The following is a 113862-nucleotide window of genomic DNA, read 5'->3' as shown; positions in this document are numbered from 1 at the left end:
GGCGCCACTTGCCTTCGGCCTGCAGGCGCTGGGCCAGGGCCTTTTCCTCGGCTTTCAGGTGCGCGGCGCGCTCGGGGTTCATGTCGACCGGCAGGTTCACGGTCATTTTCACGTGGAATAGCATGCAGCCCTCCTCAGGTGTGATGCAGCACGGGGGTGGTTTTGTCGCGACGGAAGAACGCCAGGCGCTCTTCGTCCAGGCTCAGGCCAAGGCCCGGTGCCCGTGAGACATGCAGGTGGAAATCCCGGTACACCGGCGCCTCGGCGAGGATGTCCTCGGTCAGCAGCAGCGGGCCGAACAGCTCGGTGTCCCAGCTCAGTTTGTTCAGGGTCAGAAAGGCGTGGGCCGAGGCCAGGGTGCCGATGCCGCCTTCGAGCATGGTGCCGCCATACAGGCCGATGCCCGCCGCCTCGGCAATCGCCGCGGTACGCAGGACAGCGCGCGGCCCGCCGTTCTTGGCGATCTTCAGGGCGAACACCGAGGCCGCGCCTTCGCGGGCCAGGTTGAAGGCGTCTTCCACGCATTCGATGGATTCGTCGGCCATGATCGGCGCCGGGCTGCTGGCATTCAGGCGCACCATGCCGGCACGGTTGTTGCGCGAGATGGGTTGCTCGATCAGGTCGATGCCGTTGCCGCCGAGAATGCGGCAGGCGCGCAGGGCCACGGCTTCGTCCCAGGCCTGGTTGACGTCGACCCGCACGCTGGCGCGGTCGCCCAGGGCCTTCTTGATGGCGATCACATGGGCCAGGTCGCGGTCCACTTCGCCGGCGCCGATTTTCAGCTTGAAGATGCGGTGGCGGCGCAGGTCGAGCATCTTCTCGGCTTCGGCGATGTCCTTGGCGGTGTCGCCGCTGGCCAGGGTCCAGGCCACGGGCAGCACATCGCGCACCCGGCCGCCCAACAGTTCGCTGACCGGCAGGCCAAGGCGCTTGCCCTGGGCGTCGAGCAAGGCGCTTTCGATGCCGGACTTGGCGAAGGTATTGCCGCGAATGCTCTGCTCCAGGCGCAGCATGGCGGCGTTGATGTTGCTGGCGTCCTGGCCGATCAGCAGCGGGCTGAAGAAGCGGTCGATGTTGGTCTTGATGCTGTCCGGGCTTTCGTTGCCATAGGCCAGGCCGCCGATGGTGGTGGATTCGCCCAGGCCTTCGATGCCGTCGGCGCAGCGCAGGCGGATCAGCACCAGGGTCTGGTTCTGCATGGTGTGCATGGCCAGCTTGTGGGGGCGAATGGTCGGCAGATCGACGATGATCGTTTCGATCGATTCAATGGCAGAAGCGTGCATGTCCATACCCGTGAGGTTCTTGAAGTTCTGCGCTCGATTCTGTCCCGGCTTTTTCCGGGGTTCCAATATAGAATTGGTCTGGTTTGATACCTTTAAGGTATGCACATCTCTACAGGGGAGCTGTCATGGAGCTGCGTCATCTGCGCTACTTCCAGGTACTGGGGGAAACCCTCAACTTCACCCGCGCCGCCGAACGCCTGCACATCGCCCAGCCGCCCTTGAGCCGGCAGATCCAGCAACTGGAAGACGAGTTGGGGGTGCTGTTGCTGGAACGTGGTCGGCCGCTGCGCCTGACCGCCGCCGGGCGGTTTTTCTTTGAGCATTCCAACCGGGTGCTGGAGCAGTTGGGCAAGGTCTGCGACAACACCCGGCGCATTGGCCTGGGGCACAAGACCTGGCTGGGCATCGGCTTTGCCCCTTCGACCCTGTACGGCGTGCTGCCGCAACTGATCCGCCGCCTGCGCAGCAACGAAACCCTGGAGCTGGAACTGGGCCTGTCGGAAATGACCACCCTGCAACAGGTGGAAGCCTTGAAGGCCGGGCGCATCGATATCGGCTTTGGGCGCATTCACATCGACGACCCGGCCATCGTGCAACGGGTGCTGACCGAGGACCGGCTGGTGGTCGCCCTACCCGCCGGCCACCGCCTGCTGGGGCAGGCGCTGACCCTTGAGCAACTGGCCAACGAGCCTTTCGTGCTCTACCCGGCCAACCCGCGCCCAAGCTACGCCGACCACGTGATCGCGCTGTTCAATGCCCGGGGCCTGAACCTGAAGATCGCCCAATGGACCAATGAACTGCAGACCGCCATCGGCCTGGTGGGCGCCGGGATCGGCGTCACCCTGGTGCCGGCCTCGGTGCAGGTGCTACACCGCGACGACATCGGCTTTTGCCCCTTGCTGGAGACTGCGGCCACCTCGCCGATCATCCTCAGCCGCCGGGTCGGCGAACCCTCGCCAGGGCTCACCCACTGCCTGCACCTGATTGCCCAACTGAGGGCCGAGATAGGTCGCGACGACCCCGTCATCAGCTGAAAGCCAAACTGTCGAGGCGTTAGGCCGTACAATACGCCGCTCAATACAGCGCGTAGTCTTTGGGGCACTGCATGGAAGTATCGAGAGCTGGCCTGATCATCCGGCGCATTCTGGCTTATCTGCTGGACGCCGCGCTGGTGACCGCGCTGTGGTTTTTCCTCTGCGCGCTGATCGACAACCTCCAGTATTCGGAGTGGGCGCTGTTGATCACCTGGTGCCTGTATTTTCCCCTCAGCGAATACCTGTTGCGGGGTTACACCGTCGGCAAGGCCCTGTGCGGCCTGCAAGTGATCAATGGTATCGGCCAGCCGCCTTCGCTATTGCAGGTGCTGATCCGCTCGGCGACCCGACCGCTGGAGGCGGCCATCAGCCCGGTCACCCTGCTGATCTGCTGTGAATCGAGCCGCTTCCAGCGCATTGGCGACAGGCTGGCGCGCACCTATGTCATTGCGCGCAAGGACCTGGCGCGGTTGCGTGATTTGACCGCCACGGTGTCTTGAACATCTGCCACCCCCATTCAATCTCGCGCCCTAGCCCGGCGCTCATTGCGGGAGTCTTCATGGCCATCGATCAATACCCCCATGAACAGGCCCTGGGCACGTTCCTCGAACAGCGCCCCGAGCTGCGTGAACAGCTGGACCACCTCAACCCGCTGGAAGCCCGGGCCCGAGGCGAAACCCCGGCGCAGTACCGCGCCGAGCGCCTGCATGAAGCTTTCGAGGCCGAAGCCGAGCGCCTGGGGCTGTTCGCCTGGGAACTGAGCCTGCAACTGACCACCGCCAGTCCGGAGGAATTCCGCGCCCAGCGCCTTGAGGTGCACAAGGAGGTGGCGGAGATGGCCGGCATGCCCTGGGCTGAATATTGCGCCCTGCATCAGCTTGATCCGCAGCCTTGACCCGCACGCGTCCCCCGCAGTCCCTGTTCAGGAGAACCGACGATGTTGCCTTCGACTTCCACACCAGCGGCCAGCGCCACCCTGCAGCACACGCAGAAATGGCGCGGGCGGGTCGGCCTCGGGCTAGTGGCCTGCCTCTCCGTGCTGGCCGGGATGACTGACGCCATCGGCTTCATGGCCACTGGCGATTTCGTTTCCTTCATGAGCGGCAACACCACGCGCATGGCGGTGGCCATCAGTGATGGCGAACCGGGCCTGGTGCTGCGCCTGTTGCTGCTGGTGGCGACCTTTGTCGTCGGCAACGCCCTGGGCGTGGTGGTCAGCCGCCTGGCCGGACACCGCGCCCTGCCCTTGCTGCTGAGCATTGGCGCATTGCTCTGCGCCTCCGCCGCCTGGCCCTTCGAACAGCAATTGCCGGCCCTGCTGGCAGCCATCATCGCCATGGGCATGCTCAATGCGGCGGTGGAGGAAGTGAACGGCCTGCCCATCGGCCTGACCTACGTCACCGGTGCCCTGTCGCGCTTTGGCCGCGGGCTGGGGCGCTGGCTGCTCGGCGAACGGCGCAACGGCTGGCGGGTACAGCTGGTGCCGTGGAGCGGGATGTTCGCCGGAGCGGTGCTGGGGGCCTTGCTGGAACAGCACCTTGGGCTCAAGGCGCTGTATGTCAGCGGGTTGCTTGCCGCCCTGCTGGGCATCGCGTCATTGAAGATTCCGCGCCGCTGGCAACTGGGCTACAAGACCCGCTGACCTGCGCCGCCGTCAGTCGAACAGACCGCCGCTGTCGGTATCGATGACGATCGACGACAGGCTGATGTGCCGTGGTCGGGTCAGGGCGAAGACCACCGCTTCCACCACGTCGCGGTTGGTGCCCTGCTGGCCTTTGTGCCGTGCCGGAACCTGCTGCCAGGCCGGGTCCAGCGGCGAGATGTCTTCCAGATACGGCGGATGCACGCACAGCGAACGCACCGGCGTGCCCTTGAGCACCTGGCGCAGGCCGTCGGCCAGGGCCAGTTGCCCGTGCTTGGCCGCGTAGAACGGCAGCGACACGCTGTGCAGCGGTGCATTGGGCAGACCGCTGATGGAACCGATGGTGACGATGTCCGGGCGCTTGGAGGCCTTGAGCGCCGGCATCAGGCCCTGGGTCAGGAGGAAGGTGCCGGTCAGGGCCGCATCGATCACACCCGTGACCTCGGCGGCGCTGTGGGGCTGCTCGCTGGCCTCCAGCCACATGGCGCCGTTGTTGATCAGAATGTCCACCCGCGGCTGACGCACGTGAATCTCCGCCAGGGCCGCCTTGACGCTGTCGCTGCTGGCCAGGTCCACCACCACGCAATCGGCGGCCTGGCCGGTGCGCGTCTGGATGGCCGCGCTCACTTGCGCCAGGGCCTCGGCGTTGCGCCCACAGAGAATCAACTTGCAGCCCAGGTCCGCCAGACTGATGGCCAGCGCCGCGCCCAGACCACGACCGGCACCGGTGACCACCACCACCGCCGAATTCAAATCCATCATCCCTTGCTCCTTGTCCCAGGTTGATTGAAGGCGCGAGTCTAGCCCCCGCCCCGGGGTTTGGGGCCGGGCAAAGCTTTACCCGATATGTACCGGGCTTGCCGAGCCAGAGCCTTCGGGGCGAAAGGGATTTAGCCGATCCACAGAGAAAGCTTTATCATGGCCGCAGTTTTATCCATCGAGTCCGTCATGAAGTTCGCCATCGCCCTGTTCTCCGCCGCCCACGCGCCTTCCTCGCGCCGCGCCCTGCTGTTCGCCCAGGCGGCGCTGGCGGGCGGGCACGAGATTGTCCGGCTGTTTTTCTATCAGGACGGCGTGTACAACGCTGCCAACAGCGTGGTCACGCCCCAGGACGAACAGGACCTGCCCCGGGAATGGCGGGAGTTCGTCCAGCAGCACCAGCTCGATGGCGTGGTGTGCATCGCCGCGGCCCTGCGCCGGGGTGTGCTGAATGCCGACGAAGCCCAGCGCTATCAGCGCACGGCGGTGAACGTCGAGGCGCCCTGGGAACTGTCGGGGCTCGGCCAGTTGCATGACGCGGTGCAGGCCGCCGATCGCCTGATCTGTTTTGGAGGGGCGTGAGATGGCCAAATCCCTGTTGTTGATCAGCCGTCAGGCGCCGTGGTCCGGCCCTGGTGCCCGGGAGGCCCTGGACATCGTCCTGGCCGGCGGCGCCTTCGACCTGCCCATCGGCCTGCTGTTTCTCGACGATGGCGTGCTGCAACTGGCGCCCGGGCAACAGGCGTCGCTGCTGCGCCAGAAAGACCTGAGCGCCAACCTGCAGGCGCTGTCGCTGTTCGGCGTTGACGAGCTGTTCGCCTGCAACGCCAGCCTCAAGGCTCGCGGCCTCGACCCGGCGGCCCTGGGCCTTGACGCGGTACAAGTGCTGGACGCCCCGGAACTGGCCGGGATCATCGACCGTTTTGCCCAGGTGATTACCCTCTGATGTCGACCTTGCATGTGTTGTCCCACTCGCCCTTCACCGACACCCGCCTGAGCAGTTGCCTGCGCGTGCTGGGCAGCGCCGATGGCCTGCTGCTGTGCGGCGACGCCGCCTACGCCCTGCAGCCGAACACAGCTGTCTACGCCGAACTGGGCGCCCGCAGCGGCCTGAATCTGTACGTGCTGGAAGAAGACCTGAACGCTCGCGGCCTGACCCTGCCGGCCTGGGCCCGGGCAGTGGATTACCCGGGTTTCGTCGAGTTGTCGATTGAGCATGACAAGGTCAACACCTGGCTATGAGTACCCTGACCGTGGGCGCCCGCGCCATCGAGCTGGACAAGGACGGTTACCTGGTCAACCTCGACGACTGGTCGGCCGATGTGGCCCAGGCCCTGGCCGCCAATGAAGCGCTTGAGCTCAGTGCGGAGCACTGGGAAATCCTCGAACTGCTGCAGGGCTTCTACAAGGAGTTCCAGCTGTCTCCGGCCACCCGCCCGCTGATCAAGTACACCGCCCTCAAGCTGGGCCCGGACAAGGGCAACAGCCTGCACCTGAACCGACTGTTCAAGGGTACTCCCGCCAAACTCGCCGCCAAGCTGGCGGGCCTGCCGAAGCCGACCAATTGCCTATGAACGATTTCACCCCCCTGTTGACCGAAACCCCGGCCGAGCATCCCTTCGCCCCGTTCGTGCGCATCCTTGGCAAGGGCAAGCGCGGCGCGCGCAACCTGACCCGTGAGGAAGCCCGGGAAGCCATGGGCATGCTGCTCGACGACAAGGTCGAGGACACCCAGCTCGGCGCCTTCCTGATGCTGCTGCGGCACAAGGAAGAAAGCCCGGAAGAACTGGCGGGCTTCACCGAGGCCTTGCGCGAACGCCTGAACGCCCCGCCTATCGCGCTGGACCTCGACTGGCCGACCTACGCCGGCAAGAAGCGCCACCTGCCCTGGTACCTGTTGGCAGCCAAGTGCCTGGCGCAGAACGGCGTGCGTATCCTGCTCCACGGCGGCGGCGCCCATACCGCCGGGCGCCTGTACACCGAACAATTGCTGGAGCCCCTGAGCATTCCCCTGTGCCGGGACTGGCCATCGGTCGGCAAGGCATTGGACCAGGGCAACCTGGCCTTCATGCCCCTGGGCGACTGGGCGCCGCAATTGCAGCGCATGATCGATCTGCGCAACATCCTCGGCCTGCGCTCGCCAATCCACTCCCTGGCGCGCCTGCTCAACCCCCTGGGCGCCCGTTGTGGCCTGCAGAGCATCTTCCACCCCGGCTACCAGGCGGTGCACCGCGATGCCAGCGGCCTGCTGGGGGACAACGTGATCGTGATCAAGGGCGACGGCGGCGAGATCGAGATCAACCCGGACACCACCAGCCATCTGTACGGCAGCACCGGCGGCGTCAGCTGGGACGAGGAATGGCCGGCGCTGTCGGCCCAGCGCCATGTGAAACCGGCGAGCCTCGACCCCGAGCACCTCAAGGCGCTATGGCGTGGCGAGGTGCAGGACAGCTACCCGCAACTGGCCCTGCTGGCGACCATGGCCCTGGCCCTGCGCGGCTTGGGCACGCCGCGGGAGCAGGCCTTCGCGCTAGCCCAGCAGTACTGGGATGCCCGGGACAGATCGATTTAATCGATCAAAACCGCCCAAGCTTTGCGCTTTTTGTTCGAACCCCGCGGCATAGACTGCACTCCAACGCAAAATAGCTAAGGAGCACTCCATGGGACTGCTGATCGATGGGCGCTGGCATGACCAGTGGTATGAAAGCGGCAAGGACGGCGCCTTCCAACGGGAACAGGCGCAACGCCGACACTGGGTCACCGCCGATGGTCGCCCAGGCCCCAGTGGCGAAGGCGGTTTTGCCGCCGAGGCCGGGCGCTACCACCTCTATGTGTCCCTGGCCTGCCCGTGGGCCCACCGAACCCTGATCCTGCGCAAGCTCAAGGGCCTGGAACCGCTGATCGACGTCTCGGTGGTCAGCTGGCTGATGCGCGAGAACGGCTGGACCTTCGACAGCGCCTACGGCTCCAGCGGCGACGCGCTGGATCACTTCGACTTCATGCACCAGCGCTATACCGCCGACACGGCCGACTACACCGGCCGCGTAACGGTGCCGGTGCTGTGGGACAAGCAGCAACAGCGCATCGTCAGCAACGAATCGGCGGAAATCATCCGCATGTTCAACAGCGCCTTCGACGGCCTGACCGGCAACGACCTGGATTTTTATCCGCAGGCATTGCGCGCGCGCATCGATGAGCTCAATGCTCGCATCTACCCCGCGCTGAACAATGGCGTGTACCGCGCCGGATTTGCCACTTCACAACAAGCCTATGAAACGGCGTTCGATGATGTGTTTGCCGAGCTGGACGTACTGGAGGCGTTGCTGGACAAGCAGCGCTACCTGGCCGGCGAGTACCTGACCGAAGCCGATGTTCGGCTGTTTACCACACTGATCCGTTTCGATGCGGTGTACCACGGCCACTTCAAGTGCAACCTGCGGCGGATTGCCGATTACCCGAACCTGTCGAACTGGCTGCGTGAGCTGTATCAATGGCCGGGGATTGCCGAGACGGTGGATTTTGCCCATATCAAGGGGCACTACTACGCCAGCCACAGCACCATCAATCCGACCGGGATCGTGCCCAAAGGGCCGTTGCAGGATTTCAGCCGCGGCCATGATCGGCAGCGGTTGAGTGGGCAAGGGGTTTGGTGCAGGGATTGAGGAGGCTTTCGCTGGCGAGCCAGCTCCTACGCAGATCGTGTAGGAGCCGGCTTGCCTGCGAAGCTTTTCAGACCTCGGACTGGGCGCCTTCGAACCAAGCCAGCTTCTCGCGCAGCTGGACCACTTCGCCAACGATCACCAGGGTCGGCGCGTGCACTTCGTGCTCGGCCACCAGCGTCGGCAGGTTGGCCAGGGTACCGGTAAACACTCGCTGGTTGCTGGTGGTGCCCTGCTGCACCAGCGCCGCCGGCGTGTCGGCGCCACGACCGTGCTTGATCAGTTGCTCGCAGATGGTCGGCAAGCCCACCAGGCCCATGTAGAACACCAGGGTCTGGGCCGGTGCCACCAGGTCGCTCCAGGGCAGGTTGCTGGTGCCGTCCTTGAGGTGACCGGTGACGAAGCGCACCGACTGCGCGTAATCGCGGTGAGTCAGGGGAATGCCGGCATAGGCCGAGCAACCACTGGCCGCAGTAATGCCCGGCACCACCTGGAATGGAATGCCATGGGCCGCCAGCTCTTCGATCTCTTCGCCGCCCCGGCCAAAGATGAACGGGTCGCCTCCCTTGAGCCGCACCACGCGCTTGCCTTGCTGGGCCAGGGTCACCAGTTGCTGGTTGATCTGCTCCTGGGGCACGGCGTGATCGGCGCGACGTTTGCCGACGTAAATGCGTTCGGCGTCGCGGCGGCACAGTTCGAGAATCGCCGGCGCCACCAGACGGTCGTAGAGCACCACGTCGGCCTGTTGCATCAGGCGCAGGGCGCGGAAGGTAAGCAGGTCCGGATCACCCGGGCCTGCCCCCACCAGATACACCTCGCCCGGCGCGTGGGGCGCCTTGCCGGCAATCTTGGCCTGCAACAGACGCTCGGCCTCCGCGCCCTGCCCCGCCAGCTGGCGATCGGCGATGGGCCCCTGAAACACGTCTTCCCAGAACGCCCGGCGCTGCTGCACATCCGGAAACAGGCCTTTGACCTGGGCCCGAAAACGCGCCGCCAACCCGGCCAATTGGCCATAGGTGGAAGGAATCCAGGTTTCCAGCTTGGCCCGGATCAAGCGCGCCAGCACCGGCGCATCGCCGCCACTGGACACCGCGATGACCAGCGGCGAACGGTCGACGATGGCGGGGAAGATCACGCTGCACAGGGCCGGCGCATCCACCACGTTGACCGGGACGCAACGCCGATGGGCATCGGCGGAAACCTGGGCATTCAGGGATTCATCGTCGGTGGCGGCGATGATCAGGGTGCAGCCGTCGAGGTCTGCCTCGACATACCCGCGCAACAGGGACTCACCGCCGCTGGCGACGATCAGTTCCTGCAATTGCGCTTCTATTTCAGGTGCGACCACTCGCAGCTGCGCACCGGCGTCGGCCAGCAGACGGGATTTGCGCAAGGCAATCTCCCCTCCGCCGACCACCAACACACGACTGCCGCGAAGGTTGTGAAACAGCGGCAGATATTCCATTTAGCCGATGACCTCAAGACCACCCATGTACGGCTTCAGCACCTCCGGCACGCGGATCGAACCGTCGGCTTGCTGGTAGTTCTCCAGCACCGCCACCAGGGTACGGCCCACGGCCAGGCCGGAGCCGTTGAGGGTGTGCACCAGCTCAGGCTTGCCGGTTTCCGGGTTACGGAAACGCGCCTGCATGCGCCGGGCCTGGAAGTCGCCGCAGTTGGAGCACGAGGAGATCTCGCGGTATTTGTCCTGGCTCGGCACCCAGACTTCCAGGTCGTAGGTCTTGATCGCGCCAAAGCCCATGTCACCGGTGCACAGGGCCAGTACGCGGTACGGCAGTTGCAGCAGTTGCAGGACCTTTTCGGCGTTGGCGGTCAGGCTTTCCAGGGCTTCCATGGAAGTCGACGGCTCGACCACCTGGACCATCTCGACCTTGTCGAACTGGTGCTGGCGGATCATGCCGCGGGTGTCGCGGCCCGAAGCACCGGCTTCACTGCGGAAGCACGGGGTGTGAGCGACGAACTTCAGCGGCAGCTGCTTCGGATCGAGGATCTCGCCAGCCACGATGTTGGTCAGCGACACTTCAGCGGTCGGAATCAGGTACAGATCGGCCTCGCCTTCGCGAGTGATCTTGAACAGGTCTTCCTCGAACTTCGGCAACTGGCCGGTGCCCATCAGCGCCGGAGCCTGCACCAGGTATGGGGTGTAGGCTTCTTCGTAACCGTGCTCGCTGGTGTGCAGGTTGATCATGAACTGCGCCAGGGCGCGGTGCAGGCGAGCGATCGGGCCGCGCAGCAGGGCAAAGCGCGCGCCGGAGAGCTTGGCGGCGGTTTCAAAGTCCAGCCAGCCGTGGGTTTCGCCCAGGGCCACATGATCCTTGATCGGGAAGTCGAAGGTGGTCGGAGTGCCCCAGCGGCGCACTTCAACGTTGCCGTCTTCGTCTTCACCCACCGGCACCGACTCGTGAGGCAGGTTGGGAATGCCGAACAGGATCGAGTCCAGTTCGCTCTGGATGCTTTCCAGCTCGGCCTTGCCGGAGCTCAGCTCGTTCCCCATGCGCTCAACGTCGGCCATCAGCGGGGCGATGTCTTCGCCGCGTTGCTTGGCCTGGCCGATGGACTTGGAGCGCGCGTTACGTTCAGCCTGCAGTTGCTCGGTGCGGGTCTGCACGGTCTTGCGCTGTTCTTCCAGCGCTTCGATGCGTGCCACATCCAGGGCAAAGCCGCGGGATGCCAGACGATCCGCTACGTCCTGGAGGTTGCTACGTAACAGTTTGGAATCGAGCATGTCGTTCTCTCGTTTATCAAAGTTTGGTCAAGGACAGGCCGGCCCAGGTAGCAAGCAGCCCGCCGAATACGCTCAGTGCCGCATAGCCCAGGGCCAGCGCCACTTGTCCGCTTTCCAGCAGACGCACGGTATCCAGTGAAAAGGATGAAAAAGTCGTCAGGCCACCGAGGAAGCCCACTATCAATCCGGCACGCACTTCGATCGGCACTTCCGGACGGACCAGGAACAGTCCGTACAACACGCCGATCAGCAGGCAGCCCACGATATTAACGGCCAGCGTCGCGGTATAGAAGTGCCGCGGCCAATTGGCGTTGATCCAGTTGCCTGTGGTGAAACGCAACAGGGTGCCGGCCACGCCACCGGCGGAGACTGCGAGAATCAGGGGGATCAAGGTTTTCTCCGCTGCAAGGGGCTGGCCCGGTCCAGGGCGGCCAGGTGCTTGAGCTTCTCGCCGATCTTCAGCTCCAGGCCACGGGGTACCGGCTGGTAGAGCGGCAAGGGCTCCAGCTCTTCGGGAAAATAGTCTTCACCGGCGGCGTAGGCATCCGGCTCGTCATGGGCGTAGCGGTATTCATCGCCGTAACCCAACTGCTTCATCAGCTTGGTCGGGGCGTTGCGCAGGTGGATCGGCACTTCCAGCGAACCGTGCTCGGCAGCGGCGCGCATGGCGGCCTTGAAGCCCATGTACACGGCGTTGCTTTTTGGCGCACAGGCCAGGTAGGTGATGGCCTGGGCCACCGCCAGCTCGCCTTCGGGGCTACCCAGGCGCTCCTGCACATCCCAGGCCGCCAGGCACAGGCTCAGCGCTCGCGGGTCGGCGTTGCCGATGTCCTCGCTGGCCATGCGCACCACGCGCCGGGCCAGGTACAGCGGGTCGCAGCCGCCGTCGAGCATGCGCGCAAACCAGTACAGGGCGCCGTCGGGGTTGGAGCCGCGCACCGATTTGTGCAACGCGGAAATCTGGTCGTAGAAGGCTTCGCCGCCCTTGTCGAAACGCCGCCGGGTATCCCCCAGCAGGCTTTGCAGCAGCTCAACGCCGATCTCGCCGCCGTCTTCGGCCAGGTCCGAGGCGTTTTCCAGCAGGTTGAGCATGCGCCGGCCATCGCCATCGGCCGCCGACAGCAGCATCTGGAAGCCTTCGTCGCTGAGGCGCAATTGGCGCTTGCCCAACCCCCGCTCCTCAGTCAGGGCGCGCTGTACCAGGGTGCCCAGGGCCGTTTCATCCAGGCTCTTGAGCACATACACCCGCGCTCGGGAGAGCAAGGCGTTGTTGAGTTCGAAGGACGGGTTTTCCGTGGTGGCACCGATAAAGATCAGGGTGCCGTCTTCCACATAGGGCAGGAAGGCATCCTGCTGCGACTTGTTGAAGCGATGCACTTCGTCGACGAACAGAATGGTCCGCCGGCCGTATTGCCCGGCCTGCTGCTTGGCGATTTCCACCGCCTGACGGATCTCCTTGACCCCGGCCAGCACCGCCGAGACGGTTTCGAAGTGAGCATCCGAGACTTCCGCCAGCAGCCGCGCCAGGGTGGTCTTGCCGACCCCGGGCGGGCCCCAGAAGATCATCGAATGCAGGGCGCCCTGCTCCAGGGCCTCGCGCAGCGGCTTGCCCCGGGCCAGCAGGTGCTGCTGACCGACGTACTCGTCCAGGTTGGTGGCACGCAAGCGTGCGGCCAGTGGCTGGGCGATCGGAGCACTACGAAACAGGTCCATGGACTACCTTCGAAACCTTGCGGCTGCGGCTGCTTACTCTTGGATCACATCGGCACCCTTGGGGATGTCGAACTTGAACTTGGAGGCCGGGATCGCTTCGTTGGCCTTGACCCCGGTAAACAGGATATTGGTGCGCTGGCCGACGCTGTCGATCAACTGCATGTCGTTGATCATGCCGTTGCGGAACGACAGGCGCAGGCTGTCGAACAGGGTGTCGCGGGTTTTCGGCTTGAGGGTGAAGTCCATCACGCCACCGGCCTCCTTGGAGGTGATGTCGAAGCTTTCGCTGATCTTCGACACGTCACCGGACAGCAGCAGGGCTGGGGTCTGGGTCAGGCGCTGGTCGAGCTTCTTGATGGTCACCTGCTCCAGGTCCGGGTCCCACAGCGAGACTTTCTGACCATCGGAAACCATCAGTTGCTCTTGCGGCGCATCGGTGTGCCAGTAGAACAGGCCAGGACGCTGCAGCGACATCTCGCCGGCGGTTTCCTGCAATTGGGTGCCGCTGCCGTCCAGGGTCAGCTGTGAGAAACGCGCGGTCAGGGTCTGGGACTTTTCCAGCAACTGGGTCAGGCGCGCCACGTCTTTGGGGTCGGCGTGGGCCGACAAGGTGGTCACAGCCAGTACCGGCAGCAGCAACATGCGAATCAGGCGCATGGAATTCCTCATAAATTGGATGGGTACACGAGCGGCGTGGCATCACGCCGCTGAAAACGAAACGGGATCAGTCGCGCATCGGGCCAGGCGCCAGCACTTCGCGGGAGCCGTTGGTGTTCATCGCCGTCACCACCCCGGCCATTTCCATGGCCTCGATCATCCGGGCGGCGCGGTTGTAACCAATCTTCAGCTTGCGCTGTACCGCCGAGATCGAGGCCCGGCGGCTTTCCAGGACGAACTGCACGGCTTCGTCGTACAGCGCATCGGCTTCCGGATCATCGCCGTCGCCACCGCCGCTGCTGCCTTCGAAACCACTGCCCGCCTCTTCGACACCGTTGAGGATATCGTCGTTGTATTCCGGCGCGCCGCGCAGCTTCCAGGCCTCCACGACGCGGTGCACTTCATCGTCGGAGACGAAGGCGCCGTGGACGCGAATCGGCAGGCTGGTGCCCGGCGGCATGTAGAGCATGTCACCGTGGCCCAGCAGCTGTTCGGCGCCGCCCTGGTCGATGATGGTCCGCGAGTCGATCTTGCTCGATACCTGGAACGCCATGCGGGTCGGAATGTTGGCCTTGATCAGGCCGGTGATCACGTCCACCGACGGCCGCTGGGTCGCGAGGATCAGGTGGATACCGGCGGCCCGGGCCTTCTGGGCGATACGGGCGATCAGCTCTTCGACCTTCTTGCCGACGATCATCATCATGTCGGCGAATTCGTCCACCACCACGACGATGGTCGGCAACTTGGTCAGCAGCGGCGCTTCGTCGTGAATGCTTTCGCGGTTGTACAGCGGATCGGCCAGCGGCGTGCCGGCGTCGATGGCTTCCTTGACCTTGGCGTTGAAGCCCGAAAGGTTGCGCACGCCCATCTTGGCCATGAGTTTGTAGCGCCGCTCCATCTCTGCCACGCTCCAGCGCAGGGCGTTGGCCGCGTCCTTCATGTCGGTGACCACCGGGCACAGCAGGTGCGGAATGCCTTCGTAGATCGACAGTTCGAGCATTTTCGGGTCGATCATGATCAGCTTGGCGTCTTCCGGGCCGGACTTGAACAGGATCGACAGGATCATGGCGTTGACCCCCACCGACTTACCGGAACCGGTAGTACCGGCCACTAGCAAGTGAGGCATTTTCGCCAGGTCGGTGATGATCGGCTTGCCACCGATATCGTGGCCCAGGGCCAGGGTGACCGGGGATTTGAAGTTGTCGTATTCCGGGGTCGAGAGCACTTCGGAGAAGCGCACGATCTGCCGGTCTTCGTTGGGGATCTCGATGCCGACGGTGGTCTTGCCGGGAATCACTTCCACCACCCGCACACTGGTCACCGCCAGGGAACGGGCCAGGTCCTTGGCCAGGTTGGCGATACGGCTGACTTTCACCCCCGCCGCCGGCTGGATTTCGTAACGGGTGATCACCGGACCTGGATGGATCGAGTCCACCGCGACCTCGACGCCGAATTCCTTGAGCTTGATTTCCAGCAGGTGACCGACGGCGGCCAGGGACTCGGGTGAATAATTGAGCTGCTTCTTTTCCGCCGGATCAAGAATCGAGATCGGCGGCAAGGTGCCTTCCACCGCGCTGTCGACGAACAGCGGCGCCTGCTTCTCTTTCTGCACGCGCTTGCTGGGCTCGGGCGGCTTGACCGCCACCGGCGTGATCACGGGCGGCACCTGCTTCTCGCGCTCGGACATGTGCTTGCTCAACGCCTGCTCGCGCTCGATCAGGCGCTCCTTGACCTTGGCCTGCTCGCGCTTGTCGGCGATGTTGGGGGTCACGACTTCATCGACCCGAGCATCCACCTCGCGCAGTTGCGCCACCAGTTGCTTGCGCTCCACGCGGGCATCCCACCAGCGATTGGCCGCGCCCTGGAACAGCTCGAACAGGTCAAGCGTGATCTTGCCAGTGACATCCATCACCTTGAACCAGGACAGGTCGGTAAATACCGTCAGGCCGAACAGGAACAGGGCAATGAACATCAGGGTACTGCCCTGCACGTTCAGGGCATTCTTGGCCAGGTCGCCCAGGCTTTCACCCAGGGCGCCACCGGCACCGGCAGGCAGGCCGGTGGGTGCATGGAAATGGATATGGGCCAGCGCGGCGCCGGACAGCACCAGGAACACCAGGCCGATCAGCCGCCAGGAAAACAGCCAGCCGCTCCACTGCCAGGGTTCATGGCGCTGGCGGAAGATCTGGTAAGTCTTGATCGCCAACAGCAGCGGGAAGATATAAGCGAAGTAACCCAACACCATGAACAGGATATCGGCGCTGTAAGAACCGGCGGGACCACCGAAGTTCTGCACATCTTCGATCTTGCTGTTATGACTCCAACCCGGATCATCTTTACCGTAGGTCAGAAGTGCCATCATCAAGAACAGACACAGGGCTCCAATGGCGATCAACGCACCTTCCTTGAGCCGGTAGTGCAATTGCTGACGCCAAAGCGGAACAACAGGTTTAGGTGCTGCGGTGGATTTCTTCAAAACGCGTCTTTTCCTGCGCCATAAGCGCGTCCAACGGGTGATTGACTACAAGATACTGCTCAATCCGAGCAGGTAAATAAAATTGACCGGCGTAACTGGGGCTACTTTTAACACTCTGCCCCTTGCTTCTGAAACGGTGCGTTTCTGAATAAGCCTGGTACATCGTCGTATTGTACGGGTTTGTTCACACCATGCCACGTCAGAACAGTCTGTTAAGCATAGCCACTTGCGTAAAACGCACTGTTCAATTGGAGCATGCATTCTCTTTTGTGACAAAGGCTTATGAGGTGTTTTTATGAACCCAGCACAGCATTCCCGCCTGATCATTCTGGGCTCCGGCCCTGCCGGTTACAGCGCCGCCGTTTATGCCGCGCGTGCCAACCTCAAACCGACAGTGATCACCGGCTTGCAAGCCGGCGGCCAACTGACCACCACCACTGAAGTCGACAACTGGCCCGGTGACGTCGAAGGCCTGACCGGTCCGGTGCTGATGGAGCGCATGCAGAAACACGCCGAGCGCTTCGACACCCAGATTGTCTATGACCACATCCACACCGCTCAGTTGCAGCAACGGCCGTTTATCCTCATCGGCGACAGCGGCACCTACAGTTGCGACGCGCTGATCATCGCCACTGGCGCGTCGGCGCAGTACCTGGGCCTGCCATCGGAAGAAACGTTTGCCGGCAAAGGGGTTTCCGCCTGCGCCACCTGCGACGGCTTTTTCTATCGCAATCAGGTGGTGGCGGTGGTGGGTGGTGGCAATACCGCCGTGGAAGAGGCCCTGTACCTGTCCAACATCGCCAAGGAAGTGCACCTGGTGCACCGCCGCGACAAGCTTCGCGCGGAGAAAATCCTTCAGGACAAGCTGTTCGACAAGGCCGCCAACGGCAATATTCGCCTGCACTGGAACCAGCACCTGCAAGAAGTGCTGGGGGATGCCAGCGGCGTGACCGGCGCCCGCCTCAAGGACAGCCATAGCGGAGAAACCAGGGACCTGGCGTTGGCCGGGGTGTTTATCGCCATCGGCCACAAGCCCAATACCGATCTGTTCCAGGGGCAACTAGAGATGCGTGACGGCTATTTGCTGATCAAGGGAGGCAGCGAAGGCAACGCCACCGCCACCGGCATCCCGGGAGTATTCGCCGCCGGCGATGTGGCCGACCACGTCTACCGCCAAGCCATTACATCCGCCGGTGCCGGCTGCATGGCAGCCCTGGATGCAGAAAAATTCCTCGACGACCACTAAGCCCTCGCCCTACGCTTGTGGCGGGCCATCATCGGCCCGCCACCGCCCTCCCCTGCCGTAAGTCTGGATGCCATGCTGACCTGGTTACAACGCAACAAGCTTGATTTCCCCCCATTGGAAAAAGCCATGCGCGAGCCCAACGGGCTGCTGGCTGCGGGCGGTGACCTGTCCGCCGATCGCCTGATTCAGGCCTATCGTCACGGCTGCTTTCCCTGGTTTTCTGAAGGCCAGCCCATTCTCTGGTGGTCTCCGGACCCGCGCACCGTGCTCTTCCCCGATGAGCTGCACGTGTCACGCAGCTTGGGCAAGCTGCTGCGCAAACAGCGTTATGAAGTGACCTTCGACCAGGATTTCGCTGCGGTGATCAGCGCCTGCGCAGCCCCCCGCGCCTACGCCGACGGCACCTGGATCAGCGAAGCCATGCAGCAGGCGTATCAGCAACTGCACCAGCGCGGCCACGCTCACTCGGTGGAAGTCTGGGATCAGGGCGAACTGGTGGGAGGCCTTTATGGCCTGGCCATGGGACAGTTGTTCTTTGGCGAGTCGATGTTCAGCCGCGCCGATAACGCTTCGAAATTCGGCTTCGCCACCCTGGTACGCCATCTGAAGGCATGGGGTTTTGTGCTGATCGACTGCCAGATGCCTACCGAACATCTGCAAAGCCTGGGGGCGAGATCCATTACTCGAACGGAGTTCGCCGATTACCTCAAGCAACACCTGGATCAGCCGAGCCGCGCCATATGGGTTTGCTAGGCGGGTTTGACAGCAGTGGCTTACACTTAATTTCAAAGCTTATTCCGAGGGTTGACTCATGACCGAGTTGGCGCGCCTGAAGTTTTATGCGACTCAACCCCACTCTTGCAGCTACCTGCCCGACGAACAGGCCACTACCTTGTTCCTCGATCCCAGCCAGCCCATGGACGTGCATGTTTATGCGGATCTGTCGGAAATGGGTTTTCGCCGCAGTGGAGATCACCTGTACCGACCCCATTGCCAAAATTGCAACGCTTGTGTGCCGGCGCGCATCCCCGTGGCGCAGTTCCTGCCCAACCGCCAACAAAAACGCATCCTCAAACGCAACAGCGACCTGAAGGTACAAGCAGCCAAACCAGCGTTCAGTGAAGAATATTTCGAGCTGTATCAACGTTATATCGAGCAACGCCACGCCGATGGCGACATGTTCCCCCCCAGCCGCGACCAGTTCTCGACCTTTCTGGTACGCGACCTGCCATTCTCGCGCTTCTATGAATTTCGCCTGGACGGTCGCCTGCTGGCCGTAGCAGTCACCGATCTGCTACCCAATGGCCTTTCCGCGGTCTACACCTTCTATGAACCTGACGAAGAACGCCGCAGCCTGGGGCGCTATGCGATTCTCTGGCAAATCGGCGAAACCCTGCGCCAGGGCCTGGATGCGGTCTACCTCGGCTACTGGATCAAAAACTGCAAAAAGATGAGCTACAAGACCCAATATCGCCCCATAGAGCTACTGGTTAACCAGAGATGGGTGATCCTCAACTAGAAGGTCTTGGCTTAAACCCCTCTTTTCGGGCACAATGCACGCCGCTTTTGCCTGGCGCAGTTGCACCGGGCCATTCATTGGATACCGAGGGCTTTACTGCATGTCGAAAGAAGACAGCTTCGAAATGGAAGGCACTGTCGTCGACACCCTGCCCAACACCATGTTTCGCGTGGAGTTGGAAAATGGGCACGTCGTAACCGCGCATATTTCCGGCAAGATGCGCAAGAACTACATTCGTATTCTTACCGGTGACAAAGTGCGCGTCGAGCTGACGCCCTATGACTTGAGCAAAGGGCGCATCACTTACCGCGCTCGCTAAGCAAGTCAATACAAGACGCCCGGTTATGCCGGGCGTTTTTGTTCGTCTGCAAAAAACTGTTCAAACCCCAGATAGCACAAAGGCACCCTCCGGTGCCTTTGGCGGTACTGCTGCGTTATGCGGCCATCAAGCCATTTCCGCCGTGGTTTCGAAATCGAAGGTCAACTCGCCATCCTTGATGTCGATGTGCACCACACCGCCATGGTCGGACAATTCGCCAAACAGGATCTCCTCGGCCAGGGGACGCTTGATCTTGTCCTGGATCAAACGCGCCATCGGACGCGCACCCATCGTCACGTCGTAACCACCGGCTGCCAGCCAGCTGCGAGCGGCATCGGTCACTTCCAGCTGCACGCGCTTGTCTTCCAGCTGTGCTTGAAGCTCGGTAAGGAACTTGTCCACCACGCTCTTGATCACTTCATGGCTCAGGCGACCGAACTGGATAATGGTGTCCAGACGGTTACGGAACTCCGGCGTAAAGCTCTTCTTGATCACTTCCATGGCATCGGAAGAATGATCTTGATGAGTGAAACCTATGGAGGCTCGCGCCGCGGTTTCAGCACCGGCGTTGGTGGTCATGATGAGGATGACATTGCGGAAATCCGCCTTGCGCCCGTTGTTGTCGGTCAGGGTGCCGTGATCCATCACCTGCAACAGCAGGTTGAAGACTTCCGGATGAGCCTTCTCGATCTCATCAAGCAACAACACGCAATGTGGCTGCTTGGTGATCGCTTCGGTCAGCAATCCGCCCTGATCGAAACCGACATAGCCGGGAGGCGCACCAATCAGACGCGAGACAGTATGCCGCTCCATGTACTCGGACATGTCGAAGCGCACCAGCTCGATGCCCATGGCCTTGGCCAACTGCCGGGCCGCCTCGGTCTTGCCGACACCGGTAGGACCGGCGAACAGGAAGGAACCGACGGGTTTGTCCGGGGATTTCAGGCCGGCACGGGACAGCTTGATCGCCGTGGACAGCGAATCGATCGCCGCATCCTGACCGAATACCGTCAACTTGAGATCGCGCTCAAGGTTGCGCAGCAGCTCCTTGTCAGAGCTGGTGACATGTTTTGGCGGAATACGGGCAATTTTCGCCACGATGTCTTCAACCTGAGCCACTTCAATGCGCTTCACGCGCTTGTCGACTGGTTGCAGACGCTGATAGGCACCCGCCTCGTCAATCACATCGATGGCCTTGTCAGGCATATGCCGGTCATTGATGTAGCGCGAGGCCAGCTCCGCAGCCGCACGCAGCGCCTCATCACTGTATTCGATACTGTGATGCTGTTCGAAACGCCCCTTGAGACCGCGCAGGATACCGATGGTGTCTTCAACCGAAGGCTCGGACACATCGACTTTCTGGAAGCGCCGCGCCAGCGCGCGATCCTTCTCGAAAATGCCACGGAACTCCTGGAACGTAGTCGAACCGATGCAGCGGATGTCGCCCGACGACAGCAACGGCTTGAGCAGGTTCGAGGCATCCATCACGCCACCGGACGCCGCACCGGCACCGATGATGGTATGGATCTCATCGATGAACAGGATCGCCTGAGGACGCTTTTTCAACTCGCCCAGCAACGCCTTGAAGCGTTTCTCGAAGTCGCCACGGTATTTGGTACCCGCCAGCAATGCCCCGAGATCCAGGGAGTAGACCACGCTGTTGGTCAGCAGGTCCGGCACTTGATTGTCGACGATACGTTTGGCCAGGCCTTCGGCAATCGCCGTCTTGCCCACACCCGCCTCACCCACCAGCAACGGGTTGTTCTTGCGCCGACGCGCCAGGATCTGGGCTACACGCTCCACTTCCTGCTCACGCCCTACCAGCGGATCAATGCGCCCCTGACGGGCCAGCTCATTGAGATTGCTGGCATAGGCATCCAGGGGATTGCTCGAAGAAGACGACTCACCACCCTCTTCATCCTGCATATCCTGTTCACCTTCAGAATGATCGCCATGCCCTGGCACCTTGGAGATGCCGTGGGCGATGTAATTGACCACATCGATACGAGCGACGCTCTGCTGCTTGAGCAGGAACACCGCCTGACTCTCTTGCTCACTGAAGATAGCTACCAACACATTGGCGCCAGTGACTTCACGCTTGCCCGAGCTCTGGACGTGAAAGACAGCACGCTGCAGCACACGCTGGAAACCCAGGGTAGGCTGAGTCTCGCGATCCTCGTCATGTACCGGGATCAGCGGCGTGGTGGAGTCGATGAACTCCTGCAGGTCGTGCTTGAGTTTGTCGAGGTTTGCTCCGCAGGCACGCAAAACGGTGGCGGCGGCCTCATTATCCAAAAGAGCCAACAGAAGGTGCTCGACGGTCATGAACTCATGACGCTTCGAACGGGCCTCCTTGAAGGCGAGATTGAGGGTGACTTCGAGCTCGCGGTTTAACATAGCTTCACCTCATACCCAAGTGGTCGGCGTTAACCGTCCTTCTCGATTTCACAGAGTAGCGGATGCTGGCTTTCCCGGGCGTACTGGTTGACCTGCATGGCCTTTGTCTCGGCGATGTCGCGGGTAAACAATCCACACACTGCCCGCCCTTCTGTATGGACGGCCAGCATGACCTTGGTCGCCAGCTCGCGATTCAGGTTAAAAAACATCTCGAGCACTTCGACGACGAAATCCATCGGGGTGTAGTCATCGTTGAACAAAACCACCTTGTACATCGGCGGCGCCTGTAACGCAGGCTTAGCTTCCTGTACAGCCAAGCCAGCGGAATCGTCGTCGTGCAAGTCCGGGCGATCCTGATTGAATGTTAGTCGAATCTGGCTGATTGCATGCATGGAAAGAAAGGTTCGTCAGTTGTGCAAATACAGTGGTTGGGGCGCTCTGGATGGAATTCAACTCCGACCGCCGGGTCACCTTGACTATCGGCAAAACGGTGTTACAACCAATAGGGCCCACATTGGGTAATAAACGTCCGCGGCGTCAACCTTTTTACCAAGCTTGGCGGCGGATGAACTGGATGATACTCCAGTGATGGAGTCTGTTGCAGAGGGATATGAGTATGGCTAGCGGTAAGGTCAAGTGGTTCAACAATGCCAAGGGTTATGGCTTTATTAATGAGGAGGGCAAGACGGATGATCTGTTTGCCCATTACTCGGCCATCGAGATGGATGGCTACAAGACCTTGAAAGCCGGACAGGCTGTGAGCTTCGAGATCATCCAGGGCCCCAAGGGCCTGCATGCGGTCAAAATCAACGCCTTGAAGGTGCCCGGTGAAATCATCCCCGCAGAGGCACAACCTGAAAGCGCCTTGAGCTGATATACCCAACATCCAGTCATAAAAAAACCGGCCGACTCAAGGGATTGAGTCGGCCGGTTTGCTTTGTGCGCGATTGCGCTTACATGTGCGAGATCAACGCATCGCCGAATGCCGAGGAAGACAGCAGGGTCGCACCTTCCATCAGACGCTCGAAGTCATAGGTCACGGTCTTGGCCGAAATCGCGCCGTTGGTGCCCTTGATAATGAGATCAGCAGCCTCGGTCCAGCCCATGTGACGCAACATCATCTCCGCAGAGAGAATCAGCGAGCCCGGGTTGACCTGATCCTTGCCGGCATACTTGGGCGCAGTACCGTGGGTTGCCTCGAACATGGCCACGGTATCGGACAGGTTGGCACCTGGAGCGATACCGATACCGCCCACTTCCGCCGCCAGGGCGTCGGACAGATAGTCACCGTTGAGGTTAAGAGTGGCGATCACATCGTATTCCGCCGGACGCAGCAGGATCTGCTGGAGCATGGCATCGGCGATGGCATCCTTGACGATGACGTTCTTGCCGGTTTTCGGGTTCTTGAACTGCATCCAAGGCCCGCCGTCCAGCAGGGTGGCGCCAAATTCTTCGGCCGCCACTTCATAGGCCCATTCCTTGAAGGCACCTTCGGTGAACTTCATGATGTTGCCTTTGTGCACGATGGTCAGCGAGTCGCGGTCGTTATCCACTACATATTGCAGCGCCTTGCGCGCCAGACGCTTGGTGCCCTGCAGGGAAACCGGCTTGACACCGATACCGCAGTTTTCGTCGAAACGGATCTTGGTGACGCCCATTTCTTCTTTAAGAAACTTGATGACCTTGGTGGCTTCTGCCGAACCGGCCTTCCACTCAATACCGGCGTAAATGTCTTCGGAGTTTTCACGGAAGATGGTCATGTCCACATCTCCCGGCTTTTTCACCGGGCTGGGCACGCCTTCGAACCAGCGCACCGGACGCAGGCACACATACAGGTCCAGCTGTTGACGCAAGGCCACGTTCAGGGAACGGATACCGCCACCGACCGGAGTGGTCAGCGGGCCTTTGATGGAAACCACGTAATCCTTCACAGCATCCAGGGTTTCCTGAGGAAGCCAGGTGTCCTGGTCGTACACTTGAGTCGCTTTTTCCCCGGCATAAACTTCCATCCAGGAAATCTTGCGTTCGCCGCCGTAAGCCTTCTTAACCGCAGCATCGACAACCTTGATCATGACCGGGCTGATATCAACACCAATACCGTCGCCTTCGATGAAAGGAATAATCGGGTTGTTAGGAACATTGAGAGAATGGTCTGCGTTGACGGTGATTTTGTCGCCGACTGCTGGAACCTGAATCTTCTTGTATCCCATGCTGAACTCCGTTGTGTGGATTGAACATCTGGCTGCGTTCGAGCGTAACCCAGTTGAATCTGGACGGGAACCTCATGTTCCACCCATATGCCGTGAAAGCTTTACAGTTCGCGGCCTACAAGCCTGAATGCAAAGGGAAAAGTGCCAAATTCGAGCACAGCCGACGACTCTACGCCTGCACCCCGCCTGCGACCTTTAGACCAATGGACGAGCACCGGTACCTATGAAGCACCGGCGCTTTGCTAGCTACCTATGTATAATGCCGCCGCTGACCACAGAGTCACGACGGCCGAACGCTCTGCTACCGAAGAAAACAAGCCGAGACTGGCCGCCCAAAGCCGGGTTGTTACCGCAGCCCACCCGCTTGACGCTCGACTGATGCACCCAACATCACCGCGAAGAAACCTCGACATTCGGCTCATGGATGACCTTTGAACGAAAGCGCTTACCCGGCGCACCTCGAGTTTCTGCGCACGCTTTAGCAAAGAAGAGAGTTAATCCGAATATGCCCACCCGCTCGAAGATCATCTATACCTTCACCGACGAAGCCCCGGCCCTCGCCACCTATTCCCTGCTGCCTATCGTAGAAGCCTTCACCGCTTCGGCTGATATCGCCGTGGAAACCCGCGACATCTCCCTGGCCGGCCGCATCCTCGCCAGCTTCCCTGAGCAGTTGGGTGCCAAAGCGGTACCGGACCACCTCGCCGAACTGGGCGAGCTGGCCGTCACCCCAGAAGCCAACATCATCAAACTGCCGAACATCAGCGCCTCGGTCCCGCAACTGCAAGCCGCGATCAAGGAACTGCAGGCCCAGGGCTACGCCCTGCCGGACTACCCGGAAACCGTGACCAGCGATGCCGACAAAGACGCCAAGGCGCGTTACGACAAGGTCAAGGGCAGCGCCGTGAACCCGGTTCTGCGTGAAGGCAACTCCGACCGTCGCGCCCCGCTGTCGGTGAAGAACTACGCACGCAAGCACCCACACAAGATGGGCGCCTGGGCCAAGGACTCCAAGTCCCACGTTGCCCACATGAGCAACGGCGACTTCTACGGCAGCGAAAAAGCCGCCCTGATCGAAGCCGCTGACAGCGTCAAGATCGAGCTGATCGCTCAAGACGGCACTGCTACCGTCCTGAAAGAAAAGACCAGCGTGCAAGCCGGCGAGATCCTCGACTGCGCCGTGATGAGCAAAAAGGCCCTGCGCGCCTTCATCGCCGCTGAAATCGAAGACGCCAAGAAACAAGGCGTGCTGCTGTCGGTGCACCTCAAGGCCACCATGATGAAGGTTTCCGACCCGATCATGTTCGGTCAGATCGTTGCCGAGTTCTATCAGGACGCCCTGAGCAAGCACGCTACCGTGCTGCAGGAAATCGGCTTCAACCTGAACAACGGTATCGGCGACCTGTACGCCCGCATCAAAGCCCTGCCGGCCGAGCAGCAAGCCGCGATCGAAGCCGATATCCAGGCGGTCTACGCAGCCCGCCCGGCCCTGGCCATGGTCAACTCCGACAAAGGCATCACCAACCTGCACGTGCCGAGCGACGTGATCGTCGACGCCTCGATGCCTGCGATGATCCGTGACTCCGGCAAGATGTGGGGCACCGATGGCCAGCTGCACGACACCAAGGCCGTGATTCCGGACCGCTGCTACGCCACCATCTACCAGGCCGTGATCGAAGACTGCAAAGCCAATGGCGCGTTCGATCCGACCACCATGGGCAGCGTGCCGAACGTCGGCCTGATGGCGAAAAAGGCCGAAGAGTACGGCTCCCACGACAAGACCTTCGAAATCAAGGCTGACGGCGTGGTTCGCGTCACCGACAGCAAAGGCAGCCTGCTGCTGGAGCAGAAAGTCGAAGCCGGCGACATCTTCCGCATGTGCCAGACCAAAGACGCGCCGATCCAGGACTGGGTCAAGCTTGCCGTCAACCGTGCTCGCGCTAGCAGCACCCCGGCGATTTTCTGGCTGGATCCGATGCGCGCCCACGACGGCGTGATGATCGAGAAAGTTCAGGCCTACCTGAAGGATCACGACACCAGCGATCTGGACATCCGCATCATGTCCCCGGTCGAAGCCATGAAGTTCACCCTGGCCCGCACCCGCGACGGCAAGGACACCATCTCGGTGACCGGCAACGTGCTGCGCGACTACCTGACCGACCTGTTCCCGATCATGGAACTGGGCACCAGCGCCAAGATGCTATCGATCGTGCCGCTGATGAACGGTGGCGGCCTGTTCGAAACCGGTGCCGGCGGTTCGGCTCCGAAGCATGTGCAACAGCTGCTGGAAGAGAACTTCCTGCGCTGGGACTCCCTGGGTGAGTTCCTGGCCCTGGCCGCCTCCCTGGAGCACCTGGGCAACACCTACAACAACCCGAAAGCCCTGGTACTGGCCAAGACCCTGGACCAGGCTACCGGCCAGTTCCTCGACAACAACAAGTCGCCATCGCGCAAAGTCGGCAACATCGACAACCGCGGCAGCCACTTCTACCTGGCGCTGTACTGGGCACAAGCCTTGGCCGCCCAGACCGAGGACGCCGCCCTGCAAGCGCAGTTCAGCCCTCTGGCCAAGACCCTGACCGAGAACGAAGCGACCATCGTCGCCGAGCTCAACGCCGTACAGGGCAAGCCCGTGGACATCGGCGGCTACTACAGCGCCAACCCTGAGCTGGTGAGCAAGGCCATGCGCCCGAGCGCTACCCTCAACGCGGCCATTGCTGCGCTGGTGTAAGCACGAGCGAATACACAAACCCCGGCCCCGCGCCGGGGTTTGTGCTTCTGGAGTCTGTAGGAGCCGGCTTGCCGGCGAATGCCCCCTCCACGCCGAACATGCGGCGCTCGCTTCGCCGGCAAGCCGGCTCCTACAATGCCCGCCTTTTTATAAAGGAGCGTTCTTATGGAATGGCAACCTCATATCACCGTCGCCACCATCGTCGAAGACCAGGGCCGCTTTCTGTTCGTCGAGGAGTACTCGGGTGAACAGGCCGTGCTCAACCAGCCCGCCGGGCACCTGGATGCCAATGAAAGCCTGCTCCAGGCGGCCATTCGCGAAACCCTGGAGGAAACCGGCTGGGACGTGGAATTGACCGGCGTGGTCGGCATCTACCTGTACACCGCCCCGAGCAATGGCGTGACCTACCAGCGCGTGTGCTTTGCCGCCAAACCGCTGCGCCATCATCCGGACTATCAGCTGGATGACGGCATCATCGGCCCACGCTGGCTGACCCGCGAGCAACTGCTGGAACAGCGTGCCCACTGGCGCAGCGAGTTGATCCTGCAATGCCTGGACGATTACCTGGACGGCCAACTGCACAGCCTGGCACTGATCCGACCAATGCTTTAACCGCAGTTTTAGCCTTGCAGGCCTCAGCCTGTTAGAATCGCGTCCTTTTTCAAGACACCCGTTGAATTCCTATGCGTGATCCAGCCCCTTCTGACACCCAAAAGAAGCGCGTCATTGTCGGCATGTCCGGCGGCGTGGATTCTTCCGTTTCCGCCCTCCTGCTGATGGAGCAGGGATACCAGGTGGAAGGCCTGTTCATGAAGAACTGGGAGGAAGACGACGGCACCGAATACTGCACCGCCATGGATGACCTGGCCGACGCCCAGGCCGTGTGCGACAAGCTTGGCATCAAGCTGCACACTGCCAACTTCGCCGCCGAGTACTGGGACAACGTGTTCGAGCACTTCCTGGCCGAATACAAGGCCGGCCGCACGCCGAACCCGGACATCCTGTGCAACCGCGAAATCAAGTTCAAGGCGTTCCTCGACTACGCCCTGATGCTCGGAGCCGACCTGATCGCCACCGGCCACTATGTGCGCCGCCGCGATATCGACGGCCGCACCGAACTGCTCAAGGGCCTGGACCCGAACAAGGACCAGAGCTACTTCCTGCACGCCGTTGGCGGTGAACAGATCGCCAAGACCCTGTTCCCGGTAGGCGAGCTGGAAAAGCCCGAAGTACGCGCCATCGCCGAGAAACACGACCTGGCCACCGCCAAGAAGAAAGACTCCACCGGCATCTGCTTCATCGGTGAGCGGCGCTTCAGCGACTTCCTCAAGCAGTACCTGCCCGCCCAGCCCGGCGAGATCAAGACCACCGAAGGCGAAGTCATCGGCCGTCACCACGGCCTGATGTACCACACCATCGGCCAGCGCCAGGGTCTGGGCATCGGCGGCCTGAAAGACGCCGGTGAAGAGCCGTGGTACGTGCTGATCAAGGACCTGGAGCACAACGAACTGATCGTTGGCCAGGGCAACGACCACCCATGGCTGTTCTCCCGCGCCCTGCTGGCTTCCGACATCTATTGGGTCAACCCTATCGACCTGAGCCAACCACGGCGCCTGACCGCCAAGGTGCGCTACCGCCAGAGCGACCAGCCCTGCACCCTGGAGCAGACCGCCAACGGCTACCGCGCCACCTTCGATGACCCGCAACGCGCCGTGACTCCCGGCCAGTCCGTGGTGTTCTACGACGGTGAAATCTGCCTCGGTGGCGGCGTCATCGAAGTGGCCGAGCCCTGGAGCAGCAAGGACGTCCGTCCATGAGCCCGATTCAGGAACAACTGACGGCACTGGGCGGAGTATTCCTCGCCGCGGTGCTGGTGGACCGCATCGCCAAGACCGGTCAGGTCAGCGAAGCGGCCCTGAGCTGCATGCTCGGGAGCCTGCTGATCCGCGATCCGAAGGACACCCTGGAAGTCTACGGCGGTGACGACATCAACCTGCGCGAAGGCTATCGCGCCCTGATCGGCGCCCTGGAACGCGACCCCAGCACCCTGCAACGCGAGCCCCTGCGCTACGCCTTGTCGATGCTCGGCCTGGAGCGTCAACTGGCCAAGCGCGATGACCTGCTGGAAACCATCGGCAAACGCCTGCCGCAAATCCAGTCCCAGGTGGAACACTTCGGCCCGGCCCACGAAAACGTCATCGCCGCGTGCGGCGGGCTGTACCAGGACACCCTGAGCACCCTGCGCCAGCGCATCCAGGTGCATGGCGACATGCGCAACCTGCAGCAACCGAGCAACGCCTCGAAGATCCGCGCCCTGCTACTGGCCGGCATTCGTTCGGCGCGCCTGTGGCGTCAGCTGGGCGGCCATCGCTGGCAACTGGTGATCAGCCGGCGCAAATTGCTTAAAGAACTTTATCCGTTGATGCGCAGCAGCTGAGCTGCGCCTGACTTTCAAGAGCTGCGCGTAAGACGCCGGTCAGTTGGCAACGGACCGGCGGATATTTTCATGTATGATACGCGCCCCATTTCGTTGCCCGACTGTCCGAGAACACCCCATGCAGCTCTCTTCGCTCACTGCGGTTTCCCCTGTTGACGGCCGCTACGCCGGCAAAACCCAGGCCCTGCGCCCCATTTTCAGCGAATACGGCCTGATCCGTGCTCGCGTCCTCGTTGAAGTGCGTTGGCTCCAGCGCCTGGCCGCCCATAGCGCCATCAGCGAAGTGCCGGCGTTCTCCGCCGAGGCCAACGCCGTCCTCAATGCCCTGGCGGAGAACTTCTCCCTGGAGCACGCCGAGCGCGTCAAAGAGATCGAGCGCACCACCAACCACGACGTCAAGGCCATCGAATACCTGCTCAAGGAACAAGCCGCCAAGCTGCCTGAGCTGGCCAACGTCAGTGAGTTCATCCACTTCGCCTGCACCAGCGAGGACATCAATAACCTGTCCCACGCCCTGATGCTGCGCGAAGGTCGTAATGAAGTGATGCTGCCGCTGATGCGCCAGACCGCCAACGCCATCCGCGAACTGGCAATCCGCTTCGCCGAAGTGCCGATGCTATCGCGCACCCACGGCCAGCCGGCTTCGCCGACCACCCTGGGCAAGGAATTGGCCAACGTCGTGTACCGCCTGGAGCGCCAGATCGCCCAGGTCGCCGCCGTGCCACTGCTGGGCAAGATCAACGGCGCCGTGGGCAACTACAACGCTCACCTGTCGGCCTATCCGGACATCGACTGGGAAGCCAACGCCCGCGCCTTCATCGAAGACGAGCTGGGCCTGGCCTTCAACCCCTACACCACGCAGATCGAGCCGCACGACTACATCGCCGAGCTGTTCGACGCCATCGCCCGCTTCAACACCATCCTGATCGACTTCGATCGCGATATCTGGGGCTACATCTCCCTGGGCTATTTCAAGCAGCGCACCATCGCCGGGGAAATCGGTTCCTCGACCATGCCGCACAAGGTCAACCCGATCGACTTCGAAAACTCCGAAGGCAACCTGGGTATAGCCAACGCCCTGTTCCAGCACCTGGCAAGCAAACTGCCGATTTCCCGCTGGCAGCGCGACCTGACCGACTCCACCGTCCTGCGCAACCTCGGCGTGGGCTTCGCTCACAGCGTGATCGCCTACGAAGCCAGCCTCAAGGGCATCAGCAAGCTGGAGCTCAATGCCCAGAAGATTGCTGAAGACCTGGACGCTTGCTGGGAAGTGCTGGCCGAGCCGATCCAGACCGTGATGCGTCGCTACAACATCGAAAATCCTTACGAAAAGCTCAAGGAACTGACCCGCGGCAAGGGCATCAGCCCTGAAGCGCTGCAGACTTTCATCGACGGGCTAGACATGCCTGCCGCGGCCAAGGCGGAGCTGAAGAAGCTCACCCCAGCCAGCTACATCGGCAATGCCGTGGCCCAGGCCAAGCGCATCTGACCGACTGCTAGACCCTTTGACGCCCGGCCGCGCCGGGCGTTTTTATTCCTGCTAGAAAAGTACATTTTTTCAATAGGTTACACATGAATCCTGACATTCCTCTTCAACTTCTGGGCGGCATCACTGCACGGGAATTTCTGCGTAACTACTGGCAGAAGAAGCCCCTGCTGATCCGTCAGGCCCTGCCTGACTTCGAAAGCCCGATCGAACCCGATGAACTGGCCGGCCTGGCCCTGGAAGAAGAAGTCGAATCGCGCCTGGTGATCGAGAACGGCGAACGCCCATGGGAACTGCGTCGCGGCCCGTTCGCCGAAGACGAGTTCAGCAAGCTGCCGGAGCGCGACTGGACCCTGCTGGTCCAGGCCGTCGATCAATTCGTCCCGGAAGTCGCCGAGCTGCTGGAGCACTTCCGCTTCCTGCCGAGCTGGCGCATCGACGACGTGATGATCAGCTTCGCCGCACCGGGCGGCAATGTCGGCCCACACTTCGACAACTACGACGTGTTCCTGCTGCAAGGCCACGGCAAGCGCAACTGGAAGATCGGCCAGATGTGCGACTCCGAAAGCCCGTTGCTGCAGCACGCGGACCTGCGCATCCTCGCCGAATTCGAAGAGACCGAAAGCTGGGTCCTGGAGCCGGGCGACATGCTCTACCTGCCACCGCGCCTGGCCCACTACGGCGTTGCGCTGAATGACTGCATGACCTATTCGGTGGGCTTCCGCGCCCCGAGCGCCGCCGAGGTCCTGACTCACTTCACCGACTTCCTCGGCCAGTTCCTGCCGGACGAAGAGCGCTACACCGACGCCGACGTCCAGCCGGCCAGCGACCCGCACCAGATCCAGCAGGATGCCCTCGACCGTCTCAAGAGCCTGCTGGCCGAGCACATGAGCGACGAGCGCCTGCTGCTGACCTGGTTCGGCCAGTTCATGACCGAACCACGCTATCCGGAACTGGTGGTCGGCCCGGAACTGGAAGAAGACGACCTGCTGGGCAGCCTGGAACAGGGCGCGATCCTGATCCGCAACCCGAGCGCGCGCCTGGCCTGGTCGGAAGTGGATGAAGACCTGCTGCTGTTCGCCAGCGGCCAAAGCCGCTTGCTTCCCGGTAAACTGCGCGAGCTGCTGAAAATGATTTGCGCCGCCGACGCCCTGCATATCGACAACCTCGGCCCTTGGCTGGCGGATGAAGATGGGCGCGGCCTGCTGTGTGAACTGGTCAAGCAAGGGAGCCTGGGGTTTGCCGATGAATAAGATTCACGTACGTGTCGCAGACTGGCAAAAGGATAACGCCGAGATCCGGCGCATTCGTGAAGCGGTGTTCATTGCCGAGCAATCGGTTCCGCCCGAGCTGGAGTGGGATGCCGACGACGACAGCGCCGTGCACTTCCTGGCCTTCGAGGGCGATTTTCCGATTGGCACCGCGCGCCTGCTGCCCGACGGCCATGTGGGCCGGGTTTCGGTACTCAAGGACTGGCGCGGCCTGAAGGTCGGCGATGCGCTGATGCATGCGGTGATCGACGAAGCCGAGAAACGCGGCCTCAAGCAGCAGATGCTCAGCGCCCAGGTCCAGGCCACGCCGTTCTACGAGCGCCTGGGCTTCTCGATTGTCAGCGAGGAGTTTCTCGAAGCAGGGATTCCTCACGTCGACATGGTTCGCGGCGCCTGACCGACATGCCCTGACGGCAATAGCCAGAGCGAACGCCCCGCCATCCCCTTGCACCTAAAAGGCGCAAGAGCAGGATGCCGGGGCGTTTTGCCGTCTAGGATTCAACTTGCCCCACCCAAAGCCGACAAAGTGTCAAACTCAAGGCTTTACGCCAGCTACTCCGGAGATAACGGATATGTCCCTACGCACCTTGCTCACGACGCTGCTGCTGACCTTCAGCTGCTCGGTCATGGCCGCCACCGAGATCGTGCCTCTGAACAACCGCACCAGCGCCGACCTGCTGCCAGTGGCACAGAACTTTCTTGGCAAGGACGGCAAGGTCAGCGCCTATGGCAACCAGCTGATCGTCAACGCCGAGCCGGGCAAGATCGCCGAACTGCGGGCCTTCATTGCCCAACTGGATACGGCGGCCAAGCGCCTGCTGATCACCGTCGACACCAATGAAAACAACTTCCAGGACAACCAGGGGTATTCGGTCAACGGTGCGCCGCAAACCCGGATCATCAACCGCAGCACCGAGAGCCGCGACGGTGGCATCCAGCAGATCCAGGCCAGCGAAGGCGTGCCGGCCCTGATTCAGGTCGGCCAGAGTGTGCCCCTGACCACCACCCAGACCGATCCCTACGGTCGCCCGCAAAACCAGACCCAGTACCGCAACGTCACCCAGGGCTTCTATGTCACGGCCAGCGTGACCGGCGAAACCGTACACCTGAGCATCAGCACCAATCGTGACCGCATGAGCCAGGAACGTCCCGATGTAGTGAACGTGCAAAGTACCGACACAACCGTCAGCGGTCGCCTTGGCGAGTGGATCACCCTGGCGGGTGTCAATCGCCAGACCCAGGCCGACAAGCAGGCTCTGGGCCGCAGCTATTCGACCCAAGGCCGGGATGACATGACCTTGCGGGTCAAGGTCGACGCATTGGACTAAAGCACCAAAAACTGACTGATTAGTCGTATTAGACCAAAGATGTAGTGGCGCAAAAAAAGCACTACAAAACATTTGACGGGTCAAAAAACCGCGGGCATGATGGCCTCGCTCCCGCTAATCAGGGGCCCTGGCAAGGGCCTTCGGATCGCTGCTCTAACCTACCCACCTGAGCCGATTCGTGTCTGTACTGCCCACAAGGTGTGTTTGACGAGATTGCGACTGGAACGAAGTTGTCCCGAGGGACGGAAGCGTAATTAGGTCGATCGGCAACACACTGTTGGAACGCACCCAGGCCCACGACGCCCGAATGCGCACCGCAGACCGCCTTCACCTGCTCACTTTTCCCCTCGAGCCATCGTTCACCCGTCGCCATCCCCGCCATACCCCCTCGACCGCCTAAGCTTCCTGGTCAGCGAGCAGCCTTCCACGCAACGTTATGACGCGTGGTCGGCGGAGCCGGAATTTTCCAACCAAGAACGACTTTTTACACAAGACGCGACGAGGTTTATCTCCATGGCACTGACACGCGAACAGCAAATTGCAGCCCTTGAAAAAGACTGGGCTGAAAACCCGCGCTGGAAAGGCGTGACTCGCACCTACTCCGCTGCCGACGTGGTCCGTCTGCGTGGTTCGGTTCAACCCGAGCACACCCTGGCACGCATGGGCGCCGAGAAGCTCTGGAACCTGGTCACCCAAGGTGCCAAGCCGTCCTTCCGTCCTGATAAAGATTTCGTCAACTGCATGGGCGCCCTGACCGGCGGCCAGGCTGTTCAACAGGTCAAAGCCGGTATCCAGGCCATCTACCTGTCGGGCTGGCAAGTGGCTGCGGACAACAACTCCGCAGAATCCATGTACCCCGACCAGTCGCTGTACCCGGTGGATTCGGTTCCAACCGTGGTCAAGCGCATCAACAACTCGTTCCGTCGTGCCGACCAGATCCAATGGAAAGCCGGCAAGAACCCGGGCGACGAAGGCTACATCGACTACTTCGCGCCAATCGTGGCCGACGCTGAAGCCGGTTTCGGCGGCGTGCTGAACGCCTACGAGCTGATGAAAAGCATGATCGAAGCAGGCGCCGCCGGCGTTCACTTCGAAGACCAGCTGGCTTCCGTGAAGAAGTGCGGCCACATGGGCGGCAAGGTACTGGTTCCGACCCAGGAAGCCGTGCAGAAACTGACCGCTGCCCGCCTGGCGGCCGACGTTGCCGGCGTACCGACCATCATCCTGGCCCGTACCGACGCCAACGCCGCCGACTTGCTAACTTCCGACTGCGACCCATACGACCAGCCGTTCGTGACTGGCACTCGTACCCAGGAAGGCTTCTACAAGGTGAAGGCTGGCCTGGACCAGGCGATTGCCCGCGGCCTGGCTTACGCGCCTTACGCTGACCTGATCTGGTGCGAAACCGCCAAGCCGGACCTGGACGAAGCCCGTCGTTTCGCCGAGGCGATCAAGAAGGAATACCCGGACCAGATCCTGTCGTACAACTGCTCGCCTTCCTTCAACTGGAAGAAGAACCTGGACGACGCGACCATCGCCAAGTTCCAGCGCGAACTGTCCGCCATGGGTTACAAGCACCAGTTCATCACCCTGGCTGGTATCCACAACATGTGGCACAGCATGTTCAACCTGGCGCATGACTATGCCCGCAACGACATGACCGCCTACGTGAAACTGCAAGAGCAGGAGTTCGCTGACGCCGCCAAGGGCTACACCTTCGTGGCTCACCAGCAGGAAGTGGGCACCGGCTACTTCGACGACATGACCACCGTGATCCAGGGCGGCTCATCCTCGGTAACCGCCCTGACCGGCTCCACCGAAGAAGAGCAGTTCCATTGATTCCAGGCCTCGCGCCTTGATCGAGCGGCCAATGCAGATCCGGTAAAAACAACTGCATTGCTGTAAAGCTGACGCCCCGACTGGTTCGGGGCGTTTTTTTGCCCGCTGGCGAAGCACAGGTCGCGCCCGCCTCCCTTCGCCGCAAAAACTCACCAACCGCCCCACTCCCGCCGAAAAGCTGGCAAAACATTGATCCAGGGCGGTGTTACACAGGGCAAATCGGGTTAAAAGGTGCGCCCCTGCTACTTGCAGTAACAGGGATATAACAAGCAACTTTCCCACGCCCCGAACGAAAGTAGATTAAAGCCGCCCACAAATAATATTGATTATCATTTAGCCACTGTAACTTTCGTTGCAACGGTGACAAAACATAATTAACAAAACCTCCCCTAATGCCCGCAGGCTGCGGCTTACGGGGCTACTGGGGTGAGCTATGTCCTTATTACGATAAACAATTTCGCTTTAGAAATTTTACTTGCCCGGTGTTTAGCCATAAAATCAGCGCGATTGATTGCGCTGCGACATATCGTCACTGCTTTATTTCTTTATCAAGCTCAGAGACTCTTGCTCTCTGTTAAGGATTACCAGCATGCCCGAAGCGACAGGACTCATGGCCCACAACTGGGGCTTTGCCATTTTCCTTCTGGGTGTTGTCGGCCTTTGCGCCTTCATGCTCGGCGTCTCCAGCCTCCTCGGGTCAAAAGCCTGGGGCCGCAGCAAAAATGAACCGTTCGAGTCCGGCATGCTACCTACCGGTGGCGCCCGCTTGCGGCTCTCAGCCAAATTCTATCTGGTCGCGATGCTCTTCGTGATCTTCGATATCGAAGCCCTCTTTCTCTTTGCCTGGTCTGTGTCCGTCCGCGAAAGCGGCTGGACCGGATTCGTCGAAGCTCTTGTTTTCATAGCAATTCTGTTGGCAGGTCTTGTCTACCTTTGGCGAGTGGGGGCTCTTGACTGGGCTCCGGAAGGTCGTCGTAAGCGGCAGGCGAAGCTAAAACAATGAGGCTTTGGCGATGCAATACAATCTCACCAGGATCGACCCCGATGCTCCTAACGATCAGTACCCGATCGGCGAACGTGAAACCGTTTCCGATCCGTTAGAGGATCAGGTCCACAAAAACATCTTCATGGGCAAGCTGGAAGACGTGCTGAGCGGCGCGGTCAACTGGGGGCGCAAGAACTCCCTGTGGCCGTACAACTTCGGTCTGTCCTGCTGCTACGTGGAAATGACCACCGCCTTCACGGCGCCCCATGACATCGCGCGCTTTGGCGCCGAGGTTATCCGGGCATCGCCGCGTCAGGCGGACTTCATGGTTATCGCCGGTACCTGCTTCATCAAGATGGCGCCGATCATCCAGCGTCTCTACGAGCAAATGCTCGAGCCCAAATGGGTCATCTCCATGGGTTCGTGCGCCAACTCCGGCGGCATGTACGACATCTACTCCGTGGTTCAGGGGGTGGACAAGTTCCTGCCCGTGGACGTCTACGTACCTGGCTGCCCGCCCCGCCCCGAAGCGTTCCTGCAAGGCCTGATGCTCTTGCAAGAATCCATTGGCCAGGAGCGTCGCCCACTGTCCTGGGTCGTCGGTGATCAAGGCGTGTATCGCGCCGAGATGCCGTCGCAAAAGGAGCAGCGCCGCGAACAGCGTATTCAGGTCACCAACCTGCGCAGCCCTGACGAAGTCTGATCCAGATCTGTTCTGACAAAGAAACGACACTGGCTTCACTCTTTACGTTGACCGAAAGCGATAAAAAACCATGACTACAGGCAGTGCTCTGTACATCCCGCCTTATAAGGCTGACGACCAGGATGTGGTCGTCGAACTCAATAACCGTTTTGGCCCTGAGGCGTTCACCGCCCAGGCCACCCGCACCGGCATGCCGGTGCTGTGGGTTACCCGCTCCAAACTCATCGAAGTCCTGACCTTTCTGCGCAACCTGCCCAAGCCGTACGTCATGCTCTATGACCTGCACGGCGTGGACGAGCGCCTGCGCACCAAGCGCCAGGGCCTGCCGGGTGCCGACTTCAGCGTGTTCTACCACTTGCTGTCGATCGAGCGTAACAGCGACGTGATGATCAAGGTTGCCCTGTCCGAAGGTGACCTCAGCTTGCCATCCGTCACTGGCATCTGGCCCAACGCCAACTGGTACGAGCGTGAAGTCTGGGACATGTTCGGCATCGACTTTGCCGGCCACCCGCACCTGTCGCGGATCATGATGCCGCCGACCTGGGAAGGTCACCCGCTGCGCAAGGACTTCCCGGCCCGCGCCACCGAGTTCGACCCGTTCAGCCTCAACCTGGCCAAGCAGCAGCTGGAAGAGGAAGCCGCACGCTTCCGTCCAGAAGACTGGGGCATGAAACGCTCCGGCGCCAACGAGGACTACATGTTCCTCAATCTGGGGCCGAACCACCCTTCGGCTCACGGTGCCTTCCGTATCATCCTGCAGCTGGACGGCGAAGAGATCGTCGACTGCGTACCAGACATCGGCTACCACCACCGTGGTGCCGAGAAGATGGCCGAGCGTCAGTCCTGGCACAGCTTCATCCCCTACACCGACCGTATCGACTATCTGGGCGGGGTGATGAATAACCTGCCATACGTGCTGTCGGTCGAGAAGCTGGCCGGCATCAAGGTGCCGGAGAAGGTCGACGTCATCCGCATCATGATGGCCGAGTTCTTCCGCATCACCAGCCACCTGCTGTTCCTGGGTACCTACATCCAGGACGTCGGCGCCATGACCCCGGTGTTCTTCACCTTCACCGACCGTCAACGTGCCTACACCGTGATCGAAGCCATCACCGGCTTCCGCCTGCACCCGGCCTGGTACCGCATCGGCGGCGTCGCCCACGATCTGCCCCGCGGCTGGGAAAAGCTGGTCAAGGACTTCGTCGAATGGCTGCCCAAGCGCCTCGACGAATACACCAAGGCCGCCCTGCAGAACAGCATCCTCAAGGGCCGGACCATCGGTGTCGCCGCCTACAACACCAAGGAAGCCCTGGAATGGGGCGTCACCGGTGCCGGCCTGCGTTCCACCGGTTGCGATTTCGACCTGCGTAAAGCGCGCCCCTACTCCGGCTACGAGAACTTCGAGTTCGAAGTCCCGCTGGGTGCCAACGGTGACGCCTACGACCGCTGCATGGTTCGCGTGGAAGAAATGCGCCAGAGCATCAAGATCATCGATCAGTGCCTGCGCAACATGCCGGAAGGCCCGTACAAGGCGGACCATCCGCTGACCACGCCGCCGCCGAAAGAACGCACCCTGCAGCACATCGAAACCTTGATCACCCACTTCCTGCAAGTTTCGTGGGGCCCGGTCATGCCGGCCAACGAATCCTTCCAGATGATCGAAGCGACCAAGGGCATCAACAGTTATTACCTGACGAGCGATGGCGGCACCATGAGCTACCGCACCCGGATCCGTACCCCAAGCTTCGCCCACCTGCAGCAGATCCCTTCGGTGATCCGCGGCAGCATGGTCGCGGACTTGATCGCGTACCTGGGTAGTATCGACTTCGTTATGGCCGACGTGGACCGCTAAGCATGAACAGCACGCTTATCCAGACAGACCGTTTCGCCCTGAGCGAAACCGAGCGCTCGGCCATCGAGCACGAGATGCATCACTACGAAGACCCGCGCGCGGCGTCCATCGAAGCCCTGAAAATCGTTCAGAAGGAACGTGGCTGGGTGCCAGACGGCGCGGTCTATGCCATCGGCGAGATCCTTGGCATTCCTGCCAGCGACGTTGAAGGCGTAGCGACGTTCTACAGCCAGATCTTCCGTCAGCCTGTGGGCCGCCACATCATTCGCGTCTGCGACAGCATGGTCTGCTACATCGGCGGCCATGAGTCCGTGGTCAGCCAGATCCAGAGCGAGCTGGGCATCGGCCTCGGCCAGACCACCGCCGACGGCCGTTTCACCCTGCTGCCAGTGTGCTGCCTGGGCAACTGCGACAAGGCCCCGGCGCTGATGATCGACGACGATACTTTCGGCGATGTGCAGCCTGCTGGCGTGGCCAAACTGTTGGAGGGCTACGTATGACCCTGACCTCTTTCGGCCCTGCGAATCGCATTGCGCGCTCCGCAGAAACCCACCCCCTGACCTGGCGTCTGCGTGACGACGGCGAGCCGGTATGGTTCGACGAGTACCAGGCCAAGAACGGCTACGCGGCAGCCCGCAAGGCCTTCGCCGACCTGTCCCAGGACGACATCGTCCAGACCGTCAAGGACGCCGGCCTCAAGGGTCGCGGCGGTGCGGGCTTCCCCACCGGCGTGAAGTGGGGCCTGATGCCCAAAGACGAATCCATGAACATCCGCTACCTGCTGTGCAACGCGGACGAAATGGAACCCAACACCTGGAAAGACCGCATGCTGATGGAGCAACTGCCCCATCTGCTGATCGAAGGCATGCTGATCAGTGCCCGTGCACTGAAGACCTACCGCGGCTACATCTTCCTGCGTGGTGAATACACCACCGCCGCCAAGCACCTGCGTCGTGCCGTGGAAGAAGCCAAGGCCGCAGGCCTGCTGGGCAAGAACATCCTGGGCAGCGGTTTCGATTTCGAACTGTTCGTGCACACCGGCGCCGGGCGCTACATCTGCGGTGAAGAAACCGCCCTGATCAACTCCCTGGAAGGCCGTCGCGCCAACCCACGCTCCAAGCCGCCCTTCCCCGCCGCCGTCGGCGTGTGGGGCAAGCCGACTTGCGTGAACAACGTCGAGACCCTGTGCAACGTGCCGGCGATCATCGGCGACGGCGTGGAGTGGTACAAATCCCTGGCCCGCGAAGGCAGTGAAGACCATGGCACCAAGCTGATGGGCTTCTCCGGCAAGGTGAAGAACCCTGGCCTGTGGGAGCTGCCTTTCGGCGTGACCGCGCGCGAGTTGTTCGAGGACTACGCCGGCGGTATGCGCGACGGCTTCAAGCTCAAGTGCTGGCAGCCAGGCGGCGCCGGTACCGGCTTCCTGCTGCCAGAACACCTGGATGCGCAAATGTATGCCGGCGGCATCGCCAAAGTGGGCACCCGTATGGGTACCGGCCTGGCCATGGCGGTGGACGACAGCATCAATATGGTGTCGCTGCTGCGCAACATGGAGCAATTCTTCGCCCGTGAATCCTGCGGCTTCTGCACCCCTTGCCGCGATGGCCTGCCTTGGAGCGTCAAGCTGCTGATGGCCCTGGAAAAAGGCCAGGGCCAGCAGGGTGACATCGAGACCCTGCTGGGTCTGGTGGGTTTCCTCGGCCCGGGCAAGACCTTCTGTGCTCACGCACCGGGTGCCGTGGAGCCTTTGGGCAGCGCCATCAAGTATTTCCGTCCAGAGTTCGAAGCCGGCATCGCGCCCACCAGCGCCGCCGTCCCGCCTCTGGCCCGACCGATCGTAGTCGGCGCGTAACGCTTAGATGAGGGCGCAGGGTCCGTGCCCTGCGCTCGACGTGCGATGACGCCGTGAACGGCTGTGTTGATTCGCACGCATAACAAGATTCCATTAGCCACGCCCGCTGACACCGGGCCAACGAAGAACTTTGAACCATGGCCACTATCCACGTAGACGGCAAAGCGCTCGAAGTCGATGGGGCGGACAACCTGTTACAGGCTTGTCTGTCACTAGGCCTCGACATCCCTTATTTCTGCTGGCACCCCGCTCTCGGTAGCGTCGGTGCCTGTCGCCAGTGCGCGGTCAAGCAGTACACCGACGAGAACGACACCCGTGGTCGTATCGTCATGTCCTGCATGACCCCGGCCACCGACAACACCTGGATCTCCATCGACGATGAAGAATCCAAGGCCTTTCGCGCCAGCGTTGTCGAATGGCTGATGACCAACCACCCGCACGACTGCCCGGTGTGCGAGGAAGGCGGTCACTGCCACCTGCAAGACATGACGGTGATGACCGGCCACAACGAGCGCCGTTATCGCTTCACCAAGCGCACCCACCAGAACCAGGACCTCGGCCCGTTCATTTCCCACGAAATGAACCGCTGCATCGCCTGCTACCGCTGCGTACGCTTCTACAAGGACTACGCCGGCGGCACCGACCTGGGTGTCTACGGCGCCCACGACAACGTGTACTTCGGGCGCGTTGAAGACGGCACCCTGGAAAGCGAGTTCTCCGGCAACCTCACCGAGGTCTGCCCGACCGGCGTGTTCACCGACAAGACCCACTCCGAGCGCTACAACCGCAAGTGGGACATGCAGTTCTCGCCGAGCATCTGCCATGGCTGCTCCAGCGGTTGCAACATTTCCCCGGGCGAGCGCTACGGCGAACTGCGACGCATCGAGAACCGCTACAACGGTTCGGTGAACCAGTACTTCCTCTGCGACCGTGGCCGCTTCGGTTATGGCTACGTCAACCGCAAGGATCGTCCACGCCAGCCACGCCTGGCCGACGGCACCCAGCTGACCCTGGACCAGGCCCTGGACCAGGCTGCCGAGCTGCTGCGCGGTCGCAACATCGTCGGTATCGGCTCGCCTCGTGCCAGCCTGGAAAGCAACTACGCCCTGCGTGAGCTGGTCGGTGCCGAGCACTTCTACAGCGGTATCGAAGCCTCTGAGCTGGAGCGTATCCGCCTGGTCCTGCAGGTGCTGAACGACAGCCCGCTGCCCGTTCCGAACCTGCGCGAGATCGAAGACCACGACGCGATCTTCGTCCTTGGCGAAGACCTGACCCAGACCGCCGCTCGCATGGCCCTGGCCCTGCGCCAGTCGGTCAAGGGCAAGGCCGAGGAAATGGCCGACGCCATGCGCGTCCAGCCTTGGCTCGACGCCGCGGTTAAGAACATCGGCCAGCACGCGCTGAACCCGCTGTTCATCGCCAGCCTCGCTGAAACCAAGCTCGACGACGTTGCCGAGGAGTGTGTACACGCCGCTCCCGACGACCTGGCGCGCATCGGTTTCGCCGTGGCCCACGCCATCGACGCCAGCGCCCCTGCCGTGGAAGGCCTGGACAGCGAAGCCCTGGAACTGGCCAAGCGCATCGCTGACGCGCTGCTGGCGGCCAAGCGCCCACTGATCATTTCCGGTACTTCCCTGGGTTCCAAGGCGCTGATCGAAGCCGCGGCGAACATCGCCAAGGCCCTGAAGCTGCGCGATAAAGCTGGTTCCATCAGCCTGATCGTGCCAGAGGCCAACAGCCTCGGCCTGGCCATGCTCGGCGGCGAATCCGTGGACGCCGCCCTGCAAGCGGTGGTCGACGGTAAAGCCGACGCCATCGTGGTCCTGGAAAACGACCTGTACACCCGCACCGACGCGGCCAAGGTGGATGCGGCCCTGAGCGCGGCCAAGGTGGTGATCGTTGCCGATCATCAACAGACCGCGACCGTCGAGCGTGCGCACCTGGTGCTGTCGGCGGCCAGCTTCGCCGAAGGCGACGGCACCCTGATCAGCCAGGAAGGTCGCGCCCAGCGCTTCTTCCAGGTCTTCGATCCGACTTACCTGGACGCCAGCATCATGGTCCACGAAGGCTGGCGCTGGCTGCATGCCCTGCGTAGCACCCTGCTGAACAAGCCGGTGGACTGGACCCAGCTGGACCACGTGACCGCAGCCTGCGCCGCTAGCACTCCGCAACTGGCCAGCATCGTCGATGCCGCCCCTTCCGCAGCATTCCGTATCAAAGGCCTGAAACTGGCTCGTGAACCGCTGCGCTACAGCGGCCGTACCGCCATGCGCGCCAACCAGAGCGTGCACGAACCGCGTACCCCGCAAGACCCGGATACCGCCTTCGCCTACTCCATGGAAGGCTACTCGGGCTCTGCCGAACCGCGCTCGCAAGTGCCGTTTGCCTGGTCGCCGGGCTGGAACTCGCCGCAAGCCTGGAACAAGTTCCAGGACGAAGTCGGTGGCCATCTGCGTGCTGGCGATCCGGGTAAACGCCTGATCGAAAGCCAGGGCGATCGCCTGAACTGGTTCGCCAGCGTTCCGCGAGCCTTCTCTCCGGCCCAGGGCACCTGGCAAGCGGTGCCGTTCTATCACCTGTTCGGCAGCGAAGAGAACTCTTCGAAAGCCGCTCCGGTGCAGGAACGCATTCCGGCTGCCTACGTGGCCCTGGCCAAGTCCGAAGCCGATCGCCTGGGCGTCAACGACGGTGCCTTGCTCGCAGTGAGCCTGGCTGGCCAGACCCTGCGCCTGCCACTGCGTATCAACGAAGAACTGGGTGCCGGCCTGGTGGGCCTGCCTGCCGGTCTGGCGGGCATTCCTCCGGCATTCTTTGGCAAATCCGTTGACGGTCTGCAGGAGGCGGCGCAATGAGTTGGTTTACCCCTGAAGTGATCGACGTGATCCTGACGGTCGTCAAGGCCATCGTGATCCTGCTGGCGGTGGTCATCGCCGGCGCGCTGTTGAGCTTCGTCGAACGTCGCTTGCTGGGCTGGTGGCAGGACCGCTACGGTCCGAACCGCGTTGGCCCGTTCGGCATGTTCCAGATCGCCGCCGACATGCTGAAGATGTTCTTCAAGGAAGACTGGACCCCGCCGTTTGCCGACAAGGTGATCTTCACCCTGGCACCGGTGGTCGCCATGTCCGCCCTGCTGATCGCCTTCGCCATCATCCCGATCACCCCGACCTGGGGCGTTGCGGACCTGAACATCGGCCTGCTGTTCTTCTTCGCCATGGCCGGTCTTTCGGTCTACGCGGTGCTGTTCGCCGGCTGGTCGAGTAACAACAAGTTCGCCCTGCTGGGCAGCTTGCGGGCTTCGGCACAGACCGTGTCCTACGAAGTGTTCATGGGCCTGGCGCTGATGGGCATCGTGGCTCAGGTCGGTTCGTTCAACATGCGCGACATCGTCGAGTACCAGGCGCAGAACCTGTGGTTCATCATTCCGCAGTTCTTCGGTTTCTGTACCTTCTTCATCGCTGGCGTGGCCGTGACTCACCGTCACCCCTTCGACCAGCCGGAAGCGGAACAGGAACTGGCCGACGGTTACCACATTGAATACGCCGGCATGAAATGGGGCATGTTCTTCGTTGGCGAGTACATCGGCATCATCCTGATCTCGGCACTGCTGGTCACCCTGTTCTTCGGTGGCTGGCACGGTCCGTTCGGCATCCTGCCGCAACTGTCCTTCGTCTGGTTCGCCCTGAAGACCGCGTTCTTCATCATGCTGTTCATCCTGCTGCGCGCCTCTATCCCGCGCCCGCGCTATGACCAGGTGATGGATTTCAGCTGGAAATTCTGCCTGCCGCTGACCCTGATCAATCTGCTGGTGACCGCAGCGCTTGTGTTGTTGAACACGCCTGCGGGCGCGGTTCAGTGAGGATTTGACCCATGTTCAAATATATTGGCGACATCGTTAAGGGTACCGGTACCCAGTTGCGCAGCCTGGTGATGGTGTTCGGTCACGGCTTTCGCAAACGCGACACCCTGCAATACCCCGAAGAGCCGGTGTACCTGCCGCCACGCTACCGTGGCCGTATCGTCCTGACTCGCGACCCCGATGGCGAAGAGCGTTGCGTTGCCTGCAACCTGTGCGCCGTGGCCTGCCCTGTGGGTTGCATCTCGCTGCAGAAAGCTGAAACGGAAGACGGTCGCTGGTACCCGGAGTTCTTCCGCGTCAACTTCTCGCGCTGCATTTTCTGCGGTCTCTGCGAGGAAGCCTGTCCGACCACCGCGATCCAGCTGACACCGGATTTCGAGATGGCCGAGTTCAAACGTCAGGACCTGGTTTACGAGAAAGAGGATCTCTTGATCTCCGGTCCCGGAAAGAACCCTGACTACAACTTCTATCGTGTTGCAGGTATGGCCATTGCCGGTAAGCCGAAAGGCACCGCGCAGAACGAAGCCGAACCGATCAACGTGAAGAGCTTGCTGCCTTAAGGAAGAACGATGGAATTCGCTTTCTATTTCGCATCAGGTGTTGCCGTTGTTTCCACGCTGCGCGTGGTCACCAACACCAACCCTGTGCACGCCCTGCTCTACCTGATCATTTCGCTGATCGCCGTGGCCATGACCTTCTTCAGCCTTGGCGCGCCGTTCGCCGGCGCCCTGGAAGTGATCGCCTACGCTGGCGCCATCATGGTGCTGTTCGTGTTCGTGGTCATGATGCTGAACCTCGGCCCGGCCGCGGCTCAGCAAGAGCGCATCTGGCTCAAGCCAGGCATCTGGATCGGCCCGGTGATTCTCGCCGCGCTGCTGCTGGCCGAACTGCTGTACGTACTGTTCAGCCACCAGAGCGGTGCCGGTATCGGTCAAACCACCGTCAGCGCCAAGGCCGTGGGCATCAGCCTGTTCGGTCCATACCTGCTGGTGGTCGAACTCGCCTCGATGCTGCTGCTCGCCGCAGCCGTCACGGCGTTCCACTTGGGCCGCAACGAGGCGAAGGAGTAATACGATGCCTACTATCCCTCTCGGTACTATCCCGATGGAACATGGCCTGGCGGTTGCCGGCATCCTGTTCTGCCTCGGTCTGGTCGGCCTGATGGTCCGCCGTAACATTCTCTTCGTGTTGATGAGCCTGGAAGTGATGATGAACGCCTCGGCACTGGCGTTCATCGTTGCGGGCGCCCGCTGGGCGCAGCCGGATGGACAAGTGATGTTCATTCTGGTGATCAGCCTGGCAGCCGCCGAGGCCAGTATTGGCCTGGCGATCCTGCTGCAGCTGTACCGCCGCTTCCACACTCTCGATATCGACGCTGCCAGCGAGATGCGCGGATGAACCTTCTCTTTCTGACTTTCGTATTTCCCCTGATCGGTTTCCTGCTGCTGTCGTTCTCCCGGGGACGCCTCTCGGAAAACCTCTCGGCCCTGATCGGCGTCGGCTCCATTGGCCTGTCGGCCATAGTGGCCGCCTACGTGATCTGGCAATTCAACGTCGCGCCACCAGCGGGTGGTCACTACACCCAGGTGCTGTGGCAGTGGATGTCGGTGGACGGTTTCGCGCCGAACTTCGCCCTGTACCTGGATGGTCTGTCCGTGACCATGCTGGGCGTGGTGGTGGGTGTGGGCTTCCTGATCCACCTGTTCGCGTCCTGGTACATGCGTGGTGAGGCCGGCTACTCGCGCTTCTTCGCCTACACCAACCTGTTTATCGCCAGCATGCTGTTCCTGGTGCTGGGCGATAACCTGCTGTTCCTGTACTTCGGCTGGGAAGGCGTGGGCCTGTGCAGCTACCTGTTGATCGGTTTCTACTACAGCAACCGCAACAATGGTAACGCCGCACTCAAGGCCTTTATCGTCACCCGGATCGGCGACGTGTTCATGGCCATCGGCCTGTTCATCCTGTTCCAACAAGTGGGCACGCTGAACGTCCAGGAACTGCTGGTGCTGGCACCGCAGAAATTCCAGGCCGGCGACTTCTGGATCACCCTGGCGACCCTGATGCTGCTGGGCGGCGCCGTGGGTAAATCCGCGCAACTGCCGCTGCAGACCTGGCTGGCGGACGCGATGGCCGGCCCGACCCCGGTTTCGGCACTGATCCACGCCGCGACCATGGTCACCGCTGGTGTCTACCTGATCGCTCGTACCCATGGCCTGTTCACCCTGGCGCCGGAGATCCTGCACCTGGTGGGCCTGGTGGGCGGTGTGACCCTGGTACTGGCCGGCTTCGCCGCGCTGGTGCAGACCGACATCAAGCGCATCCTCGCCTACTCCACCATGAGCCAGATCGGCTACATGTTCATGGCCCTCGGCGTTGGCGCCTGGGACGGCGCGATCTTCCACCTGATGACCCACGCCTTCTTCAAGGCCCTGCTGTTCCTTGCTTCCGGTGCGGTGATCGTTGCCTGCCACCACGAGCAGAACATCTTCAAGATGGGCGGCCTGTGGAAGAAACTGCCGCTGGCCTACGCCAGCTTCATCGTCGGCGGCGCGGCCCTGGCGGCCCTGCCTCTGGTGACCGCAGGCTTCTACTCCAAGGACGAGATCCTCTGGGAAGCCTTCGCCAGCGGCAACCACGGCCTGCTGTACGCCGGCCTGGTGGGTGCGTTCATGACCTCGCTGTACACCTTCCGCCTGATCTTCATCACCTTCCACGGTGAGGCCAAGACCGAAGCCCACGCCGGCCACGGGATTTCCCACTGGCTGCCGCTGGTGGTGCTGATCGTGCTGTCCACCGGGATCGGCGCGATGATCACTCCGCCCCTGCATGGTGTGCTGCCGCTGAGCGCCGGTCATGCGGGTGGCGAAGCCAAGCACAGCCTGGAAATCGCCTCGGGCGCCATCGCCCTGGCCGGTATCCTGCTGGCCGCCCTGTTGTTCCTTGGCAAGCGTCGTGTTGTGACCGCCATCGCCAACAGCGGCATCGGGCGTCTGCTCTCGGCCTGGTGGTTCGCCGCCTGGGGCTTCGACTGGATCTACGACAAACTGTTCGTCAAGCCATACCTGGCCATCAGCCATGTACTGCGCAAGGACCCGCTCGATCAGACCATCGGTTTGATCCCGCGTATGGCCAAAGGGGGTCACAACTCCCTGAGCCGTACCGAGACCGGTCAACTGCGTTGGTACGCCGCCTCGATGGCAGCCGGTGCCGTGCTGGTCATCGGCGCCATTGTGCTGGTAGCGGTCTGATATGAACCTTGCGAACTTGCGAAAGGAATTGAGCCCGTCATGATTCTGCCTTGGCTAATCCTGATCCCCTTCATCGGCGGCCTGCTGTGCTGGCTGGGTGAGCGCTTCGGCGCCACCCTCCCCCGCTGGATTGCGCTGTTGACCATGACCCTGGAACTCGCCCTCGGCCTCTGGCTGTGGGCCCACGGTAACTATTCATATGCTCCGGCGCCTGGCGTCGATCCGACTTGGGCCATCGAGTTCAAGCACCAGTGGATCGAGCGCTTTGGCATCAACGTGCACCTGGCCCTCGACGGCCTGTCGCTGTTGATGGTTCTGCTGACCGGTCTGCTGGGTATCCTCTCGGTACTCTGCTCCTGGAAAGAGATCCAGCGCCACGTGGGCTTCTTCCACCTGAACCTGATGTGGATCCTGGGCGGCGTGGTCGGCGTGTTCCTCGCGCTGGACCTGTTCATGTTCTTCTTCTTCTGGGAAATGATGCTGGTGCCGATGTACTTCCTCATCGCGCTCTGGGGTCACAGCTCGGCAGACGGCAAGAAAACCCGGATCTACGCAGCGACCAAGTTCTTCATCTTCACTCAGGCTTCCGGCCTGATCATGCTGGTGGCGATCCTGGGTCTGGTGCTGGTCAACTTCAACAACACCGGGGTCATCACCTTCGATTACGCCCAGTTGCTGAAGACCAAGATGTCCACCGCCACCGAGTACATCCTGATGCTCGGCTTCTTCATCGCCTTCGCGGTGAAGCTGCCGGTGGTGCCGTTCCACTCCTGGCTGCCTGACGCTCACGCCCAGGCACCGACCGCCGGTTCCGTGGACCTGGCGGGCATCCTGTTGAAGACCGCGGCCTACGGCCTGCTGCGTTTCGCCCTGCCACTGTTCCCCAACGCCTCGGCAGAGTTCGCACCCATCGCCATGACCCTGGGTCTGGTCGGGATCTTCTACGGTGCCTTCCTGGCCTTCGCCCAGACCGACATCAAGCGTCTGATCGCCTTCTCCAGCGTTTCCCACATGGGCTTCGTGCTGATCGGCATCTACTCCGGCAGCCAGCAGGCCCTGCAGGGCGCGGTGATCCAGATGCTGGCCCACGGTGTTTCGGCAGCCGCGCTGTTTATCCTCAGCGGACAGTTGTACGAACGCACCCATACCCGCGACATGCGCGAAATGGGCGGCCTGTGGTCACGCATCGCCTACTTGCCGGCCATCAGCCTGTTCTTCGCGGCCGCTTCCCTGGGCCTGCCGGGTACCGGCAACTTCGTCGGCGAGTTCCTGATCCTGATCGGTACCTTCGTCAGCGCTCCATGGATCACCGCCATCGCGACTTCCGGCCTGGTGTTCGGTTCGGTCTACTCGCTGATCATGATCCACCGTGCCTACTTCGGCCCGTCCAAGTCGGACGCGGTGCTGCACGGCATGGATGCTCGCGAACTGATCATGGTGCTGGGACTGGCGGTGCTGCTGATCTACATCGGCGTCTACCCGCAACCGTTCCTCGATACCTCTGCCGCCACCATGCATGGCGTGCAGCAATGGCTCAGCACCGCCTTCACTCAACTCGCTTCGGCCCGGTAAGAGCGCTATGGACTTTACGATTCAACACTTTATAGCCCTGGCGCCGCTGCTGATCACCAGCGCCACCCTTGTGGTGGTGATGTTGGCGATCGCCTGGCGGCGCAACCACGCACAGACCTTCCTGCTGTCGGTGGCCGGTCTGAACCTGGCATTGCTGTCGATCTTCCCGGTGCTGAAAGTGGCACCCCTGGCGGTCACCCCGCTGTTGCAGATCGACCAGTTCGCCTGCCTGTACATGGCCCTGATCCTGGTGGCCACCCTGGCCTGCGTCACCCTGGCCCACGCCTACCTGGGCGACGGCAGCAGCGGTTACCCGGGCAACCGTGAAGAACTGTACCTGCTGATCCTGCTGGCCGCCGCCGGTGGCCTGGTGCTGGTCAGCGCACAGAACCTGGCTGGCCTGTTCATCGGCCTGGAGCTGCTCTCGGTACCGGTCTACGGTCTGGTGGCCTATGCCTTCTTCAACAAGCGCTCCCTGGAAGCCGGCATCAAGTACATGGTGCTGTCGGCCGCCGGTTCGGGCTTCCTGTTGTTCGGCATGGCCCTGCTCTACGCCGAAGCCGGCAGCCTGAGCTTCAGCGGCATCGGCCAGGCCCTGGCCGCTACCGGGCTGCCAAGCCCACTGGCGCAACTGGGCCTGGGCATGATGCTGATCGGCCTGGCCTTCAAGCTGTCGCTGGTACCGTTCCACCTGTGGACCCCGGACGTCTACGAAGGCGCCCCGGCTCCGGTGGCGGCCTTCCTGGCTACCGCCAGCAAGGTGGCGGTGTTCGCGGTGCTGGTGCGCCTGTTCCAGCTCTCGCCAGTGGCCAGCAGCGGTGTGTTGAGCAACGTGCTGACCGTGATCGCCATTGCCTCGATCCTGGTGGGCAACCTGTTGGCGCTGACCCAGAGCAACCTCAAGCGTTTGCTGGGTTACTCGTCCATCGCTCACTTCGGTTACCTGCTGATCGCCCTGGTGGCAAGCAAGGGCCTGGCCATGGAAGCCATTGGCGTGTACCTGGTCACCTACGTGATCACCAGCCTCGGCGCCTTCGGTGTGATCACCCTGATGTCCTCGCCGTACAAAGGCCGTGACGCTGACGCCCTGTACGAGTACCGCGGCCTGTTCTGGCGTCGTCCGTACCTGACCGCCGTGCTCACCGTGATGATGTTGTCCCTGGCCGGTATTCCGCTGACCGCGGGCTTCATCGGCAAGTTCTACATCATCGCTACCGGTGTCGAAGCGCACCAATGGTGGCTGGTCGGTTCCCTGGTCATGGGCAGCGCCATCGGCGTCTTCTACTACCTGCGTGTGATGGTCACCCTGTACCTGATCGAGCCGAACCTGCGCCGCGTCGATGCCCAGCTGCACTGGGAACAGAAAGCCGGTGGCGTCATGCTGCTGGCCATCGCGGTCCTGGCGTTCTTCCTCGGCGTGTACCCACAGCCGCTGCTGACCCTGGTCCAGCACTCGGGCCTGGCCGGTTGATCGCTTAAGTTTCAACGCAACAAACAAAACGGCACCTTCGGGTGCCGTTTTGCGTTTCTGGCCCCCGCCCTCCCCTCTTCCCGGCGAAACTCGGAATCGCCCTTCCTGTCACGTCGACCCGGTCCGACATTCAGCCCGACGCCACGGGCATAAACTGTTGCCAGATCAACCGCGGCGCTCAGCGGGCCTTGACCAAAGCTGTAGCGTCATCCAGTCTATACGCAGGAAGCGTATAAAATGAATGCTCTGTTTATTGAACTGCCGGCATTTGCACGATACCGAAGGGACTTCCTTGACGACGAGTTGTTCTGCGAACTGCAGATCGAGTTGCTGCGCCACCCGCACGCGGGTGTTCTGATTCAGGGCACTGGCGGCTTGCGCAAGATGCGTTTCGTCGATGAGCGACGCAACAAGGGCAAGCGTGGCGGGTTGAGGGTGATTTATTACTGGTGGTCCGGAGGGGCGCAGTTCTGGCTCTTCACCCTGTTCGGCAAGGAGCAGATGGACGACCTGCTACCGCAGCAGCGACAACAGCTCAAACAACTGCTGGAACGTGAAATCGAGGCCAGAAGACATGACCAAGCGTGACATCTTTTCCGAACTGGTAGAGGGCATCGATGCCCTCACCCAGGAGCGCCAGGGCAAGATCACTCTGCGCAGCCATAAAGTGAAACTCGACAAGTTGCCCCCCATCACCGCCGCCGAGGTGATGAACATCCGCCAGCAACTCAACCTCTCGCGTTCGGTATTCGCCATGTACCTGCGCACCAACACCCGCACCCTGGAAAACTGGGAACAAGGCCGCGCCACACCCAACGCCCAGGCCACGACCTTGATGCGCCTGGTGGAACGCTACCCCGACACGGTGGAGCGCCTCGCTTCGCTGGCTGCGGATTTCGGTGAACGTGACCGAGCGTTTCGCTAATACGTGACCGGTGCTTCCACCCCGGTTGCGCGGGTTCTGGATTGTAATCGCATCGGTCACGATGCGGCTTGTTCCTCGGCTTTTTTTCGGCGCAGCGACTCGCCTTTCATCGTCAGCCGGTAGGCGTTGTGCACCAGGCGGTCGAGGATGGCATCGGCCAGGGTCGGGTCGTTGATCCAGCCGTGCCAGTGCTCGATGGGCAGTTGGCTCGTCAGGATGGTGGAGCGGCTGCCAGCGCGGTCGTCGATCACCTCCAGCAGGTCATGCCGGGCTCCTTCCTCCAGCGGGGCTAGCGCCCAGTCGTCCAGCACCAGGACGTCGACCTTTGCCAGCTGTTGCAGGGTACGGCCGAAGCTGCCGTCGCCATGAGCGATGCGCAGTTGTTCCAGCAGGCGCGGGGTGCGCAGGTACAGGGTGCTATAGCCCTGGCGGCAGGCCTGGTTGCCCAGGGCGCAGGCCAGCCAGGTTTTGCCGGCACCGGTCGGGCCGGTCAGCAGCAGGTTGTGCTGCTGGCGGATCCAGTCGCCACTGGCCAGGGTGGCGATCAGACGCTCGTCCAGGGCGCGTCCGGTGCGGCGGTCGAGATCTTCCAGGCAGGCGTTGGCGTACTTGAGCTTGGCCTTCTTGCGCAGCCGTACCAGGCGCTGGTTGTCACGCCAGGCCAGTTCGCGGTCGAGCAGTAGGCCGAGGCGTTCATCGAAGCTCAGGCTGTGGCTGGCCGGCAGCGTCCATTGCTCTTCCAGGGCGCGGGCCATGCCGTCCAGGCGTAGCTGGTGCAGTTGATTCAGGGTGTGTTGCGGCATCATCGAACAGCTCCTGTTGCGGGGGTTGGTAGTAGTCGGCGCCACGGACGTTCTCGTGGTCGCCGGGTAAGGTCGTTTCGGCGGCACGCTGGGGCAGCGGCTGTTGATCCAGGCCTTGCTGGAGCAGGTTGCGCACGCTGCGCCCGGTGAAGGCGCGCAGGTGTACGGCACGTTCGGCAGCGGCTTCCAGGCGTGCATTGCCATAGCGCCGGGCCAGCGAGAGCAGGCCGAGGCAGGCGCGGTAGCCCATCTCCGGGTGCGGCTTGTGGGTCAGTTGGTGATCGATCAGTTGGCGCGTGTAGGGGCCGATCCGCGCGCCCCAGTCGAGCAGGCGTTGTGGCGTCCATTCGCGATGCGCCTGGTGCGCCGCGGGCATGTGCTCGCGCTGGGTACTGTAAGCGCCGCGTCGCCCCAGCAGCAGGTGGCTGGCCACCCGCCGGTTGCCATGCAGCACTTCCAGGGTGTGTGCCGTCAGTCGCACGTCCACGTTCTGCCGGGCCAGGGCGGAGGGCACGCTGTAGAAGCTGCCATTGACCTCGATGTGGTAGTCGATGCTGACCTTGCAGCGCTTGAAGGTGGCGACCTCGTAGGGATGCACCGGCAGCGCTCGCAAGGCCGGGCGATCCAGGCGCTCGAACCAGTCGCGCCGGCAGCCATCGAGCCGCTTGAACGGGCGCCGATTCAGATCCTCCAGCAGCTCGGCGATGGCCTGGTTAAGCGCATGCAGGCTGAAGAACTGCCGATGGCGCAGCCGCGCCATGATCCAGCGCTCGACCACCTGCACCGCCACCTCGGCCTTGGCCTTGTCCTGAGGCTTGCGTGGCCGTGCCGGCAGGATCACCGTCTGGTAATGACGCGCGCACTCCAGCGTGGCCCGGTTCAGGCCCGGCTCGTAGCGATCCGGCTGGGCGACCAGGGCGCGCGGATTGTCCGGCACAACCATTTCCGGCACGCCGCCAAAGTAGGTCAGAGCCTGGCCCAGCGAGGTCAGCCAGTCCACCTGGGTTTCGCCTGGCGTCGCGCAGGCATAGGTGTAATTCGAGGCGCCCAGGGCGGCGACGAAGATGTGCGCCCGGCGCACTTCGCCGGTGGCCGGGTCGACCACCGGCAGCGTCGGCCCGGCATAGTCGATGAATAGCTTCTCGCCCGCACGGTGCAGCTGACGCATCGAACGTTTGAGCGTCTGGGCGTAGCGCCGGTAGTGCTCGACGAACTGGGTGTAGCGGTAGGTCGGCTGGCCCGCATGCGCGGCGAGATATTCCTCCCACAGCAGCTGCAAGGTCACGCCCTTGCGTCGCAACTCGCGGTGGATGCTCAGCACATCGGGCAGCACTCGCTCACCGCGCGGCTTGTTCGTCGACGTCGGTGCAAACAAGGCGGCCGCCAGCGCGGCCTCGTCCATGGCCACCAGCGCCGGCCAGTCCAGCCCGGCCACCCGCGCCGCCGCGATGTACTTGCTAACCACGCCCTTGGACAGCTGCAAGGCACGGGCAATCTTCTCGTGGGACAAGCCGGCCTCAAACTTGAGGCGCAGACATTCTTTGATGTTTCGCATGGCTACTCGCGGCGCCGCCATCTTCCTCTCCCGAAATCGGTCGAGGATGGCGGCGCATCAGGTCATGCGCAACGAAGGGGAAGGCTTTCGCTAAGTCGTGACCGGCGATTTCGGTAAGCCGTGACCACCTGTTTCGGAACAGGCGGAGAATCGGTCACGTTGCTACCGAAATGAGCGGTCACGATCAACCGAAACGGCCGGTCACGGTGCTCCGAAATCCGCAGCTGGCCTGATCCGGCACTGTTCGAAGGGCAACAAAAAACCCGCACCAGGCGGGTTTCTTGTTACTGCGAACGTAGACTTAGTCAGCAAGGCGCCAGGTCGTACCGCCCTTGCCGTCTTCCAGGATCACGCCCATGGCGGTGATCTGGTCACGAATGCGGTCGGACTCGGCCCAGTCCTTGTTGGCGCGGGCTGCCAGACGGGCCTGGATCAGCGCCTCGACTTCTGCCGCATCAACCCGACCTTCGGCACCGGCCTGCAGGAAGTCATCGGCTTCCAGTTGCAGCACACCCAGCACGCTGGCCAGTTCTTTCAGACGTGCTGCCAGACCCGCCGCCGCGTCGATATCGCTCTCACGCAGGCGGTTGATCTCACGCACCATCTCGAACAGCACAGCGCAGGCTTCCGGAGTACCAAAGTCGTCGTTCATCACCTGGGTGAAACGTTCGACAAAGGCTTCGCCACCGGCCGGCGCCACTTTCGGCAGCCCCTTGAGCGCATGGTAGAAGCGCTCCAGCGCACCCTTGGCGTCCTTGAGGTTGTCTTCCGAGTAGTTGATGGCGCTGCGGTAGTGGCTGGCCACCAGCAGGTAACGCACCACTTCCGGATGGTATTTGTCGAGCACGTCGCGAATGGTGAAGAAGTTGTTCAAGGACTTGGACATCTTCTCGCCATTGATACGGATCATGCCGCAGTGCATCCAGGCGTTGGCGTAGGGCTTGCCGGTCGCCGCCTCGCTCTGGGCGATCTCGTTCTCGTGGTGCGGGAACTCCAGGTCGCTGCCACCGCCATGAATGTCGAAGGTCTCGCCCAGGCAGCAGGTGGACATCACCGAGCACTCGATGTGCCAGCCCGGACGACCGTCGCCCCAAGGCGATGGCCAGCTTGGCTCACCCGGCTTGGTGCCTTTCCACAAGACGAAGTCCAGTGGATCCTGCTTCGACTCGTCCACTTCGATCCGCGCGCCGATGCGCAGGTCTTCGATCTTCTTGCGCGACAGCTTGCCGTAGCCCATGAACTTGCCGACGCGATAGTACACGTCGCCATTGCCCGGGGCGTAGGCGTAGCCCTTGTCGATCAGGGTCTGGATCATCTTCAACATGCCCGGAATATGATCCGTGGCACGCGGTTCCATGTCCGGCTTGAGGATGTTGAGGCGTGCTTCATCCTCGTGCATCGCCGTGATCATGCGTTCGGTCAGGACATTGAACGGCTCGCCGTTCTCCTTGGCCCGATTGATGATCTTGTCTTCGATGTCGGTGATGTTGCGCACATACGTCAGGTCATACCCGCTGAAACGCAGCCAGCGAGTAATCAGGTCGAAGGCCACCATGCTGCGGCCGTGCCCGAGGTGGCAGTAGTCGTACACGGTCATGCCGCACACGTACATGCGCACCTTGTTGCCATCCAGCGGCTTGAAGACTTCTTTGCTCTTGGTGAGCGTGTTGTAGATCGTTAGCACGTTAGTTCCTTGACTGAATCACTGACCCCAGGAGTCGCGCAGGGTCACGGTACGGTTGAATACCGGAGCACCGGGTTTCGAGTCCTTGATATCCGCGCAGAAGTAGCCTTCGCGCTCGAACTGGAAACGGTCTTCCGGCTGTGCGTTGCCCAACGAGGGTTCGGCACGACAACCAGTGAGCACTTGCAGGGAGTCAGGGTTGATGTTGTCCAGGAAACTCGCGCTGTCTTCGGCCTTCTCCGGATTCGGAGAGCGGAACAGACGATCGTACAGACGCACCTCGCACTCGACGCTGGCGGCGGCCGGCACCCAGTGGATCACGCCCTTGACCTTGCGGCCTTCAGGGTTCTTGCCCAGGGTGTCGGGGTCGTAGGAGCAACGCAGCTCGACGATATTGCCCTCGGCGTCCTTGATCGCTTCGTCGGCACGGATCACGTAGCTGCCGCGCAGACGCACTTCACCGTTGGGCTCCAGGCGCTTGTAGCCCTTGGGCGGCTCTTCCATGAAGTCGTCACGGTCGATGTAGATTTCACGGGCGAACGGCAGCTGGCGCACGCCCAGTTCTTCTTTCTGCGGATGGCGCGGCAGTTCGAGGTTCTCGACCTGACCTTCCGGATAGTTGGTGATCACCACCTTCAACGGACGCAACACGCACATGGCACGCGGGGCGTTCTGGTCCAGATCCTGGCGGATGCTGAATTCCAGCATGCCGTAGTCGACCACGCCGTCGGAGCGGTTGGTGCCAACCATCTCGCAGAAATTGCGGATCGACGCCGGCGTGTAGCCACGACGACGGAAGCCCGACAGGGTCGACATGCGCGGATCGTCCCAGCCATTGACGTGCTGCTCGTCCACCAGTTGCTTGAGCTTGCGCTTGCTGGTGATGGTGTAGTTCAGGTTCAGGCGGCTGAATTCGTACTGACGCGGGTGCGCCGGTACCGGCAGGTGCTCGAGGAACCACTCATACAGCGGACGATGGCTTTCGAACTCCAGGGTGCAGATCGAATGGGTGATGCCTTCAATGGCATCCGACTGACCGTGGGTGAAGTCATAGTTGGGGTAGATGCACCACTTGTCACCGGTCTGGTGGTGATGGGCGTGGCGGATGCGATACATGATCGGATCGCGCAGGTTCATGTTCGGCGAGGCCATGTCGATCTTGGCCCGCAGCACCCGTGCGCCGTCCGGGAACTCGCCAGCACGCATGCGGGCGAACCAGTCCAGGTTCTCTTCCACCGAACGCTCGCGGAACGGGCTGTTCTTGCCCGGCTCGGTGAGGCTGCCACGGTATTCCCTGGCCTGTTCAGGGGTCAGGTCGCAGACATAGGCTTTGCCGGCCTTGATCAGCTCCACGGCCCAGTCGTGCAACTGGTCGAAATACTGCGAGGCATAACGCACTTCGCCGGACCACTCAAAACCCAGCCACTTGACGTCGCTTTCAATGGCGTCGATGTATTCCTGGTCTTCCTTGGCCGGGTTGGTGTCGTCGAAACGCAGGTGCGTGACGCCACCAAACTCCTGGGCCAGGCCGAAGTTCACGCAGATCGACTTGGCGTGACCGATGTGCAGGTATCCGTTGGGCTCCGGAGGGAAGCGGGTCACGATCTGTGTGTGCTTACCCGAGTCCAGGTCCGCCTGGATGATCGGGCGCAGGAAGTTGACCGGCACGGCCGGTCCAGTCTTGGAATTCGAGGTAGGGTCGACAGTGGGCTTGCTCATAGGATCCTTGAACGTACAAGTGCGCGGCCGGACGCGGCCTGATAAATCAAAACGGCTATCATAGCCGATGCTGTCAAGCGCCTGACAGAGCGCAGCTTTAAAACTGCGGCGATTAATGCCCCGGCCGTGAAAAAACAGCCTCGAATTTCGCGGTTGTCACGCTAAACTGCGCTCCTTGGCTGCAGGACGGCCAAACCGGTGCGGAGCGCATGCATGCTCCGCCACTCTGGATTTTCTTGAAAACGCTTTTCCTTATAAAGAGTACCGACCATGACCCAAGTCAAACTGACCACCAACCACGGCGAGATCGTGCTGGAACTGAACGCCGAGAAAGCCCCGTTGACCGTGGCCAACTTCGTCGAATACGTGAAAGCCGGTCACTATGAAAACACCGTATTTCACCGCGTCATCGGTAACTTCATGATCCAGGGCGGCGGCTTCGAACCCGGCATGAAAGAAAAGAAAGACAAGCGTCCAAGCATCCAGAACGAAGCGGACAACGGCCTTTCCAACGACAAGTACACCGTCGCCATGGCCCGCACCATGGAGCCGCATTCGGCTTCCGCGCAGTTCTTCATCAACGTTGCCGACAACAGCTTCCTCAACCACAGCGGCAAGACCGTTCAAGGCTGGGGCTATGCAGTATTCGGTAAGGTGATCGCCGGCACCGAAGTGGTCGACAAGATCAAAGGCGTGGCCACCACCATGAAAGCCGGCCACCAGGACGTACCCGCAGAAGACGTGATCATCGAGAAAGCCGAGATCATTGAGTGATACTGCTGATTTCAGATTTGCATCTGGAAGAGGAACGCCCGGACATTACCCGGGCGTTTCTGGATTTACTCGGTGGACGCGCCCGCGCGGCCGAGGCGCTGTACATCCTCGGGGACTTCTTCGAGGTATGGATCGGCGACGATGCCATGACCCCCTACCAGCTTTCCATTTGCCAGGCACTGCGCGAGCTCAGCGATAGCGGCACGCGGGTTTTCCTGATGCATGGCAATCGCGACTTCATGCTTGGCCAGGCCTTCTGCAAGGCCGCCGGCGCCACCCTGCTCAAGGACCCCAGCGTCGTCGACTTCTACGGCGAGCCGGTGCTGCTGATGCACGGCGACAGCCTGTGCACCCGTGACGAGTCCTACATGCGCATGCGCCGCTACCTGCGCAACCCGCTGAGCTTGTGGATTCTGCGCCACCTGCCCCTGGGCACCCGGCGCAAGCTGGCGCGCAAACTGCGCAACGAAAGCCGGGCCCAGACCCGCATGAAAGCCAACGACATTGTCGACGTGACCCCGGACGAAGTGCCGCGGGTCATGCGCGAACATGGCGTGGGCACCCTGGTTCACGGCCATACCCACCGTCCGGCGATTCACAAGTTGCAGATTGGCGAGCAGGCCGCCAAGCGCATTGTGCTGGGGGATTGGGACCGACAGGGATGGGCATTGCAGGTGGACGAGCAAGGCTTCCAACTGGCTGCGTTCGATTTCGTAGCCACGCAGGCGGGATTGCCCGATTCGCCTTGAGCGGCATCTCTTTCGCTGGCAAGCCAGCTCCTACAACAAATGTCCCACCGTAGGAGCCGGCTGGCCGGCGAAGCGGCCAGCAAGCCTGACATCGCCCTTGCGGACGCCTTCGCTGGCAAGCCAGCTCCTACAACAAATGTCCCACCGTAGGAGCCGGCTTGCCGGCGAAGAGGCCAGCAAGCCTGGCATCGCCCTTGCCGACGCCTTCGCTGGCAAGCCAGCTCCTACGACAATGGGCATCAATGCCCCGCCGAGGCCGGGCCGGCCTTCGCGGCAAAGGGTGGCTTGGCCAGCCAGACCAGCAGAATCAGGCCCATGAAGCCCCAGCCCAGCAAGGTGAAATAGTCCACCGTCGAAAGCATGTACGCCTGGCTGGTCAGCACTTGATCCAGTTGCGCGTAAGCCTTGCTGCTCGCACCACCAAGATTATTCAGCGCATCCCGGGTCACCGGATCGAAGATGCTCATGCTCTCGCTCATGTAGGCATGGTGCTGATCCGCCCGACGAATCCAGATCCAGGTGGTCAGCGACGCCGCGAAGCTGCCCCCCAGGGTCCGCAGGAAGGTCGCCAGGCCAGCGCCGTCGGCGATCTGGTGCGGCGGTAGATCGGACATCAGGATGCTCAGGGTCGGCATGAAGAACAGCGCCACGCCAATGCCCATGAACAACTGCACCAGGGCGATGTGCTGGAAGTCCACCTCATTGGTGAAGCCGGCACGCATGAAGCAGCTCAGGCCAATGGCCAGGAACGCCAGCCCGGCCAGCAGCCGCAAGTCGAACTTGTGGGCGTACTTGCCGACAAAGGGCGACATCAACACTGGCAGAATACCGATCGGCGCCACCGCCAGACCGGCCCAGGTGGCGGTGTAGCCCATCTGGGTCTGCAACCATTGCGGCAGGATCAGGTTGATCCCGAAGAACCCGGCATAACCGCCCACCAGCACAATGGTGCCGATGCGGAAGTTGCGATGGGCGAACAGCCGCAGGTTGACCACCGGATGACGATCGGTCATTTCCCAGATCACGAACACTGCCAGGGCAATCACCGAGATCAGCGTGCCGACGATGATGAAGTTGGACTCGAACCAGTCCAGGTCGTTGCCCTTGTCGAGGACGATCTGCAACGCCCCCACCCCGACGATCAGGCTCAGCAAACCGATGTAGTCCATCGGCTGGCGACTGGTGACCACCGGCCGCGCCTTCAATTGCTGCTGCACCACCCAGGCGGCGAACAGACCAATCGGCACGTTGATGAAGAAGATCCACGGCCAGCTGTAGCTGTCGGTGATCCAGCCACCGAGTATCGGCCCGGCAATCGGCGCCACCACCGTGACCATCGCCAGCAGTGCCAGGGCCATGCCCCTCTTCGCCGGCGGGTAGACGGCAATCAGCAAGGTCTGGGTCATCGGGTACAGCGGGCCCGCCACCACCCCTTGCAGCACGCGAAAGCCGACGAGCTCGGGCATCGAGGTGGAAATGCCGCACAGGAACGAAGCCAGCACGAACAGCAGCGTGGCCCAGATAAACAGCTTCACCTCGCCGAAACGCCGGCTCAACCAGCCGGTCAGCGGCAAGGCGATGGCGTTGCTCACGGCGAACGAGGTAATCACCCAGGTGCCCTGCTCCGAACTCACCCCGAGGTTGCCGGAGATGGTTGGCAACGCCACGTTGGCGATGGTGGTGTCGAGCACCTGCATGAAGGTCGCCAGGGACAGGCCGATGGTGCTCAGCAGCAGGCTGGGCGGCTTGAAAGATGCGTTATTGCTCATCGCGAATCCTTTGGAACAGGGCAGGCACCCCGGCCGTCAGGCCGGCCGGGGTCGACGGATTGGCGAATCAGCGCTGGGCGGTCTTGCCGATGGCAGCGCTGTTGTCGTGGATCAGGCGGGCAATCAACGTATCGGCTTCACCCAACTGACGGTCGTAGACATTGGTACTGAAAGACGCCTTTTGCGGTGGCTGCTGGGCCAATACCGGGCCGCTCTGGTCCCGCAGGTTGACGTTCACCAGAGTCGACAGGCCAACCCGCAGCGGATGCTTGGCCAGCTCTTCGGCGTTCACGTGGATCCGCACCGGCACCCGCTGCACGATCTTGATCCAGTTGCCGGTGGCATTCTGTGCCGGCAGCAAGGCGAAGGCGCTGCCTGTGCCGGCACCGAGGCTATCGATGGTGCCGCTGTACTTCACATCGCTGCCGTAGATGTCCGCCTCGATCTCCACCGCCTGACCGATGCGCATGTCCCGCAGCTGGGTTTCCTTGAAGTTGGCGTCGATCCACAGCTGGTCGAGGGGAATCACCGCCATCAGCGCCGTGCCCGGCTGGACCCGCTGCCCCAACTGCACGGTGCGCTTGGCCACATAGCCGGTGACCGGCGCAATCAGGGTGCTGCGGGCATTGTTCAGGTAGGCCTGGCGCAGTTGCGCCGCCGCGGCCTGCACATCCGGATGATTGGACACCACGGTGTCATCCACCAGCGCGTTGGTGGTGTTGAGTTGCTGCTGGGCATTGGCCAGGGCGTTTTGCGCCGAGGTCAGGTCATCGCGAGCGTGGGACAGTTCTTCCTGGGAAATCGCTCCGCTGGCCGCCAGGTTCTTGCGCCGACTGAAGTTCTCCTGAGCCTTCTGCACCTCGGCTTTCTGCGCCGCCACCTGGGCCCGCATGCCATCGACATTGCTGTACAAGCCGCGTACCTGGCGCACGGTGCGCGCCAGATTGGCCTCGGCACTCTGCAGGCCGACCTGGGCATCGTTGGGGTCGAAGTTGATCAACACCTGGCCTTCATGCACCAGATCGCCGTCGTCGGCACCAATGCTGACCACGGTACCGGTGACCAGCGGGGTGATCTCCACCACGTTGCCGTTCACGTAGGCATCGTCGGTGCTTTCATTCCAGCGCCCATAGAGCTCATGCCAGGCGAACGCGCCCAGGCCGCCCAGGATGACCAGGGCCGTAAGCCCCAGCAGCATGACTTTGCGCTTGCGCGATTGAGCGGTGTCCGGGGTGTTTTCGGTTGTTTGACTGTCGGCAGTGGCCATGACGAATACCTCGAATTATTTAGTCTGCGGGGCTGGGATCGGGTTGGCCGAAGCCAGGTTCTGGGCGCCGAAGCCGCCCCCCAACGCCTGCATCAGTTGGATCGACAGATCAATCTGCTGGGCATTCAGCGTGGCCAGCTGACGCTGGGCCTGGAGCAACTGCTGCTCGATGCTCAGCACATCCAGGTAGTTGCCGATACCGGAACCGAAGCGCTGAACCACGGTGTTGTAGGAGTCCCGGGCAATGTCCGTGGCATGTTGCTGGGCGGCGATCTGCCGCCCGATATCGCGCAGCTGCGAGATGCTGTCGCTGACGTCCCCCAGAGCGGTCACCAGGGTCTTGTTGTACTGCGCCACCGCCAGGTCGTAGTCGGCGTCCCGGGCATCCAGGTCCGCGCGCAGGCGCCCGCCATCGAAAATCGGCAGCGATACGGTCGGCGCAATGCTGAAGAAGCGGCTGGCGGAGCCGAACATGGCATCCCCCAGCAACGACTCGGCACCGGCGCTGGCCCTCAGGTTGAGGTTGGGATAGAAGCGGGTCTTGCTGGCATCGATGTTCTTGCTCGCCGCTTCCACCCGCCAGCGCGCCGCTACCAGATCGGGCCGGCGTCCCAACAGTTCGGCGGGCAGGGTCGAAGGCAGGGCCACGGCACTGGCCTGCAGGACCTTAGGCCGGGCGATGTCGTCGGCCCGCCCGGGGCCTTTGCCCAACAGCACCGCCAGGGTGATCCTGGCGCTCTGCAGCTGCTTCTCGGCGTCGATCAGGCTGGCCTGGGCACTGGCTTCCAGGCTTTCGGTCTGCTGGTACTGGTACTGGCTGTCGATCCCGGAATCCAGGCGACGCCGACTCAGATCGAGCATCTGCCGGGTTCGCTTGAGGTCTTCGTCGGCCAGGTCATGGACGATATAGGCCCGCCCCAGGTCGCTGTAGGCCCTGGCCACATCGGCGGCCAGGGTCAGGCTGGCGGCCTGGCGGTCGATCTCGGCGGCGCGGGCCTGGCCCAGCGCGGCTTCCCAGGCTGCACGCTGGCCGCCCCAGAGATCGAAGTTGTAATTGAAGGCGGCGCTGATGTTGCGCACCGTGGAATAGGCACCGCCCTGCCCCAACGGGTCCTGGTCACGGGCCAGACGCGAACGGCTGACGCCGGCGCTGGCATCCAGGGTCGGCATCCGCTCGGCATCGGCGGCATAGGCCGCGGCGCTGGCCTGATGGGCCCGGGCGCTGGCGATCTGCATGTCCGGGCTGTCCCGCAGAGCTTCCAGGATCAGGCCATTGAGCTGGCTGTCGCCCAGGCTTTTCCACCAGTCGCTTTGCGGCCAGGCCGCCGGCGACAGCTTCACGCCATTGAGCGACTGACCGGTTGCCAGGCTCTGCGCCTCAAGGTTGGCGCCGGAAGTCGCCAGGCCACTGTAATTGGCACAACCGGCCAGGCTCATGGCCAACAGCACCAGGCTGACACGTGTACGCAAGGTTTTACTGCTCATTTTTCACCTAAGCGCAGGACAGTGATCGGGTCACCGGCTGCCAGCAAGATTTTCTTGAGGATCTGTTCCAGGGTGCGCAACTCATCGGGGGTGATGGCGCCGGCCAACTGGTTCATTGCATTGGCGCCGATGTAGGGCAGCCGATCGGCGAGCTTCTGCCCCTCCTCGGTCAGCACCAGGCGCACTTGGCGCCGGTCGCCTTCCGAGCGTTTGCGGGCAAGGAAATCCTTCTGTTGCAGACGATCGAGCATGCGGGTCATCGAACCGCTGTCCAGGGACAGGTGACGACACAACTCGGCCGGGGTATCGACCCCGAACTGGGCCATGATGATCAGCACCTTGAACTGCGCCGCCGTGATGCCGTGGGGTTCCATGTGCGTGTCGATGATCCGGTCCTTGAGCAAGGCGGCACGCCCCAGCAAGAGGCCGAGATGGCAATTGTGAAAGTCGTCGGGTTCGAAATGCTTCATCTGACCACCAATTAGCTGCCTAGGCAGAGAGTGTGTGTCGAGATATTACTGCCTAGGCAGAGAATGTCAACGCAGTAGTTAGCTTGCTCTTTATTTACTTGATAAACGGCGCGGCACGCCGCCTTGAGAGCGGCGCAGGTCCGGAGCGAGGAAGGACGCGAGGTGAACAGGAGGCGTTGCGCCTCCCGGCGGCAGGAGTTAGAAGTCGCGCTTGTAGAAGATGTCCAGGGAGCTGGCAAAACCGCTGGCCGCTTCCAGGTAGACCTTCTTGCTCAGCTTGTAGCGCAGGGCAATGGTGCTGGCCGGCTCGAACACCCCGACGCCATAGCGCAGGCTGAGCTTCTCGGAAATATTGCCGCTGGCCACCACGCTGGTGCTGTTGCCGCTGCCTTGGGTATCGAGCTGGAAGTCCTGGATCCCCAGGTTCTTGGCAATGCCGCCGGTGAGTTCGGAGCTGCCCATCAGCCCGAGCCCCAAGGCGGCCTGGGCCAGCATGTTGTTGTCCTCGCCGGTGGAGCTCAGCGGCCGCCCCAGCACCAGATAGGACAACGCCTGCTCCTGGCTCATGGCCGGTTCGGAGAAGATCTGCGTTACAGGCTGCTCGGCACTGCCGCTCAGGCGGATGCCGGCGATCACGTTGTCGGTCTGGCGCACCGCTTCGATATCCAGGTACGGCTGGTCGATGGGACCGGCGAACAGCAACCGCGCGCGACGTACCGTCAGGCGCTGGCCGTAGGCTCGGTAGCGGCCGTCGTTGAGCCACAGCTCGCCACGGGTGTCCATGTTGTCGCCGATATGCACGTGGCCCTGCAGGTTGGCGGTCAGGCCGAAGCCGGCAAAACCGAGTTTGTCCCGCCCCACCTCAACATCGATGTTCATCGCCATGGCCATGGGCTTTTGCCCCTCATCGGTCTGCTGACCGACGATCACCGTGTCCTCGGATACCTTGACCGTGGACGGCGGCAGTTCACGCACGGTGATCTGGCCCCTGGGAATCAACACCTTGCCATCGATCGCCAGCTTGTCGTCGCGCAGCGAGATCTTCAGATCCGGCTCCACTTCCAGCGCCGCATAGGGCTCGATCGTCACCGGCAACTGCGTGCCCTTGAGACTCAGGTCCACCACCAGCGCCCGACCCCAGGCCAGGTTGCCAGTGAGGCTGCCCTGCCCGGACTTGCCGCTTTTCCAGCCGCCGTCCAGGCGCACGCTCTCGCCCATGATCTGTGCGGTCAATTGCAGGTCTTCAAGGCTGGTGGGCAGCTCCGAGCCGGACACCTGCCCGTCACTGAGCTGCAGGTTGCCATTGACCTGAGGCGCCAACAGCCCGCCCGACAGGCGACCACTGCCATTCAGGTTGCCGCCAAGCTTCTCCACCATGGGCACGAAGGGCCGCGCCACCGACAGGTCCAGGCCACTGAGACGAAACTCCCCGGACAAAGGCTTGTTTTTCGCCAGCGGATTGATCTGCGCCTGCACCATCAACTGCCCCAACTTGCCGCCATCGAACTGCAACTGGGTATCGATGCGCCGCGGATTGAGGCGGGTATCGAGCTTCAGCGCCTGATAGGGGAAGTCCAGCCACTGATCCTGATCCTTGACCCGCAAGGTGCCACCGCTGGCGTCCAGGACCACCTGCCCCTTGGGGCCGCTGGCCGGCAGATCCAGCTGCACCTCGGCATTGAGCAGGCCTTTCCAGGCAAAATCCTTGGGCAGCCATTGGGCCAGACTGTCGATGGGGAAGCGCTTGAGGTGATAACGCAGCTTCGGATCGGGCATCAAGCGCTGGTCTTCGCCGCACAAGCTGGCATCGCCACTGACCCAGCAGTGAGCGCCGAAGTTGAGGGTGCCGCTGGCCAGCCGCTCCAGTTTGGCCGGACTCTGCAACTTCCAGTCCTGGCCGCCGGTCTGCACATCGCCATTGGCCAGGCGCCCGCGCCAGTTGCCCTGATCCAGGGTGCCGTCCAGGCCCAGGGCCAGTTTCAGCAATGGGCCTTGCAGGCCCAGTTGCAGTGCCTGTTTCTTGATATCGCCCTGGCCGGCCAGGGTCAGGGTGCCCAGCTGAGTGTCTCCCGCCTGAATTCCGCTGCCCTTGAGCTCCACCTGAGCTTTTTGTGCACCATCGAGCGTGGCATTCAGCTTGAGGTTTTGCAGGTGGTTCTCGGCAAAAGCCAATTGTTGCCCCGCAAGATCCACCTTGCCCTGTGGCGCCTTGAGTGTCCCGGCCAGATCCACCCGACCAGTGAGCTGCCCGCGCAACTGCGGCCAGAGCTGGCCCAGGCGCGGCAGCTTGATGTCCAGTTGCCCGGCGAGCTTGTGCTGCAGGCTGCCCGTTCCCTTGATGCTGTTGTCGCCGAGGCGGATGTCCAGCGCACTCAGCTGCCACTGTTCCCCCGCGCCGTCGGCCTTGGCCTGCAACAGCGCCGGTTGCCCGCGCAGGCGGCCCTTGAGGTCCAGATCGGCAGTGAGCTTGAGCTGTTCATTCTTCAGTTCACCCTGACTGCGCAACAGGCCGGCCAGGGTCCCGGGCAACTCCGCCAGCCAATACGCCGGATTGATCGCCGACAGGTCCAGGGCCGTGTCCCAGGCGATGCCATCGGCAAATTGCAGGTTCAGGTGACCTTCGGCCTTGCCTTGCCCCGCCACCAGTTTGAACTGCGGCAGGTAGATTTTCGTCAGGTCGCCACTGAACGGACTGCTCAGGCTGAAGGCGCCGGCCGGACCGTCCAGGTCGCCCTTGAAGTTGCCCAGGTAATGACCGTCGCGATAAGCCACCTCGGCGTCGAAGCTGCGGACCCGCACGGCCGGCTCATCGATCAGCGGATACAGGCGGTGCCAAGGGAAATCCAGCCAGGCGAGCTTGGCCTCGGCGGCAAAACCTTCGCTCCAGTCCAGTTGCCCGCTGAGCTTGAGGTGCTGCTGGTCGCTGGCATTCAGGTCCAGAGCGGCAATCTGTGCGCCCTTGGCGTCGACCTTGCCCTGCAGCACCAGGGCCACCGGCCCCTGCTCTGCAGGCAGATTGGCCTTGCCCGCCAGCTGGTAGCCGCTTTTCAGGTCACCCTTGCCGCTCAGTTCCAACTGATCCAGCTGCAGGGTGTCCGGCAGATCGGCGCTGGCCTTGAAACCATCGGCGGTGATCCGCACCTCTGCCGGCAGATTCTCCGCCAATGGCTGCAATTGGCCGCTCAATTGCCCTTGCAGGTAGCCGCTGCTGTCGGCATGCAGCTTCAGGGTCTTGAGCAGGTCGCCTTCCACCTTCAGCGCCAGGGACCAGGGGCCGCCACCGGGAGCCGGCAAAGCGAGGGTGCCCTGGGCGGTCAGCGGCCAATCGCCAGCGGGTTGCAACAGTCCGGAAAGGTTCAGGCTCAAGTCATCGCGCTGCAGCTGCAGCGAGTCGATCTGCAGGCCTTGCGCGGTCCAGTGCGCCGCCAGTTGCAAGCCCTTGAGCTGTTCGCTGCCGTTGAACAGCAGGCTGCCGATCTGCACCTGGCCCAGTTCGATGGCCAGTGGCAGTTTCAGCTCCGGCAGGCTGATGGGAGCTGAATCTGTTTCATCCTCGGCACCGGGCGGCAATTGCAGGCTGACCTGCTCGGCCTGCAATTGCTCGATGCACAGGGTGCGGCGCAGCAGGCAGGCGGGAGACCAGGCGAACTTCACCTGGCTGAGCTCGACTCGATTGTCGTCCTGTTGCCAGAGCAGGTGATCGGCACTCCATTGGCCGCCGAGGCGGCCATCGAAATGCACCAGGGTCAGCCCCGGCACCCGCGTCAAGGCCCAGCGACTCCCGGCCTGGGTCCCCAGCACAGCGGCCACGGCCAGGAGGATCAGGATCACCAGCGCAAGGACCGCCAGCAGCGTTATCTTCAAACCACGCTTCAAAGCTCTGGCCCCATGGAAAAGTGCAAACGAATACCACCGTCATCATTCAGCGCATGGGCCAGGTCGACCCGGATCGGCCCGACCGGCGAAACCCAGCGCAGGCCCATGCCTACCCCGGTCTTGAGGTTCGGCAGTTCCAGTTTATTGAAGGAGTTGCCCTGGTCGACGAAGGTCGCGATCCGCCACTTCTCGGCAATGGAGTATTGGTACTCGACACTGCCAGCCACCATGTAGCGGCCACCGATGCGATCGCCTTCGGCGTTTTTCGGCGACAGGGTCTGGTAGTCGTAACCGCGCACGCTCTGGTCGCCACCGGCAAAGAAGCGCAGAGACGGCGGAATCGACTTGTAGCCGTTGGTGGCGCTGCCCCCGAACTGCACCCGGCCGAGAAACCGGTGATTGTCCCAGGCCGTGGTCAGGCCCTTGAGCAGCACCGTGCCGTACAACAGATTGGTATCGGAACCCACGCCCTCCTTGGCCAGCTTGGTGTCGAACTGGATGCGATAACCGTTGTGCGGATCGATGCGGTTGTCACTGCGCAGGTAGGAATAAGTCAGACCGGGCATCAGCAGGTTACTCAGACCCGAGTCGTCCCCGAGGCGATATTCCTCACGCTGATACTTCAGCGACACCACCCGCTGCCAGCCGCTGGGCAACTTGCTGTGCCATTCGGGGCCCACCGTGAGCAGCTTGCTCAGGGTGTCGGTGCCGGCGAGTTCTTCGTTCTGGTAGCCACCGGCGAAGCGCAGCTTGTCGGTCAGCGGCGGATCCAGGGGAATGTCGTACCACAGGCCGACGTTCTGCCGGGGCGCCGAGACTTCCGCCTCCCAGCCGTAACTGTGGCCCTGGGGATTGACCCAGTGCCGGGTCCAGTTGGCCTTGACCCGGGGACCGACGTCGGTGGAGTACCCCAAACCCAGCCCCAGGGTCCGCGGCTTGCGAGTCTCCAGTTGAACCGCCACCGGAATCACTTGGTGTTCGGCGGCCGTGGGTGCGGCATCCACCCGCACGCCTTCGAAATAGCCGCTGGACTGCAGCGCTTGGTTGAGTTCGGCGATCAGCTCCGAGTCATAGGGGGCACCGCTCTTGAAGGGCACCATGCGCCGTAGCAGGTCTTCGTCGAACAGCGAATCCCCGGTGAAGCTGACCTTGCCCAGGGTGTAGCGCGGGCCGCTGTCATACACCAGTTCGATGTCGGCGATGCCGGCCTGTGGGTCCACCGAGAGTTGCTGGCGCGTAAAGCGTCCGCTAAAAAAACCGTAGCGCGAGGCCTGGTTCTGGATCAGGCGCTTGGCGTCTTCATAACGGCCATGATTGAGCACCGCGCCCGGCTTGAGCTGCTCGCTGTCGGGGGTGCGAAAAGACTTGAGGGACGCCGCCGGACCTTCGACGCGGATCGTGACATTGCGCAGGTGCACCGGCTCGCCGGGATCGATACGCAGCAGCAGGCGGGGTTTGTCGCCACCGCGCACTTCGCTCTGGATATGGGGCTGGTAGTAGCCCAGAGCCTGGGCGGCTTTCTTCGCCTGCTCCTCGGCCCCCCGACTGAACCGCAGCAGGGCTTGCTCATCACGATCACCGACATCACCAATGTATCCCTCCACATTGGCCTTCAGCTCGTCATTGGCGGGCTTTACCCTGACATCCATTTCGCTCTGCGCCAGCGCCGCACAGCTTGTGAACAACAGCAAAAAGCCGCTGGTAAATCTTCCTGAAAACTTCATAGGCGCGGATGCTATCACGAGCTTGGGAGGGCGATAGAGCGCTCTAACGCACGGAAAGTTCTATATCAGCCTGTTGCTCTTTGTAAGAGCTGGGGGTTGGGATGGAAGAATACATGCTCGCGAACCGGTCCCACGGCCACCTCTCCGACTTCGGCATACCCCTGACGCTTGTAGAACTCCAGATAACGGGGATTGCCGGTGTCCAACACAACTCCTTGGGAATGCTCGTCCACCGCGCACCAGTTGTGCACCGCCGCGAGCAACTGCTCGCCAAAATGCTGCCCCTGGAACTGCGGATGCACCCCCAGCAACGGCAATACGTGGACCGCGTCACTGGGCAGACAGGCCTGTACCGCCTGGTGGTACTCCAGGTAACGCCGGGTGCAGCGAAAGCCGGTGCCGAGCAGCATGCGCAGGCGCCAGGCCCAGCTTTCGGTGATCCCCAGGCGCCGTTGCGGCGGGGCAATCAAGGCAATGCCGATCAACCGGTCGTTGACCAGCAGGCCAATGGCCGGCAGCTCCTGAAGAAAATGCTGCTTGACCAACTCGCGCACCGTAGCCCGTACCCGTTGTTCGTAACCGCCGCGCTCGGACTCGAAAATGAACGCGAAAGTCGGTTCATGCCGGTAGGCCTGGTACAACAGCGACCTAGCTTCACGGGAATAACCGCTGTCGAGCATATGGATATCGGCAATGGTGTTGGAGGTATCAGGCATGACGGTCACTCTCCCTGGCCCCGGCTCAGGTGGCCGCGCTCTTGTTATTACGAGCCCTGCGCGGCGCTGATCGTTCCCCGCGCTCAAGGACATTAGCAGTGCATCCACGGCGCTGCCACGCTGGTCGACCCGGGCGTTGTCAGCTAGCATCGCTGTTTTGCCAGGACCGCCGACCATGAAGATCGTCTCGTTCAATATCAACGGGCTGCGCGCCCGCCCTCATCAGCTGGCGGCGCTGATCGACAAACACCAGCCGGACGTGATCGGCCTGCAGGAAACCAAGGTCGCCGACGAGCAGTTCCCCCTCGCCGACGTCCAGGCCCTGGGCTACCACGTGCACTACCACGGCCAGAAAGGCCATTACGGCGTCGCCCTGCTCTCGCGCCAGGCGCCGCTGGCCCTGCACAAAGGTTTCGAAGGCGATGACGAAGACGCCCAGCGACGCTTTATCTGGGGCACCTTCGCCGACGCCCATGGCACGCCGGTGACCATCATGAATGGCTACTTTCCCCAGGGCGAAAGCCGTGACCATCCGACCAAGTTCCCGGCCAAGCAGCGCTTCTACAGCGATCTGCAGCACCTGCTGGAAAGTCGCTTCAGCAATGACCAGCCCCTGGTGGTCATGGGCGACGTGAATATTTCCCCGGAAGACTGCGATATCGGCATCGGCGCCGACAACGCCAAGCGCTGGCTCAAGACCGGCAAATGCAGCTTCCTGCCGGAAGAACGCGAGTGGATGGCCCGCCTGAAGAACTGGGGCCTGGTGGACAGCTTCCGTCACCTCAACCCCGAGGTGAACGACCGCTTCAGCTGGTTCGACTACCGCAGCCGCGGCTTCGAGGACGAGCCCAAGCGTGGCCTGCGCATCGACTTGATCATGGCCTCCCAGGGCCTGTTGCCGCGTGTCAAGGATGCCGGTGTCGACTATGAACTGCGCGGCATGGAAAAGCCGTCGGATCATGCGCCGATCTGGCTCGAACTGAGCTGATCGACAGGCACAAAAAAGCCCATCGTCAGATGGGCTTTTCTTGCTACCGCTTACATTTGGACCACTTCAACCCGATCAGTGGTGCCGGCTGCTGCGATGGCGTCGATGGCGCTCTCGAGCGTGGGCTCCGAGTCATACAAATGGCTGACCAGGATCACTTCCTTGCCGGCCTTGAGCTTGAAATAAGGTTTGCCGCCCGATGAAATTTTCTTGACGTAACGCTCGGGAGAAGCGCAGTGTGCGCGGAACAGGCCGAGAGCCGCCTCGGCACTGTCCCGGCATGGGAATCGTTCGCTTTGAAGCATGGTCTGCGCCTCCTTTGTCTTCAGCAAGAATCTGCATGCACCACTGCCATACTGCTTCAGCTCGAACCAGGCACTCATTTGTAACTCCTTTGCTTACCACGAAATGGCAGCTCAACACTGCCGAGGCATCCGCGGGGACGACGCGTTGGCAGTCGCCCCAATCCCCGCCAGACAAAGTTGCCCACTCTACGCATCGCCCAGAGGCTGGTCTTTAGGACAAGTCTCAAAAAATCTAGAGAAAACAGCTAGTTACGATGTAGGACTTTCGCCATTTGTTGCCGAAAAGTGCCATCGGTCACATGCCTGTCACCTCCCTGACTTAATCTCGCCAGCACTTCCCCTCTTCCTATATAGAAGGCCAGTGCCGCCATGCCCCGCGCTTCCACCGCCAGTGAACGAGATATCTGGTGCCGGACCATCAGCCTGTTTCTGATCGGCTTCGTCTGCTACGCCCTGCCCTGGTCGGTGTTCGCCGCCCTGCCCATGGCGACCGACAATACCGCCGTGCTGCGCATCCAGGGCTCCAACACCATTGGCGCCAGGCTCGGTCCGGCGCTGGTCAAGGGCTTGCTGGAGCAACAGGGCCTGCGCGATATCCGCATCGAGGCCAGCGGCAAGGACAATGAGCAACAGGTTCTGGGACAGCCCCCCCAGGGCCGGACTGTCAAAGTGGAGATTGCCGCCCACGGCTCGAGCACCGGCTTCAGTGCGCTGCAGAACGCCCAAGCCGATGTGGCCGCGGCCTCCCGCCCCATCAAGGACAGCGAACTGGTGGACCTGGAAAGCCTGGGCGACCTGAAGAGCCCCGGCGCCGAACAGGTCATCGCCATTGATGGCCTAGCCATCATCCTGCATCCGCACAACCCGCTGAACCAACTGAGCACCGAGCAACTGGCCCGCCTGTTCAGCGGCGAGATCAAGACCTGGGAAGAGCTGGGGAGCACCGGCGGCGCAGTCCATCTGTATGCCCGGGATAATCAGTCCGGCACCTACGACACCTTCAGAGAGCTGGTCCTCAGTCGTCGTGGCAAGACGTTGAACCCGACGGCCAAGCGTTTCGAGTCCAGCGAACAACTGTCCGACGCCGTCAGTCACGACCCGCAAGGCATCGGTTTCATCGGCCTGCCCTACGTGCGCCAGGCCAAGGCGGTGGCGATTGTCGACGGCGAATCCCAGCCCATGCTGCCCCTCAACAGCCTGATCGCCACCGAGGACTACCCACTAACGCGGCGCCTGTATCTGTACCTGCCCCCCAACAAGCAGAATCCCTGGGCCGCAGCCTTGGTGAATTTTGCCCAGAGCGCCAAGGGCCAGGCCATCGTCGCCGCCAACGGCTTTGTCGCCCAGACCGTGCAAGCCATGCGGGTAACGCCCAGCCTGCAGATGCCCGAGGCCTACCAGCAACTAAGCCGGGACGCGCAACGCCTGAGCGTGAACTTTCGCTTCGAGGAAGGTAGCGCCAATCTGGACAACAAGGCGCGCCAGGACCTGAATCGGGTCCTGGACTACTTGCGCCAGCACGGCAAGCTGGAGCGCCAAGTGACCCTGGCCGGCTTCGGCGATGCCAAGAGCGACCCGGCACGCGCCGCCCTGCTGTCCAAGCTGCGAGCCATGGCAGTCCGCCGGGAACTGGTGAAAAGCGGCGTGGTATTGCGCGAGATCCGCGGTTTTGGCGCCGAGCTGCCGGTGGCGACCAATCAGGCCGACGAGGGCCGGATCAAGAACCGGCGGGTGGAAGTCTGGGTGTACTGAATACACCGCCGCCGACCGGCCGGGTGCTTGCCCGGACGGCCGGCGGCGATTTCATCAATGCCCGCTGCGCAGCAGCTCCCTGGGCACGTACTTGCCGATTTCGTACTTGCCGATGGCCGCGCGGTGCACTTCATCCGGGCCGTCCGCCAGGCGCAAGGTGCGCTGCATGGCGTACATGTAGGCCAGGGGGAAATCATTGGACACGCCCGCCCCGCCGTGAATCTGGATCGCCCGATCGATCACCCGCAGGGCCACGTTCGGTGCTACCACCTTGATCTGGGCAATCTCGCTCTTGGCTACCTTGTTACCGACGGTGTCCATCATGTACGCGGCTTTCAGGGTCAACAGCCGAGCCATGTCGATTTCCATTCGCGAGTCGGCGATCTTGTCGATGTTGCCCCCCAGGCGCGCCAGAGGCTTGCCGAACGCGGTGCGATTCACCGCGCGCTTGCACATCAGCTCCAGCGCACGCTCGGCCATGCCGATCGAACGCATGCAGTGATGGATGCGCCCTGGACCAAGACGGCCCTGGGCAATCTCGAAACCGCGGCCCTCGCCCAGCAGCACGTTCTCATAGGGCACCCGAACGTTGTCGAACAGCACCTCGGCGTGGCCGTGAGGCGCATCGTCGTAGCCGAACACCGGCAGCGGACGGACGATCTTCACCCCGGGGGTATCCACCGGCACCAGGATCATCGAGTGCTGCTGGTGACGTGGCGCATCGGGGTTGCTCAGGCCCATGAAGATCAGGATCTTGCAACGCGGATCACAGGCGCCGGAGGTCCACCACTTCTTGCCATTGATCAGCCACTGGTCGCCGTCGCGCACCGCGCGGGCGGCCATGTTGGTGGCGTCGGACGAGGCTACGTCCGGCTCGGTCATGGCGAATGCCGAGCGGATCTCGCCGCGCAGCAGCGGCTCCAGCCAGCGCCGCTTCTGCTCCTCATTGGCATAGCGCACCAGCACTTCCATGTTGCCGGTATCCGGCGCCGAGCAGTTGAACGGCTCGGGGCCCAGCAGCGAACGGCCCATGATCTCCGCCAGTGGTGCGTATTCGAGGTTGGTCAGGCCGGCACCCAGTTCCGACTCAGGCAGAAACAAATTCCACAGACCTTCAGCCTTGGCCTTGAGTTTGAGCTCTTCCATGATGGCGGTCGGCTGCCAGCGATCGCCTTCGGCAACCTGACGCTCGAAAACCGCTTCAGCCGGATAAACATAGGCATCCATGAACGCCGTGACGCGCTCACGCAGCTCCTGAACCTTGGGGGAATAGGCGAATTCCATGGGCAGTTCTACCTTTTTGAAGAACGGGTGTTGGGGGACTGAAATCGATGCTAGATCAGCTACGAAAATTTACCTAGCCTATTCTCGGCGTGTATTAACATTCATCACCGATATATGATCGACTGATCCGCAAGGCTTCCGAGCCTCCCTCACAGGCCCTAACAATAAGAGTGCAGCGCCATGAATCTGAGCAAGGTCGACCTCAACCTCTTCATCGTTTTCGACGCGATCTACACCGAAGCCAACCTGACCCGCGCCGGGCAGATCGTCGGCATCACCCAGCCGGCAGTGTCCAACGCCCTGGCGCGTCTGCGCGAGACCTTCAACGATCCGCTGTTCGTCAGGACCGCCCAGGGCATGGTGCCCACTCCCATGGCACAGAACATCATCGGTCCGGTGCGCAATGCCTTGTCGCTACTGCGGGTTTCAGTCCAGGAAAGTCGGATTTTCAACCCACTGCAAGCGGTCAAGACCTACCGCATCAGCATGACCGACCTGACCGAGGCAGTGATCCTGCCGCCGCTGTTCCAGCGCCTGCGCCGCCTGGCACCGGCGGTGATCATCGAGAGCTTCCTGTCCAAGCGCCGGGAAACCACCAAGGAACTGGCGGCCGGGCGCCTGGACTTTGCCGTGGATGCCCCCCTCAACACCGACCCGCAAGTGCGCCATGTCAAGCTCATGGAAGACCGTTACGTGTGCGCCATGCGCAAGGGCCACCCCCTGGCGGGCAAGGAAAAATTCACCCTGGACGATTACCTGTCGCTGACCCACATCCATATCTCCAGCCGTCGCAGCGGCCTGGGCCATGTCGACCTGGCCCTGGGCAAGATGGGCATCCAGCGCAAGATCGCCCTGCGCTCCCAGCACTACCTGATGGCCTCCCAAGTGCTGCAACAGACCGACATGGTCATGACCGTGCCGGAGCGCTTTGCCCGGCGCCACGACCTGCAGGCCTTCAATCTGCCGGTCAATGACGTACCGCCCGTGGAAACCCACTTGTATTGGCACGAAAGCACCGACCAGGACCCGGCCAACCGCTGGATGCGCGAGCAGATAATCGAGTTGTGCCAACAGGTGAGCGCCTACGAAAAGAAGCTCGACCAGCAGACCGCCTGACCCCTCGCCGGCAAGCCCTCACAGCAGGAGTCGGCTTGCCGGCGCACGGGATAGGAGCGGATTGCTTGACGTATACGTAAACCTGCCTTTAGCTTAGCGCCAAGTCCCACCTTGAGCGCCTCCATGAGCAGTCAGACCTACAGCATCTCCGACCTCGCCCGCGAGCTCGACATCACCACCCGGGCCATCCGCTTCTATGAAGAACAAGGCCTGCTGGCCCCCGAGCGCCGCGGTCAGGAACGCATCTACTCACCCCGGGACAAGGTCAGCCTGAAGCTGATCCTGCGGGGCAAGCGCATCGGTTTTTCCCTGGCCGAATGCCGTGAACTGATCGAACTCTATGACCCCAGCAGCGGCAACCTCAAACAGTTGCACAGCATGCTGGCCAAGATCAGCGAGCGCCGTGAGCAGCTTGAACAGCAGTTGCTCGACATCGAACAGATGAAGCTGGAACTGGACACCGCCGAAGAGCGCTGCACCCAGGCACTGCAACAGACCCTCCAGAACCAGAAGCACCCTGCCCAATAATCCCCGGGACACCTGCGCGGCTCGCGCCGGCAACCGCCCTCCTCCATTAGAAGGTGAACCTGTATGTCACTCCCCAGCCATGTACGCCTGATCGAAGTCGGCCCCCGCGATGGCCTGCAGAACGAAGCCCTGCGCATCAGCGTCGACGACAAGGTGCAACTGGTCGACGCGCTGACCGCAGCGGGCCTGGGCTATATAGAAGTCGGCAGTTTCGTCTCGCCCAAGTGGGTGCCGCAGATGGCCGGCTCGGCCGAAGTGTTTGCCCGCATCCAGCGCAAGCCGGGGGTAGTCTACGGCGCGCTGGCGCCGAACCTACGGGGCTTCGAGGACGCTCTGGCAGCGGGAGTCAAGGAAGTCGCGGTGTTCGCCGCCGCGTCGGAGTCGTTCTCCCAGCGCAACATCAATTGCTCCATTAGCGAGAGCCTGGAGCGCTTCGTACCGATCATGGACGCGGCCAAACAGCACGGGATCAGCGTGCGCGGCTACGTGTCCTGCGTACTGGGCTGTCCTTATGAAGGCCAAGTGGCTGCGGAACAAGTCGCCCTGGTAGCCCGCGAACTCTATGCCATGGGCTGCTATGAGGTGTCCCTGGGTGACACCATCGGCACCGGCACCGCCGGCGCCACCCGCAACCTGTTCGACGTGGTGGGTGCCCAGGTGCCACGGGACAAGCTCGCCGGTCACTTTCACGACACCTATGGCCAGGCCCTGGCCAACGTCTACGCCAGCCTGCTGGAGGGCATCGCGGTGTTCGACAGCTCGATCGCTGGCCTCGGCGGCTGCCCCTATGCCAATGGCGCCAGCGGTAACGTTGCCACCGAAGACGTGCTGTACCTGCTCAACGGTCTGGGCATTCACACGGGTATCGACATGGACCGCCTGATCGACGCTGGCCGGCAGATCTGCGCGGTACTGGGGCGTCCCAGCGGTTCCCGGGTGGCCAAGGCACGTAACGCCGGATGAGCCAATGTGCGGCCGGGTGTTACCGGCCGCTCTGAACCGCGGCTGGAACGAGTAACACGGAAACAGTTTGTCGATTTTCTTGCAGCACAGGTTGTCCTACAAAATCATCAAGTTATTGATTTAAAAGGATTTTAAAAAGTTGGCACGGCTTCTGCTATCTCTATGGCATAACAAGAATAAAAAGCAGCAAACCTAATAAAAATAAGACGTAACGACTCTGACATAACAAAAACAACACGACAGAGACGCAGCTAACAGATTTTTTTGGAGAGGATGTAGTGTGCAGGAGGGCTTGCAAGAGCCACCCGCAACCGGTCAGAGAACAATAAAACTACCCTGAGGTAGCTCCCGAACTGGTTGGATCGCCCTGGCGACACATTGGATCAGCGCTCAAAAAAATACGTTTGCTCTTGATCCCGGATGGGGATCACCCAAAACAGCAGCAAAGGGCCACGGTTGCCAAAAACAACAACAGACCGCCCCTCAATAATAAAAAAAGAGCACGCAACGACACATTAAAGGGGAGCTTCGGCTCCCCTTTGTGCTTTTCGCGATTCGACTTTACCCGCCCTTCCTCGCCCCAAAAGCGTGCACCGGTACAGATGCACGCCCCAGCAAGGCTCAGACCTTACCCACCTGCTCGCGCAGCTCCTCGATGCTGATCTCGCGCATGCGGAATTTCTGGATCTTGCCGGTCACCGTCATCGGAAATTCCTCAACGAACTTGAAGTAGCGCTGCGGATTTCGGTGAACGTGACCGAGCGTTTCGCTAATACGTGACCGGTGCTTCCACCCCGGTTGCGCGGGTTCTGGATTGTAATCGCATCGGTCACGATGCGGCTTGTTCCTCGGCTTTTTTTCGGCGCAGCGACTCGCCTTTCATCGTCAGTCGGTAGGCGTTGTGCACCAGGCGGTCGAGGATGGCATCGGCCAGGGTCGGGTCGTTGATCCAGCCGTGCCAGTGCTCGATGGGCAGTTGGCTCGTCAGGATGGTGGAGCGGCTGCCAGCGCGGTCGTCGATCACCTCCAGCAGGTCATGCCGGGCTCCTTCCTCCAGCGGGGCTAGCGCCCAGTCGTCCAGCACCAGGACGTCGACCTTTGCCAGCTGTTGCAGGGTACGGCCGAAGCTGCCGTCGCCATGAGCGATGCGCAGTTGTTCCAGCAGGCGCGGGGTGCGCAGGTACAGGGTGCTATAGCCCTGGCGGCAGGCCTGGTTGCCCAGGGCGCAGGCCAGCCAGGTTTTGCCGGCACCGGTCGGGCCGGTCAGCAGCAGGTTGTGCTGCTGGCGGATCCAGTCGCCACTGGCCAGGGTGGCGATCAGACGCTCGTCCAGGGCGCGTCCGGTGCGGCGGTCGAGATCTTCCAGGCAGGCGTTGGCGTACTTGAGCTTGGCCTTCTTGCGCAGCCGTACCAGGCGCTGGTTGTCACGCCAGGCCAGTTCGCGGTCGAGCAGTAGGCCGAGGCGTTCATCGAAGCTCAGGCTGTGGCTGGCCGGCAGCGTCCATTGCTCTTCCAGGGCGCGGGCCATGCCGTCCAGGCGTAGCTGGTGCAGTTGATTCAGGGTGTGTTGCGGCATCATCGAACAGCTCCTGTTGCGGGGGTTGGTAGTAGTCGGCGCCACGGACGTTCTCGTGGTCGCCGGGTAAGGTCGTTTCGGCGGCACGCTGGGGCAGCGGCTGTTGATCCAGGCCTTGCTGGAGCAGGTTGCGCACGCTGCGCCCGGTGAAGGCGCGCAGGTGTACGGCACGTTCGGCAGCGGCTTCCAGGCGTGCATTGCCATAGCGCCGGGCCAGCGAGAGCAGGCCGAGGCAGGCGCGGTAGCCCATCTCCGGGTGCGGCTTGTGGGTCAGTTGGTGATCGATCAGTTGGCGCGTGTAGGGGCCGATCCGCGCGCCCCAGTCGAGCAGGCGTTGTGGCGTCCATTCGCGATGCGCCTGGTGCGCCGCGGGCATGTGCTCGCGCTGGGTACTGTAAGCGCCGCGTCGCCCCAGCAGCAGGTGGCTGGCCACCCGCCGGTTGCCATGCAGCACTTCCAGGGTGTGTGCCGTCAGTCGCACGTCCACGTTCTGCCGGGCCAGGGCGGAGGGCACGCTGTAGAAGCTGCCATTGACCTCGATGTGGTAGTCGATGCTGACCTTGCAGCGCTTGAAGGTGGCGACCTCGTAGGGATGCACCGGCAGCGCTCGCAAGGCCGGGCGATCCAGGCGCTCGAACCAGTCGCGCCGGCAGCCATCGAGCCGCTTGAACGGGCGCCGATTCAGATCCTCCAGCAGCTCGGCGATGGCCTGGTTAAGCGCATGCAGGCTGAAGAACTGCCGATGGCGCAGCCGCGCCATGATCCAGCGCTCGACCACCTGCACCGCCACCTCGGCCTTGGCCTTGTCCTGAGGCTTGCGTGGCCGTGCCGGCAGGATCACCGTCTGGTAATGACGCGCGCACTCCAGCGTGGCCCGGTTCAGGCCCGGCTCGTAGCGATCCGGCTGGGCGACCAGGGCGCGCGGATTGTCCGGCACAACCATTTCCGGCACGCCGCCAAAGTAGGTCAGAGCCTGGCCCAGCGAGGTCAGCCAGTCCACCTGGGTTTCGCCTGGCGTCGCGCAGGCATAGGTGTAATTCGAGGCGCCCAGGGCGGCGACGAAGATGTGCGCCCGGCGCACTTCGCCGGTGGCCGGGTCGACCACCGGCAGCGTCGGCCCGGCATAGTCGATGAATAGCTTCTCGCCCGCACGGTGCAGCTGACGCATCGAACGTTTGAGCGTCTGGGCGTAGCGCCGGTAGTGCTCGACGAACTGGGTGTAGCGGTAGGTCGGCTGGCCCGCATGCGCGGCGAGATATTCCTCCCACAGCAGCTGCAAGGTCACGCCCTTGCGTCGCAACTCGCGGTGGATGCTCAGCACATCGGGCAGCACTCGCTCACCGCGCGGCTTGTTCGTCGACGTCGGTGCAAACAAGGCGGCCGCCAGCGCGGCCTCGTCCATGGCCACCAGCGCCGGCCAGTCCAGCCCGGCCACCCGCGCCGCCGCGATGTACTTGCTAACCACGCCCTTGGACAGCTGCAAGGCACGGGCAATCTTCTCGTGGGACAAGCCGGCCTCAAACTTGAGGCGCAGACATTCTTTGATGTTTCGCATGGCTACTCGCGGCGCCGCCATCTTCCTCTCCCGAAATCGGTCGAGGATGGCGGCGCATCAGGTCATGCGCAACGAAGGGGAAGGCTTTCGCTAAGTCGTGACCGGCGATTTCGGTAAGCCGTGACCACCTGTTTCGGAACAGGCGGAAAATCGGTCACGTTGCTACCGAAATGAGCGGTCACGCGTTAGCGAAATGACCGGTCACGATCAACCGAAACGGCCGGTCACGGTGCTCCGAAATCCGCAGTAGCGCGGCGTCTTGAAATGGGCGATGCGCTCCTTGCACCAGGCCTGCAGCTCCACTTCATTGGCGCAATGCCCGGGATGGAACTTGATCCACGCGACGATTTCCTCACCGTACTTGGCGCAGGGAATACCGATCACCTGCACATCGGCCACGGCAGGATGGGTGAAGAAGAACTCTTCCAGTTCCCGCGGGTAGATGTTCTCGCCACCGCGAATGATCATGTCCTTGTTGCGCCCGGCGATGCACACATAACCCTGCTCGTTCATGGTCGCCAGGTCGCCGGTGTGCATCCAGCCCGCCTGATCGATGGATTCAAGGGTGCCCTGGGGATTGTTCCAGTAGCCGAGCATGACGCTGTAACCCCGGGTGCAGAGTTCACCAATAGTGCCCCGCGGCACCACATTGCCGGCCTCGTCGATGATCTTGCTCTCCAGATGGGGCTGGGTACGCCCCACAGTGGTGACCCGCAACTCCAGGTCGTCGGCGGGACCGGTCTGCAACGACACCGGGCTGGTCTCGGTCATGCCATAGGCAATCTGCACTTCGCTCATGTGCATTTCGCTGATGACCCGACGCATTACCTCGATCGGGCAAGTGGCGCCGGCCATGATCCCGGTACGCAGGCTCGACAGATCGAACTCGCCACGCCGGGGCTGATCGAGCAGGGCAATGAACATGGTGGGCACCCCGTACAGACCGGTCGCCCGCTCCTCGGTCACGGCGCTCAGGGTCAGCAAAGGGTCGAAAGCGTCGTTGGGGTAGATCATGGTGGTGCCATGGGTGATACAGCCCAGGTTGCCCATGACCATGCCGAAGCAGTGGTACAGCGGCACCGGGATCACCAGGCGATCCGCCGCCGTCAGGCCTAGGCTCTCCCCCACCATGTAACCGTTGTTGAGGATGTTGTAGTGACTCAGGGTCGCGCCCTTGGGAAAGCCCGTGGTACCCGAGGTGTACTGGATATTCACCGGCTGGTCGAAATCCAGGCTGTCCTGGCGTGCCTGCAGTTGCTCGGCAGTGGTTCCGGCGGCCAGGTCGGTCAACTGCGACCAGGGCAGGAAGCCGGAGGGTGGCTGGGCGTGCAGGCTGATCACCCCACGCAGCTCGGGCAGGCGCTCACAGTGCAATTGGCCGATGGATTGCTCCGCCAGTTCGGGGATCAGCCCCTGCAGCATGCCGTGGTAATCGGAAGTCTTGAACGCCCCGGCACAGATCAGCCACTGGCAGCCGGACTGCTTGAGCACATACTCCAGCTCGGAACTGCGATAGGCCGGGTTGATGTTCACCAGGATCGCGCCGATCTTGGCGCTGGCCAGTTGCGCGATGCACCATTGGGCGCAGTTGGGCGCCCAGATTCCCAGGCGATCCCCGGTATCCAGCCCCAAGGCCAGCAGCGCACGAGCATGCAGATCCACTGCCTCGCGCAACTGCTGCCAGGTGTAACGCAGCTGCTGATGACGCACCACCAGCGCCTCGCCCTGAGGATAGGCGGCGACAGTGTTGTCGAAAGCCTGGCCAATGGTCAGCGCGAGTAACGGCTTGTCTTGCGTACCACGGGTGTAACTGCGATCCGGCTGGAAACCCGAGTGTTCCATGACGACCCCTATTGTCTTTATTAGTGGGTGTTCAGGAGCCAGGCGAAAGGTGCAAAAAAGCCCGGCTCCAATCGAAAGCCCTGCTACTCTGGCGCAAGTTGACGTTTACGTAAAGGGCGATTGACAGCCTTCGGTCGCAGGTTTACGTTAACGTAAAGGTGAGAGCCCGACAGCGCCGCTCTCCACGTCCCTCCTCTCAATAAAAACAAGTGTGAAGGTGCCCACGCCATGAGTTATCCGACCCTGAACTTCGCCCTCGGTGAAACCATCGACATGCTGCGCCAACAGGTCCAGGCCTTCGTCAAGGCCGAGCTGGCACCGCGGGCGGCACAGATCGATGTCGACAACCTGTTTCCCGCCGACATGTGGCGCAAGTTCGGTGACATGGGCCTCTTGGGCATCACCGTGGCGGAAGAGTACGGTGGCGCCGGCCTGGGCTACCTGGCGCACGTGGTGGCCATGGAAGAGATCAGCCGAGGCTCGGCCTCGGTGGCGCTGTCCTACGGTGCCCACTCCAACCTCTGCGTGAACCAGATCAACCGTAACGGCAACCACGAGCAGAAGAGCAAGTACCTGCCCAAGCTGATCAGCGGCGAACACATTGGCGCCCTGGCCATGAGCGAGCCCAACGCCGGCTCCGACGTAGTGTCGATGAAGCTGCGGGCCGACAAGCGCGGCGACCGCTTCGTGCTCAACGGCAGCAAGACCTGGATCACCAACGGCCCCGACGCCAACACCTATGTGATCTACGCCAAGACCGATCTGGAAAAAGGCCCCCACGGCATCACCGCTTTCATCGTCGAGCGCGACTGGAAAGGCTTCAGCCGCAGCAACAAGTTCGACAAGCTGGGCATGCGCGGCTCCAACACCTGCGAGCTGTTCTTCGATGACGTGGAAGTACCGGAGGAAAACATCCTCGGCGTACTCAATGGCGGCGTCAAAGTGCTGATGAGCGGCCTGGACTACGAGCGCGTGGTGCTCTCCGGCGGCCCGACCGGGATCATGCAGGCCTGCATGGACCTGGTGGTGCCCTACATCCACGATCGCAAGCAGTTCGGCCAGAGCATCGGCGAATTCCAGCTGATCCAAGGCAAGATCGCCGACATGTACACCCAGCTCAACGCCAGCCGCGCCTACCTGTACGCGGTGGCCCAGGCCTGCGAACGCGGCGAAACCACCCGCAAGGACGCCGCCGGGGTGATTCTCTACAGCGCCGAACGTGCCACCCAGATGGCCCTGGATGCGATCCAGATTCTCGGCGGCAACGGCTACATCAACGAATTCCCGGCCGGCCGCCTGCTGCGCGACGCCAAGCTCTACGAAATCGGTGCCGGCACCAGTGAGATCCGACGCATGCTGATCGGTCGCGAACTGTTCAACGAAACCAGGTAAGAGCAGCCGCAAGTGGCGAGCTACCAGCGGCAAGCCAACGCTGCCGTGATACCGACTTACTTTTGCAGCTTGAAGCGTGTCGCTTGAAGCTGCCGTAGGCCCTCCGATGATTCTGAAGTCTCAGCTCAACCCGAAATCCCCCGAGTTCGCGCAGAACGCGGCCAGCATGCTGGCCCAGGTCGATGCCCTGCACACCCTGCTCGCCCAGGTCCAGCAAGGCGGTGGCGCCAAGGCCCAGGAGCGTCACACTTCCCGGGGCAAACTGCTGCCGCGCGAGCGGATCAACCGCCTGCTCGATCCCGGCTCGCCCTTCCTGGAACTCAGCCCCCTGGCCGCCTACGAGGTCTATGGCGAAGACGTGCCGGCTGCCGGGCTGATTGCCGGCATCGGCCGAGTGGAAGGCATCGAATGCATGATCGTGGCCAACGACGCCACGGTGAAAGGTGGCTCCTACTATCCGCTGACGGTGAAAAAGCACCTGCGGGCCCAGACCATCGCCCAGCAAAACCGCCTGCCGTGCATCTACCTGGTGGACTCCGGCGGCGCCAACCTGCCACGCCAGGATGAAGTGTTCCCGGACCGCGAGCACTTCGGACGCATCTTTTTCAACCAGGCCAACATGAGCGCCCAGGGCATCCCGCAGATCGCCGTGGTCATGGGCTCCTGCACTGCCGGTGGCGCCTACGTACCGGCCATGGCCGACGAAGCCATCATGGTCCGTGAACAGGCGACCATCTTCCTTGCCGGCCCGCCCCTGGTGAAGGCCGCCACCGGTGAAGTGGTGAGTGCCGAAGACCTCGGCGGTGCCGACGTGCACTGCAAGGTTTCCGGGGTCGCCGACCACTACGCCGACAGCGACGAACATGCCCTGGCCCTGGCACGGCGCAGCGTGGCCAACCTCAACTGGCACAAGCAGGGGCAATTGCAGCAACGTACCCCGATCGCCCCGCTGTATGCCGGCGACGAGCTCTATGGTGTGGTGCCGGCCGACGCCAAGCAGCCATTCGATGTCCGCGAAGTCATTGCGCGGCTGGTGGACGGCTCGCTGTTCGATGAATTCAAGGCCCTGTTCGGCACCACCCTGGTCTGCGGTTTCGCCCATCTGCACGGCTATCCGGTGGCCATTCTCGCCAACAACGGCATCCTGTTCGCCGAAGCCGCGCAAAAAGGCGCGCACTTCATCGAACTGGCCTGCCAGCGCGGCATTCCCCTGCTGTTCCTGCAGAACATCACCGGTTTCATGGTGGGGCAGAAATACGAAGCCGGCGGTATCGCCAAGCACGGCGCCAAGTTGGTGACCGCGGTGGCCTGCGCCAAGGTGCCGAAACTCACCGTGATCATCGGCGGCAGCTTCGGCGCCGGTAACTACGGCATGTGCGGCCGCGCCTATGACCCGCGCTTTTTGTGGATGTGGCCCAATGCGCGAATTGGCGTGATGGGTGCCGAACAGGCGGCCGGGGTGCTGGTTCAGGTCAAGCGCGAGCAGGCGGAACGCGGCGGACAGCCGTTCGACGCGGCCCAGGAAGCCGAGATCAAGCAGCCGATCCTCGATCAGTACGAACACCAGGGGCACCCCTATTACTCCAGTGCACGACTGTGGGACGACGGCGTCATCGACCCGGCGCAAACCCGTGACGTACTGGCCCTGGCCCTGTCCGCGGCCCTCAATGCCCCCATCGAACAGAGCCGCTTCGGCGTGTTCCGCATGTAATCCTGCGCGAGAAGAACATGAGCGACTTCAATACCCTGGAACTGCTGCGCGACCCCCGTGGCTTCGCCACCCTGTGGCTCAGCCGCGAAACCAAGAACAACGCCTTCAACGCCGAGATGATCCGCGAGCTGATCCTCGCCCTGGATCAGGTCCAGGCCGACCCGAGCCTGCGTTTCCTGTTGCTGCGCGGACGCGGCAAGCACTTCAGCGCCGGCGCAGACCTGGCCTGGATGCAGCAGTCGGCGGAACTCGACTACCAGACCAACCTCGACGACGCCCGGGAACTGGCGGAGCTGATGTACAACCTGGCCAAACTGAAAATCCCCACCCTGGCCGTGGTGCAAGGCGCAGCCTTCGGCGGCGCCCTGGGCCTGATCAGTTGCTGCGACATGGCCATCGGCACCGACGATGCCCAGTTCTGCCTGTCGGAAGTGCGTATCGGCCTGGCGCCGGCGGTCATCAGCCCGTTCGTGGTCCAGGCCATCGGTGAACGCGCTGCCCGGCGCTATGCCCTCACCGCCGAGCGCTTTGGCGGCCAGCGCGCGCGGGACATCGGCTTGCTGGCGGAAAGCTACCCGGCTGACACGCTGGAACAGCAAGTGAGCCAATGGATCGACAACCTGCTGCTCAACAGTCCCCAGGCCATGCGCGCCAGCAAGGACCTGTTGCGGGAAGTCGGCAACGGCGCGCTGACCACAGCTCTGCGCCGCTATTGTGAGAACGCCATCGCGCGCATCCGGGTCAGCGCCGAAGGCCAGGAAGGCCTGCGGGCGTTTCTCGACAAACGCCCGCCCAGCTGGCAGTCCGCGACCACCACCAAGGAGCCCCGCTCATGAGCGCCCCTGTTCTAGACACCCTGCTGGTGGCCAACCGCGGCGAAATCGCCTGCCGGGTGATGCGCACCGCCAAGGCCCTGGGCCTGACCACCGTGGCCGTGCACAGTGCCACCGACCGTGACGCCCGGCACAGCCGCGAGGCGGATATCCGTGTCGATCTGGGCGGCAGCAAGGCCGTCGACAGCTACCTGCAGATCGATAAGCTCATCGCCGCCGCCAAAGCCAGCGGCGCCCAGGCCATTCACCCTGGCTACGGCTTTCTCTCGGAGAACGCCGGTTTTGCCCGAGCCATTGAAGCGGCGGGCCTGATCTTTCTGGGGCCGCCCGCCTCGGCCATCGACGCCATGGGCAGTAAATCAGCGGCCAAGGCGCTGATGGAAACCGCCGGGGTGCCGTTGGTGCCGGGTTATCACGGCGAAGCCCAGGACCTGGACACCTTCCGTAGCGCCGCCGAGCGCATCGGCTACCCGGTGCTGCTCAAGGCCACCGCCGGCGGTGGCGGCAAGGGCATGAAGGTGGTCGAGGACGTCAGCCAACTGGCTGAAGCCCTGGCCTCGGCGCAGCGCGAAGCCCTGTCGTCCTTCGGCGACTCGCGGATGCTGGTGGAAAAGTACCTGCTCAAGCCACGGCACGTGGAGATCCAGGTATTTGCCGACCAACACGGCCACTGCCTGTACCTCAACGAGCGCGACTGTTCGATTCAGCGCCGCCACCAGAAAGTAGTCGAGGAAGCCCCCGCTCCGGGCCTGAGCCCCGAGCTGCGCAAGGCCATGGGCGAGGCGGCGGTGCGTGCCGCTCAGGCCATCGGCTATGTCGGCGCCGGCACCGTGGAGTTTCTTCTGGACGCCCGCGGCGAATTCTTCTTCATGGAGATGAATACCCGGCTGCAGGTGGAACACCCGGTTACCGAAGCCATTACCGGGCTCGATCTGGTGGCCTGGCAAATACGCGTGGCCCAGGGTGAAGCCCTGCCCATCAGCCAGGAACAGGTCCCGCTGCTGGGGCATGCCATTGAAGTACGCCTCTACGCTGAAGATCCGGGCAATGATTTTCTGCCGGCCACCGGCCGCCTCGATTTGTATCAGGAGTCCGCCGCCGGACCGGGACGCCGGGTGGACAGTGGGGTCGAGGAAGGCGACAGCGTGTCGCCCTTCTACGATCCGATGCTGGGCAAACTGATCGCCTGGGGCGAGAACCGCGAACAGGCCCGCCTCCGGCTATTGAGCATGCTCGACGAGTTCGCCATCGGCGGCCTGAAAACCAACCTGGCGTTCCTGCGGCGCATCATTGCCCATCCGGCATTTGCTCAAGCGCAACTGGATACCGGATTTATCCCACGCTATCAGGAGCAACTCCTGCCAGCGCCAAGCGAATTGACTACGGACTTCTGGCAGGCGGCGGCCCAGGCCTTTGCGCAAAGTCAGCCGCAGCGCACGCGCGCTGACGATCCCCAATCGCCCTGGTCGACGCTCAACGGCTGGCGCAGCGGCCTGCCGGCCCAGACCAGCCTGCACCTGAGCTGTGCCGGCCAGGACCGGGCCATCAGCCTTGGGGCCCATTCGCCCGCCTATCAGTTGCAGAACGAGCGCCTGTGGGTCGAGCAACAGGGACTGCGTCGTGAACATCGCGCCATTCGTCGTGGCGATACCCTGTACCTGCACTGGCAGGGCGACATGCACGCCATCACCGCCTACGACCCGATCGCCGCGGCCGATGCCAGCCACAGTCAGCATGGCGGGCTCACGGCACCGATGAATGGCAGCATCGTGCGGGTGCTGGTCAGCGTCGGACAAAGCGTCGAGGCCGGTGCGCAACTGGTGGTACTGGAAGCAATGAAGATGGAGCACAGCATCCGCGCGCCCCAGGCCGGAGTCGTCAAGGCCCTGTACTGCCAGGAAGGTGAAATGGTCAGCGAAGGCAGTGCGTTGGTGGAGTTGGAGTAACTTTATCAATAAGAAAGCCCCTTTCTATTTGTAGGAAGGGGCTCTTCAAAGAAGTTAAAACTTCGCAGTTGCTTGTACGACTACACCAATAACCCGGCACTCGTCGCTGTAGAGCATCTTCGGATAAGTGGGATTGAGTGGTACCAGATAACGCTGGCCGCCCTCTTGTACCAACTTGCGGAAGATCGCCTCGTCATTCCCGGGACACTGCACGACCAGCAACTTCCCAGGCTCGGCAGCAACGGCCGGGTCCACCAGGATCAGCATGCCCTGGCTGATGCTCAGGCCGCTGGGGGCGATCATCGCGTCACCGACCACTACTAACCAGAAGGCCGCCCCCTGCGCCTGATAATCGGAAAGCTCATAACGCTCGGGGACATAGGCCGACTGGCCACTTTCCCGGACTTCTCCGACCTCCCGCCAATCACTGACCGGATACCGGAAATACGGGTTGTACTTGTGCTGCAAGGAAGGCTCCTCCACCAGGGGTTCGCCATCATCGCCGAGCATGGGTTTCTCGCGGACCACCAGGGCAACTTCAAGAAAGCCCATGCCGATCTCTTCGAGCACCCGGTTCATGTCTTCGATCTTCGGCTGGCGACGCTTGCTCAACCAATGACCGATGCCACCTTGAGACATGCCCAGACGCTCGGCGAGTTTTTCCTGTGTGACCTTGCGGCCTTTCATGTTGGCTTTAACCAACTCGATCCATTTGTCCATGGGCCGAACAATACGTTGTGTATTCCCCGCCTCAACACACAAGTTGTAGTATTTGAAATCTCGTCACAATTACAATACGTATTAACATCGTTCCTACCCCTCTCTCCTTATCACCATCAGGGCAGAACACTTCATGAACACAAGCAGCAAGGATGTGCAGGAATTCGATACAGAGGCCACATTCAACGCACTCAAGGATAGCGATGCGGCACGGCGAGCGATGGACTACTACTTGAAACCCGCCATTACCGAGCCAAGCAAGGATGAAAAGTTTTTCGAGATCAGACGCAGCCTGAGCAGTGAGGAAGCCATGATCCATGCATCCGATCTATTGCGCTGTGCAGCGGCCACCGCCTATGACGCCGCCAACAATCTGCGGGGTGCCAATCGTGACCTGGCATTTTCGGTGGTGCACATGATCGACCTGGCCAAGGCCCTGGTGGACAAGTGCCTGGAATGCCAGCGTTGTGGATCAAGCTAGGAGGCCTGCGCCCTTCCCGACAGGAGGGTGGGCAAGAGGGCAAGGCAAGAAGGGCGGATTATTTACCGGGACACGAGGAAAATCATTTGACTTGCAAATGATAATGATTATTATTGCATCCAGCTGATCGCGAGATCGGTCGATAACCCAAAGGACCTTAGGTCGGACCTTTGGATTATCTCCTCATCAGGCTAATCACGGTTTTTGACCCGGCTTTTTGCCGGGTCTTTTTTTTGCCAGTTTTTCTGGCTTGGCTTCAGGCTAATGAAGACGTGGGTGCCGCTAAAAATAATGGCGGCGATGATAGCAAAAGAATGTCCTTTTGCAAGTCAGCGCCAGACGCCACGCTCCGGGCAAAGAAAAAAGTAGCGCTTGAGAATCAATCGCATAGCCACTAAGCTGCTTCGGCGTCAAGGACGACGCCCCCCCCTTCTATTACCTTCTCCAGTGTGTAGAGTGACGGTCATAACAATCCTGTACAGGAACCGAACATGACCGTGGGCAATCACACTTCGTTTCAAATCACTGCCGATTTCGACAGTGGCAACATCAAAGTGCTGGACATCAGCAATCCACTGCAAGCCCTGCTGGCCATCCGCCCGGATACCCAGAGCCCGCATTTCCAGTGGTTTCACTTCAAGGTCAGCGGCCTGCATGTCGGCCAGGAACACTGGTTCCGCCTGACCAATGCCAGCCAGTCCTCCTACAACAAGGCCTGGACCGGCTACCAGGCTGTTGCTTCCTATGACCATGTGAACTGGTTTCGCGTACCGACGATCTTCGAAGGCGACGCCCTGCGCTTCAATCTGGAAGCCACCCAGACCCACGCCTGGTTCGCCTACTTCGAGCCCTACAGCCGCGGACGCCACGACTGGCTGATCGACCAGGCCTTGAGCAAGGCCGGGACCCAATTGCTGGCCGTGGGCAAAAGCGTCGAAGGCCGGGACATCCAGCTGCTACGCAAAGGCAGCGGCGAGCAAGGCCGGCGCAAACTGTGGATCATCGCCCAGCAGCACCCCGGCGAGCATATGGCCGAGTGGTTCATGGAAGGCGTGATCGAGCGCCTGCAGCATCGGGACGACCCGGAACTCAATGCACTGCTGGCCAAGGCCGATCTGTACCTGGTGCCGAACATGAACCCGGATGGCGCATTCCATGGCCACCTGCGGACCAACGCCAAGGGCCAGGACCTGAATCGCGCCTGGCAGAACGCCAGCCAGGAGCTCAGCCCCGAAGTGCTGTTCGTCCAGCAGCAGATGGAAAGGTACGGTGTCGACCTGTTCCTCGATGTGCACGGCGATGAAGAGATTCCCTACGTGTTCACCGCCGGCTGCGAAGGCAACCCGGGCTACACGCCACGGCTGGCGGCACTCGAGGAGCATTTCCGCAGCCATCTGAAGCACCAGACCCGGGATTTCCAGACCACCCACGGTTATGCCCGGGACAATCCCGGAGAGGCCAACATGACCCTGGCCTGCAACGCCGTCGGGGAAAAATACGACTGCCTGGCATTGACCCTGGAGATGCCCTTCAAGGATCACGACGATGCCCCCAACCCGCTGACCGGCTGGTCCGGCAAGCGCTCCATGCAACTGGGCAAGGATGTGCTGAGTACCCTCGCCGATCTGGTGGACAGCCTGCGCTAAGCCATGCCGACGACTGCGGGAAGCGCTCCCGCAGTCGTCATGTGCTCACGACGCCGGCACCCGCAGGCAATCGTCCGGCCCCAGCAAGCGCCCATCCGCCGTACGCAGTTCCAGTGCCGGCAGCGGTTGCCCGGTTTCCCGGTCGACCATCCGCGAATGCGCCTCACCCTCCTTGTAGAAAAACGCCTCGCCCCATTGGCGCAGACCAATGATCAGAGGAAACAGCCCCCTGCCCTTCTCCGTCAGCACGTACTCCTGATAGGAACTGCCATCGGAGGCTGGCACAACCGCCAGCACCCCGTGTTCCACCAAGGTGCGCAGGCGCGCGGCGAGGATGTTCTTGGCCATGCCCAGATTGCGCTGGAATTCGCCAAAGCGGCGGATGCCGTCGAAGGCATCACGCACGATCAGTAACGACCACCAGTCACCAATGGCGTCCAAGGAGCGAGCCACCGGGCACTCAGCATCTTGCAGGCTAGTGCGTTTGACCATGTTGGGATTCTCCAGACAGGCAGCGGAAAAGTGGTTGCAATATAAAACCGCGATCACTACCGTACAACTGGTTTTATAACAAAACCAGATACGGAGTCCGCCATGTCATCAGAATCCTCAACCCCCTCGCCACTTTCAGCCAAGGTGGTGCTGCTGTTCGCCGCGGCCTGCGGGCTGGCGGTGGGCAACGTGTACTACGCCCAACCGCTGCTGGACGCCATGGCCCAGGCCTTCGACCTGGCACCGGCCACGGTGGGCATCGTCATCACCCTGACCCAGGTGGGTTACGGTCTCGGCCTGCTGTTGCTGGTGCCCCTGGGCGACCTGCTCAATCGCCGGCGCTTGATCGTCAGCCAGACCCTGCTGTCGGTCCTGGCCCTGTTGACCGTGGCTTTGGCCCCCAGCAGCGCCTGGCTGTTACTGGGCATGGCCTGCACCGGCCTGCTGGCGGTCGTGACCCAGGTGCTGGTGGCCTACGCAGCCCACCTGACGCCGGTCGCCCAGCGCGGACGGGTGGTGGGCATGGTCACCAGCGGCATCGTGGTGGGCATCCTCCTGGCCCGTACCGTGGCCGGCACCATGGCCGATCTGGCGGGCTGGCGCTCGGTGTACCTGCTGTCGGCCGGGCTGACCCTGCTGGTGGCCCTGGCCCTGTGGAAGGTGCTGCCGACTGCTGAACAGCCGCCAGCGGTGCAGCGCTACGGGCAACTGCTCGGCTCGCTGCTGCTGTTGTTCAAGGAGGAAAAGGTCCTGCGCGACCGGGCGGTCCTGGCCATGCTGATCTTCGCTGCCGGCACGGTCTTATGGACCCCGCTGGTGCTGCCCCTGAGCGCCCCACCGCTGTCGCTGTCACACACCGAGATCGGGCTGTTTGGCCTGGCCGGCGCCGCAGGCGCACTGGGCGCGGCACGGGCCGGGCACCTGGCGGATCGCGGGCTGGCGCAATGGACCAGTGGCCTGGCCTTGGCGCTGATGCTGCTGTCCTGGTTGCCCCTGGCCTTTACCCAATCCTCCCTGTGGGCCCTGCTCGTCGGGGTGATCACTTTCGACCTGGGCCTGCAGGCGGTCCACGTTACCAGCCAGAGCCTGATCTACAGCGTGCGCCCGCAAGCCCAGAGCCGTCTGGCGGCCGGATACATGCTGTTCTACTCGGCAGGCAGCGCCGGCGGCTCCATTGCCGCCACCGCCACCTACGCCTGGGCCGGCTGGACCGGCGTGTGCCTGCTGGGCGCCGCCATCAACGGCGTGGCCCTGGCCTACTGGCTGTGGAGCCTGAACCCCGGAAAACACCCGGCCACCGCGCACGGCGCCAGCTCGGCACGCCCATAGCGGGCTCGCCCGAGAGTGCTTCAACCCCAGCCCCGCGGCCTGCCTGGCAGCAGCTCGTCGCCCTGGAACGGCCAGCCAGGGAATGACTGAGCAAAAGCGCCTCGGGCGGAAGACGAAATCAATGGCGCGGTGGCTCCTAGAACCCCACATCCAGCACCACGTTGTCGACATAGGTACCGGCCGGCGGGGTGCTCTGGTCGGTATAGATCCGGGCGTTGTAGTTGAAGATCTGGCTGCCGGTGCCCAGGCCGTTACCCGGGTTGACTTCGGCATCGGTACTGGAGCGCCGGGCACTGCCGACACTGCCCCAACGGGTATTGCCGGCACTCTTGAAGATGTCATAGGCCAGGTAGTTGCCACTGGAAATCATCCGCCGCCGACCACCCGCGCTCACCGGCTGCTGGCCATCGCTCAAACCCACGGTATAGGCGCTGCCCTTGGTGCAGGCCAGGTTGATGGTCTGCCCGGTCACCGTGGCAAAGGCGCTGACCACCGGCGCACTGCCGAAACTGATGTTGGGCGCGGTGATCACGCAATCGTTGGACACCGTCATGTTGACCGTCAGGGCCTGGGTGCCGCTGCCGATATCACGGCCCAGGCAGGCTCCCAGGGCGCCGATCCCGGCGCAGTAGTTCCAGCTCCAGAAGATGCTCAGGTTCTCGGTATAGACCCCGGCCGCCACGTTGCTGCCGGTGATGGTCCCCATGTAGATCGGCACAGTCTTGGCCACGGTGGGGCTGCCCAGCAAACCGAGCAGATCGATGATCGAGTTGCGGGCGAAGTCGAACTGCACCCCCCGAGTGATCGGGTAGCTGGTGCTGTTGTTGGCGTACAGGGTGTAGCCGATGACATCGCCAGTGGGGCCGACCATGCCGCTGGTGGCGGATGTGATGGTGGCGTAGAAATGGTCGTTGCTGGCCAGCACGCTCAGCAGCGAGCCGGTGCAGCTCAGGCCGGCATTGGTGGTGGAGGCCGGCTGCGAAGTGGTGCGCACCAGGATCGAGCTGAGCGTGCCGAACCCCGCCGGCGTGGTGCTGACCGTGTTACACAGCGCCTGGGCCGACAGCGCCAGCACGCTGGCCAAGAGTCCCGCCATTGCCTGTCGCCAGCCCGTGAATCTGCCCATGCCTCGCCCTCCCTTGCGCCTTGACCCTGTCGCTACTGACAAACCAGCGGGCCAATCAGCGGCACCTGCTGCTGTTGCAGATCCATATCGAACTGCGCATGACAGCGCTGGCCATCGGCCAGGCCGACTTCCAGGCGGTTGTGTTGCGCAAGGTTCTCCAGATACACCAGCCCATCCCAGCCGACCACTGCCCGAGCTCCGCTCGGCTGATGGGTCACGCTGCTCCCCAGAGGCAATTCCCGTTGCTGGGCATCCACCAGCACCACGCTGGCGGCGATCACCCGGGCCAGGGGAAACTCCAGCAGATAGCCGCTACCGCGGCGAACCGCCACCCGTTGCTCGACACTCGGACTCTGCACGTTGGCCGGCAGGTTCAGCGGATCGATCTCGTACTTGCCCCGGTAGTAGGCGCTGCTCCAGGGCACCAGCAGATGACCGCTGGCGTCGGTCCGGCCCACCAGCTGGTTCTCATAGCGCACCGGTATGTCCGGGTAGCCGCCGGTGCTGACCACCACGAAGGCGTCGTCGATCTGGTTGGCGGCGAACAACTGGCGGTCCATCCACACCAGCGAACCACTGGCATCGGCCCAGCGCGTCTCGGCTTCGCGAGTGCCATAGACCCCGGCCTGCAGGCGCACCGACTGCAGGCGCCAGGTGGCATCCGCCTGGCGATAGTCGGCGCCGGCGCCGGTGGCATAACCCAGGTTGTAACCGACACCGCCCTCAAGCGGCACCGAGCGACTGAAATTGACCCGCTGGCGGTTTTCCCCGGTCTTGCTGCGCTCGTTGCTCAGGCTCAGGCTGCCGTGCAGATCGAAGGGAATCACCAGTTGTGCCTGCATGGCCCACTGGCTATCGCCGATTTCCCGGTTGGCCGACAGGTAGAAACTGCTGTTGTGCCACAGCGGCTTGCTCCAGGTCAGATTGAGCAGGCGGGTACGGCTCGAATCGGCGGCCAGCACATCGAAATAACCGGCTCCCAGGCTGCCATAACGCTCCAGATTGAGGCTCAGGGTCAGTTGCTCGCTGCGCTGGCTGAGTCGGGTGTAGGGGCTGTCGAGCAGACTCAGGTCGGCGTACTGGTCGCGACGCTGCATGCGCTGGTAGGCCAGGCTGAAGCGCTGATTGTTGTACTGGTAGCCGAAGCTGAACTGCTGGCCGCCACTGCCGTCGAAGCGGCTCTGGCTGAGCGCGGTGTTGAGCACGCCGAAGTGGCCCAGGCGCAGGTTGCCGCCCATTCCGCCCAGCGTCAGGGAGTCCGCGGCTTCGGCATGGGCTTCCAGGGTCAGGCTATCGCTCAGGCCATGGCGCAGGCTGCCGGAAGTAACGCCCGGGCCATAGCCGAAATCACGCAAGCCGTAGTCACGACGCAGGTTGCCTGCGGCCACCGAGAAGTCCGTCAGGCCCTTCTGCAGCAAGGTGCTGGTGACATAGAACGGCACCGTGGTCGATACCTGCCGCCCCAGGGCATCGGTGGTCACCACCACCGCCTCTCCCGCGCCGTTGATGAAGGGAATGTTGGTCAGGGTATAGGGGCCGGGCTGCAACTCGCTGCTGCTGGCCTTGTAGCCGTTGATGAACAGGTCCAGGGAGGACGGCACCGCCGCTTCACCGGCAAACTGCGGCAAGGGATAGGTCACCAGGTCCGGACGCACGGCAAAGTCCCGTGACAGCTGGACCCCGCCCAGGCGCACCGAACTGCTCCAGGGCAAGGCGCTGCTCACCACGTCACCCGCCTCATAGGTCAGCAGGCGTTCCTCATCGGAAAAGCGCCAGGTGGTGTCGTAGCGCCGATAGCCATTGTTCAGCGAAGCGCTTTCAATCCCGGACAGGGTCCGCCGGTACTGCCCGGTATTGGACAAGGTGCCCCAGCTGTCAAACAGCCGCACTTCGTTCCAGGCCGCCAGGTAAGTGCCGCCGTCGTCGGTGTCATTGAGGTACAGGTCATAGTTGAGCAGCGCGCCGAAACTGCTCAGCGCCGGGGTCCGCGGGTAGGCCTGGCGGCTGCCGATGAACTGCTCCGGCAGCCAGTCCGCCGGCACATCCAGCAGCAAGCGCTGGCCCTGGCTGTCGTAATCGCTGTGCAACTGCGGCAGGCCCTCCAGATCCACCTCGCTGCCCACCCCCTGCGGCAGCTTGATCCCGGCGTCCTGCAGCGTCTGCAGCGGCATGAACAGTCGCCCGGCGCGCTGCTCCACCGCCACCACCTTGCCCGTGTTCATCCGATTGATCACCAACTCCAGAAACAACTGCGCATCGGCCATCGACTCCAGGCTGCTGGGCGGCGGCGGCAATTCGCCGGCCTGGAGCGGGCCACTCAGCATCACGCCCCACAGACCGGCCAGCAGCCCTTGCAAGCGCCAGTAACGACGAGCCGGTTCCCGGCTCATGGCGGATTCAAGTCCATCTGTGGACATCTCCATCCCAAGGCAAATGCGCCATCGCGCTCACATCCGTGTGTAGCTGTGCCCGATCGCCCTTTTGCCGAGCGCCTCACCGCGCCTGTGGATCAGCGTGCAGGCGCCAGGGTCTGTACCTGCGACGCACCATTGATCCGCAGCTGCAGGGTCGCGTCGGCCGCCAGAGGCTCGGTCAGCGGCCAGCGCATCACCGCGCCGGGCAAGACATACCCCAGCAGGCCCGGCGCCAACGGCCGGGTCTGTGTCCCCTGGCTGAACCCGACGTTGGTCAGGCGCGCATGCACCGCGCCCTGATTGCGCAATTCGAGGAACGTCTTGCCATCCTGCGCCACCTTGCGCCAGCTCAGGTCGGGGACGCCGGCGCCCTTGGGATCGCGCTGGCGAGTGGTGTCCTCCTTGCTCCAGAGTCCTGCGCCATAGGCAAACAGCGGCACCGAGTAGCGCATTTGGAAGCGAATCGCCGCAGCGCTCTTGGCACCGTCCTGCGGGGTGATGGGTTGGGCCGAGGGAATCTCGTCAATGATGATCCGGTACGCCAGCTCCTGCCCCGGCGGTACTTCACGGGTACGGGTCAGGCGCACCAGTTGTTTCTGCCCGGGTTCGATCTTCGCCACCGGCGGGCTGCCGATGACCTCGCGCTGGTTCTGGTACTGATCGGCAAAGCCGCTCTGACTCCAGGCAAATACCCGGATCTGCAGATTGGCAGTCTCGGTGCCGCGATTTTCCAGCCATAGGGCGCTGGCCTGCTGATCCGCCTCCAGCACCGGGTCGATCGGCCAGATCAGCACCGAACTGGCGCCCTGTACCGCCGGCACGCCAGACAACAGCCCCGCCAGTATCAAGTAACGGGTGGCCTGCAGGCCCCGCAAAAGTAAATGCATACTGCTACTCCTTGTCCGCCTGCCGGCTGATGGTCGATTCGCCCCTTCACCACGACAGCTGCACCTGCAGCACGTCGCTGTATGTCCCCCCAGGCTGATTGCCCGGCAACTGCACCTGCCCGTAGATCGGCAGGCTGATGTTATTGGCATCGCTGTAAGCCACGGCCACGCTCTGGCCGATCCCCAGGCTCTGGCTGTACCCCGCATCGCGAAACAGCTGATAGGCGACCTGGGCGCTGCCGCTGTTGATCTTCATGTGCCGCCCGCTGCTGTTGTACTGGCCTCCGTCCACCGTCATGTTCAGGGTCACCCCCGGGGTGCACTGCAACTGCACGCCGCCGGTCAGAGCCACCCTGACCGTGCTGGTGGACAGCGCCGACTGGCTGCCGAACGCCAGACTCCCGTAGTTGCTGACACCGCCCACCACCAGGCAGCCGGCGGTAATAGTGGCGCTGACCTGGAAGCTCTGGCTGGTGGCGGCACTGGTCCACGCCGGCCAGGCACCGGCACAGATCAGGGCCAGCAGCGCACATCCGGGGCGGGCCATGGCATCAGAAGGTCAGTTGTACGGACACCGTATCGGTGTAGGTGCCGGCCGGTAGCCCGGCCTTGCCCACTGCCTGGCCATAGAGATTGACGGTCTGCGCCACCCCGGTGCTCGGTGCCAGGTTGATCACCCCATTGATCGCCACGATCTGCGAATGCCCGGAGTCGGTGTACAGGTCGTAGGGCACGTAGTTGGCCACGCCGTCGTACAGCGCCCGGGTGCCGCCGCTGGACTTGCCGTCATTGCTGCCGCCCTGGATGGTCAGGCTCGGGGTGGTGCCGCTGGAGCAAAGGATCGACAGCGCTCCGCCGCCACCGCCCAGCACCTGGCCGCTGGCGGTAGTGAACAGGCTGTTGGTGGTGCCGAAGTTCAAGGCACCGAAGTTCAGGCCGGTGCTGCCGCCGACGCCATTGACCTGACAGCTGCTGGTCAGAATCAGGGTCGAGCTGATCTGCCCGGTGACCGTGGTCGCGGCGTTGGCCGTTGAGGCCATGACCAGTCCCAGCAAGGGCCAGCCGATTCTCGATACAAGCGGGTGCATGATGTGCGTCCTCTCATGAGTTACCAATCCAGCGTGATGGTCAGGGTGTCGGTGTAGACCCCTGCCGGAACCGCGCGGGTATTCGCGACCACCGAGCCGAACACCGGAATGGGAATCCGCCTGCCGCTGCTCACTGCGAAATTGCGCTGCTGGTCGATGCTGTAGCTGTCGCTACCGGATGCATCGACGAACAATCGATAGGGAATGGTCTGGCGTCCGTTGCTCAGGCGCCTGGTCGTGCCGTCGCCATTGAGGCCGCCATTGATGGTCACGGTGAACCCGGTGACCGAGGGGTTGCAGGCCACCTGCAAGCGGCCTTCGGCACTGTCGCTAAGGCTGGCCTTGATCGGGTTGACCCAGGTCGGACCTTGCCGGCCGAAATCGAGCAGGCCCGAGTCGCTGACGGGACCTGCGGCGGGATCGTTGCCGGCGCTGCTCACCTGGCAACTGGCCTGGATCACCAGGCGCGCCTGAATCTGTCCGCTGATCGCCGCCTGGGCATCGTCGACCAGCAGGCACAACGAACCCAAGGCGATGATCGTCCAGTTCCTGCCCTTCATTGCTGCCATCCCGGTTCCATCAGGACTCCCACCTGAGCCGTCCATCGTCGGCGGCTTTCCCTGTTCTGCCCGGGATTCCCCGCAGCAGGTGTCATGGCCCTGCCTTCACCAGCTCAGGGTCACCTTCAATAGATCGGAATAGCCTCCGGCTCGGGGAATCTCGGCCAGGGGCTCGATACGTCCGTACAGAGGCAGATCCACGCTGCCGGAATCCGGCACGCGTCCGCTGACCGGGACATTCACCGGCAACGGTATGCGCCGGGCCGGGTCCTGGTACAGACGATAAGGAATGGGTTTGCCCAGCGAGCGGTTGCTGGCCAAATAGCGCACGTCGCCGACGCCGCCATGCAGGCCGCCATCGACACGCAGTTGATAGGGCGTATCGGGATTGCACTCCAGCCGCGGCCGGCGGCCACTGGGCAGCGCAGCGGTCAAAGGCCCCGCGACGTCATCCAGGCGCGCGCTGCTGCCGAAATCCAGAGTGCCGAGCTGCTCGATACCGGCCTCGCGCTGTTGCCCCAGCAACTGGCAGCCATGCAACACATCGACCCGGACCTGTACCTGCAGATCCGCGGCCCCTGCCGTCGCACAGAGCAACGCGCTCATGACAGCCATCCCCTGGTATCCATTCAAGGCCTCAATCCTTGTGAGAAGCATTCGCTGCCATCAGGTTAGCAAGCAGCAGGGAAACCGCCAGTTTGTGTATTAATTGGCCAGATTCCGCCCCATCCGCCCCCCACCTCCGAGCCATGCTCTTTAGAGATCACTGGTCGACTGGTTTCCTATTGGTTAAATTGTCGCGCCGCTTCTAAGGTGAGCGGCCCGGAATCATCGAGGTAACCGCTCTTGGCCGCTCTACCGCCAAAACCTGCACCGACCCGCTCTCCCTGGCGTCGCCTGTTCGCCAGGCCCGCGCAACACCAGAGCGCTGCCGGTGCGGTCATCCGCGACTACTTTCGCCACAGGGCCCAGGACCTGGGCTACACCCTGAGCCACAGCCAGTTGCGGGTGATCGACTGCATGGCCCAGCAGGCCGAAGGCCTGGCGCACTCACCCGGCAAGGCCCAGAGCCTGTACTTGTACGGTGCCGTCGGCCGAGGCAAGAGCTGGCTGCTGGACGGCTTCTTCCGCGCCCTGCCTCTCGCGGAAAAACAGCGCCTGCACTTCCATGACTTCTTCACCCAATTGCACCAGGGCATGTTCCGTCACCAGCAACAGGACGACGCCCTGGAAACCACCCTGGACGAACTGCTCAACCAGTGCCGGGTGCTGTGTTTCGACGAGTTCCATGTCCACGACATCGGCGATGCCATGCTCATCACCCGGCTGTTCAAGGCCTTGTTCAAACGCGGCATCACCCTGCTGGTCACCTCCAACTACGCTCCCGAAGGCTTGCTGCCCAATCCGCTGTACCACGCCCGTTTCAAGCCGGTGATCGAGCTGATCAAACAACGCATGCAGGTCATGGAAGTCGGCGGCCCCCACGACTACCGCAGCCAGGCCAGGACCCACGAGCAGCAGGTCTTCACCCAGGGATGCTATGTGTGGCCCGGCACCCCGGCCCAGCGCCAGGCCCTGGAACTGCCGGAACGCCATGCTCCGGCGCAGCCACTGAGCGTGGGCGCGCGACAGCTGACCGTGCGCCAGATCCAGCAGCGCAGCATCCGTTTTGAATTCAACGACCTGTGCGAACAGCCCACGGCCGTCATGGACTACCTGGAACTGAGCCGCCGCTTCGATACCTGGATCATCGACGAACTGCCCGAACTGGGAGAATGCTCGATCGCCGCCCAGCAGCGCTTCATCAACCTGATCGACGTGCTCTACGACCAGGACAAACGCCTGCTGCTGATCGGCCAGCGCCCGCTGGCTGAAAGCCTGGGCGGCCATGCCATTGACCTGGCACGCACCCGCAGTCGTCTCGGACAACTGCGGAAAATCGGTCCCGAACATGCATTGGGCTGAACCGCCACAGACAGGCAGGACCATGTTGCCCATCACCTTTTTCGAGCTCTTTGAGCAGCACCTGAACGACTCGACGCTCGAACATTCGTCGTCGTTCGGCCTGGAGACGTTCTCTGCCGACGAACTCGCGGCAAAGGGCTATGAACTGATCGGCGATCCGGCGGACTTTCACTTCTTCGAAAAAAGCCACGCGACGCTTTACCACCGACGAGCGCAGGAAGTGATCCTCAAGTGCTACTTCTTCAACCAGCAACGGCTGGGCAGTGGCTTCAGCATTGTTCGCGGCGTACGCCTTGGCTCCCTGCTCAGGCACTGCAAACTCCTGGAGCAACAAGGCAATGGCATCCGCCCGAACCTGGCCTGGTACTTCTCGGACGACAAGAAAGAAGGCGCCGTGATCCTCAATGACCGGCATGTCATGCGTTTCAACCAATGGAGCTACAAGGGCGCCTATCAGGTGGCGACCCTGGAGAGCGACTTCGATTCCAGCAACCCGCTAGGCCAGGCCGCCACGCGCTCGGTCAAACATGCCTTTGCGCACCACAGCCTGGAATCGATGCGCCAAGAGGCTCGCAACGCCAGGCAACCTGGTGCATTTCTCAGGCTGCTCGGAGCGATGCACGATGGCATTTGATCGCGAGGAGCTCTATCGACTGGCCACTGAACTTTTGCGAGCCCTGCAGGATGGAGAACCGGCAAGGTTGTCGGCGTTTGGCGTCAGCCCGGCCATGTATGAGGAGATCACCGAAGAGCTGGAACACTCGGGGGAACAGCTTGCGCAGCTGGCGCTGGCTCCTTCTGAGATCGTCAGCCAAGCGGACCGCACCGGTAGGGTCGCCCTGGACATTTACCCGCTGCAGGCCGATCCACACACCCTGAGAGTGGCCTGCCAGTTGTGGTCCAGAGGCCAGAAGACCGAGCTCACGCTGATTGCCGACTACCGGGAACAACACCGACAGGCCACCCTGACCTTCAGGCTGCTGGAAACCCAGTGACCCTCGCCCTGGGACAATCCAACGCCCAGGCAGCAAAACCAACCGATCTGCTTTATCCTCCCCGCCCCTGTCCTTCATTCGAGTGTTGACGCTGTTCATGGATACCCTTGCTCAACTGCGGGCCGGCCAGCTGGCCGGAATCAAGCGCCTGGACCTGTCCTGTGGACTGACCGAGTTCCCCCGGGAGATCTTCGATCTCGCCGATTCCCTGGAAATCCTCAACCTCAGCGGCAACGCCCTGGACAGCCTGCCCGATGACCTGCATCGCCTGACCCGCCTGCGCATTCTGTTCTGCTCGGACAACCGGTTTCGCGAAGTGCCGGCCTGTGTCGGCCAATGCGCGCAACTGAGCATGATCGGCTTCAAGGCCAACCGTATCGAACGGGTGTCGGCCGCCGCGCTGCCGCCGCAGTTGCGCTGGCTGATCCTCACCGACAATTGCATCAGTGAATTGCCGCAAGAGCTGGGTAACCGCCCGCTGCTGCAAAAACTCATGCTCTCCGGCAACCGCCTGACCCGGCTGCCCGAAAGCCTGAGCCAGTGCCATCGCCTGGAGCTGCTGCGGATCGCCGCCAACCAACTGAGCGAACTGCCACCCTTCCTCCTGGCCCTGCCACGCCTGACCTGGCTGGCCTACGCCGGCAACCCGCTGGAATCGGAAGCCGACGCCACGGCGCTGGCCTCCACGCCGAGCATTCCCTGGAGCGAACTGAGCTTGCAACAGCGCCTGGGGGAAGGCGCCTCGGGGGTGATTCACCAGGCCCAATGGCAACCCGCCGGGCAACCGCCGCGGGCGGTGGCGGTGAAGCTGTACAAGGGCGAGATGACCAGCGACGGCTCGCCGCTGCATGAAATGAACGCCTGCATCAGTGCCGGGCTGCACCCGAACCTGATCCGCGTCGAGGGTCGCATTGTCGATCACCCCCAAGGCCAGAACGGGCTGGTGATGCAACTGATCGACTCCAGCTACCGCAACCTAGCGGCGCTGCCGAGCCTGGACTCCTGCTCCCGGGATATCTACCCGGATAACGCGCACTACAGCGCCAGCGTGATGCTGCGTATCGCCCGCGGCATCGCTTCGGTGGGCGCCCATCTGCACGCCCAGGGCATTACCCACGGTGACCTCTACGGCCACAACACCCTGTGGAATGAAACAGGCGACTGCTTGCTGGGGGATTTTGGCGCGGCCTCCTTCCATGCCAAGGACGACACCCCGCAAAGCCGCGCACTGCAACGCCTGGAAGTGCGGGCCTTCGGCATCTTGCTGGAGGAATTGCTGGAGCGTGGAGATGGTTCGCTGAGCCTGGGGCAACAGCAGAAACTGACGGCGCTGGTGCAGCGCTGCTGTCAGCCAGAAGTACTGGCACGACCGGATTTTGCCCAGGTTTGCGAGGAACTGGCGGGGCTTTAAAACAGCTTCGCCGGCCAGCCGGCTCCTACAGGGGTATGCAGGAGCCGGCTGGCCGGCGAATCGCGGTCTTAGCCCGCCAGGCCGACGAACATGTCTTGCACGTCGTCATGGTTGTCCAGGCCTTCGAGGAAGGCTTCGACTTCGGCCATCTGCTCATCGCTCAGGCCGCTGACCGGGTTCTTCGGCTGGTAGCCGAGCTTGGCCGACAGCACGGTGAAGCCGTGCTCAGGTAGGGCCTTCTGCACCGCATCCAGGTCCGCAGGCTCGGTGAGGAACAGGGTCGCGCCCTCTTCGCCCGGCTCGAAATCCTGGGCACCGGCTTCGATGGCCGCCAGTTCCGGATCGGCGTCCGGAGTGTCCGGCGAGGCCTCGATCATGCCCACGTGGTTGAAATCCCAGGACACCGAACCCGAAGCGCCCAGCTGGCCCTTGCGGAACGCCACGCGGATTTCCGCCACGGTGCGGTTGATGTTGTCGGTCACGCATTCAACGATCAGCGGCACCTGGTGCGGGGCAAAACCTTCGTAGGTCACGCGGTGGTACTGCACGGTTTCGCCGAGCTGGCCCGAGCCTTTCTTGATGGCACGCTCCAGGGTTTCACGGGGCATCGAAGCCTTTTTCGCCTGTTCCACCACCAGCCGCAGGTGGGCGTTGGTGGCGACGTCAGCGCCGTTACGTGCGGCGATGGTGATCTCTTTCACCAGCTTGCCGAAAATCTTGCCCTTGGCGTTGGCTGCCGCTTCTTTGTGTTTAACCTTCCACTGTGCGCCCATTACTCACTCTCTTGATCTATGGCGTCGAGTTGGATTTGGCCGACGCGATGGGCAAGTTTATACGTCCTCAAGGCCCTGATCGACCAAAAAGTCAGTATCCGGCCGCCGGTCGGCCTGGCCGGCGCAGGTGATCACTCGGGTCTGTGTCATGGCGAGCCGGTGCCGACCCGCGAGGGACGGGTCAGGCGGGGGCCAGGGCAAAAAAAGCCTGGATCAGGCGCAGGTCACGACGTCGCTCGATGCAGCCGAGCATGTGCCGGTTAACCAGGCCCGCGCCGCGAATCGGCACGGTTCGCACCCGCGGGTCGTGACCGACTTCCGCCGAGCTGACGACGCCCACCCCCAATTGCGCCGCCACCGCCTCGGTCACTGCTTCGCGGCTATCCAGCTCCAGCAGCACCCGTGGCTGGACCTGGGCCAGCGCGCAGGCTTCATCAAAGGTACGGCGGGTAATCGAACCGGGTTCGCGCAACACCATGATCACCTGGTCCAGTTGTTCGATGGCAATGCCTTCGGCCAGCTCCAGCCATGGGTGCCCTGCCGGCACCAGGGCACAGACTCGCGACTCGCCCAGGCGTTGCAGGTGCAGGCCCTTGCGCGGCTCGACCTCGGTCAGCACCGCCACGTCGGCGTGCTCGGACAGCAAGGCGGCCAGGGTTTCCTGGGCATTGCCCAGGCGCAGGTTGACCGTCACCCCCGGATATTGCTTGCGCAGGCTGGCGAGCATCGGCATCACCAGATGCGGGCCATCCGCCGCTACTTCCAGGCGCCCGGTCAGCAATTGCCGGTTGGCCTCAAGCATGGCCTGGGCCTCTTCGGCCAGGCCGAACAGGGCGCGGGTGATGGCCGCCAGCTTGATGCCTTCCTCGGTCAGTTCCACCCGGCGCGCGGTGCGCCGCAGCAAGGTGATCTGGTAATGCTCCTCCAGGGCCTTGATATGCCCGGTGACCGCCGGCTGGCTGATGAACAGCCGTCCGGCGGCCCGGGTAAAGCTGCCTTCACGGGCCACGGCGTCGAATGCGCGGAGTTGAAACAGGTTCATAGCTATCGGCCTCACTGATGGCTGGCATAACAATAAACAATTTGATTGATGACAAGGCAAACTGCAATTTAGTCCCCGTAGCGTCAGCCCCATCTTTTCGAGGACACCGCATGAGCGTCGCCGAGCCCATCCTGCTTACCCCCGGCCCCCTGACCACCTCCGCCCGCACCCGCCAGGCGATGCTGGTGGACTGGGGCTCATGGGATGAGCGCTTCAACCAACTGACGGCCAGCCTGTGCCGGCAACTGCTGGCCATCGTCAACGGCGCCGACAGCCACTGCTGCGTGCCCCTGCAAGGCAGTGGCACCTTCGCCGTGGAGGCGGCCATCGGCACCCTGGTGCCCCGGACCGGCAAGGTCCTGGTGCTGATCAACGGTGCCTACGGCAAGCGCCTGGCGAAGATCTGCGAAGTGCTGGGCCGGGATTTCAGCACCTTTGAAACCGCCGAAGACCAGCCCACCACCGCCGCCGACGTCGAGCGCCTGCTCCAGGCCGACCGCGCCATCAGCCACGTGGCGCTGATCCACTGCGAAACCAGCACCGGCATCCTCAACCCGCTGCCGGAGATCGCCCGGGTGGTGGCCGACCACGGCAAGCGCCTGATCATCGACGCCATGAGCTCTTTTGGCGCGCTGCCCATCGATGCCCGGGAAATCCCCTTCGAGGCGCTGATCGCCGCCTCCGGCAAATGCCTGGAAGGCGTGCCCGGCATGGGTTTTGTCCTGGCCGACAAACACTCCCTGGCCCAGGCTGCGGGCAACGCCCATTCCCTGGCCATGGACTTGCACGACCAGTACAACTACATGGCCAGCACCGGCCAGTGGCGCTTCACCCCGCCGACCCACGTAGTCGCTGCGTTACATGAAGCCCTGCTGCAATACAACGAGCAAGGCGGCCTGCCGGCGCGCCATGCACGCTATGCCGACAACTGTCGGGCGCTGCTGCAGGGCATGGGCGAACTGGGCCTGCAGAGCTTCCTGCCAGAGGCGATCCAGGCGCCGATCATCGTCACCTTCCATGCCCCGAAAGACCCGCGCTACCAGTTCCAGGACTTCTACGAGCGGGTCAAGGCCAAGGGCTACATCCTCTACCCGGGCAAGCTGACCCAGGTCGACACCTTCCGCGTGGGCTGCATCGGCCACGTCGACCGCCGCGACATGCAGGCCGCGGTGAGCGCCATAGGCGAAGCCCTGCGGGAACTCTGACCCCCCGTGCCCCTGCAGGAGCGAGCTTGCTCGCGAATCAGGCGCTGCGATCCACGAACCTTTTTTCGCGAGCAAGCTCGCTCCTACAACAGGCACTGCAAGCATGAACTACAGCAACCCCAACCAGCTGCAAGCGGCGATCCTCGACTGGGCCGGCACCGTGGTCGACTTCGGCTCCTTCGCTCCGACGCAGATCTTTGTCGAAGCCTTTGCCGAATTCGATGTGCAGGTGTCCATTGAAGAAGCCCGCGGCCCCATGGGCATGGGCAAGTGGGACCATATCCGCACCCTGTGCGACCTGCCGGAGGTGGCCGAGCGCTACCGCAAAGTCTTCGGTCGTACGCCCACCGATGCTGACGTCACCGCCATCTACGAGCGCTTCATGCCCTTGCAGATCGAGAAAATCGCCGAGCATTCGGCATTGATCCCCGGCGCCCTGGAAGTGATTGCCCAGTTGCGCGCGCAAGGCATCAAGATCGGCTCCTGCTCCGGTTACCCCAAGCAAGTGATGGACAGGGTGGTGGCCCTGGCCGCCAGCAACGGCTACGTCGCCGACCATGTAGTGGCCACCGACGAAGTGCCCAACGGTCGCCCCTGGCCGGCCCAGGCCCTGGCCAACGTGATCGCCTTGGGGATCGACGACGTCGGCGCCTGCGTGAAGATCGACGACACCGTGCCAGGCATTCTCGAAGGTCGCCGCGCCGGCATGTGGACCGTGGCCCTGATCTGCTCGGGCAACGCCCTGGGCCTGAGCTACGAAGCCTACCGGGCCCTGGCCAGCGATACCCTGGCCAGCGAGCGCCGGCGCATCCACGCGCTGTTCGAAAGCTCGCGCCCGCACTACATGATCGACAGCATCGCCGACCTGCCCGAGGTCATCGCCGATATCAACCGGCGCCTGGCCCGGGGGGAGATGCCCCAGAACCATTGATCAGGAGCTGGGTGGGGCAAAGACGGCGCTGCCAGGAAGCATCGCCGTTTTTTTCGGTCATATCCGCGCCAAAGCTCTGGCACGGGCGATAAAAGCCACAAGCGGCTCAGGCAAACCCGGGGAAAGCGGATTACAGTTAAACCACTCCGTCATTCAAGAACGGAGGCTTCAGACCTGATGACCGAGGATGTCCCGTATGCCCTGGAAGAACACTGAGTCTCGCTACAGCACCATGACAATCACCTTGCACTGGCTGATGCTGGTGCTCTTGGCGGTGGTTTACGCCTGTATCGAATTTCGCGGCATCTTTCCCAAAGGCAGCGGTGGTCGCACGCTGATTGTCGAAGCTCACTTCATGCTCGGCCTGACCGTGTTTGCGCTGGTCTGGCTGCGTCTGTTCGCCCGCGCCCAGGGCGTGGCACCGAAGATCCTGCCCACCCCGCCGCAGTGGCAACGCGTCTTGTCGACTCTGATGCATTGGGCGCTGTACCTGTTCATGATCGCCATGCCGATCCTCGGCTGGCTGACCACCAGCGCCAAGGGCCATCAAGTGATGTTCTACGGTTTCGACCTGCCGCTGCTGGTGCAAGAGGACAAGGCCCTGGCCAAGCAGTTCCAGGGCTGGCACGAGCTGCTGGGCAGCATCGGTTACTGGCTGATCGGCCTGCATGCCCTGGCTGGGCTCTATCACCACTACGTGATGCGCGACAACACCCTGCAACGCATGTGGCGCCAGCGCGGTCAGGCCTGAGCCAGCAGCGCGCGGCGGCCCTGCAAGCCGCCGGTGTGCACGAAGACCAATCGGTAACCCGGAGCAAAGCGCCCGGCCATTACCTGCTCCTGCAAGGCCAGCAAGGCCTTGCCGGTGTACAACGGCTCCAAGGGCAGCGCGCACTGCTGCTCGGTGAGCTGGATGAACCCGCGTAACGCATCGTCAACCCGGGCAAAACCGCCACGGCTGCTGTCCAGCAGCTGGTAACCGCCGTGCCCCTGTCCGGCCTGCTGCAAAATGCTCTCGACCTGCTGCGTCACGCCGTGATCCTCGGGCACCGCCAGCGCGCCGTACACCGGACGTGCCCCGGCCTCCGCCAGCACCAGCCCGGCCAAGGTAGTGCCGGTGCCGGCAGCCAGCCACCAGGCGTGATAGTCGTTCCAGCCCAGGCTCGGCAACTGCCGCTGTACCTGATCGCGCAAGGTCATGCAGCCCGCTGCACCGGCCAGCCCTCCGCCGCCTTCAGGCACCGGGTACAACTCCGGGTACTGGGCCTGCCATGGCGCCCAGAAGCCGGGAGCGTGGCGTTCGCGGTAACCGGCGTAGCCCAGCCAATGCAGGTGCATGCCAAAGGCTTGCAGGTCGAGGACCGTCGGGGTGTCTTGAGGATGGCCGCGCAACAGCCCGACCGTGGGAAAGGCAAAACGCCGGCCGGCTGCGGCCAGCGCATGCAAGTGATTGGAATGGGCGCCGCCGAGGCTGATGACGCCTTGGGCGCCCAGGCTGCGGGCCGCCGCCAGGTGCTCGGTGAGCTTGAACCACTTGTTGCCGCTGATCAGCGGATCAATCAGGTCCAGGCGCAATACCGCCACCTCGACCCCGGCCCGGGTCAGCCAGTCCAGCTCCAGGCGTTGCAACGGAGCCTGGGGTAACCAGTCGAAGGATTCAGGAAAGGACATCGGCAGCGGGTTCGGCAAGCAAGGGAGCGCAGTCTACCAGCTCGACACGCTGGCAGACTGCGCCGCAGGGGGTTACAGCTCGGCCGCCAGGCGCGACCCCTGGTTGATGGCGCGCTTGGCGTCCAACTCGGCAGCCACATCGGCACCGCCAATCAGGTGCACGTTCTGCCCCGCCGCCACCAGGCCGTCCTGCAGCTCGCGCAGCGGGTCTTGACCGGCACAGATGACGATGTTGTCCACCGCCAGCACCTGGGGCTCACCCGCTTCGCCAATACGAATGTGCAGGCCAGCATCGTCGATCTTCAGGTACTCGACACTGTTGAGCATCTGCACCTGCTTGTTCTTCAGCCCGGTGCGGTGGATCCAGCCGGTGGTCTTGCCCAGGCCGTCGCCGACCTTGGATTTCTTGCGCTGCAACAGGAACACCTGACGCGCCGGCGCATGGGGCTCGGCCTTGATTCCGGCCACGCCGCCACGGGCCTCAAGCTGGGTGTCGATGCCCCATTCCTTCCAGAACGCTTCGCGATCCTGGCTGGTGGCCACGCCCTGGTGCACCAGGAACTCGGAAACGTCGAAGCCAATGCCACCGGCACCGATCACTGCCACGCTCTTGCCCACCGGCTTGCGCTGCAGCAGCACGTCCAGGTAGCTCAGGACCTTGGGGTGCTCAACCCCGGGGATCGCCGGTACGCGGGGGGCAATGCCAGTGGCGAGGATGATTTCATCAAAACCGCCAGCCACCAGTTGCGCCACATCCACCCGGGTGTCGAGGCACAGCTCGACATGGCTGGTCTGCAGCTTGCGCTTGAAGTAGCGCAGGGTTTCGTAGAACTCTTCCTTGCCCGGCACCCGCTTGGCGATATTGAACTGGCCGCCGATCTCGCTGGCGGAGTCGAACAGGGTCACCTGATGCCCACGTTCGGCGGCCACGGTAGCAGCGGACAGGCCCGCCGGGCCGGCACCGACCACGGCAATCTTCTTGATCTGCTTGACCGGCAGGTAGTTGAGCTCGGTTTCATGGCAGGCCCGGGGGTTGACCAGGCAACTGGTGAGCTTGCCGCCGAAGGTGTGGTCCAGGCAGGCCTGGTTGCAGCCGATGCAGGTATTGATCTCGTCGGCGCGGCCTTCAGCGGCCTTGTTGACGAAATCCGGATCGGCCAGGAACGGCCGGGCCATGGACACCATGTCAGCATCGCCCTCGGCGAGGATCTGCTCGGCGACTTCCGGAGTATTGATGCGGTTGGTGGTGATCAGCGGAATGCTCACCGAACCCCGCAACTTGGCCGTGACCTTGCTGAACGCGGCCCGCGGCACCTTGGTGGCGATGGTCGGGATCCGCGCTTCGTGCCAGCCGATCCCGGTGTTGATGAGGGTCGCGCCAGCCCGCTCGATGGCCTGGGCCAGCTGCACGATCTCTTCCCAGGTGCTGCCGCCTTCCACCAGGTCGAGCATCGACAGGCGGAAGATGATGATGAAGTTCGGACCAACCGCTTCACGCACCCGGCGGACGATTTCCACCGGCAGGCGCATGCGGTTCTCATAGCTGCCGCCCCAGCGGTCGGTGCGATGGTTGGTGTGGGCGGCCAGGAACTGGTTAATGAAATAGCCTTCCGACCCCATGATCTCGACGCCGTCGTACTCGGCCTTCTGGGCCAGGGTCGAGCAGGTGACGAAGTCGCGGATCTGCTTCTCGATGCCTTCCTCGTCCAGCTCCTTGGGCTTGAACGGGTTGATCGGCGCCTGGATCGCGCTGGGCGCCACCTGCTTGGGGCTGTAGGCATAGCGCCCGGCGTGGAGGATCTGCATGCAGATCTTGCCGCCGGCCTCGTGCACCGCGCGGGTGACGATCTGGTGCTTGAGGGCCTCTTCCTCGGTGGTCAGCTTGGCCGCGCCGGAATACACCCCGCCCTCATCATTGGGGCCGATGCCGCCGGTGACCATCAGGCCCACGCCGCCCCGGGCGCGCTCGGCAAAATATGCCGCCATGCGCTCGAAGCCGCCGGGCTTCTCTTCCAAGCCGGTGTGCATGGACCCCATCAGGGTGCGGTTGCGCAGGGTGGTGAAACCCAGGTCGAGGGGGGCCAGCAAATGCGGGTAAGGTGCTCCAGCCATGGTGTCACTCCAGATCGGGCAATCACGGGAAAATGCGGAAGCTCTGCGGCTTCCATCAGTAGTGCTGCACAGCCTAAGAGCAGGACACCCGCGGCTCAATGACCGTAACTGACAACTTAATGATCAAATCGCGCAGCACTTATTCGACAATCGCTCAGATTTGCTCAGTTTTAGAACGTTTCAGCCTGTTAGATTCGCGCGTCATTTCTCACCCGGCCTGCACAGCCACCCCGAGGAGCAGTATGAAGCGCGCTTTCCGTATTATCTGCAGCCATGCCCGCCTGGCATCGCTGGCCACCGACGAACCCACCGCTACCTGCGGCACGCGCGGTCGCTCGCGCCTGTTGCTGGCTGCGGCGGGCAGCGGCTGCCTGGCCCTGGCCAGCCCGGGCATGGTGCAGGCTCAGGAGCGCTGCAACACCATTGAGGTGGAGATCGCCGACGACGGCAGCGGTAACGACAGCTGCACCCTGCACTCCTCCGGCCAGGGCAGCCTGGAGGTCAACGCGACGCTGATGAAGATCTACGGCGATGCCATCACCGCGCCCAAGGGCTTCGTGCGAATCACCAACAACGGCACAGTGATTGGCACCAGCATCGGCAACGGGGTCAACCTGTCGGGCAACTACAATGGCAGGGCCTTGTTGAACCAGCAGGATTCGACGATCCAGGGCGGCAACAACGGGGTCGCCGTCGCCAATGGCTTCCGCCTGGGTTCGTTGATCAATGCGGGCAGCATCAGTGGCTACAACGTCAACGGGGCCGGGGTATCGGTCAATAACGCGAGCATCGGCGTACTGCACAACCAGGCTTCGGGCTCCATCTACAACGCGGCAGCCGGCAACGCCATACAGCTGCTCAACAACGCCTCGATCAACGGCGATCTGATCAACGACGGCAGCATCACCAGCAACGGCGGCGCCGCAGCCATTCGTGGTGCTTCGAGCACCATCGACGGCGACCTGCTCAACAACGGCCAGATCAGCAACCAGGGCAGCGACGAACATGCAGCGGTGGAGTTGAACGGCTTCACCATCGGCGGCAACTTCAGCAACAGCAGCCTGGGTGTGATCGATGGCTCGGCCGGGGCGATCCAGCTGACGGGCAGCAGCATCGCCGGCACCTTGTGGAACCAGGGCCTGCTCAATGGCCGTGGCACCACGGCAAGCGTTCTGCTTGAGCAAAGCAATCTCGCCGGCCTGGTCAACTCAGGCATCCTGCAGGGCAAGCTGACCGGGCTGCAGCTGCAGGCCAGCACCCTGAACAGCATTGCCAACGAATCCACGGCAACCCTCAAGGGCGGCGACATCGGTTTGAACATCGGTAGCCACTCCACGGTCGACAGGCTCAGCAACAGCGGGCTCATCCAGGGCGGCAAGTATGCCGTCTATGTTGCCTCCGACAGCGGCGCGAGCCTGGCCAACATCGACATCAGCGGCAATGACACGGCGGCCTTCCAGGGCGATGTGCGTGCCAGCACCAGCGATGTCAGCGTCAAATCCGGCGCGGTGTTCAGCAGCAGCAATGCCTTCCAGGTACGAAGCTTCAACGTGGAACAGGGCGCCCTCTTCAATCTGCGCAACAGCCCATCCACCAGCGCCATGGCCAATGGCCTGAGCCTGAGCAACGGCCTGCACAACAGCGGCACCCTGGCCCTGGCCAGCGATGTGACCGGCACCGTGCACGGCGACTATTCGCAGAGCGCCAGCGGCACCCTGAAGATTGGCGTGGCGAATGACAGCAGCTACGCCCAACTGCGGGTCGATGGCGTCGCCAGCCTGCCCAGCAACGCCAGGATCGACGTCGATGTGACCGACCCCGGCTATCGCTTCAACAGCAAGAGCCTGCAGGGCATTCTCAGCGCTGGAACCCTGGTCAGCGATGGCACCTTTGCCGTCACCGACAACTCCCTGCTGTTCAACTTCGGCGCGATCAAGAACGGCAATGCAGTGGACTTGACCCTGGCCGCCGCGGGCGGCTCCGATGGCAGCCCTGGCGGGCTGGTGGAACAAAGCGTGCGCAACCTGGGCAACAGCCCTGCGCTGGGCGCCGCCCGGGTACTCGACCAGGCCTTCAGCGCCAACCCCACTGGCGAGCTGGCCAGGCACTTCGTCGGCCTGAGCAGCGAAAGGGACGTCTCCAACGCCGTTTCGCAAACCCTGCCAACAGCCGCCGGTAACGCCCGGAACGCCACCAGCAGCACCCTGGCCGGCATCAACCGGGTGATCCAGGCCCGCCAGGAAAGCAACAGCGGGCTGTCCTCCGGCGACGCCGTGCAGGCCGAGAACAACCTGTGGATCAAGACATTCGGCTCCTGGGCCGAACAGGACGCACGAGGGGGTGTCTCCGGCTACGACGCCAACACTCAGGGCCTGGCAATCGGCGCCGATGCCGCCACCTCCGAGTACGCGCGCCTGGGCCTGGCATTCGCCTATGCCCGCACCGACCTGAGCAACGATTCGCGCATCGCCCCGCAGAACGTGAAGATCGACACCTACCAGTTGATCGGTTACGGCAGCTACGCCCTGGCTCCCGAAACCGAGCTGAACTACCAGCTCGACGGCGGCCAGAACCGTTCCAGGAGCACCCGCCACATGCCATTCGCCGATGCCACCGCCAAGGGCAACCATGACGGCTACAACCTGCATGCCGGCGTGGGCATCGGCCACAACCTGCGCCTGAGCGAACAACTGACGTTCGTGCCTTCGGCCCGCGCCGACTACACCTGGATCGGCAGCGACGCCTATCAGGAGAAAGGCGCCGCTGCGCTCAACCTGAAGGTCGACCGCAACACCAGCGAGGAACTGCTGCTGAGCCTCGACGGCAAGCTCAACTACGCCCTGAGCCAGACCACGGTGGCCAGTGTCAATCTGGGCGCCGGCTACGATGTGCTCGACGATGGCGGCGCCATCACCTCAGCCTATGCCGGCGCGCCTGGTGCGACATTTCACACCAGGGGCCTGGACCTCGAACCATGGCTGGCCCGCGGGGGCCTGGGCCTGACCCATACCCTGGACAACGGCAGCGAATTGGGCCTGCGTTACGATGCCGAACTGCGCAGCGGCTTCACCCATCAAGGCGCCTCAATCAAGGCCCGCTGGGCGTTCTAGAACCTGCCCCGGTCCAGGCTCTGCCGCGTCCCTGGGCGCGGCGCAGACAAGGCCCGATCGGCAACTCCCCGCGACCAGGGACAACACGCGCCCACTCAAGGAGCTCCCGCCCATGCGACTGCAACGGTCATTGCTGCTGGCCATCAGCGCCTTGCTGGTGGCTTGCACTTCACTTCCATCGCCGGATCAACGCCGGGAGCAAATCACGACCCTGGCAGACACACACCACTGGCGGGCGCTAGAGTTGCAGGCCGGAGCTTTTCGACTGCAAGCCTATGAGCCGCACAATTACGCCCCAAGCCAGAT

At 62.7% G+C, this 113862-nt stretch carries 103 protein-coding genes and 1 pseudogene (2 of these 104 only partly in view); 62 read left to right on the top strand and 42 right to left on the bottom strand.

Features of this window, described 5'->3' with window-relative positions; genetic code table 11:
• Both catC and BLV47_RS10710 read right to left on the bottom strand, forming a co-directional pair.
• Nucleotides 1-124, bottom strand: the 5' portion of a protein-coding gene (catC, locus tag BLV47_RS10715) for a muconolactone Delta-isomerase (RefSeq protein ID WP_092313157.1). It extends 167 nt beyond the left edge of the window; only the first 124 of its 291 coding nucleotides appear in the window; its start codon is at nucleotides 122-124; its stop codon lies off the left edge, out of view.
• Between the two features lie 10 nt (nucleotides 125-134).
• Nucleotides 135-1283 carry a muconate cycloisomerase family protein gene (locus tag BLV47_RS10710; RefSeq protein WP_167365639.1) on the bottom strand — a complete coding sequence of 383 codons (1149 nt, stop codon included), beginning with the start codon at nucleotides 1281-1283 and terminating at the stop codon, nucleotides 135-137.
• Nucleotides 1284-1408: 125 nt separating this feature from the next.
• On the opposite strand from BLV47_RS10710, the gene BLV47_RS10705 reads away from it, so the two are divergent.
• From BLV47_RS10705 to BLV47_RS10690, 4 genes are all read left to right on the top strand, one after another.
• A complete protein-coding gene (locus tag BLV47_RS10705; RefSeq protein ID WP_092313152.1) occupies nucleotides 1409-2317 on the top strand; it encodes a LysR family transcriptional regulator in 909 nt (302 codons plus the stop codon).
• Nucleotides 2318-2388: 71 nt separating this feature from the next.
• Nucleotides 2389-2817, top strand: coding sequence for an RDD family protein (locus BLV47_RS10700; RefSeq protein WP_092313149.1), 429 nt, complete (start codon nucleotides 2389-2391; stop codon nucleotides 2815-2817).
• Between the two features lie 59 nt (nucleotides 2818-2876).
• Nucleotides 2877-3212: a DUF6388 family protein gene (locus BLV47_RS10695; protein WP_092313146.1), complete on the top strand. Its 336-nt coding sequence runs from the start codon at nucleotides 2877-2879 to the stop codon at nucleotides 3210-3212.
• 42 nt (nucleotides 3213-3254) lie between these two features.
• Nucleotides 3255-3959, top strand: a complete 705-nt coding sequence (locus BLV47_RS10690) for a YoaK family protein (RefSeq protein WP_092313143.1) — start codon at nucleotides 3255-3257, stop codon at nucleotides 3957-3959.
• 12 nt (nucleotides 3960-3971) lie between these two features.
• On the opposite strand, the gene BLV47_RS10685 is transcribed toward BLV47_RS10690, so the two are convergent.
• Nucleotides 3972-4721: an SDR family oxidoreductase gene (locus BLV47_RS10685; protein WP_092313140.1), complete on the bottom strand. Its 750-nt coding sequence runs from the start codon at nucleotides 4719-4721 to the stop codon at nucleotides 3972-3974.
• 186 nt (nucleotides 4722-4907) lie between these two features.
• On the opposite strand from BLV47_RS10685, the gene tusD reads away from it, so the two are divergent.
• The 6 genes from tusD to BLV47_RS10655 all read left to right on the top strand — a co-directional run bounded on the left by tusD (nucleotide 4908) and on the right by BLV47_RS10655 (nucleotide 8380).
• On the top strand, nucleotides 4908-5300 hold the full coding sequence (gene tusD / locus BLV47_RS10680; protein ID WP_092313137.1) for a sulfurtransferase complex subunit TusD: 393 nt from the start codon (nucleotides 4908-4910) through the stop codon (nucleotides 5298-5300).
• Nucleotide 5301: 1 nt separating this feature from the next.
• The gene (tusC, locus tag BLV47_RS10675) at nucleotides 5302-5664 is read left to right on the top strand and encodes a sulfurtransferase complex subunit TusC (RefSeq protein ID WP_092313134.1); all 363 of its coding nucleotides are present in this window, start codon (nucleotides 5302-5304) and stop codon (nucleotides 5662-5664) included.
• On the top strand, nucleotides 5664-5960 hold the full coding sequence (tusB, locus tag BLV47_RS10670; protein WP_092313131.1) for a sulfurtransferase complex subunit TusB: 297 nt from the start codon (nucleotides 5664-5666) through the stop codon (nucleotides 5958-5960). Before tusC ends, tusB begins: the two co-directional genes overlap by 1 nt.
• Nucleotides 5957-6292, top strand: coding sequence for a TusE/DsrC/DsvC family sulfur relay protein (locus BLV47_RS10665; protein ID WP_092313128.1), 336 nt, complete (start codon nucleotides 5957-5959; stop codon nucleotides 6290-6292). The genes tusB and BLV47_RS10665 overlap by 4 nt, the downstream gene beginning before the upstream one ends.
• A complete protein-coding gene (locus tag BLV47_RS10660; RefSeq protein WP_092313125.1) occupies nucleotides 6289-7290 on the top strand; it encodes a glycosyl transferase family protein in 1002 nt (333 codons plus the stop codon). Before BLV47_RS10665 ends, BLV47_RS10660 begins: the two co-directional genes overlap by 4 nt.
• Before the next feature lie 88 nt (nucleotides 7291-7378).
• Nucleotides 7379-8380 carry a glutathione S-transferase family protein gene (locus tag BLV47_RS10655; RefSeq protein ID WP_092313122.1) on the top strand — a complete coding sequence of 334 codons (1002 nt, stop codon included), beginning with the start codon at nucleotides 7379-7381 and terminating at the stop codon, nucleotides 8378-8380.
• 67 nt (nucleotides 8381-8447) lie between these two features.
• On the opposite strand, the gene cysG is transcribed toward BLV47_RS10655, so the two are convergent.
• The 6 genes from cysG to BLV47_RS10625 form a co-directional block, all read right to left on the bottom strand.
• Nucleotides 8448-9842, bottom strand: coding sequence for a siroheme synthase CysG (gene cysG / locus BLV47_RS10650; RefSeq protein ID WP_092313119.1), 1395 nt, complete (start codon nucleotides 9840-9842; stop codon nucleotides 8448-8450).
• Nucleotides 9843-11123 carry a serine--tRNA ligase gene (gene serS / locus BLV47_RS10645; protein WP_092313116.1) on the bottom strand — a complete coding sequence of 427 codons (1281 nt, stop codon included), beginning with the start codon at nucleotides 11121-11123 and terminating at the stop codon, nucleotides 9843-9845.
• Nucleotides 11124-11139: 16 nt separating this feature from the next.
• A complete protein-coding gene (crcB, locus tag BLV47_RS10640; protein WP_041119048.1) occupies nucleotides 11140-11514 on the bottom strand; it encodes a fluoride efflux transporter CrcB in 375 nt (124 codons plus the stop codon).
• The gene (locus tag BLV47_RS10635; RefSeq protein ID WP_092313113.1) at nucleotides 11511-12836 is read right to left on the bottom strand and encodes a replication-associated recombination protein A; all 1326 of its coding nucleotides are present in this window, start codon (nucleotides 12834-12836) and stop codon (nucleotides 11511-11513) included. The genes crcB and BLV47_RS10635 overlap by 4 nt, the downstream gene beginning before the upstream one ends.
• A 33-nt stretch (nucleotides 12837-12869) precedes the next feature.
• A complete protein-coding gene (gene lolA, locus BLV47_RS10630) occupies nucleotides 12870-13493 on the bottom strand; it encodes an outer membrane lipoprotein periplasmic chaperone LolA (RefSeq protein WP_011062167.1) in 624 nt (207 codons plus the stop codon).
• A 67-nt stretch (nucleotides 13494-13560) separates the two neighbouring features.
• Nucleotides 13561-15969, bottom strand: coding sequence for a DNA translocase FtsK (locus BLV47_RS10625; RefSeq protein WP_060840121.1), 2409 nt, complete (start codon nucleotides 15967-15969; stop codon nucleotides 13561-13563).
• Between the two features lie 295 nt (nucleotides 15970-16264).
• Here BLV47_RS10625 and trxB point away from each other — a divergent pair, with 295 nt between their 5' ends.
• The 4 genes from trxB (at nucleotide 16265) to infA (ending at nucleotide 19053) form a co-directional block, all read left to right on the top strand.
• Entirely contained in the window at nucleotides 16265-17215 is a 951-nt protein-coding gene (trxB, locus tag BLV47_RS10620; RefSeq protein WP_092313110.1) for a thioredoxin-disulfide reductase, read from the top strand.
• Nucleotides 17216-17287: 72 nt separating this feature from the next.
• The gene (gene aat / locus BLV47_RS10615; protein WP_092313107.1) at nucleotides 17288-17968 is read left to right on the top strand and encodes a leucyl/phenylalanyl-tRNA--protein transferase; all 681 of its coding nucleotides are present in this window, start codon (nucleotides 17288-17290) and stop codon (nucleotides 17966-17968) included.
• 58 nt (nucleotides 17969-18026) lie between these two features.
• Nucleotides 18027-18734 carry an arginyltransferase gene (locus tag BLV47_RS10610; protein WP_092313104.1) on the top strand — a complete coding sequence of 236 codons (708 nt, stop codon included), beginning with the start codon at nucleotides 18027-18029 and terminating at the stop codon, nucleotides 18732-18734.
• Nucleotides 18735-18834: 100 nt separating this feature from the next.
• Nucleotides 18835-19053: a translation initiation factor IF-1 gene (gene infA, locus BLV47_RS10605; protein WP_002553999.1), complete on the top strand. Its 219-nt coding sequence runs from the start codon at nucleotides 18835-18837 to the stop codon at nucleotides 19051-19053.
• Between the two features lie 126 nt (nucleotides 19054-19179).
• Here infA and clpA read toward each other — a convergent pair whose 3' ends face one another.
• Complete coding sequence (gene clpA, locus BLV47_RS10600) at nucleotides 19180-21450, bottom strand: ATP-dependent Clp protease ATP-binding subunit ClpA (RefSeq protein ID WP_092313101.1); 2271 nt, start codon at nucleotides 21448-21450, stop codon at nucleotides 19180-19182.
• A 29-nt stretch (nucleotides 21451-21479) separates the two neighbouring features.
• Entirely contained in the window at nucleotides 21480-21842 is a 363-nt protein-coding gene (gene clpS / locus BLV47_RS10595; protein ID WP_011062173.1) for an ATP-dependent Clp protease adapter ClpS, read from the bottom strand.
• Nucleotides 21843-22066: 224 nt separating this feature from the next.
• On the opposite strand from clpS, the gene cspD reads away from it, so the two are divergent.
• Entirely contained in the window at nucleotides 22067-22324 is a 258-nt protein-coding gene (gene cspD / locus BLV47_RS10590) for a cold shock domain-containing protein CspD (RefSeq protein ID WP_092313098.1), read from the top strand.
• 79 nt (nucleotides 22325-22403) lie between these two features.
• On the opposite strand, the gene icd is transcribed toward cspD, so the two are convergent.
• A complete protein-coding gene (icd, locus tag BLV47_RS10585; RefSeq protein ID WP_016964815.1) occupies nucleotides 22404-23660 on the bottom strand; it encodes an NADP-dependent isocitrate dehydrogenase in 1257 nt (418 codons plus the stop codon).
• Between the two features lie 505 nt (nucleotides 23661-24165).
• Here icd and BLV47_RS10575 point away from each other — a divergent pair.
• From BLV47_RS10575 to BLV47_RS10460, 24 genes are all read left to right on the top strand, one after another.
• A complete protein-coding gene (locus BLV47_RS10575) occupies nucleotides 24166-26391 on the top strand; it encodes an NADP-dependent isocitrate dehydrogenase (RefSeq protein WP_092313095.1) in 2226 nt (741 codons plus the stop codon).
• A 165-nt stretch (nucleotides 26392-26556) separates the two neighbouring features.
• Nucleotides 26557-27003: an NUDIX hydrolase gene (locus BLV47_RS10570; protein WP_092313092.1), complete on the top strand. Its 447-nt coding sequence runs from the start codon at nucleotides 26557-26559 to the stop codon at nucleotides 27001-27003.
• Nucleotides 27004-27074: 71 nt separating this feature from the next.
• Nucleotides 27075-28208, top strand: coding sequence for a tRNA 2-thiouridine(34) synthase MnmA (mnmA, locus tag BLV47_RS10565; RefSeq protein ID WP_092313089.1), 1134 nt, complete (start codon nucleotides 27075-27077; stop codon nucleotides 28206-28208).
• Nucleotides 28205-28828 carry a high frequency lysogenization protein HflD gene (gene hflD / locus BLV47_RS10560; protein ID WP_011062179.1) on the top strand — a complete coding sequence of 208 codons (624 nt, stop codon included), beginning with the start codon at nucleotides 28205-28207 and terminating at the stop codon, nucleotides 28826-28828. Before mnmA ends, hflD begins: the two co-directional genes overlap by 4 nt.
• 118 nt (nucleotides 28829-28946) lie before the next feature.
• Nucleotides 28947-30317 (top strand): adenylosuccinate lyase, encoded by a 1371-nt coding sequence (gene purB, locus BLV47_RS10555; protein WP_092313085.1) that lies wholly within the window; start codon nucleotides 28947-28949, stop codon nucleotides 30315-30317.
• Nucleotides 30318-30400: 83 nt separating this feature from the next.
• A complete protein-coding gene (locus BLV47_RS10550; RefSeq protein ID WP_092313082.1) occupies nucleotides 30401-31567 on the top strand; it encodes a ribosomal protein uL16 3-hydroxylase in 1167 nt (388 codons plus the stop codon).
• Nucleotides 31560-31982, top strand: a complete 423-nt coding sequence (locus BLV47_RS10545; RefSeq protein ID WP_092313078.1) for a GNAT family N-acetyltransferase — start codon at nucleotides 31560-31562, stop codon at nucleotides 31980-31982. The genes BLV47_RS10550 and BLV47_RS10545 overlap by 8 nt, the downstream gene beginning before the upstream one ends.
• A gap of 175 nt (nucleotides 31983-32157) precedes the next feature.
• Complete coding sequence (locus BLV47_RS10540; protein WP_092313075.1) at nucleotides 32158-32913, top strand: secretin N-terminal domain-containing protein; 756 nt, start codon at nucleotides 32158-32160, stop codon at nucleotides 32911-32913.
• Between the two features lie 513 nt (nucleotides 32914-33426).
• Nucleotides 33427-34752 (top strand): isocitrate lyase, encoded by a 1326-nt coding sequence (aceA, locus tag BLV47_RS10535; protein WP_016964777.1) that lies wholly within the window; start codon nucleotides 33427-33429, stop codon nucleotides 34750-34752.
• Between the two features lie 589 nt (nucleotides 34753-35341).
• Nucleotides 35342-35755: an NADH-quinone oxidoreductase subunit A gene (locus BLV47_RS10530; RefSeq protein ID WP_011062185.1), complete on the top strand. Its 414-nt coding sequence runs from the start codon at nucleotides 35342-35344 to the stop codon at nucleotides 35753-35755.
• Between the two features lie 10 nt (nucleotides 35756-35765).
• Nucleotides 35766-36440: a NuoB/complex I 20 kDa subunit family protein gene (locus tag BLV47_RS10525; RefSeq protein ID WP_011062186.1), complete on the top strand. Its 675-nt coding sequence runs from the start codon at nucleotides 35766-35768 to the stop codon at nucleotides 36438-36440.
• 70 nt (nucleotides 36441-36510) lie between these two features.
• On the top strand, nucleotides 36511-38292 hold the full coding sequence (gene nuoC, locus BLV47_RS10520) for an NADH-quinone oxidoreductase subunit C/D (RefSeq protein ID WP_092313072.1): 1782 nt from the start codon (nucleotides 36511-36513) through the stop codon (nucleotides 38290-38292).
• A gap of 2 nt (nucleotides 38293-38294) precedes the next feature.
• Entirely contained in the window at nucleotides 38295-38792 is a 498-nt protein-coding gene (gene nuoE, locus BLV47_RS10515; RefSeq protein WP_011062188.1) for an NADH-quinone oxidoreductase subunit NuoE, read from the top strand.
• The gene (gene nuoF / locus BLV47_RS10510; RefSeq protein WP_092313069.1) at nucleotides 38789-40144 is read left to right on the top strand and encodes an NADH-quinone oxidoreductase subunit NuoF; all 1356 of its coding nucleotides are present in this window, start codon (nucleotides 38789-38791) and stop codon (nucleotides 40142-40144) included. The genes nuoE and nuoF overlap by 4 nt, the downstream gene beginning before the upstream one ends.
• A 137-nt stretch (nucleotides 40145-40281) precedes the next feature.
• Entirely contained in the window at nucleotides 40282-42996 is a 2715-nt protein-coding gene (nuoG, locus tag BLV47_RS10505) for an NADH-quinone oxidoreductase subunit NuoG (RefSeq protein WP_092313066.1), read from the top strand.
• Nucleotides 42993-44000, top strand: coding sequence for an NADH-quinone oxidoreductase subunit NuoH (nuoH, locus tag BLV47_RS10500; RefSeq protein ID WP_092313063.1), 1008 nt, complete (start codon nucleotides 42993-42995; stop codon nucleotides 43998-44000). Before nuoG ends, nuoH begins: the two co-directional genes overlap by 4 nt.
• 11 nt (nucleotides 44001-44011) lie before the next feature.
• Complete coding sequence (gene nuoI, locus BLV47_RS10495; protein WP_092313060.1) at nucleotides 44012-44560, top strand: NADH-quinone oxidoreductase subunit NuoI; 549 nt, start codon at nucleotides 44012-44014, stop codon at nucleotides 44558-44560.
• Between the two features lie 9 nt (nucleotides 44561-44569).
• Nucleotides 44570-45070 carry an NADH-quinone oxidoreductase subunit J gene (nuoJ, locus tag BLV47_RS10490; protein WP_016964783.1) on the top strand — a complete coding sequence of 167 codons (501 nt, stop codon included), beginning with the start codon at nucleotides 44570-44572 and terminating at the stop codon, nucleotides 45068-45070.
• Between the two features lie 4 nt (nucleotides 45071-45074).
• Nucleotides 45075-45398, top strand: coding sequence for an NADH-quinone oxidoreductase subunit NuoK (gene nuoK / locus BLV47_RS10485; RefSeq protein ID WP_016964784.1), 324 nt, complete (start codon nucleotides 45075-45077; stop codon nucleotides 45396-45398).
• Nucleotides 45395-47248, top strand: a complete 1854-nt coding sequence (nuoL, locus tag BLV47_RS10480; protein WP_092313057.1) for an NADH-quinone oxidoreductase subunit L — start codon at nucleotides 45395-45397, stop codon at nucleotides 47246-47248. Before nuoK ends, nuoL begins: the two co-directional genes overlap by 4 nt.
• 39 nt (nucleotides 47249-47287) lie before the next feature.
• Nucleotides 47288-48820, top strand: coding sequence for an NADH-quinone oxidoreductase subunit M (nuoM, locus tag BLV47_RS10475; RefSeq protein WP_092313054.1), 1533 nt, complete (start codon nucleotides 47288-47290; stop codon nucleotides 48818-48820).
• Nucleotides 48821-48827: 7 nt separating this feature from the next.
• Complete coding sequence (nuoN, locus tag BLV47_RS10470) at nucleotides 48828-50291, top strand: NADH-quinone oxidoreductase subunit NuoN (RefSeq protein ID WP_015636299.1); 1464 nt, start codon at nucleotides 48828-48830, stop codon at nucleotides 50289-50291.
• 237 nt (nucleotides 50292-50528) lie between these two features.
• The gene (locus tag BLV47_RS10465) at nucleotides 50529-50879 is read left to right on the top strand and encodes a toxin (protein ID WP_092313051.1); all 351 of its coding nucleotides are present in this window, start codon (nucleotides 50529-50531) and stop codon (nucleotides 50877-50879) included.
• On the top strand, nucleotides 50866-51216 hold the full coding sequence (locus tag BLV47_RS10460) for a helix-turn-helix domain-containing protein (RefSeq protein WP_092313048.1): 351 nt from the start codon (nucleotides 50866-50868) through the stop codon (nucleotides 51214-51216). The genes BLV47_RS10465 and BLV47_RS10460 overlap by 14 nt, the downstream gene beginning before the upstream one ends.
• Nucleotides 51217-51272: 56 nt before the next feature.
• Here BLV47_RS10460 and istB (BLV47_RS10455) read toward each other — a convergent pair whose 3' ends face one another.
• The 4 genes from istB (BLV47_RS10455) to BLV47_RS10440 all read right to left on the bottom strand — a co-directional run bounded on the left by istB (BLV47_RS10455) (nucleotide 51273) and on the right by BLV47_RS10440 (nucleotide 56977).
• Complete coding sequence (istB, locus tag BLV47_RS10455) at nucleotides 51273-52022, bottom strand: IS21-like element IS1474 family helper ATPase IstB (RefSeq protein ID WP_062838242.1); 750 nt, start codon at nucleotides 52020-52022, stop codon at nucleotides 51273-51275.
• Complete coding sequence (istA, locus tag BLV47_RS10450) at nucleotides 51910-53595, bottom strand: IS21 family transposase (protein ID WP_062838241.1); 1686 nt, start codon at nucleotides 53593-53595, stop codon at nucleotides 51910-51912. Before istA (BLV47_RS10450) ends, istB (BLV47_RS10455) begins: the two co-directional genes overlap by 113 nt.
• Before the next feature lie 280 nt (nucleotides 53596-53875).
• Entirely contained in the window at nucleotides 53876-55258 is a 1383-nt protein-coding gene (gene cysS / locus BLV47_RS10445; RefSeq protein ID WP_092313045.1) for a cysteine--tRNA ligase, read from the bottom strand.
• An 18-nt stretch (nucleotides 55259-55276) separates the two neighbouring features.
• Entirely contained in the window at nucleotides 55277-56977 is a 1701-nt protein-coding gene (locus BLV47_RS10440; RefSeq protein ID WP_092313042.1) for a glutamine--tRNA ligase/YqeY domain fusion protein, read from the bottom strand.
• Between the two features lie 270 nt (nucleotides 56978-57247).
• On the opposite strand from BLV47_RS10440, the gene BLV47_RS10435 reads away from it, so the two are divergent.
• Together BLV47_RS10435 and lpxH are read left to right on the top strand one after the other, a co-directional pair.
• On the top strand, nucleotides 57248-57751 hold the full coding sequence (locus BLV47_RS10435) for a peptidylprolyl isomerase (protein ID WP_060840144.1): 504 nt from the start codon (nucleotides 57248-57250) through the stop codon (nucleotides 57749-57751).
• Nucleotides 57748-58500, top strand: coding sequence for a UDP-2,3-diacylglucosamine diphosphatase (gene lpxH, locus BLV47_RS10430; protein ID WP_092313038.1), 753 nt, complete (start codon nucleotides 57748-57750; stop codon nucleotides 58498-58500). The genes BLV47_RS10435 and lpxH overlap by 4 nt, the downstream gene beginning before the upstream one ends.
• A gap of 239 nt (nucleotides 58501-58739) precedes the next feature.
• Here the strand turns inward: lpxH and BLV47_RS10425 are convergent, their stop codons facing one another.
• From BLV47_RS10425 to BLV47_RS10395, 7 genes are all read right to left on the bottom strand, one after another.
• Nucleotides 58740-60269 (bottom strand): DHA2 family efflux MFS transporter permease subunit, encoded by a 1530-nt coding sequence (locus BLV47_RS10425; RefSeq protein ID WP_047305323.1) that lies wholly within the window; start codon nucleotides 60267-60269, stop codon nucleotides 58740-58742.
• Nucleotides 60270-60336: 67 nt separating this feature from the next.
• The gene (locus BLV47_RS10420; RefSeq protein ID WP_092313035.1) at nucleotides 60337-61536 is read right to left on the bottom strand and encodes an HlyD/EmrA/EmrK family protein; all 1200 of its coding nucleotides are present in this window, start codon (nucleotides 61534-61536) and stop codon (nucleotides 60337-60339) included.
• Nucleotides 61537-61551: 15 nt separating this feature from the next.
• Nucleotides 61552-63021, bottom strand: a complete 1470-nt coding sequence (locus BLV47_RS10415; protein ID WP_092313032.1) for an efflux transporter outer membrane subunit — start codon at nucleotides 63019-63021, stop codon at nucleotides 61552-61554.
• Complete coding sequence (locus BLV47_RS10410) at nucleotides 63018-63491, bottom strand: MarR family winged helix-turn-helix transcriptional regulator (protein ID WP_016965731.1); 474 nt, start codon at nucleotides 63489-63491, stop codon at nucleotides 63018-63020. The genes BLV47_RS10415 and BLV47_RS10410 overlap by 4 nt, the downstream gene beginning before the upstream one ends.
• 198 nt (nucleotides 63492-63689) lie before the next feature.
• Nucleotides 63690-67367 carry a translocation/assembly module TamB domain-containing protein gene (locus BLV47_RS10405; protein WP_092313029.1) on the bottom strand — a complete coding sequence of 1226 codons (3678 nt, stop codon included), beginning with the start codon at nucleotides 67365-67367 and terminating at the stop codon, nucleotides 63690-63692.
• Nucleotides 67364-69091, bottom strand: coding sequence for an autotransporter assembly complex protein TamA (locus BLV47_RS10400; protein WP_092313026.1), 1728 nt, complete (start codon nucleotides 69089-69091; stop codon nucleotides 67364-67366). The genes BLV47_RS10405 and BLV47_RS10400 overlap by 4 nt, the downstream gene beginning before the upstream one ends.
• Before the next feature lie 65 nt (nucleotides 69092-69156).
• Complete coding sequence (locus BLV47_RS10395; protein ID WP_092313023.1) at nucleotides 69157-69807, bottom strand: GNAT family N-acetyltransferase; 651 nt, start codon at nucleotides 69805-69807, stop codon at nucleotides 69157-69159.
• Between the two features lie 175 nt (nucleotides 69808-69982).
• Between BLV47_RS10395 and xthA the strand changes: the two genes are divergently transcribed.
• The gene (gene xthA, locus BLV47_RS10390) at nucleotides 69983-70795 is read left to right on the top strand and encodes an exodeoxyribonuclease III (protein WP_092313020.1); all 813 of its coding nucleotides are present in this window, start codon (nucleotides 69983-69985) and stop codon (nucleotides 70793-70795) included.
• Nucleotides 70796-70845: 50 nt separating this feature from the next.
• On the opposite strand, the gene BLV47_RS10385 is transcribed toward xthA, so the two are convergent.
• Nucleotides 70846-71178, bottom strand: a complete 333-nt coding sequence (locus BLV47_RS10385; protein WP_092313017.1) for a DUF1508 domain-containing protein — start codon at nucleotides 71176-71178, stop codon at nucleotides 70846-70848.
• 291 nt (nucleotides 71179-71469) lie between these two features.
• Here BLV47_RS10385 and BLV47_RS10380 point away from each other — a divergent pair, with 291 nt between their 5' ends.
• Nucleotides 71470-72852, top strand: coding sequence for a substrate-binding domain-containing protein (locus BLV47_RS10380; protein WP_092313014.1), 1383 nt, complete (start codon nucleotides 71470-71472; stop codon nucleotides 72850-72852).
• A 54-nt stretch (nucleotides 72853-72906) separates the two neighbouring features.
• Here BLV47_RS10380 and BLV47_RS10375 read toward each other — a convergent pair whose 3' ends face one another.
• Complete coding sequence (locus BLV47_RS10375; RefSeq protein WP_092313011.1) at nucleotides 72907-74136, bottom strand: acyl-CoA dehydrogenase; 1230 nt, start codon at nucleotides 74134-74136, stop codon at nucleotides 72907-72909.
• A 180-nt stretch (nucleotides 74137-74316) separates the two neighbouring features.
• On the opposite strand from BLV47_RS10375, the gene BLV47_RS10370 reads away from it, so the two are divergent.
• The 3 genes from BLV47_RS10370 (at nucleotide 74317) to BLV47_RS10360 (ending at nucleotide 76743) form a co-directional block, all read left to right on the top strand.
• Nucleotides 74317-75252 (top strand): LysR family transcriptional regulator, encoded by a 936-nt coding sequence (locus BLV47_RS10370; RefSeq protein WP_092313008.1) that lies wholly within the window; start codon nucleotides 74317-74319, stop codon nucleotides 75250-75252.
• Nucleotides 75253-75375: 123 nt separating this feature from the next.
• Entirely contained in the window at nucleotides 75376-75780 is a 405-nt protein-coding gene (locus BLV47_RS10365; protein WP_092313005.1) for a MerR family transcriptional regulator, read from the top strand.
• Between the two features lie 63 nt (nucleotides 75781-75843).
• Nucleotides 75844-76743 (top strand): hydroxymethylglutaryl-CoA lyase, encoded by a 900-nt coding sequence (locus tag BLV47_RS10360; RefSeq protein WP_092313002.1) that lies wholly within the window; start codon nucleotides 75844-75846, stop codon nucleotides 76741-76743.
• Nucleotides 76744-77364: 621 nt separating this feature from the next.
• Here BLV47_RS10360 and BLV47_RS36975 read toward each other — a convergent pair.
• From BLV47_RS36975 to BLV47_RS10345, 4 genes and pseudogenes are all read right to left on the bottom strand, one after another.
• A pseudogene (locus BLV47_RS36975) lies at nucleotides 77365-77478 on the bottom strand (hypothetical protein); the annotation flags it as partial.
• Between the two features lie 94 nt (nucleotides 77479-77572).
• The gene (gene istB, locus BLV47_RS10355; RefSeq protein ID WP_062838242.1) at nucleotides 77573-78322 is read right to left on the bottom strand and encodes an IS21-like element IS1474 family helper ATPase IstB; all 750 of its coding nucleotides are present in this window, start codon (nucleotides 78320-78322) and stop codon (nucleotides 77573-77575) included.
• Nucleotides 78210-79895, bottom strand: coding sequence for an IS21 family transposase (gene istA / locus BLV47_RS10350; protein WP_062838241.1), 1686 nt, complete (start codon nucleotides 79893-79895; stop codon nucleotides 78210-78212). The genes istB (BLV47_RS10355) and istA (BLV47_RS10350) overlap by 113 nt, the downstream gene beginning before the upstream one ends.
• Before the next feature lie 186 nt (nucleotides 79896-80081).
• Nucleotides 80082-81716, bottom strand: a complete 1635-nt coding sequence (locus BLV47_RS10345; protein ID WP_092312999.1) for an AMP-binding protein — start codon at nucleotides 81714-81716, stop codon at nucleotides 80082-80084.
• A gap of 228 nt (nucleotides 81717-81944) precedes the next feature.
• On the opposite strand from BLV47_RS10345, the gene BLV47_RS10340 reads away from it, so the two are divergent.
• The 4 genes from BLV47_RS10340 to BLV47_RS10325 all read left to right on the top strand — a co-directional run bounded on the left by BLV47_RS10340 (nucleotide 81945) and on the right by BLV47_RS10325 (nucleotide 87598).
• Nucleotides 81945-83108 carry an isovaleryl-CoA dehydrogenase gene (locus BLV47_RS10340; protein ID WP_092312996.1) on the top strand — a complete coding sequence of 388 codons (1164 nt, stop codon included), beginning with the start codon at nucleotides 81945-81947 and terminating at the stop codon, nucleotides 83106-83108.
• A gap of 106 nt (nucleotides 83109-83214) precedes the next feature.
• A complete protein-coding gene (locus tag BLV47_RS10335; RefSeq protein ID WP_092312993.1) occupies nucleotides 83215-84819 on the top strand; it encodes a carboxyl transferase domain-containing protein in 1605 nt (534 codons plus the stop codon).
• Between the two features lie 17 nt (nucleotides 84820-84836).
• A complete protein-coding gene (locus tag BLV47_RS10330) occupies nucleotides 84837-85655 on the top strand; it encodes a gamma-carboxygeranoyl-CoA hydratase (RefSeq protein WP_092312991.1) in 819 nt (272 codons plus the stop codon).
• A complete protein-coding gene (locus tag BLV47_RS10325) occupies nucleotides 85652-87598 on the top strand; it encodes an acetyl/propionyl/methylcrotonyl-CoA carboxylase subunit alpha (RefSeq protein ID WP_092312988.1) in 1947 nt (648 codons plus the stop codon). The genes BLV47_RS10330 and BLV47_RS10325 overlap by 4 nt, the downstream gene beginning before the upstream one ends.
• A gap of 54 nt (nucleotides 87599-87652) precedes the next feature.
• On the opposite strand, the gene BLV47_RS10320 is transcribed toward BLV47_RS10325, so the two are convergent.
• Nucleotides 87653-88318 carry a LexA family protein gene (locus BLV47_RS10320; RefSeq protein ID WP_092312985.1) on the bottom strand — a complete coding sequence of 222 codons (666 nt, stop codon included), beginning with the start codon at nucleotides 88316-88318 and terminating at the stop codon, nucleotides 87653-87655.
• 133 nt (nucleotides 88319-88451) lie between these two features.
• On the opposite strand from BLV47_RS10320, the gene BLV47_RS10315 reads away from it, so the two are divergent.
• Together BLV47_RS10315 and BLV47_RS10310 are read left to right on the top strand one after the other, a co-directional pair.
• Nucleotides 88452-88799: a DUF6124 family protein gene (locus BLV47_RS10315; RefSeq protein WP_092312982.1), complete on the top strand. Its 348-nt coding sequence runs from the start codon at nucleotides 88452-88454 to the stop codon at nucleotides 88797-88799.
• 491 nt (nucleotides 88800-89290) lie between these two features.
• Nucleotides 89291-90445, top strand: a complete 1155-nt coding sequence (locus BLV47_RS10310; protein WP_092312979.1) for a M14 family metallopeptidase — start codon at nucleotides 89291-89293, stop codon at nucleotides 90443-90445.
• A 45-nt stretch (nucleotides 90446-90490) separates the two neighbouring features.
• Here the strand turns inward: BLV47_RS10310 and BLV47_RS10305 are convergent, their stop codons facing one another.
• Nucleotides 90491-90937, bottom strand: a complete 447-nt coding sequence (locus BLV47_RS10305) for a winged helix-turn-helix transcriptional regulator (RefSeq protein ID WP_092312976.1) — start codon at nucleotides 90935-90937, stop codon at nucleotides 90491-90493.
• Between the two features lie 102 nt (nucleotides 90938-91039).
• On the opposite strand from BLV47_RS10305, the gene BLV47_RS10300 reads away from it, so the two are divergent.
• Nucleotides 91040-92266 carry an MFS transporter gene (locus BLV47_RS10300; protein ID WP_092312973.1) on the top strand — a complete coding sequence of 409 codons (1227 nt, stop codon included), beginning with the start codon at nucleotides 91040-91042 and terminating at the stop codon, nucleotides 92264-92266.
• 136 nt (nucleotides 92267-92402) lie between these two features.
• On the opposite strand, the gene BLV47_RS10295 is transcribed toward BLV47_RS10300, so the two are convergent.
• From BLV47_RS10295 to BLV47_RS10265, 7 genes are all read right to left on the bottom strand, one after another.
• A complete protein-coding gene (locus BLV47_RS10295; protein ID WP_092312970.1) occupies nucleotides 92403-93362 on the bottom strand; it encodes a Csu type fimbrial protein in 960 nt (319 codons plus the stop codon).
• 62 nt (nucleotides 93363-93424) lie between these two features.
• Nucleotides 93425-95782 carry a fimbria/pilus outer membrane usher protein gene (locus BLV47_RS10290; protein ID WP_092312967.1) on the bottom strand — a complete coding sequence of 786 codons (2358 nt, stop codon included), beginning with the start codon at nucleotides 95780-95782 and terminating at the stop codon, nucleotides 93425-93427.
• 119 nt (nucleotides 95783-95901) lie between these two features.
• The gene (locus BLV47_RS10285; RefSeq protein ID WP_092312964.1) at nucleotides 95902-96693 is read right to left on the bottom strand and encodes a fimbrial biogenesis chaperone; all 792 of its coding nucleotides are present in this window, start codon (nucleotides 96691-96693) and stop codon (nucleotides 95902-95904) included.
• 46 nt (nucleotides 96694-96739) lie between these two features.
• Complete coding sequence (locus tag BLV47_RS10280) at nucleotides 96740-97240, bottom strand: Csu type fimbrial protein (RefSeq protein WP_092312961.1); 501 nt, start codon at nucleotides 97238-97240, stop codon at nucleotides 96740-96742.
• Between the two features lie 4 nt (nucleotides 97241-97244).
• The gene (locus BLV47_RS10275; protein WP_092312958.1) at nucleotides 97245-97781 is read right to left on the bottom strand and encodes a Csu type fimbrial protein; all 537 of its coding nucleotides are present in this window, start codon (nucleotides 97779-97781) and stop codon (nucleotides 97245-97247) included.
• A gap of 20 nt (nucleotides 97782-97801) precedes the next feature.
• Nucleotides 97802-98341, bottom strand: a complete 540-nt coding sequence (locus BLV47_RS10270) for a Csu type fimbrial protein (protein WP_092312956.1) — start codon at nucleotides 98339-98341, stop codon at nucleotides 97802-97804.
• A gap of 105 nt (nucleotides 98342-98446) precedes the next feature.
• Complete coding sequence (locus tag BLV47_RS10265; protein WP_425272146.1) at nucleotides 98447-98956, bottom strand: Csu type fimbrial protein; 510 nt, start codon at nucleotides 98954-98956, stop codon at nucleotides 98447-98449.
• Between the two features lie 231 nt (nucleotides 98957-99187).
• Between BLV47_RS10265 and zapE the strand changes: the two genes are divergently transcribed.
• From zapE to BLV47_RS10245, 4 genes are all read left to right on the top strand, one after another.
• The gene (zapE, locus tag BLV47_RS10260; protein WP_092312953.1) at nucleotides 99188-100306 is read left to right on the top strand and encodes a cell division protein ZapE; all 1119 of its coding nucleotides are present in this window, start codon (nucleotides 99188-99190) and stop codon (nucleotides 100304-100306) included.
• Between the two features lie 22 nt (nucleotides 100307-100328).
• Nucleotides 100329-100940 (top strand): hypothetical protein, encoded by a 612-nt coding sequence (locus tag BLV47_RS10255; protein WP_092312950.1) that lies wholly within the window; start codon nucleotides 100329-100331, stop codon nucleotides 100938-100940.
• Nucleotides 100930-101301 carry a hypothetical protein gene (locus BLV47_RS10250; protein ID WP_092312947.1) on the top strand — a complete coding sequence of 124 codons (372 nt, stop codon included), beginning with the start codon at nucleotides 100930-100932 and terminating at the stop codon, nucleotides 101299-101301. The genes BLV47_RS10255 and BLV47_RS10250 overlap by 11 nt, the downstream gene beginning before the upstream one ends.
• A gap of 97 nt (nucleotides 101302-101398) precedes the next feature.
• Complete coding sequence (locus BLV47_RS10245; RefSeq protein WP_092312944.1) at nucleotides 101399-102712, top strand: leucine-rich repeat-containing protein kinase family protein; 1314 nt, start codon at nucleotides 101399-101401, stop codon at nucleotides 102710-102712.
• Between the two features lie 68 nt (nucleotides 102713-102780).
• Here the strand turns inward: BLV47_RS10245 and BLV47_RS10240 are convergent, their stop codons facing one another.
• Together BLV47_RS10240 and BLV47_RS10235 are read right to left on the bottom strand one after the other, a co-directional pair.
• Entirely contained in the window at nucleotides 102781-103485 is a 705-nt protein-coding gene (locus tag BLV47_RS10240) for a YebC/PmpR family DNA-binding transcriptional regulator (protein WP_092312941.1), read from the bottom strand.
• A gap of 181 nt (nucleotides 103486-103666) precedes the next feature.
• Nucleotides 103667-104527 (bottom strand): LysR substrate-binding domain-containing protein, encoded by an 861-nt coding sequence (locus BLV47_RS10235; protein WP_092312938.1) that lies wholly within the window; start codon nucleotides 104525-104527, stop codon nucleotides 103667-103669.
• A gap of 110 nt (nucleotides 104528-104637) precedes the next feature.
• Between BLV47_RS10235 and BLV47_RS10230 the strand changes: the two genes are divergently transcribed.
• The 3 genes from BLV47_RS10230 to BLV47_RS10220 all read left to right on the top strand — a co-directional run bounded on the left by BLV47_RS10230 (nucleotide 104638) and on the right by BLV47_RS10220 (nucleotide 107414).
• Nucleotides 104638-105732: a 2-aminoethylphosphonate--pyruvate transaminase gene (locus BLV47_RS10230; RefSeq protein WP_092312935.1), complete on the top strand. Its 1095-nt coding sequence runs from the start codon at nucleotides 104638-104640 to the stop codon at nucleotides 105730-105732.
• Between the two features lie 103 nt (nucleotides 105733-105835).
• Nucleotides 105836-106663, top strand: a complete 828-nt coding sequence (phnX, locus tag BLV47_RS10225) for a phosphonoacetaldehyde hydrolase (RefSeq protein WP_092312932.1) — start codon at nucleotides 105836-105838, stop codon at nucleotides 106661-106663.
• Between the two features lie 196 nt (nucleotides 106664-106859).
• Nucleotides 106860-107414: a cytochrome b gene (locus tag BLV47_RS10220; protein WP_092312929.1), complete on the top strand. Its 555-nt coding sequence runs from the start codon at nucleotides 106860-106862 to the stop codon at nucleotides 107412-107414.
• Here the strand turns inward: BLV47_RS10220 and BLV47_RS10215 are convergent.
• Nucleotides 107405-108334, bottom strand: coding sequence for a 1-aminocyclopropane-1-carboxylate deaminase/D-cysteine desulfhydrase (locus BLV47_RS10215; protein WP_092312926.1), 930 nt, complete (start codon nucleotides 108332-108334; stop codon nucleotides 107405-107407). The two genes, BLV47_RS10220 and BLV47_RS10215, sit on opposite strands and share 10 nt — an antisense overlap.
• A 72-nt stretch (nucleotides 108335-108406) precedes the next feature.
• The gene (locus BLV47_RS10210; protein ID WP_092312923.1) at nucleotides 108407-110446 is read right to left on the bottom strand and encodes an NADPH-dependent 2,4-dienoyl-CoA reductase; all 2040 of its coding nucleotides are present in this window, start codon (nucleotides 110444-110446) and stop codon (nucleotides 108407-108409) included.
• A 242-nt stretch (nucleotides 110447-110688) separates the two neighbouring features.
• Between BLV47_RS10210 and BLV47_RS10205 the strand changes: the two genes are divergently transcribed.
• A complete protein-coding gene (locus BLV47_RS10205) occupies nucleotides 110689-113556 on the top strand; it encodes an autotransporter outer membrane beta-barrel domain-containing protein (RefSeq protein ID WP_143038256.1) in 2868 nt (955 codons plus the stop codon).
• 112 nt (nucleotides 113557-113668) lie between these two features.
• Nucleotides 113669-113862: the beginning of a dienelactone hydrolase family protein gene (locus BLV47_RS10200; protein ID WP_143038255.1), read on the top strand. It continues 652 nt past the right edge of the window; the window shows 194 of its 846 coding nt (coding positions 1-194); the start codon lies at nucleotides 113669-113671; its stop codon lies off the right edge, out of view.

The organism is Pseudomonas saponiphila, assembly GCF_900105185.1.
Lineage (GTDB): Bacteria > Pseudomonadota > Gammaproteobacteria > Pseudomonadales > Pseudomonadaceae > Aquipseudomonas > Aquipseudomonas saponiphila.
The sequence above is the reverse complement of the archived record's forward strand: the minus strand, read 5'-3'. Positions and strand labels throughout refer to the sequence as shown.

Excerpts from the sequence above, each read along its gene's own strand:
- BLV47_RS10255 (WP_092312950.1), top strand. The coding sequence starts at position 100,329 with ATGTTGCCCATCACCTTTTTCGAGCTCTTTGAGCAGCACCTGAACGAC.
- aat (WP_092313107.1), top strand. The coding sequence starts at position 17,288 with ATGCTGACCTGGTTACAACGCAACAAGCTTGATTTCCCCCCATTGGAA.
- BLV47_RS10695 (WP_092313146.1), top strand. The coding sequence starts at position 2,877 with ATGGCCATCGATCAATACCCCCATGAACAGGCCCTGGGCACGTTCCTC.
- BLV47_RS10215 (WP_092312926.1), bottom strand. The coding sequence starts at position 108,334 with ATGTCCTTTCCTGAATCCTTCGACTGGTTACCCCAGGCTCCGTTGCAA.
- BLV47_RS10655 (WP_092313122.1), top strand. The coding sequence starts at position 7,379 with ATGGGACTGCTGATCGATGGGCGCTGGCATGACCAGTGGTATGAAAGC.
- infA (WP_002553999.1), top strand. The coding sequence starts at position 18,835 with ATGTCGAAAGAAGACAGCTTCGAAATGGAAGGCACTGTCGTCGACACC.
- BLV47_RS10440 (WP_092313042.1), bottom strand. The coding sequence starts at position 56,977 with ATGAGCAAGCCCACTGTCGACCCTACCTCGAATTCCAAGACTGGACCG.
- istB (WP_062838242.1), bottom strand. The coding sequence starts at position 78,322 with ATGATGCCGCAACACACCCTGAATCAACTGCACCAGCTACGCCTGGAC.
- BLV47_RS10665 (WP_092313128.1), top strand. The coding sequence starts at position 5,957 with ATGAGTACCCTGACCGTGGGCGCCCGCGCCATCGAGCTGGACAAGGAC.
- phnX (WP_092312932.1), top strand. The coding sequence starts at position 105,836 with ATGAACTACAGCAACCCCAACCAGCTGCAAGCGGCGATCCTCGACTGG.
- BLV47_RS10235 (WP_092312938.1), bottom strand. The coding sequence starts at position 104,527 with ATGAACCTGTTTCAACTCCGCGCATTCGACGCCGTGGCCCGTGAAGGC.
- BLV47_RS10570 (WP_092313092.1), top strand. The coding sequence starts at position 26,557 with ATGGAATGGCAACCTCATATCACCGTCGCCACCATCGTCGAAGACCAG.
- cspD (WP_092313098.1), top strand. The coding sequence starts at position 22,067 with ATGGCTAGCGGTAAGGTCAAGTGGTTCAACAATGCCAAGGGTTATGGC.
- clpA (WP_092313101.1), bottom strand. The coding sequence starts at position 21,450 with ATGTTAAACCGCGAGCTCGAAGTCACCCTCAATCTCGCCTTCAAGGAG.
- BLV47_RS10305 (WP_092312976.1), bottom strand. The coding sequence starts at position 90,937 with ATGGTCAAACGCACTAGCCTGCAAGATGCTGAGTGCCCGGTGGCTCGC.
- BLV47_RS10345 (WP_092312999.1), bottom strand. The coding sequence starts at position 81,716 with ATGGAACACTCGGGTTTCCAGCCGGATCGCAGTTACACCCGTGGTACG.
- BLV47_RS10240 (WP_092312941.1), bottom strand. The coding sequence starts at position 103,485 with ATGGGCGCACAGTGGAAGGTTAAACACAAAGAAGCGGCAGCCAACGCC.
- BLV47_RS10465 (WP_092313051.1), top strand. The coding sequence starts at position 50,529 with ATGAATGCTCTGTTTATTGAACTGCCGGCATTTGCACGATACCGAAGG.
- BLV47_RS10380 (WP_092313014.1), top strand. The coding sequence starts at position 71,470 with ATGCCCCGCGCTTCCACCGCCAGTGAACGAGATATCTGGTGCCGGACC.
- aceA (WP_016964777.1), top strand. The coding sequence starts at position 33,427 with ATGGCACTGACACGCGAACAGCAAATTGCAGCCCTTGAAAAAGACTGG.
- tusD (WP_092313137.1), top strand. The coding sequence starts at position 4,908 with ATGAAGTTCGCCATCGCCCTGTTCTCCGCCGCCCACGCGCCTTCCTCG.
- BLV47_RS10310 (WP_092312979.1), top strand. The coding sequence starts at position 89,291 with ATGACCGTGGGCAATCACACTTCGTTTCAAATCACTGCCGATTTCGAC.
- BLV47_RS10460 (WP_092313048.1), top strand. The coding sequence starts at position 50,866 with ATGACCAAGCGTGACATCTTTTCCGAACTGGTAGAGGGCATCGATGCC.
- BLV47_RS10335 (WP_092312993.1), top strand. The coding sequence starts at position 83,215 with ATGATTCTGAAGTCTCAGCTCAACCCGAAATCCCCCGAGTTCGCGCAG.
- BLV47_RS10290 (WP_092312967.1), bottom strand. The coding sequence starts at position 95,782 with ATGAGCCGGGAACCGGCTCGTCGTTACTGGCGCTTGCAAGGGCTGCTG.
- xthA (WP_092313020.1), top strand. The coding sequence starts at position 69,983 with ATGAAGATCGTCTCGTTCAATATCAACGGGCTGCGCGCCCGCCCTCAT.
- BLV47_RS10395 (WP_092313023.1), bottom strand. The coding sequence starts at position 69,807 with ATGCCTGATACCTCCAACACCATTGCCGATATCCATATGCTCGACAGC.
- purB (WP_092313085.1), top strand. The coding sequence starts at position 28,947 with ATGCAGCTCTCTTCGCTCACTGCGGTTTCCCCTGTTGACGGCCGCTAC.
- mnmA (WP_092313089.1), top strand. The coding sequence starts at position 27,075 with ATGCGTGATCCAGCCCCTTCTGACACCCAAAAGAAGCGCGTCATTGTC.
- BLV47_RS10420 (WP_092313035.1), bottom strand. The coding sequence starts at position 61,536 with ATGGCCACTGCCGACAGTCAAACAACCGAAAACACCCCGGACACCGCT.
- lolA (WP_011062167.1), bottom strand. The coding sequence starts at position 13,493 with ATGCGCCTGATTCGCATGTTGCTGCTGCCGGTACTGGCTGTGACCACC.
- BLV47_RS10635 (WP_092313113.1), bottom strand. The coding sequence starts at position 12,836 with ATGGACCTGTTTCGTAGTGCTCCGATCGCCCAGCCACTGGCCGCACGC.
- BLV47_RS10370 (WP_092313008.1), top strand. The coding sequence starts at position 74,317 with ATGAATCTGAGCAAGGTCGACCTCAACCTCTTCATCGTTTTCGACGCG.
- BLV47_RS10295 (WP_092312970.1), bottom strand. The coding sequence starts at position 93,362 with ATGGCGGGACTCTTGGCCAGCGTGCTGGCGCTGTCGGCCCAGGCGCTG.
- nuoH (WP_092313063.1), top strand. The coding sequence starts at position 42,993 with ATGAGTTGGTTTACCCCTGAAGTGATCGACGTGATCCTGACGGTCGTC.
- BLV47_RS10660 (WP_092313125.1), top strand. The coding sequence starts at position 6,289 with ATGAACGATTTCACCCCCCTGTTGACCGAAACCCCGGCCGAGCATCCC.
- BLV47_RS10710 (WP_167365639.1), bottom strand. The coding sequence starts at position 1,283 with ATGCACGCTTCTGCCATTGAATCGATCGAAACGATCATCGTCGATCTG.
- BLV47_RS10610 (WP_092313104.1), top strand. The coding sequence starts at position 18,027 with ATGACCGAGTTGGCGCGCCTGAAGTTTTATGCGACTCAACCCCACTCT.
- BLV47_RS10250 (WP_092312947.1), top strand. The coding sequence starts at position 100,930 with ATGGCATTTGATCGCGAGGAGCTCTATCGACTGGCCACTGAACTTTTG.
- BLV47_RS10545 (WP_092313078.1), top strand. The coding sequence starts at position 31,560 with ATGAATAAGATTCACGTACGTGTCGCAGACTGGCAAAAGGATAACGCC.
- BLV47_RS10265 (WP_425272146.1), bottom strand. The coding sequence starts at position 98,956 with ATGGCTGTCATGAGCGCGTTGCTCTGTGCGACGGCAGGGGCCGCGGAT.
- istA (WP_062838241.1), bottom strand. The coding sequence starts at position 79,895 with ATGGCGGCGCCGCGAGTAGCCATGCGAAACATCAAAGAATGTCTGCGC.
- BLV47_RS10220 (WP_092312929.1), top strand. The coding sequence starts at position 106,860 with ATGCCCTGGAAGAACACTGAGTCTCGCTACAGCACCATGACAATCACC.
- BLV47_RS10530 (WP_011062185.1), top strand. The coding sequence starts at position 35,342 with ATGCCCGAAGCGACAGGACTCATGGCCCACAACTGGGGCTTTGCCATT.
- BLV47_RS10700 (WP_092313149.1), top strand. The coding sequence starts at position 2,389 with ATGGAAGTATCGAGAGCTGGCCTGATCATCCGGCGCATTCTGGCTTAT.
- BLV47_RS10205 (WP_143038256.1), top strand. The coding sequence starts at position 110,689 with ATGAAGCGCGCTTTCCGTATTATCTGCAGCCATGCCCGCCTGGCATCG.
- trxB (WP_092313110.1), top strand. The coding sequence starts at position 16,265 with ATGAACCCAGCACAGCATTCCCGCCTGATCATTCTGGGCTCCGGCCCT.
- nuoL (WP_092313057.1), top strand. The coding sequence starts at position 45,395 with ATGAACCTTCTCTTTCTGACTTTCGTATTTCCCCTGATCGGTTTCCTG.
- BLV47_RS10325 (WP_092312988.1), top strand. The coding sequence starts at position 85,652 with ATGAGCGCCCCTGTTCTAGACACCCTGCTGGTGGCCAACCGCGGCGAA.
- nuoC (WP_092313072.1), top strand. The coding sequence starts at position 36,511 with ATGACTACAGGCAGTGCTCTGTACATCCCGCCTTATAAGGCTGACGAC.
- nuoE (WP_011062188.1), top strand. The coding sequence starts at position 38,295 with ATGAACAGCACGCTTATCCAGACAGACCGTTTCGCCCTGAGCGAAACC.
- nuoN (WP_015636299.1), top strand. The coding sequence starts at position 48,828 with ATGGACTTTACGATTCAACACTTTATAGCCCTGGCGCCGCTGCTGATC.
- BLV47_RS10365 (WP_092313005.1), top strand. The coding sequence starts at position 75,376 with ATGAGCAGTCAGACCTACAGCATCTCCGACCTCGCCCGCGAGCTCGAC.
- BLV47_RS10525 (WP_011062186.1), top strand. The coding sequence starts at position 35,766 with ATGCAATACAATCTCACCAGGATCGACCCCGATGCTCCTAACGATCAG.
- BLV47_RS10385 (WP_092313017.1), bottom strand. The coding sequence starts at position 71,178 with ATGAGTGCCTGGTTCGAGCTGAAGCAGTATGGCAGTGGTGCATGCAGA.
- BLV47_RS10285 (WP_092312964.1), bottom strand. The coding sequence starts at position 96,693 with ATGCATTTACTTTTGCGGGGCCTGCAGGCCACCCGTTACTTGATACTG.
- hflD (WP_011062179.1), top strand. The coding sequence starts at position 28,205 with ATGAGCCCGATTCAGGAACAACTGACGGCACTGGGCGGAGTATTCCTC.
- BLV47_RS10280 (WP_092312961.1), bottom strand. The coding sequence starts at position 97,240 with ATGGCCCGCCCCGGATGTGCGCTGCTGGCCCTGATCTGTGCCGGTGCC.
- BLV47_RS10375 (WP_092313011.1), bottom strand. The coding sequence starts at position 74,136 with ATGGAATTCGCCTATTCCCCCAAGGTTCAGGAGCTGCGTGAGCGCGTC.
- BLV47_RS10300 (WP_092312973.1), top strand. The coding sequence starts at position 91,040 with ATGTCATCAGAATCCTCAACCCCCTCGCCACTTTCAGCCAAGGTGGTG.
- BLV47_RS10315 (WP_092312982.1), top strand. The coding sequence starts at position 88,452 with ATGAACACAAGCAGCAAGGATGTGCAGGAATTCGATACAGAGGCCACA.
- nuoG (WP_092313066.1), top strand. The coding sequence starts at position 40,282 with ATGGCCACTATCCACGTAGACGGCAAAGCGCTCGAAGTCGATGGGGCG.
- BLV47_RS10690 (WP_092313143.1), top strand. The coding sequence starts at position 3,255 with ATGTTGCCTTCGACTTCCACACCAGCGGCCAGCGCCACCCTGCAGCAC.
- clpS (WP_011062173.1), bottom strand. The coding sequence starts at position 21,842 with ATGCATGCAATCAGCCAGATTCGACTAACATTCAATCAGGATCGCCCG.
- nuoM (WP_092313054.1), top strand. The coding sequence starts at position 47,288 with ATGATTCTGCCTTGGCTAATCCTGATCCCCTTCATCGGCGGCCTGCTG.
- BLV47_RS10550 (WP_092313082.1), top strand. The coding sequence starts at position 30,401 with ATGAATCCTGACATTCCTCTTCAACTTCTGGGCGGCATCACTGCACGG.
- BLV47_RS10400 (WP_092313026.1), bottom strand. The coding sequence starts at position 69,091 with ATGAAGTTTTCAGGAAGATTTACCAGCGGCTTTTTGCTGTTGTTCACA.
- BLV47_RS10410 (WP_016965731.1), bottom strand. The coding sequence starts at position 63,491 with ATGAAGCATTTCGAACCCGACGACTTTCACAATTGCCATCTCGGCCTC.
- tusC (WP_092313134.1), top strand. The coding sequence starts at position 5,302 with ATGGCCAAATCCCTGTTGTTGATCAGCCGTCAGGCGCCGTGGTCCGGC.
- BLV47_RS10230 (WP_092312935.1), top strand. The coding sequence starts at position 104,638 with ATGAGCGTCGCCGAGCCCATCCTGCTTACCCCCGGCCCCCTGACCACC.
- nuoI (WP_092313060.1), top strand. The coding sequence starts at position 44,012 with ATGTTCAAATATATTGGCGACATCGTTAAGGGTACCGGTACCCAGTTG.
- BLV47_RS10360 (WP_092313002.1), top strand. The coding sequence starts at position 75,844 with ATGTCACTCCCCAGCCATGTACGCCTGATCGAAGTCGGCCCCCGCGAT.
- BLV47_RS10415 (WP_092313032.1), bottom strand. The coding sequence starts at position 63,021 with ATGAGCAGTAAAACCTTGCGTACACGTGTCAGCCTGGTGCTGTTGGCC.
- serS (WP_092313116.1), bottom strand. The coding sequence starts at position 11,123 with ATGCTCGATTCCAAACTGTTACGTAGCAACCTCCAGGACGTAGCGGAT.
- BLV47_RS10270 (WP_092312956.1), bottom strand. The coding sequence starts at position 98,341 with ATGAAGGGCAGGAACTGGACGATCATCGCCTTGGGTTCGTTGTGCCTG.
- BLV47_RS10540 (WP_092313075.1), top strand. The coding sequence starts at position 32,158 with ATGTCCCTACGCACCTTGCTCACGACGCTGCTGCTGACCTTCAGCTGC.
- tusB (WP_092313131.1), top strand. The coding sequence starts at position 5,664 with ATGTCGACCTTGCATGTGTTGTCCCACTCGCCCTTCACCGACACCCGC.
- BLV47_RS10685 (WP_092313140.1), bottom strand. The coding sequence starts at position 4,721 with ATGATGGATTTGAATTCGGCGGTGGTGGTGGTCACCGGTGCCGGTCGT.
- istA (WP_062838241.1), bottom strand. The coding sequence starts at position 53,595 with ATGGCGGCGCCGCGAGTAGCCATGCGAAACATCAAAGAATGTCTGCGC.
- BLV47_RS10425 (WP_047305323.1), bottom strand. The coding sequence starts at position 60,269 with ATGAGCAATAACGCATCTTTCAAGCCGCCCAGCCTGCTGCTGAGCACC.
- BLV47_RS10340 (WP_092312996.1), top strand. The coding sequence starts at position 81,945 with ATGAGTTATCCGACCCTGAACTTCGCCCTCGGTGAAACCATCGACATG.
- nuoF (WP_092313069.1), top strand. The coding sequence starts at position 38,789 with ATGACCCTGACCTCTTTCGGCCCTGCGAATCGCATTGCGCGCTCCGCA.
- BLV47_RS10275 (WP_092312958.1), bottom strand. The coding sequence starts at position 97,781 with ATGCACCCGCTTGTATCGAGAATCGGCTGGCCCTTGCTGGGACTGGTC.
- BLV47_RS10435 (WP_060840144.1), top strand. The coding sequence starts at position 57,248 with ATGACCCAAGTCAAACTGACCACCAACCACGGCGAGATCGTGCTGGAA.
- icd (WP_016964815.1), bottom strand. The coding sequence starts at position 23,660 with ATGGGATACAAGAAGATTCAGGTTCCAGCAGTCGGCGACAAAATCACC.
- nuoK (WP_016964784.1), top strand. The coding sequence starts at position 45,075 with ATGCCTACTATCCCTCTCGGTACTATCCCGATGGAACATGGCCTGGCG.
- cysG (WP_092313119.1), bottom strand. The coding sequence starts at position 9,842 with ATGGAATATCTGCCGCTGTTTCACAACCTTCGCGGCAGTCGTGTGTTG.
- BLV47_RS10245 (WP_092312944.1), top strand. The coding sequence starts at position 101,399 with ATGGATACCCTTGCTCAACTGCGGGCCGGCCAGCTGGCCGGAATCAAG.
- BLV47_RS10705 (WP_092313152.1), top strand. The coding sequence starts at position 1,409 with ATGGAGCTGCGTCATCTGCGCTACTTCCAGGTACTGGGGGAAACCCTC.
- BLV47_RS10330 (WP_092312991.1), top strand. The coding sequence starts at position 84,837 with ATGAGCGACTTCAATACCCTGGAACTGCTGCGCGACCCCCGTGGCTTC.
- BLV47_RS10575 (WP_092313095.1), top strand. The coding sequence starts at position 24,166 with ATGCCCACCCGCTCGAAGATCATCTATACCTTCACCGACGAAGCCCCG.
- BLV47_RS10320 (WP_092312985.1), bottom strand. The coding sequence starts at position 88,318 with ATGGACAAATGGATCGAGTTGGTTAAAGCCAACATGAAAGGCCGCAAG.
- nuoJ (WP_016964783.1), top strand. The coding sequence starts at position 44,570 with ATGGAATTCGCTTTCTATTTCGCATCAGGTGTTGCCGTTGTTTCCACG.
- BLV47_RS10210 (WP_092312923.1), bottom strand. The coding sequence starts at position 110,446 with ATGGCTGGAGCACCTTACCCGCATTTGCTGGCCCCCCTCGACCTGGGT.
- istB (WP_062838242.1), bottom strand. The coding sequence starts at position 52,022 with ATGATGCCGCAACACACCCTGAATCAACTGCACCAGCTACGCCTGGAC.